This is a genomic window from Streptomyces sp. NPDC025638 (genome assembly GCF_055558775.1).
The window spans coordinates 152,641-266,537 of sequence record NZ_JBVHLX010000008.1 but is presented as its reverse complement, the minus strand read 5'-3'; the positions used below and the strand labels follow the sequence as shown (position 1 = coordinate 266,537).

Below are 113,897 nucleotides of genomic sequence, written 5' to 3'. Positions count from 1 at the left end.
CGGCCGGTTCCTGCCCGGGTTCGAGGAGGAGTTCCTCGCCGACCTCGACCGGATCCTCGGCCCGAAGGTCAAGCGCGCGGACGTGCACTCCGACAAGGCCCTGGAGACCACCTTCGACGGGGCGCTCGTCGAGGCCATGCAGTCCGCGCTGCTCGCCGAGGACCCGGCCGCCAAGGCCGTCCCGTACATGCTCTCGGGCGGTACGGACGCCAAGTCCTTCGACGACCTCGGCATCCGCGGCTTCGGCTTCGCGCCGCTGAAGCTGCCGCCGGAGCTGGACTTCGCGGGCATGTTCCACGGCGTCGACGAGCGGGTGCCGGTGGACGGGCTGCAGTTCGGTGTGCGGGTGCTCGACCGGTTCATCGACGCGTCCTGAAAGCCCGCCGAAACGAATCACCCGGCGACTTTGATAATCGGCCACCTGTACGGAGGTGACTGAGAAGAGTGAATGTGACCATAGGTTCGTAGCTCCATTACTCCCTCCTCGTTACTGGTGATGCGATCAGCTACTTGGGATCGCTTTGCCAACAAGGAGGAACAATGCTCAAGAAGGTCGTCGCTGCTGCGGCTGCCACTGGTGGTCTGGTGCTCGCTGGCGCGGGCCTCGCCGTCGCCGACTCCGGTGCCCAGGGTGCCGCCGTGCACTCCCCGGGTGTCGTTTCCGGCAACGTTGTCCAGGTGCCGGTGCACGTCCCGGTGAACGTCTGCGGCAACACGATCTCGGTGATCGGGCTGCTGAACCCCGCCTTCGGCAACACCTGCGTCAACCACTGACGACGACTCCCCGAGGGGCGTCCTTCCGTCGGCCCCGGAGCGCGCGCCTTGCGCTCCGGGGCCGAACGGTCTTTTCACGCTGAATTCACCGGAGGATTCGCCGTACGAATTCAGCGCAGGAAATTCGTAGCAGGAACGAAGGCAGGGGGGAATCACCAATGCGACTGGGTACCCGCAAGGGACTGATGACCGTGGCTGCGGCCACCGGAGTTCTCGCCGCGGCGGGCGGCTACGCCCACGCCGACTCGGGCGCGAGCGGCACCGCTTCGAACTCGCCGGGCGTGCTGTCCGGCAACACCGTGCAGGCACCGGTGCATGTGCCGGTGAACATCTGCGGCAACACCGTGAACGTCGTCGGGCTCCTCAACCCGTCCGTGGGCAACAAGTGCGCCGACCAGGGCGGCTCCGGTGATCACGGCGGCTCGCACGCGGGCGGACACACCTCGGGCTCGCCCGGCGTCGGCTCGGGCAACACCGTGCAGGCGCCGATCGACGTGCCGGTCAATGTGTGCGGCAACAGCGTCAATGTCGTGGGGGCCGGCAACGCCGCCATGGGCAACGACTGCGCCAACGGCGGCTCCGGGGGCGGACACCCCAGCCAGCCGCCCGGCGGGGGCCATGGAACGCCTCCAGGGGGCGGCCACGGTACGCCGCCGCCCGGTCAGCCCGGCAACCCCGGTCAGCCGGGTACGCCCGGTCACCCGGGCCACCCCGGAACGCCCGGTCACCCGGGCACACCGCCCTCCAAGGGCCACGGCACCCCCGGCGGCTCCTCGCACCGCGGCCCGCAAGGGGCGAGTTCCGTCGTCGCCCAGCTGCCCTCCGGCGCCGCGCAGCTCGCCCACACCGGTAGTGACCTGCCGATCGGCATCGTGCTGCCGGTGGGCGCGGGGGCCCTGCTCGCCGGGGCCGTGATGTACCGCAAGGCCCGCGCCTCGGCATAGCGCACGGGCACGGGACAGGACCGGAACCCGGGAAAACGGAGCGGGCCCCGCCGAAGCGGGGCCCGCTCCGTTCAGGTGCCCCGGCTCACCACGTGGCGCGCACCTGGCGAATGATCCGCCGGCGCAACCGCACCTTGCGGCTGCCGTCGCGCATCAGGCTCAGTCGGTCCAACTCCCAGTGTCCGTACTCGGCATGGTCCGTCAGCAGACGCGTCGCCTCCTTGCGGGAGACCCCGCGCGGTACGTACACGTCGACAAATTCGTATTCCGGCATCGCATCTATTGTGCGGGCTGGGGCCCGGTACGGATAGCGTCTGCACTATGTCTGATGCTGCGCAGCCCACCGCTGCCGAGGTACGCGCCGCCGCCGAGGCGGTCAAGACCGCGCTCGACCGTCACCTGGCTGCGGTCGAACGCAGGTCGGGGGAGGACGACCCCGGTGTCTACGAGGCGTTCAACGAGCTGGCCGCGGCCGCCGAGGCGTACGACGAGCTGCTCTACGACCGCTATGACGAGGTCACGCCCTTCGAGATCCCCGGTACGGAAGACACGCTGCCGCCGTACGCGGGCCCCGAGGAACCGAGCGCGATCAGTGTGCTGATCCGCCGCGACTACTCCGTCGCGGAACCACAGCGACTGCTCGCGCAGGCCGAGCGGGTCGAGGCGGTGGAGTACGGGGACGGCGCGGACACGGAGACCTCCGGCACGGTGCACGGGGCGCTGGGGGTCCTGTTCGGGGAGTTCGAACCGGACGAGATCGCCTCCCGGCACAAGGAGTTCGGGCTGGAGGAGGGCGACGCCACGCTGTGGGTGACCGCCGCGGACGACCCCACCGACCCCGGCGAGTGGCTGGAGGCGCCCTTCGAGCAGGTCGACCCGCAGCGGGTGGTCTGCCGCTTCGACGTCAGCGCGGTCTTCGACGACGAGATCGACGACGAGATCGACGACATGACCGGGGACGACGGTCTGGAGGACGAGCTCGACCTGGACGGCGACGAGGACTTGGAGCCGTTGGACGCGGATCGCTGATCCGTCGATCCTCGCCCCGTGCGTGACCGATCGTGGATCGCTGACGCACGGAGCGGTGCCGGACCGACGCCGAGGCCGGTCCGGCACCGCCGGAGAGCTCAGCCGGACGCCGGGACCTGGGCCTTCAGCAGGGCCGGCAGCCGGGTCGTGCGCGGCTTGGCCAGGGTCTCGGCGACCGCCCTCGGCAGCGCCTGCTCCACACCGTGGACCACGGACAGATGGCGGGCCGCCCGGCTGAACGCCGTGTACACCCAGGGCCGGCTCAGAGCCTGTGCGGCGTCACCGGGCAGCACCACGACCACCGCGGGCCAGCGGCCCCCCACGGCCTGGTGCGCGGTCAGCGCCCACCCATGGCGCACGGACTGCTCCACGCGCTCCCTCGGTACGACCACGGGGGCGCCCGAGCACGACAGGTGCAGCCCGTCGGCGTCGGCCTTCACCACCAGGCCCGGCAAGGTGCGCCCCGGCGCGGGGGAGTAGGCGATCCGGTCACCCGGGTCGAAGCCGCCGAACCGGCCCGGGCCCGGGTTGAGCCGTTCCTTGAGCGCCGTGTTGAGTGCACGGGTGCCCGCGGCTCCGCCGTGCCCCGGGGTGATCACCACGGTGTGCTCGGCCGGTACGCCGATGGCCCGCGGCACGGAGTCCGCGACCAACTGCACGGTCCGGTGCACCGCCTCGCCCGCGTCCCGCACCGGCACGATGACGAGCTCCTTGCCGGGCGCCTCGACCTGGTGGAGCTCGCCGACGCCGATGCCGGAGACCAGTTCGCCGAGGGGGCCGGGATCGGGCACGCGCGAGGCGACCTGCGGGCACACCCGCGCCGCCAGCAGGTCCGCGAACACCCGCCCGGGCCCGGCCGACCAGAGCACGGCGGGATCCCCGGCCAGGACCAGCCGGGCGCCGTCCGGCAGCGACTCGACGAGCAGGGCCGCCGTCTCCACGTCCAACTGGGGCGCGTCCAGCACGATCAGCAGGTCGAGGTCGAGCGCACCGTCCGCGTCCCGCCCGGGGCCCTCGGCGCCGGACAGCAGCCCCGCCACGGTGGCCGTCCCGCCGCCGGACGGTCCGTCCTGCTCGCCGAACCCGGCCGCCAGGGCCGTGAAGTCGTCCCGGCCGCCGTCGGTGTGCGTCACCGCCCAGGCGCGCAGCCCGATACCGGGCGCCTCGTGCAGCAGGCGTGCCGGGTCGGCGAGAGACGCGTGTCCGCCGGTGTGCAGCACCAGCCCGTGCGCCGCGACCGCCCGGATCAGCTCGCCCGCGGAGCCCCCGGCAGCGCTGGCGGCCCGCTCCCGGGCCTCGCCCGGACCGTCCTCCTTGGGCACGGAGTTGAGCAGACGGGCCAGGCCGTCGGCGAGGCTCTCCTCGGCGAGTGCGTACCGCTCCAGGCCGACCAGGACACGGACGGGCCGCTCCTCGCCGTCCTCCTCCTCGTCGTCCTCCCGGGGTTCCGGCCGGACCGGGGCTCCCGGCTCGTCGAGGGCGTCCTGGAAGACCAGGGCCTCACCCTCCGCGAGGGCGCTCTGCACGGCGGCGTCCGGATCCGGCACACCCCGCTGGGCCAGCGCCGCGGTGAGCACGGGCAGCTCCAGGGCGGTGTGCCCGGCCAGGGCAGCCTGCTCAAGGAGCCAGCCGGTCATCGCACGGGCGCGCCGCTCGTCGTCCGGGCCGCACTCCGTGCCGAGCAGTGCCCGCGCGAACCCGTCGGCCTGCTCGGGCCGCACCCCGGTGACCTTCAGGAGCTGCCACGGGTCGTCCCGCAGCTGTGTGTCCGCGCCTTCGCCGAGGGCCGCCGCGACCTGAGGCGCGAGGGCGTCGGGCGCGCCGCCCTCGGTCAGGACACGGCGTACGGCGTCGACGGCTTCCGGGGCAGGGGCAGGGGCAGGGTCGGGCGCGGTGAGTGCGGGAGCCTGACCGGCTGCCTGTGCCGCGGGCCGCGGTCGGCGCGCGGACTCCGGCGACGCCGGTCTGCGCGGGGCGGGGGCCGGTTCGGCGAAGACCGTGGACGCCGGCTTCTCACCGCTCTCCACCGCCCGTACGGCCGCGAGCAGATCGGCCGCCTTGCCGCTGAGCTTGGTGCCGGCGGCGACCGGCCCCTTCTTCTCGGCCTTGCGGCGCTCGATCCGCTCCCGTTCGACCTGTTGGGCCGCCAACTCGGCTTCCGCCTCGGACCGTTCGGGCGCGGCGGCGGTCTCCGCCCGATCGGGCCGGGCCTCCGCCCCGGCATCCGAGGCCGACGGGCCGGCGGCGGTGCCGCTCTCCGCGGCGTCCGGGACCTCCGGGGGCCCCGGCTCGGCTTCGTCCGGGGTCTCCGGCTCCGTACTCACAGCGTGCTCCAGTCGTGATCGGGATAGCGGTGCAGGGGCGCCGACACATCGTCCAGCGCCCGGCAGATCTCGTCAGGAAGACTAAGGGCCTCCACTGACAATGCCGCCGTGAGCTGCTGTGCGTTGCGCACGCCGATGATCGGGGCGGCCACGCCGGGCCGGTCGCGCACCCACGCGAGGGCCACCTGGAGCGGAGTCACCGCCAGCCCGTCCGCCGCCGTCGTCACCGCGTCCACGATGCGGGTCGCCGTGTCGTCGAGATACGGAGCCACGAAGGGCGCCAGATGCTCCGAGGCACCGCGCGAGTCCGGGGGAGTGGCGTGGCGGTACTTGCCGGTCAGCACACCGCGGCCGAGCGGCGAGGAGGGCAGCAGACCGACCCCCAGGTCGAGGGCGGCGGGCAGTACCTCGCGTTCCACGCCGCGCTGGAGCAGCGAGTACTCCATCTGTGTGCTGGCCAGCCGGGTGCGCGTGCCCGGGGCCGCGAGCTGCCAGGTCGCCGCCTTGGCGAGCTGCCAGCCGCAGAAGTTGGAGACTCCGGCATAGCGGGCCCGGCCGCTGCTCACCGCGAGGTCGAGGGCCTGGAGGGTCTCCTCCATCGGGGTGTCCGGGTCGAAGGCGTGCACGTGCCAGATGTCGACGTGGTCCGTGCCGAGGCGGGCGAGGGAGGCGTCCAGCGCGGCGAGCAGATGACCGCGCGAGCCGTCGAAGCGTCGGTCCGGGTCCGGAACGCTCCCCGCCTTCGTCGAGATGACCAGGTCCCGGCGCGGCACGAGCCCTTCTATGAGCTGTCCGAGCAGATACTCGGCCTCTCCGTCGCCGTACACGTCCGCGGTGTCGACGAGGGTCCCGCCCGCCTCCCAGAACGCCTTCAGCATGTCCGCGGCGTCGTGCTCGTCGGTGTCCCGGCCCCAGGTGAGGGTGCCGAGCCCGATCCGGGACACGCGCAGGCCGGTCCGGCCGAGATGCCTCTGCTCCATGAACGCCGAGATTACTGGCCAGAGGTGATGGATTGGGTTGCCTGTGGACAACCGATTTCCGCGCGCGGACCGGGGCCGGGCCGGCCGCCGCGCCCACCGAAGGCGGCACCCTCTGCCGACGGAAGGCCCGCCGCGCTAGTGTCTCCGGCACAGGGACATTACTGATCAGTAAGGGGATGCGCTCATGCAGCTCGGGATCAACCTCGGCTACTGGGGTGCCGGAATGGACGCGGACAACCTCGCCGTGGCCCAGGAGGCGGACCGGCTCGGGTATGCCGTGTGCTGGGCCGCGGAGGCCTATGGATCCGACGCGCCCACGGTGCTCTCCTTCGTCGCCGCGCGCACCGAGCGCATCGACGTGGGCTCCGCCATCATGCAGATCCCCGCCCGCCAGCCCGCGATGACCGCGATGACCGCCGCGACGCTCGACTCGCTCTCCGGGGGACGCTTCCGGCTCGGCCTCGGTGTCTCCGGGCCGCAGGTCTCCGAGGGCTGGTACGGCGTCAAGTTCGACAAGCCGCTGGCGCGGACGCGGGAGTACGTCGAGATCGTGCGCAAGGCCATGACGCGCGAGCGGCTGTCGTACGAGGGCGAGCACTGGACGCTGCCGCTGCCCGGCGGCCCCGGCAAGCCGATCAAGCTGACCGTCCATCCGCAGCGCGAGCACATCCCGCTCTACATCGCCGCCATCGGCCCCAAGAACCTGGAGCAGACCGGTGAGATCGCCGACGGCGCGCTGCTGATCTTCCCCTCGGCCGAGCACCTCGAGGACACCGCCATGAAGTACCTGCGTGCGGGCCGGGAGAAGGCGGGCCTGACCCTCGACGGGTTCGACGTCTGCCCCACCCTCCCGCTGGCCGTCGGCGACGACAAGGACGTGACCCGGCTCGCCGACACCTTCCGCCCCTACACCGCGCTATACGTCGGCGGCATGGGCAGCCGCAAGCAGAACTTCTACAACCAGCTCGCCCAGCGCATGGGCTACGAGAAGGAAGCCGCCGAGGTCCAGGACAAGTACCTGTCCGGCGACAAGCAGGGCGCCGCGGCCGCCGTACCGCACGAGCTGATCGACCAGACCACGCTGCTCGGCTCCGTGGACCGCATCGCCGACCGCATGAAGGCCTACGCCGAGGCCGGGGTGACCACCCTCACCCTCGCTCCCGCGGGCTTCACGCTCGACGAGCGGATCGCCTCCCTCCGCGCCGGCAGCGAGGCCGCCGAGCGCGCCGGACTGGTGTGAGGCCGACCGGCGAGGAAATGCCATGCGGGGGTAAAGTGGACGTAAAGAGAGCGTAACGCCCGAAGGGGACTTTCAGCGGCCGTGGTGGGGGCTCGGGGGTCTTCCCCGCCACGGCCGTCACGGGGAACAACGCGCCCGGGCCCCCGGCGGTTACGCCCCCGGTACGACACCGGTGCTCCTTCTTTCGGCGCACTTGTCCGACGCAGCTGTTGCAACGCCTCCGGTGCCGCAATTGACTCGTTCTTTGCGGAACCTGCCGAAATATGCGGAATCCGCACGTCCTGCGGAGAGGTGCCCACCATGCTTTCGGCCAAGAGTCTGTTCCAGGAGATCCTCGACAACGACGAGTCCTTCCGGCTCTTCTGCTCCATCGCGGCCAGCGGGGAGTCCCAGGGCGGCTGGGAGAACGCGCGGATCGCCGCGCTGGTACCGCAGACCGAACGCGAACTCGCCCCCAAGATCGCCCGCCACGGCGCGGACGAGGACAAGCACGGGCGGATCTTCAACGCCCTGATGAAGAAGCGCGGACTGCGACCCGTCCCCGTCCCGCCCGACACCGACTACACCATGCTCCTCGAAGGGCACGGCATCGGCCTCGCCCACGAGAAGCTCACCGCCGACCGGCCGCTGACCGTGCAGGACATCGTCACCTACCTCGCCCACAGCCGGGTCACCGAGCAGCGGGCATCCGAGCAGATGGAACTGCTGCGCAAGCACTTCGCCGACCACCCGGACATCGGCCGCGCGGTGCGGATGATCTCCCAGGACGAGGACAACCACCTCGCCTACTGCCACGAGGAACTGCTCCGCTTCGCCCGCGCCGGCCACGGCCGCGCCATCCAGCGCACCCTGCGCGAGTGCGCCCTGGCCGAGATCCGGATCTACCGGGACGTCAGCCTCGCGGTCATGGCCCGCATGGGGCGCATCCTGCGCTGGCCGAGGTCCAGGTCCCTGGTGCTCGCGGCCGGCATCCACGCCGTCTACGCGTGGGAGCGGCTCGCGGGTTGGCGGCGCATGGTGTCCCTGCGGATGCCCGAGCGGCGCAACGCCCTCGGCGGACCCGCGACCACCGCCGCCGAGTTCGCCTGAGACCGCGTCACAGCCAGCCGCGCCGCTTGAACAGGCGGTACAGCACGACCTCCAGCGCGATCACCGCCACGATCACCGCCGGATACGACCACAGCCAGTGCAGCTCGGGCATGTGGTCGAAGTTCATGCCGTAGATCCCCGCGATCATCGTGGGGATCGCGGCCATCGCCGCCCACGCCGAGATCTTCCGCATGTCGTCGTTCTGTCGGACGCTCATCTGCGCCAGATACGCCGACAGGACGTCCGACACCAGCCGGTCCAGACCCTCCACCGACTCGTTCACCCGGGTGAGGTGGTCATTGACGTCCCGGAAGAACGGGCGCGCCTTCTCGTGCACGAACGGCACCGCCGTGCCGGAGGCGCCCACGCCCGCGAGCCTGCCCATCGCCACCGCGAGCGGCACCGTCGCCCGGCGGAACTCCAGGACCTGCCGCTTGAAGGCGTAGATCCGCGACGCCGTGTGCCGCGAGCCGCCGAACGACGGCGAGAACACCTCGGCCTCCAACTCCTCCAGATCGGTGCCCAGTTCGGTGGCCACCTCCAGATAGTGGTCCACGATCGCGTCGGCGATCGAGTACAGCACCCCAGTCGTACCGTGCCGCAGCATCTCGTGCTGCTCCTCCAGATGCCGCCGGATCGTCCCGAGAGGCGAGCCCTCGCCGTGGCGCACGGTCACCACGAACGAGTCGCCGAGGAAGAGCATCAGCTCGCCGGAGGTCACCCGGTCGCTCTTCGGCTCGTACGTCACCGGCTTCAGCACCACGAACAGCGAGTCGTCGTACACCTCCAGCTTGGGCCGCTGGTGTGCCTTCAGGGCGTCCTCCACGGCCAGCGGATGGAGCCCGAACTCCTCGGTGACCAGGTCGAACTCGTTCTCCGTCGGCTCGTACAGGCCGATCCAGAGGAAGCTGTCACCCCGGGCACGCGCCTCGGCGAGGGCGTCGGAGAAGTCGTCGGGACCCTCCATCCGGTGCCCGTCGCGGTAGATGGCGCAGTCGACGATCACGGAGCGTATTCTCCCTTCGTCCGCCCGTCTGCGCACCCCGGTGTGCGCCTACGCTGGGCCGCATGCCCACCCTGATCCTCGTAAGGCACGGACGGTCCACCGCCAACACCGCGGGCGTGCTCGCCGGCTGGACGCCGGGTGTCGCCCTCGACGAGCGCGGGGCCGCCCAGGCCGCGGCGCTGCCCGGGCGGCTGGCCGAACTGCCGGTAGCCGAGGTCGTCACCAGCCCGCTGCAGCGCTGCCAGGAGACGATCCAGCCCCTCCTCGACGCCCGGCCGGGACTGCGCGCGCACACCGACGAGCGGATCGGGGAGTGCCACTACGGCGACTGGTCCGGCCGCAAGCTCGCCGAGCTCAAGGACGAGCCGCTGATGCAGGTGGTGCAGGCCCACCCGTCGGCGGCCGCGTTCCCCGGCGGGGAGTCCATGCGGGCGATGCAGACCCGCGCCGCCGAGGCCGTACGCGAGTGGAACGCGCGCGTGGAGCACGAGCACGGCGCCGACGCCGTGTACCTCATGTGCTCGCACGGCGACATCATCAAGTCCCTCGTCGCGGACGCCCTCGGCCTTCATCTCGACCTGTTCCAGCGGATCTCCGTCGAACCGTGTTCCATCACGGCGATCCGCTACACCCGCCTCAGGCCCTTTCTCGTTCGTCTCGGCGACACCGGGGATTTCGCCTCCCTTGCCCCACGCGAGGAACCCCCGGGAGAAGACGCACCGGTCGGGGGTGGTGCGGGCGCACCGTGATCGTCGGCCGCAGTAGGGTGAAGCGATCCACCCATCCGCGTGCACGCACGAACCTCCACGCAACCCCGATCACCGCACTCTCGTTTCACGCACTCTCGATTCCAATGGAGACAGGACGTGTCCCGTCAGGTATTCCTCTACGACCCGCCGGACCGCTTCGTGGCCGGCACGGTCGGACTGCCCGGGCGCCGTACGTTCTTCCTCCAGGCCACCGCCGGCCCCCGGGTGACCAGCGTGGTCCTGGAGAAGACCCAGGTCGCCGCGCTCGCCGAGCGCATGGACGAGCTGCTCGACGAGGTCGTACGCCGTAGTGGCGGCAACGCCGCCGTCCCCGCCGTGGCGCCCACCGAGGTCGCGGACGCGGCTCCGCTGGACGCCCCCATCGAGGAGGAGTTCCGCGTCGGCACCATGGCCCTGGCCTGGGACGGCGAGGAGCAGCGCATGATCGTCGAGGCCCAGGCGCTCGTCGAGCTGGACGCCGACACCGACGAGGACCTCGCGGAGGCCGAGGAGCGGCTGCTCCAGGACGAGGAGAACGGGCCCCCGATGCTGCGGGTCCGGCTCACCGGCGCGCAGGCCAGGGCCTTCGCCAAGCGCGCCCTCGACGTCGTCAACGCCGGGCGGCCGCCGTGCCCGCTGTGCAGCCTCCCGCTCGATCCGGAAGGACACGTATGCCCGCGCCAGAACGGATACCGCCGCGGAGCGTGACCGCCGCCGAACTGCTCACCCACGGTGAGCTGAAGGTGCGCGGCCGCATCCGCGAGGCGTCCAACGCGGCGCTGTTCTGCACGGTCGCGATCGACGGGCAGGAAGCTTCCTGCGTGTACAAGCCGATCACCGGGGAACGCCCGCTGTGGGACTTCCCCGACGGCACCCTGGCCGAGCGCGAGGTGGCCGCCTACGAGGTCTCCGAGGCCACCGGCTGGGGGCTCGTGCCGGCCACCGTGCTGCGCGCCGGGCCGTACGGCGAGGGCATGTGCCAGCTGTGGATCGACGCGGCCCCCGAGGCCGAACTGCTCGCCCTGGTGGACCGCGAGGAGCCGGGACCGGGCTGGAAGGCGATCGGCTTCGCCGAGGTGGATGAGGGCCGCACCGCGCTGCTGGTGCACGCCGACGACGAGCGGCTGCGCCGGCTCGCCGTCCTCGACGCGGTGATCAACAACGCCGACCGCAAGGGCGGCCATCTGCTGCCCACCGCCGACGGACAGCTGTACGGCATCGACCACGGGGTCACCTTCAACGCCGAGAACAAGCTGCGCACCCTGCTGTGGGGCTGGGCGGGGGAGCCGCTCACCCCCGAGGCGGTCGGCGTCCTGAAGGGCATCGAGGAGGCCCTGGGCGACGGCGGCGCGCTCGGTGTGCGGCTGGCCGGGCTGATCACCGGCGCGGAGCTGGCGGCCACGCGCGCGCGTGTCGGGGCGCTGCTCACGTCCGGGAAGCACCCCGAGCCGAGCGGGGAGTGGCCGGCGATTCCCTGGCCGCCGGTGTAGTACCGGGAAGGCACACCGGCAGCACCGGGAAGGCACACCGGGCGCCGGATCGCAAGATCGCCTTTCCGGCCGTCCGGCCCGGTCCGGTTCGTATACCGAACTTCTGGCCGGTTAGGCTCATGTACATGCATGCCTGGCCCGCTTCCGAGGTCCCCGCCCTGCCTGGTCAGGGCCGCGACCTGAGGATCCACGACACCGCGACCGGCGGCCTCGTCACCCTCGACCCCGGTCCCGTCGCCCGTATCTACGTCTGCGGCATCACCCCGTACGACGCGACCCACCTGGGTCACGCGGCGACCTACAACGCGTTCGACCTGGTTCAGCGCGTGTGGCTCGACACCAAGCGGCAGGTTCACTACGTCCAGAACGTGACGGACGTCGACGATCCGCTGCTGGAGCGCGCGGAGCGGGACGGCCTCGACTGGGTCGCCCTCGCCGAGAAGGAGACGGCCCTGTTCCGCGAGGACATGACCGCCCTGCGGATGCTCCCGCCGCGGCACTACATAGGCGCCGTCGAGGCGATACCCGGCATCGTCCCGCTCGTGGAGCGGCTGCGCGACCTCGGCGCCGCCTATGAGCTCGACGGCGACATCTACTTCTCCGTCGAGTCCGACCCGCACTTCGGCGAGGTCTCGAACCTCGACGCCGCGGCCATGCGGCTGCTGTCCGCCGAGCGCGGCGGCGACCCGGACCGTCCGGGCAAGAAGAACCCGCTCGACCCGATGCTGTGGATGGCCGCCCGCGAGGGCGAGCCCAGCTGGGACGGCGGCTCGCTCGGCCGGGGCCGCCCCGGCTGGCACATCGAGTGCGTCGCCATCGCCCTGGACCACCTCGGCATGGGCTTCGACGTCCAGGGCGGCGGCTCCGACCTGGCCTTCCCGCACCACGAGATGGGCGCCTCGCACGCCCAGGTGCTGACCGGCGAGTTCCCCATGGCCAAGGCGTACGTCCACGCCGGCATGGTCGCCCTGCACGGCGAGAAGATGTCCAAGTCCAAGGGCAACCTCGTCTTCGTCTCGCGGCTGCGCCGCGACGGCGTCGCCCCCGCCGCCATCCGGCTCGCCCTCCTCGCCCACCACTACCGGGCCGACTGGGAGTGGACCGACCAGGTCCTGGCCGACGCGGTGGCCCGGCTCGGCCGCTGGCGCGCCGCGGTCTCCCGGCCCGACGGCCCGCCCGCCGAGGCCCTCGTCGAGGAGATCCGCGAGGCACTCGCGAACGACCTGGACGCGCCCGCCGCGCTGGCCGCCGTGGACCGGTGGGTGGCGCTGCAGGACGAGCGGGGCGGCACGGACACCGGGGCCCCCGGCGTCGTGTCGCGTGCCGTGGATGCCCTGCTGGGCGTGGCGCTCTGACAAACATGCCGGAAGGGGCGCTTCCTCCCGCGGAGGAAGCGCCCCTTCGTCTATGCGTGGGTCAGAGCCGGCCGGGCACGGATCAGAGCTTCTGCACCCGCACGCTGCGCAGGATCGCCGGTGACGTGCTGTCCCAGACGCCGATCACCTGGTGGCCGCGGGCGAACGCCTCCTGGATCTCCCGGTGGGCCTGCTGGGTCGGGTTGTTGAGGACCCGGAAGCCGTCCTGGAAGCGCAGGAAGATCTGCTGCGGCTGACCGGGCAGCGGCTGCACGATGTCGATGAAACCGTTGGCGATGCCGGCCTGCAGCACCTGTGCCGAGACCTGCTGGATCGCGGCCTGCGTCACCTGCTGGAGCTGCTGCTGCATCTGCTGCTCGCCGGGCACCTGCGGCTGCCCGAGCTGATGCATCAGCTGCTGGTACGGCTGCTGCTGCCCGAGCTGCTGGAGTTGCTCCAGCGAACTGCCCAGCCCGTACGTGCCCATGCCGTACGGCTGCTGCTGGGGCGAGGTGGTCGGGAACTGCTGTCCCGTTGGGCTCATCTGCGGGGTGGTGCTCATGAGGTGTCACCTTCCCTTGATGGACTCTTGCTCGATGATGAACGTCAGCCCGTCACGACCAGGCCGACGATCTCGTCGTCCGCGAACCACACGCGGACATCGGGCCGTCCCCCCGCGAAGGCGGTGTGCACCGCCTGGCGGATCTCGGGAGACGGACGATTCAGGTTCCGCCAGGAGCCGGCCACGAACAGCCGGAGCCTGGGCGGGAGTTCACGGGGGTACGGCAGCAGCTCGTCCCAGTACCGCTCTGCCAGGCCGGAGGCGACCGCCTGCGGCAGCAGATGCGTGACCGCCGCCCTGACGTCGGGCCGGGCGCCGATCCGCTGGGAGGCGGGCCGGCCCGGTGCGTCCTGCTGCGGGGAACCGGTGGCCCGCAGCACCTCGCGGGCCCGCTCCGGGGACATCGGAGGCTGGGCGGCCGCCTTGAGCATGCCCTGCAGCGCGGCCAGCGCGCCCGCCACCACCGGGGTGGCCGAGGATGTCCCGGAGAACGTGTCCGTGTACCAGGCGATCTCCTCGGGCCCGCCCTGGAGGTCGCCGGGCCGGTCCCAGAAGCCGCCGGTGGTCGTGACCTCGTGCCCCCAGCCCTGGGCGTCCACCCGGGCACCGTAGTTGGAGAACGCCAGCCGTGAGCGGTCCGGCCCGTGGTCGCGGCCGTGGGTGCCGGGAGGCGGGGCACCCGCGCCGACCAGGACGGCGCCGGAGGACGGGTTGGCCGAGTTGAACGGGTTGCGCCACCAGGACGGGAAGCCGTCGGGACGCCGCTCGTACACCGCGTCGTCGAGGGACTCGCCGCCGTTCCCGGCGGCCGCCACGACCACGACGCCCCGGGAGGCGGCGTACCGTACGGCCGCGTAGTCGTCCGGCCACCACTCCAGCGGGATGTAACCACGCTGGTCGTCGCGGTCCGCGTACTCGAACCGCGGCCCCGGGCGGTGCAGTTCGACCAGCAGGAGGTCACCGGGGCCGAGACGGTCGGCGGCCGCGTGGATCGCCGCGGCCGTGCCGCCGCCCTGGAACGACGCGGCCGCGGTCACCGCGTCCGGCACGATCCCGGTGACGCCGTATTCGGTGCGGTCCCCGCCGAGCACCCCGAGCACGGCGGTTCCGTGGTTGCGCCAGGCGGGGTCGGTCAGCGGGGTGCCGACGACCACTCCGGCCAGCTTGGCGGCCAGGTCCTCGTGCCCCAGCTGCCAGGCTCCCTCGACATCGATCACGGTCACCCCCTGGCCGGCGCCACCGGGCCGCTGCCAGGCCCAGTGCGCGTCGACCCCCTCCGGCGCCGGCCGCAGATACCCCTGACGGCCGCTGAAGTCAGGGGTGACCGGGGCGCCTTCCTTCAGCCGCCGGTCGTCGTCCGAGACGGTGGCCGGTACGGCGCCCGGCTTGACGTACGCCGTGTCGATACCCGGCAGCGCGGCCATCCGGGCCCGGAGCTCCTGCGCCCGGCTCTCCCCGCCGCGCACCCGGTAGAACAGCGTGAGGTCGGGCACGCCCTCGCCGCCGGACTGCCGCACCCGCTCCTCACTGCCGAACAGCGGCTCCAGGGCCAGCTGTTCGTCGCCGAGGAACATGGCCAGGGCCGACAGATCGGCACCCGCCGCCGAGCGGACCCCGTCGGCCCCGGCGCGCAGCCGGGCCTCGGGACGCGCGACGACGATCAGTTCCTCTTCGGCTCCCCGATAGGTGAACCCCGCTCCGTCGGGCCCCGGCCCGGACGTCCCCGGGCCCTGCGCCGGCACTGTCTGATCGGTCATCGGTACCGCTCCCTTCGGTCCGTGCGGGCCGCCACGAAGAGACAACAAAGCACTCCCGCGGCGAGTCGTCCAGACGGGTTTCGGCAACTCGGTTTGGAAAGAAGTTGAATTGGGTAACGGGTGCAATCCGACCTGAAACAGCTTTGACACCACCATCCGACCGGGTACTGCGGAGGCGCCGTCGGCGCGGACGGCGAAGGGGCGGTACGCGTGTTGCGTACCGCCCCTGTTCAGTCCTCCGAGGTGTCCTCGTCGTCGGTCCCGGAGGTGTCGGGTTTTGGTGGCTTCGGGGGCCGGGTGCGGCCTCCCGGGTTGTCCCGCAGGTACGACGTGCTGTCGGTGCCGTCCGCCGTGGCATGGCCGCCCGGCGGGCTGACGTCCCGTCTCCGCAGATAGCGCTCGAATTCGCGGGCGATCGCCTCGCCCGACGCCTCCGGCAGCTCGGCGGTGTCGCGGGCCTCCTCCAGCGTCTGGACGTACTCGGCGACCTCGCTGTCCTCGGCGGCCAGCTGGTCCACGCCCACCTGCCAGGCCCGTGCGTCCTCGGGCAGCTCGCCCAGCGGAATGCGCAGGTCGAGCAGGTCCTCCAGCCGGTTGAGCAGGGCCATCGTGGCCTTCGGGTTGGGCGGCTGCGACACATAGTGCGGGACGGCCGCCCACAGCGACACCGCCGGGACACCCGCGTGCGTGCAGGCTTCCTGGAGGACGCCGACGATGCCCGTGGGGCCCTCGTACTTGGTCTCCTCCAGGTCCATGCGCTGGGCCAGGTCCGGGTCGGACGTGACCCCGCTGACCGGGACCGGACGGGTGTGCGGGGTGTCACCGAGCAGGGCGCCCAGGACGACCACCAGCTCCACGCCCAGCTCGTGCGCGAAGCCGAGCAGTTCGTTGCAGAACGAGCGCCAGCGCATGGACGGTTCGATGCCGCGGACCAGCACCAGGTCGCGCGGCTTCTCGCCGCCGACCCGGACCACCGACAACCTTGTCGTCGGCCAGGTGATCTTGCGGACACCCGCATCCATCCACACCGTGGGGCGGTTCACCTGGAAGTCGTAGTAGTCCTCGGCGTCCAGCGCCGCGAACACCTCGCCCTTCCACTCGCGCTCCAGATGCGCGACCGCGGTGGAGGCGGCGTCGCCGGCATCGTTCCAGCCCTCGAACGCGGCCACCATGACTGGGTCGATCAGCTCGGGAACTCCCTCCAGCTCGATCACCCAGCGCCTCCTTCCGACGTGCCCTCGCGTACGTCCCAACCTTACGGCGTCCGGCGGGGGCGCTCGCAGCCCCCTTGCACGGGGGAGTGAACGGATCACTGCCCCGTTCGCCACGCTCGAACACCCCGCGGCGAACGGCAGCCCCACCGGTTTTCCACAGGGATTCACGCCGGTTCCCCACAGGGGCTTCACAGCGAGCTGCGCAGCCACTGCTCCACGCTCGCGATGTGCACGGTCGCCCATGAGCGCGCCGCCTCCGCGTCCCGGTCGCGCAGCGCGGCCAGGATCGCCCGGTGCTCGCGCAGCGTGCGCCCGACCGCGTCCTCCTGGGTCAGCCCGCGCCAGATCCGGGCCCGGGTGGTGGGCCCGGACAGACCGTCGAGCAGCGAGCACAGCACCGAGTTGCCGGCGCTCTGCACGATCCCCCGGTGGAACTCCAGGTCGCAGGCGACCAGCTCCTCCACCGAGGGCGCCGCGCCGAGCGCGTCCAACTGCAAGGAGAGCGCGTCCAGTTGCTGCTCGCTGATCCGGGAGGCCGCCATCGCGGTCGCGGCCGGCTCCAGGATGCGGCGCACGGCGAGGAACTCCAGCACCGTGTCGTCGCGGTGGAAGTCGACGACGAAGCTCATCGCCTCCAGCAGCAACTGCGGGTCCAGGCTGGTGACGTACGTCCCGTCGCCCTGCCGCACATCCAGGATCCGGATCAGCGACAGGGCACGTACGGCCTCCCGCAGGGAATTGCGCGACAGCCCGAGCTCGGCGGCGAGTTCACTCTCCTTGGGCAGCCGGTCGCCGGGGCGCAGCGCACCGGAGACGATCATGTCCTTGATCTTCTCGATCGCCTCATCGGTGACTGCCATGGCGGGCCTCCCTGTCGCTCAGACATCCGATGACTCAGCACATTATGGGGGCACCGCACAGGCCCCCTCCGACGACGGCCGGCCTAGCCCGGCCCATCGCGCACCTCGCGCGGCCGGGCCACCTCGGCCACGGGGGAACGGGGGCCGTCGTCTCCCCTCCCGGCGCCCGCCAGATGCGACAGCAGCCGCAGATGCCGGAACTCGAAGCACGCCCCCGACTGCCGCAGCACCCCGCGCCGATGCGCGTCCTCCAGGAACGTCATCAGCCGCCACGGCATCCGGCCCGTCACCGCGAGCCAGACACGGGCGACGGTGAAGCGCCCCCAGGCGCTCAGCGCGAGCGCCGCCGCACCCATCGGCAGCCACAGCTGGGTGCCGATGTGCACCAGACCGCCCCAGTCGCCGGGCAGCGCCACCACCGGCACACAGACGAGGGCGACCAGCAGCGCGACCACGCCCCCGCGCGTGAAGGACGCGGTCCGGTCCGTGCGCAGCGAGGAGCCCGGGCCCGACGCGCGCATGATGTCCGACGGCACGCTCAGGGCACGGTAGACACCGCACACACACCCGCCCACCACCCCGATGAGCACCCCACCGGCCATGAACGGCGGCAGACAGCGCGCCACAACGCCCTCGGCCGGGCCCCGGGTCAGCCAGGCTCGGGCCGCCTCCGGCAGCACGGAACGCAGGTTCGCCGCGTATGCCACGGTCGTCGCCCGCCGCCCCGGTGGCGCGCCGGCGGTCGAGGCGAGCCGTACGACCACGGCGCCGTCCCGTGACTCGAACACCGTGCGCCGGGAGGTGAAGGCGACGCACCTGCGGCCGCGCAGCAGCGGCAGCGCGCAGTCGGGCGGCCGCGAGCCCTCCGGGTAGGCGACCGGTTGTGCCCCGCCGCCGGGGAGCAGCAGCGTGCCCCGCACCGGCCGCACGGTGACCGCCGTCCTCAGCCCGTCCCGCTCCGCCAGCCGCCAGCCGTCGATCCGCCGGCCGGACAGATCGGCCCCGGCACCCGACTTGAGCACGGTCACTCCGACGGCGGCGAGACCCGCGACCGTGCACGCGGTGACCCCGATCAGCAGCGCGGCGGCGGTGCCCCGGACCACGCCTGCCGCGAAGCGCCGGGCGATCCGGCCCGCGCGGGCCGGATGCGGGGCGTCCTGTACGGCCCGACGGGTACCGCTCACCAGCAGCGCGGCCCCCGCCCCCGCAGCGGTGGTGCCGACCAGCACGGTCCAGGGGCTGCCCGACCGCCCGAGCAGCACCGCGCCCGCCGTCCCGACTCCGCCGAGCAACAGGGCGGCCCCGCAGATCCGGGCCACCGCGCGCCCCGTGGCGCCACTCCAGGGCAGGCCGAGCGGCACCGGCCGCCGTGGCAGCCCCGCGATGCCGAAGAACAGGGTGAACAGCAGCGAGAACAGAGATCCGCCGAGCAGTTCGGGCACCCAGCCGTCGGTCACCGCGCCGAACCGGAAGCCGAAGCGCAGGTCGTCGGCGCAGGCGTAGCCCGCCCACAGCAGCGCGCTCACCGCCGCGGTGAGCAGGGTCTGCCGGGCGAGGAACCGCCGGTCCGGCCGGCCCCCGTGCGACGGCAGCAGACACGCCGCCCCGAAGGCGAACCCCAGGGTCTGGCCGACCAGCGTGGCGCCCACCGACACGACGTCCCGCACGTCTGCCAGGTCGCTCGTCGCACGCGCCACCGAGACCGGCAGCAGCAGCGCGGACATCACGGCCATCGCCAGCAGCCCGGGCGCGTACACCCGCAGGGCCCGCGGCAGTATCGACTCCAGCTCCCACCACGCCAGCCGCCCCGTGCCACGCCCGTGCAGCGCGCGGGCCAGCAGGGTGAGCCGGCGCACGGCGTCGCCGGCCGCCCGAGGCCCCATGTCCGCGAACGCGGCGGGCACGAAGGCGCCGAGCAGATGCTCCTCGACCGCGTCGACCGTGGGGAAGCGCTCCCTGTCCAGCAGCTCCGACGGGTCGCGGGAGGTGTCCCCGTAGACCGCGCGGGCCAGGGCCACCATCAGGGGAGTGGCGAGCGCCTGCGCCAGTGGGGCCCGGGGCCGGCGTGCGAGTTCGCTCAGCACCGGCGTCCACACGGTGCGGGGCTCCCCGTCCGCCGGATGCAGGGGCCGTGCCGTGCGCTCCAGATGGGCCCCGGCCTGCGCGAGGTCGAGGGGCAGGAGCTCGATCACCTCGGCGGCGGTGAGCACGTCGCCCTCGGCCACCGCCGTCGCCCAGGCCGCGCCGCGGCTGGTGAGCAGCAGCGGCAGGTCGTCGTCGAGTTCGGCGTTGATGCGGCGTACGGCCTCCCCGCAGGCGGGCCGGGCCAGTTCGTCGAAGCCGTCGAGGACCGGCAGGACGAGCCCCGCGTCGAGGAGGGCGCGGGCGAGGGTGTGCCGGCCGTCGGCCGGAGCGGCCAGCGGCCGGTAGTCGGTGGCGAGCCGGTCCGCGAGCCAGTCGCGCAGGCCGGTTTGCCGGGGGTCCCAGCCCGCCAGCGGAAAGATCACCGGCACGGGTCCGCCGGATCGCCGTGCGGCCAGCCTGTCGAGGACGAACCGCATCGCCAGCACGGTCTTGCCGGAGCCCGGTCCGCCCAGCACCACCAGGCGCCGGCCGGGCAGCGTCGCGAACGGTCCGCCGGCGTCCTCGGTGCGGCGGTCACGGGGCGCGGGCAGGGGCCGGACCCGCCGGATGTTCACCGCGTGGTCGGCCAGCCGCCGGTCCGCCGGTGCCCAGCCCACGTCGAGCGGCACGGGGTCCTGGAGTCTGCGCAGCCGGGCCTCCGCCGCCCACTGGTCGCGTACGGCCTCGGCCAGCGCGTCGGCCGCCCGTCTGCGGTCCGCGTCGGCCGACCGCGGGGGCGGGTCGGCGTCGCCGCGCAGGATGTCGGCGACGAGCGCCGCGACCGACACGAACGCGCCGATCGCCGAGATCAGGACGCCCGCGGTGGCGGCGTTTCGCCACCAGAACCGCAGGACGCCCGCCAGCGCCGCGAGCGCGGCCCCGCACACGGCGATCCCCAGGCGCCGCCGCATCCGGGCACTGAGCCATCCGGCTTGCATATGACCGCTCCCCGCGGCCGGACTCCGGTGCCGTACCGCTGTGTCGGAGTCATCCGTTCTAGTGGCCGAACCGGTGACCAACCGCCGGTTCGAAACACGTGTGAGGGAGCGTGCGGATGCATTCGGGGAGCGTGTGGATGTGCGATCCGGCGTCGCGGCACGGGCCGTCGGCATGGGCCGTCGGCATGCGCCGTCGGTTCACGAAGCGGCAGACGGGCGCACACAAGAGAGACAAGAGAGAGGGGCGGCTCCATCGGCGTGGAGCCGCCCCTCTCGTGTCCCGGCCCCGGTGCGGAGGGGGCCGGTCCGACGGTGCCGACCCGGTCAGGGGGAGTCGGCCGGCACCGAGCGCCTACTTCTTGTCGAGCAGGTCCTGGACCTTGGCGCGGACCTCGTCCGTGGCCAGGCCGCGGATCGTCAGCGTCGTACGGCGGCGCAGCACGTCGTCCGGCGTCTCGGCCCACTCGTGGTCACGGGCGTAGACGACCTGCGCCCAGATCTCCGGCGCGTCCGGGTGGACGCGCTCGCCCAGCTCCGGGTTCTCGTTGGCGATGCGGGCGATGTCGAAGGCCAGCGAACCGTAGTGCGTGGCCAGGTGCTTGGCGGTGTCGGCGGCCATGCGCGGGCCGGGCGCCGGGTTGTCCACCAGGAGGCGGTGGGCGACGGCACGCGGGTTGGCGACACCGGGCAGCGGCAGCTTCTTCGGCAGCGAGGAGATCGGTTCGAAGTCCTCGCCCAGCGGGTGACCCGGCAGCTCTTCCAGCTTCTGCATCACCGTGCGGCCGATGTGCCGGAAGGTGGTCCACTTGCCGCCCGCGACGGACAGCATGCCGCCCTTGCCCTCGGTCACCACGGTCTCGCGCTTGGCCTTGGCGGTGTCGCCGGGGCCGCCCGGCAGCACGCGCAGACCCGCGAAGGCGTAGGTGATGAGGGACCGGTCGAGCTGCTGGTCGCGGACGGAGAAGGCCGCCTCGTCGAGTATCTGGGCTATGTCCTTCTCGTTGACCGCGACATCGGCCGGGTCGCCCTCGAACTCCTCGTCGGTCGTGCCCAGCAGGAGCATGTCCTCCCAGGGGAGCGCGAAGGTGATGCGGTACTTGTCGATGGGGGTCGCCAGCGCGGCCTTCCACGGCGAGGTCCGCTTCAGGACCAGATGTGCGCCCTTCGAGAGGCGGATGGACGGCGCGGCATTCGGGTCCTCCATACGGCGCAGGTGGTCGACCCAGGGGCCGGTCGCGTTCAGCACCAGGCGGGCGTTGACGCCGAACTCCTCGCCGGAGACCCGGTCCCTGAGGTCGGCGCCGGTGACCCGGCCCTGGGTGAAGCGCAGGCCGGTGACCTCGGCGTGGTTCAGGACGACCGCGCCCGCCTCGACGGCCGCGCGGACCGTCATCAGCGCCATGCGCGAGTCGTTCATCTGGTCGTCGCCGTAGACGGCGACGGCCTTGAGGTTCTCGGTGCGCAGCTCCGGTACGTCCTGCGCGGCCTTCGCGGGGCTGAGCAGGTGACCGACACCGTCACCGAAGGCGGAGAGCGCGGAGTAGGCGAAGACGCCCGCTCCGAGCTTCGCGGCGCCGTGCGGCCCGCCCTTGTACACGGGAAGGTAGAAGGTGAGCGGGTTCGCCAGGTGGGGGGCCACCTGGCGGGAGACCGCACGGCGCTCGAAGTGGTTCTCCGCCACCAGCTTCACCGCGCCGGTCTGCAGGTAGCGCAGACCGCCGTGGAGGAGCTTGGAGGAGGCGGAGGAGGTGGCGCCGGCGAAGTCGCCGGCGTCGACCAGAGCCACCCTGAGGCCGGACTGCGCGGCGTGCCAGGCGGTGGAGATGCCAAGGATGCCGCCGCCGATCACGAGGAGGTCGTACGACGCCTTGGAGAGCTGCTCCCTGGTTTCGGCTCGGCTCGGGTGGGAGCCGGAGGCCGGGTGCGTCCCCAGGGCAGGCACGGACTGCAGGGTGGACTGACTGGTCATGTCGGGTTCTTACTCCTAGTCAGAGTTGGCTGGGCGGTCCGAGCCGCTCAGTCCTCGTCCTCGATCCAGCCCATGGTCCGCTCGACGGCCTTGAGCCAGTTCTTGTACTCACGGTCGCGGGTCTCCGCGTCCATGTTGGGGGTCCATTCGGCGGCCCGGCGCCAGTTGGCGCGCAGTTCGTCGGTGCTGGACCAGAAGCCGACGGCGAGGCCGGCGGCGTAGGCGGCGCCGAGGCAGGTGGTCTCGGCGACCATCGGGCGCACCACGGGTGCGTCCAGGACGTCGGCGAGGGTCTGCATCAGCAGGTTGTTGGAGGTCATACCGCCGTCGACCTTGAGGGCCACCAGCTCGTCGCCGGAGTCCTTGACCATGGCGTCGGCGATCTCGCGGGTCTGCCAGGCGGTGGCCTCCAGGACCGCGCGGGCGAGGTGCGCCTTGGTGACGTACCGGGTCAGGCCGGCGATCACACCGCGGGCGTCGGAGCGCCAGTGCGGGGCGAACAGGCCGGAGAAGGCCGGTACGAAGTAGGCGCCGCCGTTGTCCTCGACCGAGAGCGCGAGCGTCTCGATCTCGGCCGCGGTGGAGATCAGGCCCATCTGGTCGCGCATCCACTGCACCAGGGAGCCGGTGACGGCGATCGAGCCCTCCAGCGCGTACACCGTCGGCTGGTCGCCGATCTTGTAGCCGACCGTGGTCAGCAGGCCCGCGTAGGAGTTGATGATCTTGTCACCGGTGTTCATCACCATGAAGGTGCCGGTGCCGTAGGTGGACTTGGTCTCGCCCTCGGAGAAGCAGGTCTGGCCGAACAGGGCCGCCTGCTGGTCGCCGAGCGCGGAGGCGACCGGGATGCCGCCGAGCAGGTCGCCCAGCTTGCCGCCGGTGACCTCGCCGTAGACCTCCGCGGAGGAGCGGATCTCGGGCAGGATCTGCAGCGGTACGCCGATCGACTCGGCGATCTTCTCGTCCCACTGCATGGTGTGCAGGTTCATGAGAAGGGTGCGCGAGGCGTTGGTGACGTCGGTGACGTGGTGGCCCCCGTTGACACCACCGGTCAGGTTCCAGATGACCCAGGTGTCCATGGTGCCGAAGAGGATGTCCCCCGTCTCGGCGCGCTCCCGCAGGCCCTCGACGTTGTCGAGCAGCCAGCGGGCCTTGGGCCCGGAGAAGTACGAGGCCAGCGGGAGGCCGGTCTCGCGGCGGAAGCGGTCCTGGCCGACGTTGCGGCCCAGCTCCCGGCAGAGCCCGTCGGTGCGGGTGTCCTGCCAGACGAGGGCGTTGTGGACGGGCTCACCGGTGTTCTTGTCCCACAGCACGGTGGTCTCGCGCTGGTTGGTGATGCCGATGGCCTTGATGTCGTCACGGGTGATGCCGGCCTTCTGGATGGCCCCGGCGACGACTTCCTGGACGTTGGTCCAGATTTCGTTGGCGTTGTGCTCGACCCAGCCCGGCTTCGGGAAGATCTGCTCGTGCTCCTTCTGGTCGACGGAGACGATGCGGCCGTCCCGGTCGAAGACGATGCAGCGGCTGGAGGTCGTGCCCTGGTCGATGGCCGCGATGAAAGGGCCGGCCGTGTGGGCGTCGGTCACTGTGTGCTCCTGGGAGTTCCGTGGTTACGAGGGCTGTACGTACGACGCGTGCTGTGTAGCTCGGTGCTCGAAGACGAAGCTCGGTGCTCTTTAAGCAAATGCGACGTTGTAGATGCCCGCAGCGATCGCGGCGCCGATCAGGGGACCGACCACCGGGACCCAGGCGTAGCCCCAGTCGGAGCCGCCCTTGTTGGGCAGGGGCAGGAGGGCGTGCACGATACGCGGACCGAGGTCACGGGCCGGGTTGATCGCGTATCCGGTCGGGCCGCCGAGGGACAGACCGATGCCGACGACCACGAACGCGGTGATCAGGGCGCCCAGGGTGCCCAGGCCGTTGCCCTTGTCGTTGAGGCCCTGTGTGAGGACCGCGAGGACGAGGACGATCGTTCCGATGATCTCCGTGGCGAGGTTCTGCACCGCGTGCCGGATCTCCGGACCGGTGGAGAAGACACCCAGGACCGGGCCGGCGCCCTTCTCCTGGGCTTCGACGGCCTTGGCCGTCGTGGCCTGCGCACCCGGACCGCCGACGATCTCCTTGTCGGTGAGGTGTGCGCGGAACTGACCGTAGTAGGCCACCCAGACCAGGGTCGCGCCGATCATGGCGCCCAGCAGCTGGCCGCCCCAGTAGGTGGGGAGGTTGCTGTAGTCGTGGTCCTTGATCGCGAGTGCGAGGGTCACGGCCGGGTTGAGGTGGGCACCGGAGAGCGGTGCCGAGGTGTAGACCGCCGTCAGGACCGCGAAACCCCACCCGAAGGTGATGGCGAGCCAACCGGCGTTACGGGCCTTGGAGGCCTTCAGGGTCACGGCGGCGCACACGCCACCGCCGAGCAGGATGAGTATGGCGGTACCGATGGTCTCGCCGATGAAGATGTCGGAGCTGGACACCCGCGACTCCTTTGTCCTTCGTCCAGGGAAGCCGAACCCCGGGTCCCTCCGGGGGTTCTGGCGCCCTCGGGGGTGAGAGCGAAACCGGTCCTTGGCGTTGTCACACTCTAGCGCGTATTGCCGGTAGGTGTTCGACAATGCCGACCGATGGACGGGAGTCTTGCCCCGGCGTTACAGGCGCGTCAAGAGTTCTGTTATCGAAAACCTGATCGTTATTGATCGCGGCGAGTTATCGATCTTCGAGCACCGAACGATGGCGTTCGTCCGTTATGTCCATTTCAGGGTATGGCGACAGCCGGAACGCCGCTCAGCGTTCCGGTCTCGTCCTTTTCCGGCTCTTTCCGGCTCTTTCGTTGTGCGGTGCTCAGAACCGTCCGGCGCCCAGGTCCCGCGACACCGCGCGGGCACAGTCCCGTACCGCCGCGATCAGTTCGGGGCGCAGCTCCCCGTCCCGGCATAGCCGTTCCACGGCGCCCGTGATGCCGACCGCGCCCACGGGCATACGCCGGCGGTCGTGCACGGGCGCGGCCACCGAGGCCACGCCCTCCCAGGTCTCCTCCACGTCGGCGGCGTAGCCACGCGCGCGTGTGATGTCCAGGATGTGCTCGAAGTCCTCCAGCTCGCACACGGTGCGGTCGGTGAAGGGCTTGCGGTCGGCCTCCAGCGCCTCGCTGTGCGCGACCGGGTCGTACGCCGACAGCACCTTGCCCAGGGCCGTGGAGTGCAGCGGCTGCATGGCCCCTATCTCCAGGACCTGCCTGCTGTCGTCGGGCCGGAAGACGTGGTGGACGATCAGCACGCCCTGCTGGTGCAGCACGCCCAGATAGACGCTCTCCCCGCTGGAGCGGGCCAGGTCGTCCGTCCATACCAGGGCGCGCGCCCGCAGTTCGTGGATGTCCAGATAGGTCGTGCCCAGCCGCAGCAGCTCGGCGCCCAGCTGATACCGCCCGGAGGCGTCGTCCTGTTCGACGAAACCCTCCTGTTGGAGGGTGCGCAGGATGCCATGGGCGGTGCCCTTGGCGAGGCCAAGGGATGAGGCGATGTCCGACAGGCCGAGCCGTCGCTCGCCGCCCGCGAGCAGCCGCAGCATCGCGGCCGCCCGTTCGAGCGACTGGATGTTCCGTGCCATCGCCGTACTGCCTCCGTCCCCGTCGACCGCCGTCGCGCGGTGTCGTTTTACCGTCGTTCGACAATGCCGAACATTACCGGTCCATGCCGACCTCCCGCTAATGGTCGGTCGGCACCTGTTACATCACATGTGGCCTGGGCGTGGCTCGGCCGCCACACCCGTCCGCCTCGTGGACGCCCTGCCCATCCAAGCCCACTGCCGGTTACTCTGGCGCCGTGCGTCCTGCCCAGCCCGTCCGGGAAGCCGCATAGCCGACAGCCGTCGCATCCCAGGGAGCTCCTTCATGGCCTCGTTGCCACCGTCCCCTTCCGCCGACAGCCGGACCCGTGCGTCCGCGCTCCGAGAAGCACTCGCCACCCGAGTGGTGGTCGCCGACGGAGCCATGGGCACCATGCTCCAGGCGCAGGAACCCACCCTCGAGGACTTCGAGAATCTTGAGGGCTGCAACGAGATTCTCAACCTCACCCGCCCCGACATCGTCCGCTCCGTCCACGAGGCGTACTTCTCCGTGGGCGTCGACTGCGTCGAGACCAACACCTTCGGGGCCAACCACTCCGCGCTCGGCGAGTACGACATCGCCGACCGCGTCTACGAGCTGTCCGAGGCGGGCGCCCGGATCGCCCGGGAGACCGCCGACGAGTTCGGTGCCCGCGACGGCCGCCAGCGCTGGGTGCTCGGCTCGATCGGACCCGGCACGAAGCTGCCGACCCTCGGACACATCGGCTACGGCACGCTGCGCGACGGCTTCCAGGCCAACGCCGAGGGACTGCTCGCCGGCGGCGCGGACGCCCTGATCGTGGAGACCACCCAGGACCTCCTCCAGACGAAGTCCTCGATCCTGGGCGCCCGGCGCGCAATGGAGGCGACCGGCACCGAGGTGCCGCTGCTGGTCTCGATGGCGTTCGAGACGACCGGCACCATGCTGCTCGGCTCGGAGATCGGCGCCGCGCTGACCGCGCTGGAGCCTCTCGGCATCGACATGATCGGCCTGAACTGCTCGACCGGCCCGGCCGAGATGAGCGAGCACCTGCGCTATCTGGCCCGCCACTCCCGCACCCCGCTGCTGTGCATGCCCAACGCCGGCCTGCCGATCCTCACCAAGGACGGCGCGCACTTCCCGCTCGACCCGAAGGGCCTGGCCGACGCGCAGGAGACCTTCGTACGCGACTACGGCCTGAACCTCATCGGCGGCTGCTGCGGCACCACGCCCGAGCACCTGCGTCAGCTGGTGGAGCGGACCCGGGGGGCCACGCCCGTCGAGCGCCACCCGCAGCCCGAGCCCGGCGCCGCCTCCCTCTACCAGACCGTCCCGTTCCGCCAGGACACCGCCTACCTCGCGATCGGCGAGCGGACCAACGCCAACGGCTCCAAGAAGTTCCGCGAAGCCATGCTCGCCGCCCGCTGGGACGACTGCGTCGAGATGGCCCGCGAGCAGATCCGCGAGGGCGCGCACATGCTCGACCTGTGCGTGGACTACGTCGGCCGCGACGGCGTCGCCGACATGGAGGAACTGGCCGGCCGCTTCGCCACCGCCTCCACCCTGCCGATCGTCCTCGACTCCACCGAGGTCGACGTCATCGAGGCGGGCCTGGAGAAGCTCGGCGGACGCGCGGTCATCAACTCCGTCAACTACGAGGACGGCGACGGCCCCGAGTCCCGCTTCGCCAAGGTCACCCGGCTCGCCCAGGAGCACGGCGCCGCCCTGATCGCGCTCACCATCGACGAGGAGGGCCAGGCCCGCACCCCCGAGAAGAAGGTCGAGATCGCCGAACGGCTCATCGACGACCTGACCGGGAACTGGGGCATCCGTGAGGAGGACATCCTCATCGACACCCTGACCTTCACCATCTGCACCGGTCAGGAGGAGTCGCGCAGGGACGGCATCGCCACCATCGAGGCGATCCGCGAGCTCAAGCGCCGCCACCCGGACGTCCAGACCACCCTCGGCCTGTCCAACATCTCCTTCGGCCTCAACCCGGCCGCACGCATCCTGCTCAACTCCGTCTTCCTCGACGAGTGCGTCAAGGCGGGCCTCGACTCGGCGATCGTGCACGCCTCCAAGATCCTGCCCATCGCCCGCTTCGACGAGGAGCAGGTGCGGACGGCCCTCGACCTGATCCACGACCGCCGCACCGAGGGCTACGACCCCCTCCAGAAGCTGATGGCCCTGTTCGAGGGCGCCACGGCGAAGTCTCTGAAGGCGGGCAAGGCCGAGGAACTGGCCGCCCTGCCGCTGGAGGAGCGCCTCAAGCGCCGCATCATCGACGGCGAGCGCAACGGTCTGGAGACCGACCTCGACGAGGCGCTGCGGACGCGGCCCGCGCTGGACATCGTCAACGACACCCTCCTGGACGGCATGAAGGTCGTCGGCGAGCTGTTCGGCTCCGGCCAGATGCAGCTGCCGTTCGTGCTCCAGTCCGCCGAGGTCATGAAGGCCGCCGTCGCCCATCTCGAACCGCACATGGAGAAGTCGGACGCGGAGGGCAAGGGCACCATCGTGCTCGCCACCGTGCGCGGCGACGTGCACGACATCGGCAAGAACCTCGTCGACATCATCCTGTCCAACAACGGCTACAACGTCGTCAACCTCGGCATCAAGCAGCCGGTCTCCGCGATCCTGGACGCGGCCGACGAGCACCGCGCCGATGTCATCGGCATGTCCGGACTCCTGGTCAAGTCCACGGTGATCATGAAGGAGAACCTGGAGGAGCTCAACCAGCGGGGCCTGGCCACCGACTACCCCGTCATCCTCGGCGGAGCGGCCCTGACCCGCGCCTACGTCGAGCAGGACCTGCACGAGCTGTACGAGGGCGAGGTCCGCTACGCCCGCGACGCGTTCGAGGGGCTGCGCCTCATGGACGCCCTCATCGGCGTCAAGCGCGGTGTGCCCGGGGCGAAGCTGCCGGAGCTCAAGCAGCGCCGGGTGCGCGCCGCGGCCGCGGTCGAGATCGAGGACCGCCCGGAGGAGGGGCACGTCCGCTCGGACGTCGCCACCGACAACCCGGTGCCGACGCCGCCGTTCTGGGGCACCCGGATCGTCAAGGGCATCCCGCTCAAGGAGTACGCGAGCTGGCTCGACGAGGGCGCGCTGTTCAAGGGCCAGTGGGGTCTGAAGCAGGCCCGCACCGGTGAGGGACCGAGCTACGAGGAGCTCGTGGAGACCGAGGGCCGCCCCCGGCTGCGCGGCCTGCTGGACCGCCTCCAGACGGAGAACCTCCTGGAAGCAGCCGTGGTCTACGGCTACTTCCCCTGCGTCTCCAAGGACGACGACCTCATCATCCTCGACGAGCAGGGCAACGAACGCACCCGCTTCACGTTCCCGCGCCAACGCCGCGGCCGCCGCCTCTGCCTGGCCGACTTCTTCCGCCCGGAGGAGTCGGGGGAGACGGACGTCGTCGGACTGCAGGTCGTCACCGTCGGCTCCAGGATCGGCGAGCGGACCGCCAAGCTGTTCGCGTCGGACTCCTACCGCGAGTACCTCGAACTCCACGGCCTGTCCGTGCAGTTGGCCGAGGCACTCGCCGAGTACTGGCACGCCCGCGTCCGCTCCGAACTGGGCTTCGCCGGGGACGACCCGGCCGACATGGAGGACATGTTCGCCCTCAAGTACCGGGGCGCCCGCTTCTCCCTCGGCTACGGCGCCTGCCCCGACCTGGAGGACCGCGCCAAGATCGCCGACCTGCTCCAGCCGGAGCGCATCGGCGTCCATCTGTCCGAGGAGTTCCAGCTGCACCCCGAACAGTCCACGGACGCGATCGTGATCCACCACCCGGAGGCCAAGTACTTCAACGCTCGCTGAGCCCTCCGGGGGTTCACGGGAGGACGTCCGGGCCGCCCGGGTGTTTCACCGGCCGGGAGACGAGGACGCCCACACCTCCCAGCGCCGCTCCGGCCGTGGTGTCACGTCGCCGGGCAGGCGCGGCCGGGTCGTCAGTGCCTCGGGGCACTCACCGGGGCACGGCGAGGCGCCTGCCCGCGGGGGAGCCCAAGGCAGCAGTACGCCCCGACGCGCACCGCGAAGCATCGCCGGGCGGGCGCGGGTGTTTCACCGGCCGGGGGACGAGGACGCCGACACCGCCCAGCGCCGCTCCGGCCGTGGTGTCACGTCGCCGGGCAGGCGCGGCCGGGTCGTCAGTGCCTCGGGGCACCCACCGGGGCACGGCGAGGCGCCTGCCCGTGGGGGAGCCCAAGCCATCAGTACGCCCCGACGCGCCGCCCCCTCAGGCTGGGACGTCACGCCCCGGACGCGATCGCGCTCCGCACCGCGAAACCGGGGCCGATCGGCGAGCAGCCACCGGCGCCCCCCGCAGCCGACGGCCCGTCGGGCCCCACCCGGGTGTGCGAGCCACAAGGCTTGGCACCGTGGTGGCTGCCATGGGAGCCCCCAGCGAGCCATGCTCGGCGGTGCCCCGGCGGGCATGTGCTCGTGGGTGGTCGCCCTGCCGGGCGTGCCTGCCGGCAGGCCGGTGTGTTCCGCGAACAGAGACCCGTGGGCATGCCTCAGGCGTCCTGGGTGGAGCCCTGGCGGGCGTGTTGCCGGAAGTCCGGTGTGTCCCGCCGAAGGGCCCTCGCACGTCCTGGGCCGTGCCCCGGCGGGCGTGTGCTCGTGGGTGGTCGCCCTGCCGGGCGTGCCTGCCGGCAGGCCGGTGTCAGGTCGGCGTACCCGGTCGAAAAGACCCCCGTGGGTATACCTGAAGCCTCCCGGGCGTCCAGGGGGTGTTTCTGGGGATTCCCCCGTGCCCTAGCGATAAACCAGGCGTTTCACCTGCGGGAGTCGTACACTGGTCGATCCACCGCAGGCCGGTTCCCCGCTGGGAACCGGCCTGATCGTCCCTCAAGGAGGTGCGCCCGGATGACCAGCACGGTCCCCGCGCTCGGAACCCGTACGGCGGAAGGCTCAGCCCTCCAGGCCGTACTCCTCGACATGGACGGAACCCTGGTGGACACCGAGGGCTTCTGGTGGGACGTGGAGGTCGAGATCTTCGCGCGCCTCGGCCACGCCCTCGACGACTCCTGGCGCCATGTGGTGGTCGGCGGCCCCATGACCCGCAGCGCGGGCTTCCTGATCGAGGCCACCGGCGCCGACATCACCCTCGCCGAGCTGAGCGTGCTGCTCAACGAGGGCTTCGAGGACCGTATCGACCGCGCCCTGCCACTGATGCCGGGCGCCGCCAGACTGCTCGCCGAGCTGTACGAGCACGAGGTCCCCACGGCTCTGGTCTCCGCCTCGCACCGGCGCATCATCGACCGCGTACTGACCTCCCTCGGTGCCCAGCACTTCGCCCTGTCCATCGCCGGCGACGAGGTGTCGCGCACCAAGCCGTACCCGGACCCGTACCTTCTCGCCGCCTCCGGACTGGGTGTCGATCCGGCCAGATGTGCCGTCGTCGAGGACACCGCGACCGGCGTCGCGGCGGCGGAGGCCGCCGGCTGTCAGGTCGTCGCGGTGCCGTCCGTGGCCCCCATCGCCCCCGCCGCCCGCCGCACCGTGGTGACCTCTCTCGAAGAGGTCGACCTGGCATTTCTGCACGGTCTGATGACGCAAATGCGCTAGCCGTTCACCCAGCGTGCAAAGTCCATTGGGCAAAAAGACGCCGTCCCCGCCCCAGCGAAATTCGAACCGAGTCGTTTGGCCGAATTCGGCCAGCACCTCACCTGGTTGAAGATGTGACGTTCGCCACGCCCCTAGGGGTCGACATCGATGTCGAGGTGTGCAGGGCACCCCCGTTCGGGGGGAATCGCCGTGTCTTTGTGTCCCGATTGGTGGAACGCTGCACTAATCATGCCTCTGTCGGGTTTTCGGTGTGTCCGCACCCGGTTCCACTGCGTGATGGGGACTCAACTCCGGCGGCTGTGAACCCGCGTGCGGGCGCGGACTAATCTCATCGCGAGAACATCGCCGTTACCCCCGTGATCCGCCGCGACACCCCTGCATGCCGGGTACACGGACCCGAAGAGCTGGAGAACTTCGAGCATGAACCGTAAGCATTTGGTGCTGCCGGCCCTGGCCGGCCTGCTCACGCCGGTTCTCGCCGCGTGCGGCGGATCCGACAGCGGGAGCAAGAGCGGCGACGCGATCGTCGTCGGCACCACGGATCGGTTCACCGCCACCAAGGACGCTCCGGCGCCGCTCGACCCCGCCTACGCGTACGACGTCGGCACCTGGAACATTCTGCGCCAGACCGTGCAGACTCTGATGATCCAGCCCAAGGGCGAGGGCGACCCGGTGCCCGAGGCCGCAGAGAGCTGCGGCTTCACCGACAGCGGCAACGAACGCTACGCCTGCAAGCTCCGCGACGGCCTGAAGTTCGCCAACGGCGACGCCATCACGGCCGAGGACGTCAAGTACTCCATCGAGCGTGCCCTGCGCATCAAGGCGGACAGTGGTGTGTTCGCCCTGATGTCCGACATCGACACCATCGAGACGCAGGGCGACCGCGAGGTGATCTTCCACCTCAAGACCGCCGACGCCACCTTCCCCTACAAGCTGTCCACTCCGGTCGCGGGCATCGTCAACCCCGCGGACTACGACAAGGGCAAGCTGCGCGACGGGTTCGACATCGACGGCTCGGGCCCGTACACCCTGCAGGCCGACGTCAAGAACGACGAGATCGTCACCGCCACCTTCGCCAAGAACCCCAACTACAAGGGGAGCCTGAAGGTGAGCAACGACAAGGTCGTGATGCGCTCCTTCACGGATGCCGCCGCCATGGGCGCCGCCATCGACAAGGGCGACATCGACGTCATGATCCGCACGATGACGCCGTCGCAGATCAAGAAGCTCGACGCCGGCACCGACGCGAATGTCGACCTGGTCGACATGCCGGGCCTGGAGATCCGCTACCTGGCCTTCAACACCAACGCGCCCACCGTGAAGAACAAGGCCGTCCGCGAGGCGATGGCCCAGGTCATCAACCGCGGTGAGCTCGTCTCCAAGGTGTACGGCACCCAGGCCGAGCCGCTGTACTCGCTGGTCCCGGCCACCCTGACCGGCCACTCCAACTCGTTCTTCAACAAGTACGGCAACCCCAGCCTCACCAAGGCGAAGGCGCTGCTGACGCAGGCCGGCATCACCACCCCGGTGAAGCTGACCCTGCACTACACCACCGACCACTACGGTGCGGCCACCAAGCAGGAGTTCGAGATCCTGCAGAAGCAGCTCAACGACAGCGGCCTGTTCGACGTCCGCATCCAGGGCACCCCGTGGGCGACGTTCCAGTCCGCATCGCGCAAGGGCGCGTACGACGTCTGGGGCATGGGTTGGTTCCCCGACTTCCCGGACGCCGACAACTACCTCGCGCCGTTCCTCGACAAGGACAACTTCCTCGGCTCGCCGTACGCCAACACCAAGATCCGCGGCACCCTGATCCCGGAGTCCCGCCGCGAGGCCGACCGGCTGACCGCCTCCAAGAGCCTCACGGACATCCAGGACCTCGTCGCCGCCGACGTTCCGGTGCTGCCGCTGTGGCAGGGCAAGCAGTACGTCGCCGCGCGCAGTGACATCTCGGGTACCTCCTACGCGCTCAACTCGTCCTCGACGCTTCAGCTGTGGGAGCTCAGCCGCGGAGCGGGCAGCTGACGATCCCTCACTTACCGCCCGGCGGACGCATACCGCCGACGAGCGATAAGGTAATCGGGTTTGTGCCCCGGGTCCGGGACGGTGGCTCCGGGGACGAGATCCGACGACAAGGCACATGCACGTGAACAAGCGCAACCAGTGGCCGGTCCTGCCCATCGTGGCGGGGCTGGCCTCCGGCCTGTTGACCGGCTGCGGCTCGGAGACCGGTGATTCCGGGGGAACCGGCTCCTCCGTGGTGATGGGGATGTCCGACGACGTCCTCGCCACGGACCCCGCCTCCGGTTATGACCCCGGGTCCTGGCTGTTGTTCAACAACGTCTTCCAGTCCTTGCTGAGCTTCCCCAAGGGCGCGGTGGAGCCCCAGCCGGAAGCGGCGAAGGAGTGCACCTTCACCGACAGCCAGGCCAAGGTCTACCGATGCACACTCCAGGACGGCCTCAAGTTCAGCAACGGTGACCCGCTCACCTCGAAGGACGTCAAGTTCTCCTTCGACCGCATGCTGAAGATCAACGACTCGGCCGGTCCCGCGATCATGTTCCCGATGCTGGAGAGCGTCGCGACCCCGGACGAGAAGACCGTCGTCTTCCGGCTCAACGTCCCCGACGCCACCTTCCCCAGCAAGATCGCCTCCGGTGCCGGCTCCATCGTCGACCACCGGCAGTACGACGCGAACGGCCTCCGCAAGGACGACAAGGCTGTCGGCTCCGGCCCCTACAAACTGGACTCCTTCGGCGACGACGAGGCCGTCTTCTCACCCAACTCCCACTACAAGGGCACCGCCGAGATCAAGAACTCCGGCGTCACCCTCAAGTTCTTCCACGGCGACCAGAGCGCCCTGAAGAAGGCCCTCCTCGACGACGAGGTCGACATCGCCTACCGCGGTCTGACCGCGAGCGACATCGCCGACATCGAGAAGCAGGACGGCAGCAAGGGCGTCGAGGTCATCGAGGGCAGCAGCGCCGAGGTCCAGCACCTGGTCTTCAACATGCACGACCCGGTCGCCGGAAAGGTCGGCGTGCGCAAGGCCATCGCCCATCTGATCGACCGCGACGCCCTGATCAAGAACGTCTACCAGGGCACCGCCACCCCGCTCTACTCGATCATCCCGGCCGGTATCGCGGGCCACAACACGGCCTTCTTCGACACCTACGGCGCCCGCCCCTCCCAGGCCAAGGCCGCCGCCGCCCTGCACGCCGCCGGCATCAACGGCAAGGTGAAACTCACCCTCTGGTCCACCCCGTCCCGCTACGGCCCCGCCACCGACCAGGAGCTGAAGGCCATCGCCGGGCAGCTCAACGCCAGCGGCCTGTTCGACGCCGACGTCAAGTCCGTCGCCTTCGACCAGTACGAGAAGGACATCGCCAAGGGCAAGTACGGCGTGTACGTGAAGGGCTGGGTGCCCGACTACCCGGACGCCGACAACTTCACGGCCCCCTTCTTCGGCAAGGGCAACGTGCTGAGCAACAACTACCGCAACACCACGATCACCGGCTCCCTCATCCCGAGCACCGCCGCCCAGAGCGACCGCTCCGCCACCGACGGGGACTTCGGCCGCCTCCAGAACATCGTCGCCGACGAGCTCCCGGTGCTCCCCGTCTGGCAGGCCAAGCAGTACGCGGTCACCCGCGACGGCGTCTACGGGCTGGAGTACTGCCTCGACGCCTCGACCGTGTTCCGCTTCTGGGAACTCAGCAAGAGCTGACGGCCCCCCCCGGCACACACACGAAAGGCGCCCCTTCCCCCGGATCTCTCCACCGGGGAAGGGGCGCCCTCGTCGTCGGACGGGCTGCTCCGCCGCTCTCCTACCGCTATTGCTACTTGCTCTTGTTGCTACTTGCTACTGCGCGCCGGGGCGCACCAGCCCGCTCTCGTACGCATACACCGCCGCCTGCACCCGGTCCCGCAGTCCCAGCTTGGTCAGCACATGCCCGACATGCGTCTTGACCGTCGTCTCGCTGACGAACAGGTCCGCGGCGATCTCGGCGTTCGACAGCCCGCGCGCCACCAGCTTCAGCACCTCCACCTCACGGTCGGTGAGCGTGTGCAGCGTGTCCGGCACCGGCTCGTCACCCGACGGCAGATGCGTGGCGTACTTGTCGAGCAGCCGCCGCGTGATGCTCGGCGCGAGCATGGCCTCACCGTCGGCCACCACCCGGATCGCCTGCACCAGCTCATCGGCGGGCGCGTCCTTCAGCAGGAACCCGCTGGCCCCGGCCCGCAGCGCCTCCACCACGTACTCGTCCAGGTCGAAGGTGGTCAGCACGAGCACCTTTGCCGGCCCGTCCCGGCCCGGCCCGGTGATCTGCCGGGTCGCCTCCACACCGTCCATCCGCGGCATGCGGATGTCCATCAGAACCACATCGGGCTGCAGGGCCCGCACCTGGTCGAGCGCCTGGAGGCCGTCTCCGGCCTCGCCGACGACCGCGATGTCCTGCTCGGCCTCCAGGATCATCCGGAAGCCCGTACGCAGCAGCGGCTGGTCGTCGACCAGTAGGACGCGGATGGCCACGTGAGTCTCCTTCGCTAGTCCGGCCCATTCTGCCCTGCGCGGGCTCATCGACTCGCCTCCGGGGCACGGCCCCGAAGGCTCACACCTCGCCCGACCCGGCCGCGGTGACCGGCAGCGGATACGGCGGGGGAGTGCCGCCGAACTCCGGACAGTGCGCCTGGTGGTCGCACCAGCCGCACAGCTTGGTCGGACGCGGCCGCCACTGGCCCGTCTCGGTGGCCTGCCGGATCGCCTCCCACAGCGCGAGCAGCTTCCGCTCGACGCGCTCCAGGTCGGCGAGGACCGGGTCGTACGTCAGCACATCACCACTGCCGAGGTAGACGAGCTGCAGCCGCCGCGGGATCACGTTCTTCAGCCGCCACACGACCAGGGCGTAGAACTTCATCTGGAACAGCGCGCCCTCGGCGTACTCGGGCCGGGGCGCCTTGCCCGTCTTGTAGTCGACGATCCGCACCTCACCGGTCGGCGCCACATCGACCCGGTCGATGATCCCGCGCAGCCGCAGCCCCGACTCCAGCTCGGCCTCCACGAACAGCTCGCGCTCGGCGGGCTCCAGCCGGGTCGGGTCCTCCAGCGTGAACCACCGCTCCACGAGCCGCTCGGCCTCGCCCATCCAGCGCGCGAGCCGCTCGCCCTCCGGATCCTCCGCGAACAGCTCCAGCACCTCGGGCTTCGTCTCCCGCAGCCGGTCCCACTGTCCCGGGATCAGCGACTTCGCCCTGGGCGCGGTCCGCTCGGCGGCGGGTGCGTCGAAGAGCCGCTCAAGGACCGCATGCACCAGGGTGCCCCTGGTCGCCGCCTCGCTCGGCTTCTCCGGCAGCCGGTCGATCACCCGGAACCGGTACAGCAGCGGGCACTGCATGAAGTCACTGGCCCGCGAGGGAGACAGCGAAGCGGGCGCTATGACCGCGGGCCGGGCAGCGGCCGCCGCCGCACCCTCGGTCTCCGCCGTCACCGGCTCGGTCATGACCGGTGGAACCGCCTCTGCGCCCTCGATGCTGCTGTCCATGACCACAGACCATACGGCCCGCCACTGACAGTCACCCACCCGCGGGCCACGGTCCCGTACTGCCGCCGGACAAACACAGGGGGTGCCGGGGCGGAACGAGTCACGACGGCCGCATACCATCGACCCCAGACCCTTCCGCCCGGATGGTGCGGAAGACGCTTCGAACGAGGGGACACCGTGGACGTGAGCGGCGGGAGCGGGCAGCCGCGGCCCGGCAACGAAAAGCCGACCGAACACCCCACAGTTCCTACGACCCCGGCCACCGAGCCCCCCGGGCCGCAGCCCGACGACGCCGCGCAACCGCCCACCGCGGACGGCGCCGACAGCCCCACCCGCCCCGAGCCGAGGCCGGAGCCGACCACTCCCGCGGAAGCCGAGGACAAGGCCTCGGCCCCGGGCGACGAAGAGGACACCGGTGACACCCCGGCCCCCGGCACCACCCCCGCCGGCCACCCGGAACCCGACCCCGCCCCCGGCTTCGACAAGCACCCCGACCGGTCCCACGCCGACGCCGGGATCGCCAAGGGACGGCCGCCGGTGCGACCCAAGGAACCCGGCGGGGGGCTACTCATGGGGCGGCCCTTCGGAGTACCCGTCTACGTGGCACCCAGCTGGTTCCTGGTCGCCGCCCTGATCACCTGGGTGTTCGGCGGACAGCTGGACCGCGTGCTGCCCGAGCTCGGCGCCGCCCGCTACCTCGTGTCCCTCTTCTTCGCGGTCGCCTTCTACGCCTCCGTCCTGGTCCACGAGCTCGCCCACACCGTCGCCGCCATCCGCTTCAAACTCCCGGTCCGCCGCATCCAGCTCCAGTTCTTCGGCGGCGTCTCCGAGATCGAGAAGGAGGCCGAGACACCGGGCCGGGAGTTCGTGCTGGCCTTCGTCGGCCCGCTGCTCTCCCTCGTGCTCGCCGGGGTGTTCTACCTCGCCATGCAGCCCGTGCGACCCGGCACCGTCCCCGGTGTCCTGCTGGCCGGCCTGATGATCTCCAACCTCATCGTCGCCGCCTTCAACCTGCTGCCCGGCCTGCCCCTCGACGGCGGCCGTATGCTCCGCGCCGTCGTCTGGAAAATCACCGGCAAGCCCATGAGCGGCACCGTCGCCGCCGCCTGGGTCGGCCGCGCCCTCGCCATCTCCGTCCTGATCGGCCTGCCACTCCTCAACCAGTCCGGCGCCCTCGGCTCCGGCAACGAGGAGATCAACGGCATGGACACGGTCACCGACGCCCTGCTCGCCGCCATCCTCGCCGCGATCATCTGGACCGGCGCCGGCAACAGCCTCCGCATGGCCCGCCTGCGCGAACACCTCCCCGAGCTGCGCGCTCGCACCCTCACCCGCCGGGCCGTCCCCGTGCAGACCGACACCCCGCTCTCGGAGGCCCTGCGCCGCGCCAACGCGGCCGGTGCCCGCGCCCTCGTGGTCGTCGACGCCGACGGCAACCCCCTCTCGCTCGTCCGCGAGGCCGCTATCGTCGGCGTACCCGAACACCGCCGCCCCTGGGTCTCCGTCGGCGGTCTCGCCCAGGAACTCACCGAAGGCATGCGCGTCTCCGCCGAGCTCTCCGGGGAGGAACTCCTCGACGCCCTGCGCGCCACCCCGGCCACCGAGTACCTCGTCGTCGAGGAGACCGGGGAGATCTACGGAGTGCTCTCCGCCGCCGACGTCGAGCGCGCCTTCGTCAAGGCCATGGCAAGACCCGCGTGACGCGGGCGCGGTCGGCCCGCACCGTTCACCCGCACCGTCGGGCCGCCCACCTCTTGCGTTGGTCCGAGCCGCCCGTGGGGACCGGTAGGCTGTTCACATGTCCGAACCGACCGGTGCCGCCCGCAGGCGCGGGCCCTTCAAGGTCGGGGACCAGGTACAGCTGACCGACCCCAAGGGCCGCCACTACACGTTCACGCTCGAAGCCGGGAAGAACTTCCACACCCACAAGGGCTCCTTCCCCCACGACGAGCTGATCGGCGCTCCCGAGGGCAGCGTTGTCCGCACCACCGGAAACGTCGCCTACCTCGCGCTGCGCCCCCTGCTCCCCGACTACGTCCTGTCCATGCCCCGCGGGGCAGCCGTCGTCTACCCGAAGGACGCGGGACAGATCCTCGCCTTCGCCGACATCTTCTCCGGCGCCCGCGTCGTGGAGGCCGGCGTCGGCTCCGGCTCGCTCAGCAGCTTCCTGCTGCGGGCCATCGGCGACCAGGGCATGCTGCACTCCTACGAGCGCCGCGAGGACTTCGCCGACATCGCCCGGCAGAACGTCGAGCGCTACTTCGGCGGCCCGCACCCGGCCTGGCAGCTCACCGTCGGCGACCTCCAGGACAACCTGTCCGACACCGACGTCGACCGCGTCATCCTCGACATGCTCGCCCCCTGGGAGTGCCTGGAGGCCGTCTCCAAGGCACTCGTGCCCGGCGGCATCCTGTGCTGCTACGTCGCCACCACCACCCAGCTCGCCCGGACCGTCGAGTCCATCCGCGAGATCGGCTGCTTCAACGAGCCGACCTCCTGGGAGACGATGATCCGCAACTGGCACATCGAGGGACTGGCCGTCCGCCCCGACCACCGGATGATCGGCCACACCGGCTTCCTCCTCACCGCCCGCCGCCTCGCCGACGGCGTCGAGCCGCCCATGCGCCGCCGCCGCCCCGCCAAGGGCGCCTACGGCGAGGACTACGCAGGCCCCAACGCCGACGGAGGCGCCGGTCGCTGAGGCGCCGCTTTGTCGCCTTCCTGCCACCTTCGTCGCCTTTCGCCAGAGCAACGCACGGGCGCCGTGGCCGAGTTCCCAGGACCGCTTCGGAACTCCGCCACGGCGCCCACGCGTTGACAGAGCACCAGGATCCCGGGCCTTCGCCGCCCACAAGCCGCACAGCCTGCCGAAATCCCGGACCCCGCCGTTCCCCCGCGGTGTGACGTGTGGCACCATGCTGGCCACCCCCACCGGCACAGCCACCACAGGAGACACTCCTAGTGCAGCAATCCGCCGTCCCGGAACTGGCTCACACTCACGCCCGCCCCATCCACTGGGTCACCACCGCGGCCGCCGTCGCCGGCGTCGTGGCCCTCTCCTCCGTGCTGCAGCCCGGCTCGGCCAAGGCCGCACAGCCCGACCCCGGCACCGGAACGAAGACCGCCCCCGCGGCTGCCGCGCCGCCCAGCACCGAGGGCGTCGACTTCCCCCTCAAATGCGGTCCGGTGAAGGTGAAGGTCCAGAAGAAGGCCACCGGAGACCTCGACGGCGACGGCCGGCCCGAGACGGTCGCGGTGGTCCACTGCGACGCCCCCATGGGCACCCCGCCCGACGGCGTCTACGTCCTCACCCAGGCCGCCGACGCCCAACGGCCCCGTGTCGTCGCCACCCTCGTCGACCCCAAGGACCGGCTCACCGTCACCGACTTCACCGTACGCACCGGAGCCGTCACCGCGACCCTGCTCGGCTACTCCTCGGCCGACGTGCCCAGTTGCTGCCCCGACGTCAGGACGGGAGCCAAGTGGCAGTGGAAGGACGGCGCGTTCGTCCGCTCCACACCCGCCGGCGCCCACAGCGTGTGAGCTCCGGCGCGCGCGCCGGACACACGAAACACGCCCTGGGATCCCAGGGCGTGTGAGAAATCAGACAATGATCACGGTGAGTGGCTGGAGGCTCACTCCGCGTCGGGTCCGTAGACCTCCACCTTGTCCGAAACTCGACGCACATGAATGCACTCGCCGGGGCATTCCTTCGCCGAGTCCACCACGTCCGTCAAAAGCGGCAACGGCACCGCGGTGACTGCCCCCTTGGCCTGCAGCAGCTCGTCGTCCGCGCCCTTCACATAGGCCAGCCCGTCGATGTCCAGCTCGAACACTTCCGGTGCGTACTGGGCGCAGATCCCGTCGCCCGTACACAGGTCCTGGTCGATCCAGACCTCCAGCGCCTCGCCGCCGCTTCGGGTCGCCTGCTGCACGGTCATCTCTCCTGACGTATCTGCGCCGAGCCAACGGGAATCCGGCCAGCTCTGAAGGGTGTTGAACACTTGGAGCCTACCTCCGGCGGCTTCCCAATCATGTTCGGTGGGTATTCCCCTGGCGTGAGGGAGAGCGCAAGGGTGAAGATCGGACACTCCTTGACAGTCTTTGTGATCTAGGGGTTTCAATCGACACCCACCCAGGTAGGGTCTGGAAGCGTCCAGCTCCCCTTGGAGGAGGTGAGGACCGTGGCAGCCCACGACGACGACATGAACCGCGGCATCCGCCCGGGACGAGGGTCCGACGACCCGGCCGGGCAGATCGCCTACCTTGAGCAGGAGATCGCCGTCCTGCGACGCAAGCTCGCCGACTCTCCGCGACACACGAGGATTCTCGAAGAGCGGATCGTCGAGCTGCAGACGAACCTGGCCGGCGTGTCCGCCCAGAACGAGCGACTCGCCAACACGCTCCGCGAGGCCCGGGACCAGATCGTGGCCCTCAAGGAAGAGGTCGACAGGCTCGCGCAGCCACCGGCCGGCTTCGGCGTCTTCCTGACGGCGAACGAGGACGGCACGGCCGACATCTTCACCGGGGGCCGCAAGCTCCGGGTGAACGTCAGCCCCAGCGTCGACCTCGACGACCTCAGGCGCGGCCAGGAAGTCATGCTCAACGAGGCGCTCAACGTGGTCGAGGCCATGGAGTACGAGCGCGTCGGGGACATCGTCACCCTCAAGGAGATCCTCGAGGACGGCGAGCGCGCCCTGGTGCTCGGGCACACCGACGAGGAACGGGTGGTACGGCTCGCCGAGCCGCTGCTGGACGTCACCATCCGCCCCGGCGACGCCCTCCTGCTCGAACCCCGCTCCGGCTACGTCTACGAGGTCGTCCCCAAGAGCGAGGTCGAGGAACTCGTCCTCGAAGAGGTCCCCGACATCGGCTACGAGCAGATCGGCGGCCTCGGCAACCAGATCGAGGCCATCCGCGACGCCGTCGAGCTCCCCTACCTCTACCCCGACCTGTTCAAGGAGCACGAACTGCGGCCGCCGAAGGGCGTCCTGCTGTACGGGCCTCCCGGATGCGGAAAGACACTCATCGCCAAGGCCGTGGCCAACTCGCTGGCCAAGAAGGTCGCCGAGGTGACCGGCCAGGCCGCCGGCAAGAGCTTCTTCCTCAACATCAAGGGCCCCGAGCTCCTGAACAAGTACGTCGGCGAGACCGAGCGGCAGATCCGCCTCGTCTTCCAGCGCGCACGGGAGAAGGCCAGCGAGGGCACCCCCGTGATCGTCTTCTTCGACGAGATGGAATCCCTCTTCCGCACCCGTGGCTCCGGCGTCAGCTCGGACGTGGAGAACACCATCGTCCCCCAGCTGCTCGCCGAGATCGACGGTGTCGAGGGCCTGCAGAACGTGGTCGTGATCGGTGCCTCCAACCGCGAGGACATGATCGACCCCGCCATCCTGCGCCCCGGCCGCCTCGACGTGAAGATCAAGATCGAGCGTCCGGACGCCGAAGCGGCCAAGGACATCTTCGGGAAGTACCTCACCGAGCGCCTCCCGCTGCACGCGGACGACCTCGGCGAGCACAGCGGCGACAAGTCCACCACGGTCCAGAGCATGATCCAGACCGCGGTCGAGCACATGTACGCCGAATCCGAGGAAAACCGCTTCCTGGAGGTCACCTACGCCAACGGTGACAAGGAAGTCCTCTACTTCAAGGACTTCAACTCCGGCGCCATGATCGAAAACATTGTCGGACGCGCCAAGAAAATGGCGATCAAGGAATTCCTCGAACACAACCAGAAGGGTCTCCGCGTCTCCCACCTGCTCCAGGCCTGCGTGGACGAGTTCAAGGAGAACGAAGACCTGCCCAACACCACCAACCCCGACGACTGGGCCCGGATCTCCGGAAAGAAGGGCGAACGGATCGTCTACATCCGTACCCTCATCACCGGAAAGCAGGGCGCGGACACCGGACGCTCCATCGACACGGTGGCGAACACCGGTCAGTACCTGTAAAACACAGGGCGGCTGCGGGTGCCCTCACCGGGTACCCGCAGCCGACTGTTTTTCGGGCCACGGCTGGAGCAGGCAATGACGCAAATGATCTCCCCACCAGCGCAAAGGCGTTCTAGGCTCTTTCCTACCGCCGAGTCGCGCAGTGCGGGGACGGGCACCGCACACGCACCGGAGCGCCAGCGGTACTTGAGCGGCGTCCACGACCGAGGGTGCCGCCGGGCAAGGAGGGCCGCATGACCGTACGGCGAGTAATGGGCATCGAGACGGAGTACGGGATCTCCGTCCCCGGCCACCCCAACGCCAATGCCATGCTCACCTCATCCCAGATCGTCAACGCCTACGCGGCGGCGATGCACCGGGCCCGCCGGGCCCGCTGGGACTTCGAGGAGGAGAACCCGCTGCGGGACGCCCGAGGCTTCGACCTCGCCCGCGAGGCCGCCGACGCCAGCCAGCTCACCGACGAGGACATCGGACTCGCCAATGTGATCCTCACCAACGGTGCCCGCCTCTACGTCGACCACGCACACCCCGAATACAGCGCCCCCGAGGTCACCAACCCCCGCGACGCCGTCCTCTGGGACAAGGCCGGCGAGCGGATCATGGCCGAGGCCGCGGAACGCGCCGCCCAGCTGCCCGGCGCCCAGCCCATCCACCTCTACAAGAACAACACCGACAACAAGGGCGCCTCCTACGGCACGCACGAGAACTACCTGATGAAGCGGGAGACCCCCTTCTCGGACATCGTGCGCCACCTCACGCCCTTCTTCGTTTCCCGCCCGGTCTTCGCCGGAGCGGGCCGCGTCGGCATCGGTCAGGACGGCCACGAGCACGGCTTCCAGCTCAGCCAGCGCGCCGACTACTTCGAGGTCGAGGTGGGCCTGGAGACCACCCTCAAGCGGCCCATCATCAACACCCGCGACGAGCCCCACGCCGACGCGGAGAAGTACCGCCGCCTCCATGTGATCATCGGCGACGCGAACCTCTCGGAGATCTCCACCTACCTGAAGCTCGGCACGACGGCCCTGGTCCTCTCCATGATCGAGGACGGCTTCATCGCGGTCGACCTGGCCGTGGACCAGCCGGTACGGACCCTGCACCAGGTCTCCCACGACCCGACGCTCAAGCGTCTCGTCACGCTCCGCAGCGGCCGGACACTCACCGCGGTCCAGCTGCAGATGGAGTACTTCGAGCTGTCACGCAAGTATGTCGAGGACCGCTTCGGCGCCGACGCCGACGACCAGACCAAGGACGTCCTCACCCGCTGGGAGGACACCCTCAACCGCCTGGAGAACGACCCCATGAGTCTGGCGGGGGAGCTGGACTGGGTGGCCAAGCGGGAGCTCATGGAGGGCTACCGCCGCCGCGACGGCCTCGACTGGGACGCCGCCCGGCTGCACCTCGTCGACCTCCAGTACGCGGACGTACGGGCCGAGAAGGGCCTCTACAACCGCCTGGTGGCCCGTGGACGCATGAAGCGGCTGCTGGACGAGGCCGACGTCGAGCAGGCCCGTACGAGCCCTCCGGAGGACACCCGGGCCTACTTCCGCGGCCGCTGCCTGGAGCAGTACGCGGACGACGTCGCCGCGGCCTCCTGGGACTCGGTCATCTTCGACCTCCCCGGCCGCGACAGCCTCCAGCGCGTCCCAACCCTCGAACCGCTTCGCGGAACGCGAAATCACGTCAAGGAGCTCCTGGACCGCTGCCGCACCGCAGAAGACCTGGTCAGGGTCCTTTCCGGCGGCTGACCGGACACGCGGACCGCATCGGGCGCGCGGGGTGGAAATCCCGGCGCCCGGGAATCATCGAGGTGGCCCCCGTACGTTGGAGAAACTGCGGGGCCGATGTCGGACCCGGCTTGTAGGGTCTGATCATCACCGATCGGCAGGAATGCCGACCTGTCGACCATGTCGGGCGAACTGAGCGGGGTGAGGGTTATGGCGACCAAGGACACCGGCGGCGGCCAGCAGAAGGCGACGCGCTCCACGGAGGAGGTCGAGGAGCAGGCGCAGGACGCGCAGGCTTCCGACGACCTCAAGGAGCGGCACGAGAAGCTGAGCGATGACGTGGACTCCGTCCTGGACGAAATCGATGATGTGCTCGAAGAGAACGCCGAGGATTTCGTTCGGTCATTTGTCCAGAAGGGTGGGGAGTAGTAGTAAATGTCCGATTTGGGTGTCGGGAAGCAGTGCTCGGCATGCAAGCGGACACTCCCCACCAGCGCATTCGCGGCCAACAGGTCCGAGCTCGACGGGCTACAGGATCGTTGCCGCGAATGCGGGGCGGAGGCTTACCGGCGGGGCCGCGAGGCTCAGGGCAAGAGGGTTCGCCGAGTGAATGTGCCCGAGGGGTGCAAGCACTGTTTGGGGTGTGACGAGGTCAAGCCGTGGAGCGAGTGGCACAAGAACGCGGCCTCCGACGGGCTGTCGACGCGCTGTAAAGCGTGCCGGGCTGTCGCGGGACGTGAGCGTCACCTGAAGCGTAACTACAGCCTCACCGAAGCCGAGCGTGACGCGACGGTCGCCTCTCAGAAGGGGCTCTGCGTGATCTGCCTGAAGGCTCCGGCCGTACATGTGGATCACTGCCACAAGACGGGTAGGGTCCGTGGCGTACTGTGCTTCAACTGCAATTCGGCCATCGGCAAGTTGGGTGACGATCCCGACGCCGCTCGCCGGGCCGCAGCCTATCTGGAAGGAAACTCGTGGAAGCCAATACTCGTGGCACCGGGCGTCTACCAGCTGCCTTCCTGACGCCAGGGTCCTCTTCGTTCATGGACTTTCTCTCCGAGCACCAGCCCGAGCTGCTGCCCGGCAAGCGGCAGCTGCCGCCCACCCAGGGTGTGATCGAGGCGCCGCACGGCACGACCATCGTGGCCGTGACGTTCCCCGGGGGTGTGGTGCTCGCCGGTGACCGCCGGGCCACCATGGGCAACGTCATCGCCCAGCGGGACATCGAGAAGGTGTTCCCGGCCGACGAGTACTCGGCGGTCGGTATCGCCGGCACCGCCGGTCTGGCCGTCGAGATGGTCAAGCTCTTCCAGCTGGAGCTGGAGCACTTCGAGAAGGTCGAAGGCGCGCAGCTGTCGCTGGAGGGCAAGGCGAACCGGCTGTCGACGATGATCCGGTCCAACCTCGGCATGGCGATGCAGGGCCTGGCCGTGGTGCCGCTGTTCGCCGGGTTCGACGTGGACCGGGTCAAGGGGCGGATCTTCTCCTACGACGTGACGGGCGGCCGCTCCGAGGAGCACAACTTCGCCGCCACCGGCTCGGGCTCGATCTTCGCGCGCGGTGCGATGAAGAAGCTGTTCCGTGAGGATCTGACCGAGGACCAGGCGACCACGCTCGTGGTGCAGGCCCTGTACGACGCGGCAGACGACGACTCGGCGACCGGTGGTCCCGATGTCGCCCGCCGGATCTACCCGATCGTCACCGTGATCACCGAGGACGGTTTCCGCCGGCTGACCGAGGACGAGTCCTCCGAGGTCGCCCGTGCGGTGCTGGCGCGGCGTCTGGAGGAGCCGGACGGCCCGCGGGCCGCTCTGCTCTAGCCCGACGCCCGGTCTTGTGAAGGTGGTCCAGTGACTTCGACAGAAAGGGATGGATAACCGGTGTCGACGCCGTTCTATGTCTCACCCCAGCAGGCCATGGCCGACCGGGCGGAGTACGCCCGCAAGGGCATCGCCCGTGGCCGCAGCCTGGTCGTGCTGCAGTACGCCGACGGCATTGTCTTCGTCGGTGAGAACCCGTCCCGCGCGCTGCACAAGTTCAGCGAGATCTACGACCGGATCGGCTTCGCGGCCGCCGGCAAGTACAACGAGTACGAGAACCTGCGCATCGGCGGTGTCCGCTATGCCGATCTGCGGGGTTACACCTACGACCGGGACGATGTGACCGCCCGCGGTCTGGCCAATGTGTACGCCCAGACGCTGGGCACGATCTTCTCCAGTGCGGCCGAGAAGCCGTACGAGGTGGAGCTGGTCGTGGCCGAGGTCGGGGAGACGCCGGAGGGTGACCAGATCTACCGGCTGCCGCACGACGGGTCCATCGTGGACGAGCACGGTTCGGTCGCGGTGGGCGGTAACGCCGAGCAGATCAGCAGTTTTCTCGATCAGCGTCACCAGGACGGTATGAGTCTGGCCGAGGCGCTGAAGCTGGCCGTGCAGGCCCTGTCCCGCGACACGAACGGCAGTGAGCGGGAGATTCCCGCGGAGCGCCTGGAGGTCGCGGTGCTGGACAGGACGCGTCCGCAGCAGCGCAAGTTCAAGCGCATCGTCGGCCGTCAGCTGTCCCGCCTGCTGGAGGCGGACGGTGCGGCCACGGAGGCGGAGAGCTCCGAGGAGGAGTAGCTCCGCGTCTCACCTCGCCCCGCGTGCCCCGGCCGGTTGTCATCGGCCGGGGCGCGGTCGTCATGGCGTGCGGGACCGAGGGGTGAGCGGCGGGCCTCAGACGTCCCGTGGCGGCGCCGTGGAGCCCCGTACGACCAGTTCCACCGGGATGTCGCCGCCGGCGGGCTCGCGGCCCTCCAGGACGGCAAGGAGGGCCTGCATGCCGCGTTCGCCGAAGGTTTCCGCGTCGAGGCGCACGGTGGTGAGCTCGGGGTCGATGGCGGTGGCGAGAGCGAGGTCGTCGAGGCCCGTGACGGAGATGTCGTCGGGGATGCGCAGGCCCCGGCGGCGCAGTGCCTTGTAGGCGCCGGCCGCGAGCTTGTCGTCGTCGCACACGAGGGCGGTGGGCCGGGGTCCGGGCTGGGCCAGGGCGGCCTCCGTGGCGGCGAGGGCGCCCTCGATCGAGATGGGGGCGTGGATGGTGCGGACGTCCGTGCCGGGGACGGTGCCGACGCGTGCCGCCAGCTCACGCGCGCGTACCTCGAAGGTCCAGGAGGCGATGTCGGCGGCGAGGTGGAGGAAGCGGCGGTGGCCGAGGCCGAGGAGGTGGTCGGCGACCTGGCGGACGCCGTCGGTGATGTCGAGGTTGACGGTGGCGGCGCCGAGGCTGCCTTCCGGGTCGCTGTCGAGCATGACGAGGGGGAGTTGGTCGCCGCGGATGGCGGTGAGGGCGTCGGCGGCCATGGAGGAGGCGATGACGCCGTCGAGGGCGGCCTGTGCGGAGGCGAAGGGGTCGCGGGCCGGGCCGATGCCTTCGGGGGAGGGGTAGAGGACGACGCCGAAGCCGTGCTGGGCGGCGACTCGGGCGGCCCCGGTGTAGACGCCGGCGAAGAATTCGGTGGTGAGGGCCGGGACGACGAGGAGGACGGTGCGGGTGCGGCCCAGGCGCAGGTTGCGGGCGGCGAGGTTGGGCCGGTAGCCGAGTTCGCGTGCGGCTTCGCGGACGCGTTCGGCGGTGGCTTCGGAGACGCGGCCGCGCCATTTGTCGCCGAGCACGAGCGAGACGGCGGCCTGGGAGACCCCGGCGGCCTGTGCCACGTCACGGCTTGTGGGGCGCGTGCTGCTGCGTGACACCGTGGATGTGCTCCTTCGTAGGGTCCCGTGCTGTTCGTCGTCTGGACGCCCGAACAGCGCACATGGTACGTATGACAGTGGAAGTTATACGTAAAACGTGAGGGTGGGGCATGGCCGCGGGATACCTGGAGATCCTCAGGGCGAGGCACGCGGCCCGGCTGCTGGTGGGCACGCTGGTGGGCCGGCTGCCGAACGCCACGGCGGCGATCGCGATGGTGCTGTTCGTCCGCGCGCAGGGCGGCACCTACAGCCTCGCCGGCGCCCTGGCGGCCGTGTACGGAGTGGCCAACGCCGTGGGACAGCCGGTGCTGGGGCGTCTGGTGGACCTGTACGGGCAGCCGCGCGTGCAGTTTCCCGCCGCGGTCCTGTCCGCCCTCTCGATGACCGCCTTCGCCTTCGCCGGCACCGACCCGCTGCCCGCGGCGTACGCCACGGTCGCGGCCGCGGGTCTGTTCACTCCGCCCCTGGAGGGCGGGCTGCGTGCCCTGTGGCCCTCGGTGCTGCGCCGGGAGGGGCAGGTGCACACGGCGTACGCCATGGATGCGGTGGCCCAGGAAGTGATGTACACCGTCGGGCCGTTGCTCGTGACGCTGTGCGTGTCGCTGTGGTCGGAGCGGGCCGCGCTGCTCGTCCTGAGCGTCGTCGGTGTGCTGGGGGCGCTCTCCGTGGTCGTCTCGCCGCCCTCGCGCGCATGGCGTTCGGCGCCGCGCGAGGCGCACTGGCTGGGCGCGCTCAGGTCACCCGGGCTGCTGGCGCTGCTGGGCTCGTTCCTGTTCGTGGGCATCGCGATGGGCTCCATCACGGTGGCCTCCGTGCCGTACGCGGACGACCACGGCGGCGACGCGGTGTACGGCTGGCTGATGGCGGCGCTGGGGCTGGGTGCGCTGCTGGGCGGGTCCGTGTACGGGGCGCGGCGGTGGGCCGGCGCGCCGGAGCGGCGACTCAGGGTCCTGGTGGGGCTTCTGGCGGTGTGTTACCTGCCGCTGATGCTGATGCCGGGCGCGGTGGCGATGGTGCTGCTCACGGTGGTCGCCGGAGTCTTCCTGGCGCCGGCCATCGCCTGTGCGTTCGTGATCGTGGACCGGCACGCGCCGAGCGGTACGGTCACCGAGGCTTTCTCCTGGCTCGTGACGACGTTCACGGTGGGCGCGTCGGTGGGAACGGGCGTGGCGGGCCCGGTGGTCCAGTCGGGTGGCGCGCTGTGGGGCTTCGCGGTGCCGGGTGCGGCGGGGGCCGTGTCGTTGCTGGTTCTGCTGGCCACCGGGCGGGTCCTCGCAGCTCCCGCTGGGGGTGCGGTGGTTGCGGCTTCATCGGAAAATGATCCAAATCGTGCTGCCGAACCCCGTTTCAGCTCAGGGGATCGGGCGTAATGTTCAGTCATGGACCGCCGCATTTTCGGGCTGGAGAACGAGTACGGCGTCACGTGCACGTTCAGGGGACAGCGCCGCCTGTCGCCTGACGAGGTGGCGCGGTACCTCTTCCGCCGTGTCGTGTCATGGGGTCGTAGCAGCAATGTCTTTCTGCGGAACGGCGCCCGGCTCTATCTCGACGTGGGGTCACATCCGGAATACGCGACACCCGAATGTGACAATGTGATCGAACTGGTCACCCACGACAAGGCCGGAGAGCGCATTCTCGAAGGGCTTCTGGTGGACGCGGAACGACGCCTGCACGAGGAGGGAATCGCGGGCGACGTCTACCTTTTCAAGAACAACACGGACTCGGCGGGCAACTCCTACGGTTGTCACGAGAACTATCTGGTGGCGCGGCACGGGGAGTTCTCCCGGCTCGCCGACATCCTCATTCCGTTCCTGGTGACCCGGCAGCTGCTGTGCGGCGCGGGCAAGGTGCTGCAGACGCCGCGCGGTGCGGTGTACTGCGTGAGTCAGCGGGCGGAGCACATCTGGGAGGGCGTCTCCTCGGCGACGACCCGTTCCCGGCCCATCATCAACACCCGGGACGAGCCGCACGCGGACGCGGAGCGCTACCGCCGGCTGCATGTCATCGTGGGCGACTCGAACATGTCCGAGACGACGATGCTGCTGAAGGTCGGCGCGACGGACCTGGTGCTGCGCATGATCGAGGCGGGCACGGTGATGCGGGATCTGACCCTGGAGAACCCGATCCGGGCGATCCGCGAGGTCAGCCATGACATCACGGGCCGGCGCAAGGTGCGCCTGGCCAGCGGCCGGGAGGCCTCGGCGCTCGAGGTGCAGCGGGAGTACTACGAGAAGGCCGTGGACTTCTGCGAGCGCCGCGGGATCCGCACCGGCACGGTCGAGCAGGTCCTGGAGCTGTGGGGCCGCACGCTGGACGCCATCGAGGCGGAGGATCTGGACCGGATCGGCACCGAGATCGACTGGGTGATGAAGTACAAACTCATCGAGCGGTACCGGGCCAAGCACAATATGACGATGTCGCATCCGCGGGTCGCGCAGATAGACCTCGCGTACCACGACATCCACCGTCGTCGTGGCCTGTACTACCTGCTGGAGAAGCGCGGTCAAGCCGCCCGGATCTGCAATGACTTGAAGATCTTCGAGGGCAAGTCGGTGCCCCCGCAGACCACTCGCGCCAGGCTGCGCGGCGATTTCATCCGGCGCGCGCAGGAACAGCGCCGGGACTTCACGGTCGACTGGGTGCATCTGAAGCTGAACGACCAGGCGCAGCGCACGGTGTTGTGCAAGGACCCGTTCCGTTCGGTGGACGACCGGGTGGAGAAGCTGATCGCCGGAATGTGATCGGTATGAGGTGAGCGGAGCGTTTCCGCACAAGAGTGCCGGAACGCCACACGGGCGCCGTACGTTTCCGTACGGCGCCCCTGTCACACCGTAGAGTTGCGCGCACGCCATCAACAAGATCGACCGATTACGAGGTCACGACCGTGCGCCGACGCTCACTTCTCCTTGCCGCCCTGCCCGCAGGACTGGTCACGCTCGCCGGATGCGGTGACGACAAGTCCGACTCCAGCAAGGCGAGCGCGTCGCCGTCGCCCTCGGCCTCCGTACCACCGCCGAAGATCGTGGAGGGCCCGCTGCCGGCCATCACGGCGGGCACCAAGTTCAACGAGAAGCCGACGGTCGCCAAGGGGCCGGGGGAGCCGTCGGCGAACCTCGCGGTGAAGACGGTGATCGCGGGCTCCGGGAAGCCGATCGCGGAGAACGACTTCATCCAGGCGAACTACCTCGGCCAGATCTGGTCCTCGGGGAAGGTCTTCGACAACTCCTACGACCGCAACCGGCCGATCGTCATCCAGCTGGCGCAGGGCAGCGTGATCGACGGCTGGCGGTACGCGCTGACCGGCAAGAAGGTCGGCAGCCGGGTCGAGATGGCGGTGCCGCCGACGTGGGGCTACGGCAAGTCGGGCAATTCGCAGGCGGGCATCAAGGGCACGGACACGCTGGTGTTCGTCGTCGACGTGCTGGACTCCTTCAACTCGAAGAGCTCGTCCCAGGGCAAGCCGGTCGCGCAGAGCGACGCGGCCCTGCCGAAGGTGGGCACCAACACCGACGGCAAGGCTCCCTCGATCGACATCCCCAAGACGGACCCGCCGAAGAAGCTGGTGTCGAACTACGTCCTGGAGGGTGACGGCGCCGAGGTCAAGGCGGACCAGACGATCCTGTGCCAGTTCAAGGGCGTGGTCTGGGACGGCGGCCAGACGTTCCAGCAGACGTACGACTCGGGACGGCTGAGCCAGTTCTCGGTGGAGCAGATGAAGCAGGTCGTCGACGGTCTGGCACAGGGCGTGACCGGCAAGAAGGTGGGCAGCCGGGTGACGATCGTCGTCCCGCCGAACCTGGCGTACGGCGACAACCCGCCGACCGGCGGTGTCGTCAAGAAGGGGGCCACCCTGGTGTTCTCCGTGGACATCCTCGCGGCGATGTAGCGGCGCGGGCGGGGCCTGCCGTCGCGGGCAGGACCCGGGCGGAGATGAAAGACTGTTCGCGTTCCGTGTCGTACACAAGCAGGAGCTAGAGACGTGAGCATCGACAAGCCCGAGATCGACTTCCCGGGCGGCGAGCCCCCGGCGGACCTTGAGATCAAGGACATCTGGGAGGGCGACGGCGAGGTGGCGCAGGCGGGTCAGACCGTCACCGTCCACTACGTGGGTGTCGCCTTCAGCACCGGCGAGGAGTTCGACGCCAGCTGGAACCGGGGTACCCCGTTCCGCTTCCCGCTGGGCGGGGGTCGTGTCATCAAGGGCTGGGACCAGGGCGTGCAGGGCATGAAGGTCGGCGGCCGTCGCCAGCTGACCATCCCGGCCCACCTCGCCTACGGCAACCAGAGCCCGACGCCGGCGATCAAGCCCGGTGAGACGCTGATCTTCGTCGTGGACCTGCTCGGGGTCTGATCGTCGTCCGATCGGAGTCGATCATCTGGGGCCCATGCCTGACTCGGCATGGGCCCTCGGCTTTTGCCGCGCCACCGCGGAGCGGTACGGTCTTCGATCATAAGCACCATAGGGAGGCGAAGGGCGTCGATGGCCATTGCCAAGGCCGAGCGGCTGATGAACCTGGCGCTGTGTCTGCTGGGGACACGGCGGCCGCTCAGCAAGCGTGAGCTGCGCGATTCCATCGAGGCGTATGTCGAGGCCTCCAGGCCGGAGAAGGGCGCGGCGGGCAGCGACGACTCCTTCAACCGCATGTTCGAGCGGGACAAGGACGACCTGCGCGAGCTGGGCCTGGTCATCGAGACCGTCGAGAACCTGGACGGCGAGGTCGGCTATCTGGCCCGCCGGGACAGCAACCGCCTCCCGCCCATCACCCTGGACGCCGAGGAGGCCGCCGCGCTGGGGTTGGCCGCCAAGGTGTGGCAGCAGGCCCGGCTCGCGGGTGCGGCCAGCGGCGCCCTGCAGAAGCTGCGCGCGGCCGGGCTGCCCGAGGACGTCGACCCGTACGAGGCGCATGGCGCCCTGGAGCCGCGCATCCCGGTGCACGAGGCCGCCTTCGAGCCGTTGATGCTGGCCTGCCGCGACCGCCGCCCGGTGGTCTTCGACTACCGCAAGGCCAACGCCGCCCACCCGGAGACCCGGCATGTGGAGCCGTGGGCCCTGGAGTGCTGGCGCGGCCACTGGTATCTGGCGGGCTGGGACCGCGACCGGGGTGCCGAGCGGGTCTTCAGGCTGTCCCGGATCCCCGGCAGGGTCCGCTCCCGGGGCACCGGCTTCACGGCGCCGGTGCCGGACGTCGTCACGGTGCGCGAGACCGTCGCGAGCTGGGCCGGCGAGACGGCCGACCGCTCCGCGCTGATCCGGCTGCGCTCGGGTTCGGGGTACCCCCTTCGGGCGAAAGCCACCGCGGTGCGGGAACTCGGTGACGGGTGGGACGAGTTGGAGATTCCGTACGGGCACGGGCTGGACGCCTGGCTGGTGGAGTTCGGGCCGGACGTGGTGGTGCTGGAGCCGGCCGAGCTGCGCGCGGACGTGGTGGACCGGCTGCGTGCCGTGGCCAAGGGCTGAGGGGGAGCGGAGCAAGACAGTGGCAGGCAAACCGGTCAGGGCCGTGAACGCCATCGACCAGACCCGGCGGATGCTCTCCCTGGTGACCTATCTGCGGGAGCGCCCCGGCGCCCGGGTCGCGGACGTCGCGCGTGCCTTCGGCATCACCGAGGACGAGCTGGTCTCCGACCTCGACGTGCTGCCCATGTGCGGCACCAGCTTCCGCGGCGGCGACCTGCTCGACATCGACACCGACGGCGAGCGCATCTGGTGGCACAACCCCGCCGCCCTCGGGGCGGAGGCCGCCGAGCCGCTCAGACTGGCCGCCGACGAGGCGACCGCGCTGCTGGTGGCCGCCCGGGCGGTGGCGACCCTGCCGGGTCTGCGCGAGGGCGACCGGCAGGCCCTGCTGCGGGCGACGGCCAAGGTCGAGGCGTCGGCCGGTGAGGCGGCGGGCGCCAGCGCGCGCCTGTCGGTGACCTTCGAGTCCGAGGGCGGTGTCTTCGCCGACGTCGACCGGGCGATCTCCGAGCGCCGTCGGCTGTGGATCCGCTACTACTCGCCCGCCCGTGACGAGGTCACCGAGCGCGAGATCGACCCCATCCGCCTGGTCAGCGTCGGGCACACCTATGTGGAGGCCTGGTGCCGCCGCTCCGAGGCGCGCCGTACCTTCCGGCTCGACCGGGTCGCCGAGATCAGGATCCTGGACGAGCCGTCCGCGCCGCCGGAGATCGAGCTGCGCGATCTGTCGGAGGCCCTGGTCCAGCCGGCCGCCGAGGACCCGGAGGTCGTCGTCGAGGTCGCCCCGGGCGGCCGCTGGGTCGCCGAGTACTACCCCCACGACAACGCCGATGAGCTCCCCGACGGCGGGCTGCGTATTACTCTGCGCACCCCCGACCCGGCGTCGCTCAGACGACTGGCGCTGCGCCTGGGCCGTGACGGCCGGATCGTCTCGCCGCCCGAGCTCGCCGACAGCGCCCGGCAGGCGGCCCGCGAGGCGCTGGCCGCGTACGACGGGCTGGAGGCGGCGCAGGGAGCCGGCTGACCGGCTGCGACGCGGCGGCCGGGACCGCCGCCGCGGCCGACGCCGACTGTGGCGTCCCAGAGGCGAACGACCAGAGAAAGAGGAGCGAGAGCGTTGAGCGAGTCTCCGGTGTCCGGTGCCAGGGAAATGACGGTCGCGGCCGCTTTCGCGGGGATGAAGAGAGTGGTCCCCGTGGTGTTCAGGGCGGGCTGCCCGGACTGCCGGGGCAGGTTCGAACTCTCCGCGGGCGCCCTGCGCCTCGCCATCGGCGCCACCAGCCGTACGACCTTCTACTCCTTCACCTGCCCGGACTGCGGTGTCTCGGTCCGCAAGCCCGCGGGAGAACGCATCGTCGAACTGCTGACCGGGGGCGGGGTCAAGACGCTGCGGCTGCACTCGACGGTGTGACGGGGGTTAGGCTCGCCCTCATGCTCTGGCCGATGTTCGCGATAGCTGTGGGTTTCGTGGGTCTCTCCGTCCTCGGCGTGCTCGCCGTCCGGGTCTTCCTGGAGGCGCGGCGCCTGGGAGCGCAGGTCGCGGACTCGGCGCGCCGTATCAACCGGGCGGCCGAGGACCTGGAGCGGGCGGCCGTGAGCGCGGCCCGCACGGTCGACTCACTGTGACGGCCCCCGTGGACGCACTGTGAGTACTGCGCCGCAAGCCTGTGCGTACTGAGCCGCAAGCGTTTTGCGTCACTTCGCCCTGTCATGCTGCCCACCCCGGCAGGTACGCTGCAGGTCGCGGCGCGGAGAACGAGGCCCGTACCGCTGACCGGGAGTACGCACGGGGATTGCCTGACGTTTACCCCTGAGCGTTACGATCGCTGTCAGCACGATCACTCGGACGCATGTCCGACGGATCGGACAGCACCCACCCAGCCGCCTCGGTGAGAAGGTAAAGACTTATGTTCGGAAGGCTCGGAGCTCCCGAGATCATTCTCATCCTCGTCGTCATCATCCTGCTGTTCGGCGCGAAGAAGCTTCCGGACATGGCCCGCTCGCTCGGCAAGTCCGCGCGCATCCTCAAGAGCGAGGCCAAGGCGATGAAGGAAGAGGGCAACGCCTCCGACCAGGCGCCCACCACCAACGAGCAGCCCGCGGCGCAGCGCACCATCCAGGCGGCTCCCGGCGACGTGACCAGCTCGCGGCCGGTCAACGAGCCGACGGACACCACCCAGCGCTGACGCAGGGCCGGTAGCCCCCGGCCCGCCGCACGAGATGAGGACGTGGGTTGCCCAAGTCTGCCCGCAAACAGGAGAAGGATCCCGAGGGGCGGATGCCTCTCGCGGATCACCTTCGTGAGCTCCGCAACCGGCTCGCGAAAGCGATGCTGGCCATCGTCGTCATCACGGTGGTCGCCGCCTTCTTCTACAACGACATCATCAACTTCCTCACCAGACCGGTCCTCGACTCGGTCGGGTGCGGGGAGACCTTCGAGCAGCTGGCCAAGTCCAAGGCCAGCTCTCACCCGTGCGCACAGATCACGATCAACGGTCTGCTCGCGCCCTTCACGCTGGCCCTGCAGGTCTCTCTGATGGCCGGTGTGGTGTTCGCCTCGCCGATCTGGCTGTACCAGCTGTGGGCCTTCGTCGCGCCCGGTCTGCACAAGCACGAGAAGAAGTACGCCTACGCGTTCGTCGGTACCGGCGTCCCGCTCTTCTTCGGCGGTGCGTTCTTCGCGTACAAGGTCCTGCCGACCACCGCGAAGGTGCTCATCACCTTCACCCCGCACGGGGTGGACAACCTGCTGCCGCTCGACGACCTGCTGCAGCTGGTCACCCGCATGGTGATCGTCTTCGGTCTCTCCTTCGAGCTGCCGCTGCTCCTGGTGATGCTCAATCTCACCGGCATCATCACCGGCAGGCGGATGCTCGGCTGGTGGCGCGGGATGATCCTGGGCATCACGATCTTCGCCGCCGTGGCCACGCCGAGCACCGACCCGCTGTCCATGCTGGCGCTCGCCGGACCGATCTGCGTGCTGTACTTCGGCGCGGTCGCCTTCTCGCTGATGAACGACAAGCGCAAGCGCCGCCGCGAGGCCGAGGGCCCCGGCGACGACGAGGCCTCCGACCTGGATCTCACCCCCGAGGACGTCGGCGAGGTCGAGGCCGTCTCCGCCGGCCGGACACTGCCCGAGCAGCCCGGTCCGGACCGGGTCAACGGCTACGACGACGTGACCTGACCCGAGGCCGCCACACCGTCAGGAGGTGCCTTCGTCCCTGAGGACAAAGGCACCTCCTGTTGTCGTTCGTCCCTCGTTCCGGATAATGATCGTCCTGTTGTCAGTGCGGCCCGGTACGCTCGAAAGCACGATGACAGAGGACCTCTCACCGGCCGAGCGGTATGCGGCGGCCCGCAGGCGGGCTGCCGAGCAGGCCACCGCGCTCGCGTCCTTCCGCGAGATGTACGACTTCGGCCTCGACCCCTTCCAGATCGAGGCCTGCCAGGCGCTCGAAGCGGGGAAGGGCGTGCTGGTGGCCGCCCCCACCGGCTCCGGCAAGACGATCGTGGGCGAGTTCGCCGTCCACCTCGCGCTGATGCAGGGCAAGAAGTGCTTCTACACGACACCGATCAAGGCGCTGTCGAACCAGAAGTACGCCGACCTGTGCCGCCGCTACGGCACGGGCATGGTCGGCCTCCTCACCGGTGACAACAGCGTCAACCCCGACGCCCCGGTGGTCGTGATGACCACCGAGGTGCTGCGGAACATGCTCTACGCCGGTTCCCAGACCCTCCTCGGCCTCGGGTACGTGGTCATGGACGAGGTGCACTACCTCTCCGACCGCTTCCGGGGCGCGGTGTGGGAAGAGGTGATCATCCACCTGCCCGAGTCGGTGACCCTGGTGTCCCTGTCGGCGACCGTGTCCAACGCCGAGGAGTTCGGCGACTGGCTCGACACGGTCCGTGGCGACACCGAGGTGATCGTCTCCGAGCACCGGCCGGTGCCGCTGTTCCAGCACGTGCTGGCCGGACGCCGGATGTACGACCTGTTCGAGGAGGGCGAGGGCCACAAGAAGGCCGTCAACCCCGACCTCGCCCGGCTGGCCCGCATGGAGGCCAGCCGGCCCGCCTACCAGGACCGCAGACGCGGCCGCGCAATGCGCGAGGCCGACCGCGAGCGCGAGCGCAGACAGCGCTCGCGCGTCTGGACGCCGGGCCGGCCCGAGGTCATCGAGCGGCTCGACGCCGAGGGCCTGCTGCCCGCGATCACCTTCATCTTCAGCCGCGCGGCCTGCGAGGCCGCCGTCCAGCAGTGCCTGTACGCGGGCCTCAGGCTCAACGACGAGGAGGCACGGGAACAGGTCCGCGCCCTCGTCGAGGAGCGCACCGCCTCCATCCCCTCCGAGGACCTGCACGTCCTCGGCTACTACGAGTGGCTGGAGGGCCTGGAACGCGGTATCGCCGCCCACCACGCGGGCATGCTCCCGACCTTCAAGGAGGTCGTCGAGGAGCTGTTCGTGCGCGGACTGGTCAAGGCCGTGTTCGCGACCGAGACCCTCGCCCTCGGCATCAACATGCCGGCCCGTTCGGTGGTGCTGGAGAAGCTCGTCAAGTGGAACGGCGAGCAGCACGCCGACATCACCCCCGGTGAGTACACCCAGCTGACCGGCCGCGCGGGCCGCCGCGGCATCGACGTCGAGGGCCACGCGGTGGTGCTCTGGCAGCGCGGCATGAGCCCCGAGCACCTGGCGGGTCTGGCGGGTACGCGCACCTACCCGCTGCGCTCCAGCTTCAAGCCGTCGTACAACATGGCGGTCAACCTCGTCGAGCAGTTCGGCCGGCACCGCTCGCGCGAACTGCTGGAGACCTCCTTCGCACAGTTCCAGGCCGACAAGTCGGTCGTCGGGATCTCCCGGCAGGTGCAGCGCAACGAGGAGGGCCTGGAGGGCTACAAGGCCTCCATGACCTGCCACCTCGGCGACTTCGAGGAGTACGCGCGACTGCGCCGCGAGCTCAAGGACCGCGAGACCGAACTGGCCCGGCAGGGCGTGGCCCAGCGGCGCGCCGAGGCGGCCGTCGCCCTGGAGAAGCTGAAGCCGGGCGACGTCATCCACGTACCGACGGGCAAGTACGCGGGGCTGGCGCTGGTGCTGGACCCCGGCCTGCCCGCGGGGCGTTCCAACGGCCACCGTGGCTTCGAGCACCACGACGGCCCGCGCCCGCTGGTCCTGACCGCCGAGCGGCAGGTCAAGCGGCTGGCGCCGATGGACTTCCCGGTGCCCGTCGAGGCGCTGGAGCGGATGCGGATCCCGAAGTCCTTCAACCCGCGCTCCCCGCAGTCCCGCCGGGACCTCGCCTCCGCGCTGCGCACCAAGGCCGGGCACATCCCGCCGGAGCGGGCCCGCAAGAAGCGCTCCCAGGCCGCCGACGACCGGGAGATCGCCCGGCTGCGCACCGCGCTGCGCGCCCACCCCTGTCATGGCTGCAACGACCGTGAGGACCACGCCCGTTGGGCCGAGCGCTACCACCGGCTGCTGCGCGACACCTCGCAGCTGGAGCGGCGCATCGAGGGCCGTACGAACACGATCGCGCGCACCTTCGACCGGATCGTGGCGCTGCTGACCGAGCTCGACTATCTGCGCAGCGACGAGGTCACCGAGCACGGCAAGCGGCTCGCCCGGCTGTACGGCGAGCTGGACCTGCTGGCGAGCGAATGCCTGCGCGAGGGCGTCTGGGAGGGCCTGGGGCCCGCCGAACTCGCCGCGTGCGTCTCCGCGTTGGTGTACGAGGCGCGGGTCGGCGACGACGCCATGGCGCCGAAGCTGCCCTCGGGCAAGGCGAAGGCCGCGCTCGGCGAGATGGTCCGGATCTGGGGCCGGCTCGACGCGCTGGAGGAGGAGTTCCGGATCACCCAGACCGAGGGCGTCGGCCAGCGCGAGCCCGACCTCGGCTTCGCCTGGGCCGCGTACATGTGGGCCTCGGGGAAGGGGCTCGACGAGGTGCTGCGGGAGGCGGAGATGCCGGCGGGCGACTTCGTGCGGTGGTGCAAGCAGGTGATCGATGTGCTGGGCCAGATCTCGGCGGCGTCTCCTGTGGAGGGCTCGACCGTGGCCAAGGTCGCGCGCAAGGCGGTTGATCAGTTGCTGCGGGGTGTTGTCGCCTACTCGTCGGTGGGGTGATTGTTCGTCGGCGGGTGCGGGTGCGGGTGCGGGTGCGGGTGCGTTGTGGCTTGTCGCGACCACGCGGCGGAGCGGCACATCATTGATTCGGCCCCGCGCCCCTAGCGGTGTTGCCCTGGTCCGCGTTTCACGAAGTCACGCCAGCTGCCGTATCGCGTGATGTCCTCGGCGTCCCCCAAGGCGCTCGGTTCGCACAGGAAGCCGGGGACATGGCTGCCGTCCGCCAGTTCCACCCGCCCCAGCGTCATCGGGCGGGGGAGCATGGCCAACAGGCGGCCCAGGCCCTCCGCGGGTAGCCGCCACACCTCCGTCTCGATCGCAGCCCCGCCCTCGCCGACGTGGACCAGGCCCGGCTTGGGCGGGTCGGTGCGCAGAGCGTGCAGGCGGTAGACCGGGGCCGTCGTGGTCGTGCGGTCCAGGCGGGCGCCCAGGGACAGCAGCTGAGGGTTGAGGGGCTGCCCCGTCAGATGGGCGCCCACCACGGCGAGGCTCACCTCCGGCTCCAGCGACCGGGCGATCGCGGCCAGCCGCTCGTCCGTGAACGCGGGGCCGATCAGCATCACGCCGAAGGGCAGGCCCTCGACCTCGCCCGCCGGGACGGCGACGGCGGCCAGGTCGAAGAGGTTCGTGGAGTTGGTGAAGCGGCCCAGCCGGGCGTTGGCGCCCAGGGGGTCGGCGGCCACCTCGGCGAGGGTGGGGTGCCCGGGGGTGGTGGGGAGCAACAGGGCGTCCGCGTCGCCCAGTTCCGCCAGGGCGCGGGCGCGCAGGGTGGCCAGCCGGGCCTGGTCGGCGAAGAGGCGGTGGGCCGGGATGTCCCGGGCGCGGGTGATGATCCCGGCGACGGTGGGGTCGAGGCCCTCATCCCCCTCGGCGATCAACTTGTCGACAAAGGCCCCCACGGCGGTGTAGCGCTCGGCAACGAACGCGCCCTCGTAGAGCATCGCGGCCGCCTCGGTGAAGGGGGCCGGGTCGATCTCGCGCACCGAGGCGCCCGCGTCGGCCAGTCGCGCCACCGCCGCCTCGTAGGCCTCCGCCCAGCCCTCCTCCAGCTCGCCGAGCCGCTCGCGTGGGACGACCACGACGCGCCAGGGGCCGGGCGCTCGCGGGGGAAGTGCCGGAAGCTCGCGGCCGGGCGGGGACGCCATGACGGCCAGCGCCTGCTCGGCCTCCGGCAGCGTGCGCGCGAACACCGTCACGCAGTCCAGGGACGCGCAGGCCGGGACCACACCCGCTGCCGGGACCAGGCCCCGGGTCGGCTTGAGGCCCACGATGCCGTTGAACGCGGCCGGGACCCGGCCCGACCCGGCGGTGTCGGTGCCCAGCGCGAAGTCGACGATGCCGAGGGCGACCGCGACCGCCGAGCCGGAGCTGGAGCCGCCGCCGACCCTCGTCGGGTCGAGGGCGCTGTGGACCGCACCGTAGGGGGAGCGGGTACCGACCAGGCCCGTCGCGAACTGGTCGAGATTGGTCGTGCCGAGGACGATCGCACCGGCGGCGCGCAGCCGGGCGACGACCGGCGCGTCGGCCGCGGGCTCGTAGGCGTACGACGGGCAGCCCGCCGTCGTGGGCAGCCCGCGCACGTCGATGTTGCCCTTGGCGGCGAACAGGCGCCCGGCGAGCGGGAGGCGCTCACCGGCGGCCACGCGCGCGTCGAGCTCCCGCGCCTGAGCCTCGACCTCCTCGCGCGGACGCAGGTCGATCCAGATCTCGGGGCGGTCCGTGGCCTCGATCCGGGCGTACGCGGCGCGCACCCGGGACACGGTGGTGGTCATGCGTGCTCCTCGACTTTCAGTGTGCGCCCGCCCGCTGCGGGGTGGACCGGGGCCGGTCCCAGGACGACCAGGGCGGTGCCCGCCTCGACCTGGTCGCCCGGACCGGCCAGGATCTCGGCGACCACGCCGTCGGCCGGCGCATGCACCCAGGACTCCATCTTCATCGCCTCCAGGGCCAGGAGCGGCCGGCCCGCGGTCACCGTGTCGCCCGGGGACACGGTCACCTGCCACACCGACGCGGCGAACTCCGCCTCCACCAGCCGGCCGCCCTCCGGCACCGTCACCTCGGCCGGAGCCGTAACCGGTGCGGCCGCCGCCTCCGCCCGCGCGAACTCGCCCGCCGCCTCCCAGGCGTCCCGCTCCGCCGCGAACGCGGCCCGCTGTTTGGACCTGAACTCTGCGATGGAATCGGCGTGTTCGGCGAGGAAGGACCGGTACGCGGCGAGCGAGAAGGTCCCCTCCTCGATACGCGGCACGAACCGGCCCGACGTGATGTCGGCCCGCAGTTCCAGCAGTTCGTCCGCCTCCACCGGATACCACTTGATGCGGTCGAAGAACCGGAGCAGCCAGGGTGAGCCCGCTTCGAAGGCGCCGCGCTGCTGCCACGCCGACCACACCTGGCTGGTGCGGCCCACGAACTGGTAGCCACCGGGTCCCTCCATGCCGTAGACGCACAGATACGCGCCGCCGATGCCGACGGAGTTCTCGGCGGTCCAGGTGCGTGCCGGGTTGTACTTGGTGGTCACCAGGCGGTGGCGTGGGTCCAGGGGGGTGGCGACGGGGGCGCCCAGATACACGTCGCCCAGGCCCAGGACCAGGTACTCCGCGTCGAAGACCGTCCGGTACACGTCCTCGGCCGACTCCAGGCCGTTGATCCGACGGATGAATTCGATGTTCCAGGGGCACCACGGAGCGTCGTCGCGGACGCCCGCCATGTAGCGGGCGATCGCCTCACGGGTCGCCGGATCGTCCCAGGACAGCGGGAGGTGCACCGTTCTGGAGGGGACGACGAGCTCGTCCGTGGGCGGGAGCGCCGCCGTGATCCGCCGTACGGCCGCGAGGAGCCGGTGCTGGGGCAGGATGTGCGGGTCCGTCCGGATCTGGAGCGAGCGGATGCCCGGAGTGAGGTCCGTGACCCCGTCCGGGCCGGCCGCCGTCACCGCCTCCATCAGCGCGTGCACCCGCATCCGCAGCCCCAGGTCGAGCTGCATCGGGCCGAACTCGACCAGCAGGTTGTCATCGCCGCTGCGGCGGTACGTCACGTCCCCGTCCCGCGCCAGTACGCCCCCGTCGACGATCTCCGGCCTGGGTGTCCCCGTCACGTCCACCGGTACGAACCGCACCGTGTCGCCCGGCCGCAGCTGTCCCAGTTTCCAGCGCTCCGTGCTCAGGACCGTCGCCGGGCACACGAAGCCGCCCAGTGAGGGGCCGTCCGGGCCGAGCAGCACCGGCATGTCGCCGGTGTAGTCCACGGCGCCGACCGAGTACGGGGTGTCGTGGATGTTGGACGGGTGCAGGCCCGCCTCGCCGCCGTCGGTGCGGGCCCAGCGCGGCTTGGGACCGATCAGACGGACGCCGGTGCGCGCCGAGTTGAAGTGGACCTTCCAGTCGGCCGCGTAGAAGTCGCGGATGTCGTCCTCGGTGAAGAACTCGGGTGCGGCATGCGGGCCTTCGACGGCCCCGATGTGCCATACGGCGGTGAAGTCCGGTCGGTCCGCGGGCGGTACCGGTGTCCCCGCGGTGACGGTCCCGCCGTGCAGGACGTCGCCGGTGCGCAGGGCCCGGCCGCCGTGTCCGCCGAACCGGCCGAGCGTGAAGGTGCTCGCGCTGCCCAGGAAGGCCGGCACGTCCAGGCCGCCGCCCGCGAAGAGCACGTAGGTCCGCAGGCCGTGTGCCTCGGGTGCGCCGATCTCCAGCACCGCGCCGGCCGGCACGGTCACCGGCTCCCACTGGGCGACGGGAGCGCCGTCGACGGTAACCGGGGCCGGAGCGCCGGTGACGCACACGGTCGTGGGGTGCGTGAACCTCAGCGACGGGCCCTGGAGCGTGCACTCGAGACCGGGGGCGCCCTCCGGATTGCCCAGGGCACGATTACCGAGCCGGAAGGACAGGCCGTCCATCGGGCCGCACGGGGGTACGCCGACCTGCCAGTGGCCGGTGCGGCCCGGCCAGTCCTGGACCGTGGTGAGCGTGCCGCCCGAGGCCACCTCGATGCGCGGGGTCGGGTCGGTGACGGCGGCCAGGGTCGCCGTGGAGTGCGCGGCGGCCCGGAACTCCGGCTCGGCGAGTGCCGCCCGCACCAGGCCCAGGTTGGTCTCGATGCCGTCGACGCGGGTGCGGGCCAGGGCCTCGTCGAGGCGGCGCAGCGCGTGCTCGCGGTCGGGGCCACGGGCGATCACCTTGGCGAGCATCGGGTCGTACGACGTCGTCACCTCGGTGCCCGTTTCCACCCAGCCGTCGACGCGCACTCCGCCCGGAAACTCGACCCGTGTCAACAGGCCCGCGCTGGGCCGGTGTCCACGGGAGGGGTCCTCGGCGTACAGACGGGCCTCGACGGCGTGGCCCCGCGGCGGGCCGGGGTCGCGGACGACGTCCTTCTCGCCGCGCGCGAGGCGCAGCATCCAGGCGACCAGGTCGACGCCGTAGATCTCCTCGGTGACCGGATGCTCCACCTGGAGACGGGTGTTGACCTCCAGGAAGTAGGCCTCCGCGCGGGCCGCGTCGTACACGAACTCCACCGTGCCCGCGGACCGGTAGCCGACCGACGCGCACAACTCCCGCGCCGATGCGCAGAGTCGGGCGCGGACATGCGTGGGCAGGCCCGGCGCGGGGGCCTCCTCCAGCACCTTCTGGTTGCGGCGCTGCAGCGAGCAGTCCCGGTCGCCGAAGGTGACGACCCGGCCGGCGCCGTCGCCGAAGACCTGCACCTCGACATGGCGGGCGTGCTCCACGAGCCGTTCCAGGAAGACGCCCGCGGAGGAGAAGGAGGCCGCGGCGACGCGCTGCACCTGCTCCCAGGCCCCGGTCAGTTCATCGGCGGAGCGACATGCCGACATACCGATGCCGCCGCCACCGCCGGTGGCCTTGAGCATCACGGGGTAGCCGATGCGCGCGGCCGCGTCGAGGGCCTCCGTGAGCGAGCCCAGCAGTCCGGTTCCCGGCGCCAGTGGCACCCCGGCCGCCTCGGCCGCCGCTCGTGCCGTGTGCTTGGCGCCGAACAGTTCCAGCTGCTCCGGCGTCGGCCCCACGAACACGATGCCCGCGTCCTCGCAGCGCCGTGCGAAGGCCGCGTCCTCGGACAGGAAGCCGTAGCCGGGGTGGATCGCGCCCGCGCCGGTGTCCTTGGCCGCCATCAGGATCAGATCCGGGTCGAGGTACGACTCCTTCGCGGGTGCCGGGCCGAGGCGCACCGCTTCGTCGGCGAGCCGTACGTGGGGCGCCGAGCGGTCGGGGTCGGAGTGGACGGCGACGGTGCGCAGGCCCAGTTCGCGGGCGGTGCGGATGATGCGGACGGCGATCTCGCCCCGGTTGGCGACGAGGAGGGTGTCGAAGGTCATGCGCCGCCCGCCTCGGTGATGGTCATCCGCACCGCCGTCGGCTCGAAGCCGTTGCAGGGGTTGTTGATCTGCGGGCAGTTGGAGACGAGGACGAGCACATCGCGCTCGGCGCGCAGGGTGAGGGCGAGGCCCGGGGCGGAGATGCCGTCGACGATGCCCAGCGTGCCGTCCTTCTCGACGGGCACGTTCATGTACCAGTTGACGTTGGAGACGAGGTCGCGCTTGCCGAGGCCGTACCGGGCGCCCTCGGCGAGGAAGTTGTCCACGCATGCGTGCTGCGACCAGGTGTGGTGGCCGTAGCGGAGGGTGTTCGACTCCTTGGAGCAGGCGCCGCCGACGGTGTCGTGGCGGCCGACCTCGTCGTCGACGACGGTCATCAGCGGGGTGTGCTCGTTGGAGAGCAGCACGCTGCCGGTGGTCAGGAAGATGTTGCCCTGGGCGTGCATCGTGTCGGGTGCGCTGTAGCGGACGGAGGTGTCGTGGGCGTCGTACACGAGGAAGTCGACGGCCTGGTTGCCGTGCAGGTCGGTGATGGTCAGTGTGTCGCCGGCGCGGACGACGGACGACCAGGCGGCGCGTGCGGGAACGACGGTCCTGGTCATGCGAGCCCCCTCGCGGCAAGGAGTTCGGCGGTGTTCAGGAAGGCACGCCGGCTCTCGGGGGAGGCCTCCCACAGCGGGTCGCCCGGCGCGGTGGGTGACCCGCGCCAGGCCAGGACCTCCAGCGGGGTGCTGACGTAGCCGGGGCGGGGATCGGCCGGGTGCGGGACGTTCGCGATCAGTACGGTCAGGTCCTGCTCGGCGCGGAGCGTGACGCTGCCGCCGGGGCCGGCCGAGCCGGTGAAGTCCAGGGCGCCGTCGTCGCGCACCTCGACGCCCTGGAAGAACGAGAGTGACGGTGGCACATCGCGCGGCTCCAGTCCGTTCTTGGCGGCGGCCAGCTTGAACAGCTCGCGGCCGGCGGGGGAGGGCGAGTGCGGGCTGCCGTCGCCGTAGCGTTCGGTGTTGCGTACGAGGGTGGAGGTGCCGCAGAGCGCGTCGTGCCGTCCGGAGGTGTCCGCGACGACCGACGCGAGCACCCGTCCCTGGTCGGAGAGCAGGAGCCGCCCCTCTCCCAGGTAGGCGTTCCACTGGACCTTCACGGTGTCGGCCACGTTCAGCCGCTCCCAGGGGCGGTCGGCGACGTACAGCAGCAGATGGGCGCAGGCGTCGCCGCGCAGGTCGGTCAGGCGCAGTTCGGTGCCGCGGGCCAGGACGCGGTGTGTGTAGTTGCCGCCCGCCACCGTCTCCGCCCACACCAGGTGGCCGGCCGCGCAGGGCGGCGTGGGCCACTCCCGCGCCGGTACCACGGGCATGGCCTCGGTACGGGTGCCCTCCTGGGCACGGGCATGGGCCCGGGCTCCGTAAGTGGTCGCTGTCGCCAAGGCGGGACCTCCGGCTCCGTTGTCATTTCTGTCGTGCGACAGAAATTAGGAGTGGGCCGGGTCACGGGCGTTGCCGACGCGTTGCCGCGCGGTTACCGAGGCCTCACCCGAGGGCGTGGTGCACGGCCCCGCCCCGTCGGAGATCCCCCGGCGCCGCCGTGTGCGAGGATCGAACGCATGGGAACGAGCGGTGGTCGTCGGGTCGGGCGGCCGCGGGTTGCGCAGCGGCCGGACCGGGGGATGGAGCCGCGTGCCGAACTGCTCCTCGCGGCTGCCGAGTTGTTCACCAGCCAGGGATATGCCGCCACGACGACCCGGGCCGTCGCGGAGCGCGCGGGTATGCGGCAGGCGTCGATGTACCACTACGTCTCCGGCAAGGAGGAACTGCTCGCCGAACTGCTGGAGTCCACCGTCACCCCCTCGCTGACCCGCGCCCGTCAGCTGCTCGCGGATGACGGCAGTCCCGCCGAGGACCGGCTGTGGGAGCTGTGCCGGACGGACGTGCAGCTGTTGTGCGGCGGGCCGCACAACCTCGGCGGGCTGTACCTCCTGCCCGAGGTGCGCACCGAGCGCTTCGCCGGCTTCCACGCCGTGCGCGCCGAACTGAAGGACGCCTACCGGCAGTTGCTCGCCGCGACCCGCGCCGGGGGAGCGCTGGCCAAGAGCGAGCTGGACCTGCGCACGGATCTGGTCTTCGGGTTGATCGAGGGCGTCATCCTCGTGCACCGATCGGATCCGGAGCGGCCCGTCTCCGAGTTCGCCCGTGCCACCGCCGACGCGGCCCTGCGCATCGTCGGCGTCTGAACCCCCTCTTCGCGGGCCGCTCACTCGTCACGATGAGTTGTCGTCGTACGCCCGTGTGCCGTCACGCGCCGTGTGCGAGTGCAATCCGAGCGTATAAAAGAGCCGAGCGTACTCCTGTCGCACAGGCGATTTCAGGTGCTTGCTGAATATGACACGGCGATGATCCGGTCGGACTAGGCTCGCCCGCGGCGCACCGAGTTGAGGTGAATTCGTGCGCTTGTTCCCAAGGGTGACGAAGATCCCGAGTACCCCAGGACTCTTCCCCCTGTGAGCTCCCCCGACACCCAGCCGATTCGTCTCAGAGGGCATACATGGTGAGTGTGCAATCGCCTCCCGGTGGCCGTGAACTTCCCCTTGCGCGTGTGCTGTTGCTGCCGGCCATAGTGATGGCCGCGGCGACCGGGGCCGCCGTCGCCCTCGTGGCGGGGCCGGCCCGGGCCGCCGTCGGCGTGTGCGGAGCCGTCGCCACGGTGCTGGTGACCGCGACGGCGGCAGAAGCGGTACGACGCGGACGGAACCTGAAGCGCCTGCGGGCCGAGCACGCCCGTCACACCGCGTATCTGGAGCGGCGCATCGCCGCCCACGACGAGGAGTGGGTCCGGTTCAGCAAGGACATCGTGCCGACCGCGCTCTACCGGGTGCGCGCCGGGGAATCCCCCCGAGAGGCGATTCTCGCGGTCCTCGACGCCGACCCCGAACTGCGGCAGGTCCCCGACTCGCGGCGCCGCCTGCTGCGCACCGTGCTCAAGGGCGTGGACGACGAGATCTCCATGCGCGACGCCGCGCAGCGCTCCTTCGTCAACATCGCCCAGCGCGTCCAGGCCATCGTCCACCAACAGGCCAATGAACTCCGGGAGATGGAGGAGGACCACGGTCGCAATCCCGAGGTCTTCGACGACCTGCTGCGCCTGGACCACGGCACCGCGCTGATCGGCCGCCTCGCCGACTCCATCTCCGTCCTCGGCGGCGGCCGCCCCGGCCGCCAGTGGCCCAACCCCGTGGCCCTGTACAGCGTGCTGCGCGGCGCCATGTCCCGGATCCTGGAGTACCGGCGCATCGACCTGGCCTCCATCGCCAAGGTCAACATCAAGGGCACCTGCGTCGAGCCGGTCATCCACGCCGCCGCCGAGCTGCTCGACAACGCCACCCGCTACTCGCCGCCGCAGACCAAGGTGCATGTCACCGCCACCGAGGTGCAGACCGGTGTGGCCATCGAGATCGAGGACGGCGGCGTCAGCCTCAGCGAGGAGTCCCGCGCCCGGGTCGAGAACATGCTGGAGCGCGCCATGGCCGGGGTCGACCTCGACGACCTCGGCGAGAGCCCCCGCCTCGGCCTCGCCGTCGTGGGCCGGCTCTGCTCGGCGTACAACATGCAGGTCTCGCTGCGCTCCTCGGCGTACGGCGGGGTCCGTGCCGTCCTCATCGTGCCCAGCAACATGATGACCACCGAACCCGCTCCCGGACTCGCGCACGGCATCGGCGCCACCGCCGTGCCCAAGGCCGAACTGGGCGCCCTGGAAGGCCCCAAGCGCCCGCCCAAGAAGCGCCGCCCCACCAGTCCGCGCATCCCCGCCGGGATCTCCATGGAGGACGACGTCCCCGTCGTCACGGAGTGGACGGAGGGCGGCCTGCCACAGCGTCGGAGCAAGGTGAAGATCCCGCTGGCCCAGCGGTTCGCCGAACAGGCCGCCATCGAAAAGGCCGAACGCGAGGGAAAGCCGACCATCTGGTCGCAGCCCAAGCCCGAACCCGAACCCGAGCCCGAGGTCGACCCCGAGCGCGAAAAGCTGCGCAACCGCGAGCCCGGCATGTGGGTCGAGGCGTTCTGGGAGGGCCTCAAGGAGGGCAACCCGGGCGTGCACCCGACCGACTTCACGCGCAATCCCACCGCATACATGCACCTGATCGAGAAGCCGGCCCCCAGCGAGGCCGACGACGAGGGGGACCTCAAGTGATCCAGCAGCGAGCGAACTTCGATTGGATGCTCAAGGATCTCGCCGACGGCGTGCCGGGCATCGAGATGATCGTGGTGCTGTCGTCCGACGGACTGCGCATCGCCCGCCACGGCGGTGACCCCGACGCCGCCGACCGCCTCGCCGCGGCCTGCGCGGGCGTGCAGAGCCTCGCGGGTGCCGTCGCCCAGGAACTCCCCGGCAGCAGCGGCGACATGAAGTTGGTCGTCATCGAGATCGACGCCGGCTACTTCTACCTCATGTCGGCCGGCGCCAACGCCTATCTCGCCGTCCTCGCCGACGTGGTCTGCGAGCCCGGCCGGATGAGCGGCCGGATGCGCGACCTCGTCGTCCGTATCGGCGCCCATCTCACCAGTCCGCCCCGGCGGAACGGGCAGACCGTATGACTCCTCCGCAACGCAAGCGGCGACACCCCAGGCAGGAACCACCCCCGCCGCCACCCCTGGTGCTTCCCGCCACCGGGGACCAGGAGGGGGAGAAGAAGAACCCCGAACGGCTGTATGTCATCGCCGGCGGCACCGACGGCGGCCGCGCCGAACTCGACCTCGTGACGCTGATCGTGGCGCGCGCCGATCCACCGCCGTCCGCCGCACCGGAGCAGGCCGCGCTGCTCCGGCTCTGTACCTCCCCCCTGTCCGTGGCCGAACTCTCGGCCTATCTCAACCTGCCGTTCAGCGCGATGACGGTGCTGATCACCGAGCTGATCACGGCCGAACTGGTGCAGGAGCGCGCCCCGATCGTCCGTCAGGCGCTCCCCGACCGTTCCATCCTCGAAGCGGTGATGCATGGACTTCAAAAGCTCTGACACCGTCCCCGGTCCACGCACGGAGGACCATCTGCCGCACACGGCCCAGGCCGCGGTGAAGATCGTCATCGTGGGCGGCTTCGGGGTCGGCAAGACCACCATGGTCGGCTCGGTCAGCGAGATCAGGCCGCTGACCACCGAGGAGACCATGACCCAGGCCGGTGTCGGCGTGGACGACAACTACGGCTCCGACACGAAGACGGCCACCACCGTGGCCATGGACTTCGGCCGCATCAGCATCACCGAGAGACTGGTGCTCTATCTCTTCGGTACCCCCGGCCAGGAGCGCTTCTGGTTTCTGTGGAACGGGCTGTTCGAAGGGGCTCTCGGCGCGGTCGTCCTGGCCGACACCCGCCGCCTCGAGGTCAGCTTCGACGTCATAGGGCGTCTGGAGGAGCGCGGCGTGCCCTTCATCGTGGCCGTCAACTCCTTCCCGGACGCGCCCCGTTACCCCGTCGAGGAACTGCGCACGGCACTCGACCTCGCTCCCGACATCCCCATCGTGGAGTGCGACGCGCGCCGCCGGGCCTCCAGCCGCGACGTCCTGATGACCCTGATGCATTTTCTGCACTCGCTCGCCATGGCCGGCGTGCTCAGCTGAACCCCATCCCCTCTCTCCCCGGATCCACCTCAGCTTCGGAGCGACCACTGTGACGCCTGAATCCCACTCCCCGACCGGTACGGACGACCCCATGTCCGGCCCGCCGCCCGGCTGCCCGGCACACGGCCTCGGACCCGGGGGACTGCATCGGCTGTACGGCCCGGAGGCGGACGACCTGGGCGATCTGTACGAGAAACTGCGCGACCAGTACGGGCCCGTGGCGCCGGTGCTGCTCCACGACGATGTGCCGATCTGGGTGGTCCTCGGGCACACCGAGAACCTGCACCTGGTCCGTACCCCCTCGCAGTACACCCGGGACAGCCGCATCTGGAGCCCGCTCCTGCAAGGCATGGTCAAGCCCGACCATCCGCTCATGCCGCACATCGCCTGGCAGCCCATCTGCTCCCACGCCGAGGGCGACGAGCACCAGCGGCTGCGCGCGGCGGTCACCGGCGCCATGTCGACCATCGACCACCGTTCCATCCGCCGCCACATCGGCCGCTACACCCAGCGCCTGGTCAATGAGTTCTGCGAGAAGGGCCGGGCCGACCTGGTCTCCCAGTTCGCCGAGCACCTGCCGATGGCGGTGATGTGCGAGATCCTCGGCATGCCGGAGGAGTACAACGACCGGATCGTGCAGGCCGCCCGCGACATGCTCAAGGGCACCGAGACCGCGATCGCCAGCAACGAGTACATCATGGGCTGTCTGATGCGGCTCACCGCGCGCCGCCGCGCCCAGCCCGAGGAGGACTTCACCAGCCACCTCATCAACCACCCGACGCGGCTGTCCGACGAAGAGATCGGCCAGCACCTCAGAGTCGTGCTCATCGCCGCCTACGAGGCCACCACCAACCTCCTCGCCAACGCGCTGCGCATGGTCCTGACCGAGCCCGGCTTCCGCGCCCGGCTCAACGGCGGCCAGATGACGGTGCCGGAGGCGGTCGAGCAGTCACTGTGGGACGAGCCTCCGTTCAGCGCCGTCCTCGGCTACTTCGCCAAGCAGGACACGGAACTGGGCGGTCGGCGCATCAGCAGGGGCGACGGTCTGTTGTTCGCCCCGGCTCCGGGCAACATCGATCCCCGGGTACGGCCCGACCTGTCGGCCAATATGCAGGGCAACCGCTCCCATCTCGCCTTCGGCGGCGGCCCGCACGAGTGCCCCGGCCAGGACATCGGCCGCGCCATCGCCGACGTCGGCGTCGACGCGCTGCTGACGCGCCTCTCCGATATCCAACTGGACTGCGAGGAGGACGAGTTGCGCTGGCGCGCGTCCATCTCCTCACGGCATCTGGTGGAGCTGCCCGTGCGGTTCGAACCGAAGCCCCAGCAGGACGTCATGCTCAAGCCCAGCCCCGCCCCCGTCCCGCCGCAGCGCCCCAACTGGCAGGTCAGCACCGCCCGCCCACAGCCGGCACCCGCCGCCGAGCCCTGGCCGACACCCCCGAGCCCGGCTCCGGCTCCGACGCCTCCCGCGGGACCGGGGGCACCGGCTCGCGCGCGTGGTGTCTGGCAGCGTGTCAAGCGTTGGTGGCGCGGTCACTGACCGGCCCACCGCCCATAGGAGGACCAGGCCTGCAGCGCACGCCCGCTGGTGAACCGGTGCTCCGCGCCCGTGACCGGATCGGTGAACTCCAGCTTTCGCGCCCGGCGGTTGGAGCGGCGCCGAAGGTCACGGGCCGGCACGGGGCCGGTCGCCTCCGGCCGAATCGACGGTGTCCGGCCCGGCCCCGTCCGTGGCAGCGTGGTGTCTGGCAGCGTGTCAAGCGTTGGTGGCGCGGTCACTGACCGGCCCACCGCCCATAGGAGGACCAGGCCTCCAGCGCACGCCCGCTGGTGAACCGGTGCTCCGCGCCCGTGACCGGATCGGTGAACTCCAGCCTTCGCGCCAGCAGTTGGAGCGGACGTCGGAAGTCACCGGCCGGCACGGGGGCGGTCACCTCCGGGTACAGGGGATCGCCGAGGATGGGCACGCCCAGGGCGTTCATGTGCACCCGCAGTTGATGGGTCTGCCCGGTGTCGGGGGTCAGTCGGTAGTGCCCCAGGCCGTCGCCCTCCCGGTGCTCGATCAGCTCGACCCGTGTCACGGCGTTGGGTTCGCCCTCGACCTCCCGCGCGGCCATGACCCCGCGCTCCTTCACGATCCGGCTGCGCACGGTGCGGGGCAGGGCGAGCGCGGGGTCGTACGGGGCGACGGCCTCGTACTCCTTGCGCACCAGCCGGTCGCGGAACAGCGTCTGGTACGCGCCGCGCTCCGTCGGCCGCACCGTGAACAGCACCAGCCCGGCCGTGAGCCGGTCCAGCCGGTGCGCCGCGGAGAGCTCTGGAAGGTCCAGCTCCCGCCGCAGCCGGGCCAGCGCGGTCTCGGTGACATGGCTGCCGCGCGGTGTGGTGGCGAGGAAGTGCGGCTTGTCGGCCACGACGACATGCGCGTCGCGGTACACCACCGTCAGCGGGAACGGCACCGGCACCTCGGCGGCGAGCTCCCGGTGGAACCACACGAACATCCCCGGTACATACGGAGCGTCGGCCGCCACCGCCAGCCCGTCGGCCCCGACGATCCGCCCCGCGTCCAGCATCGCCTCGACCACCCCGGGCCCGGCCCCTGACAGCCGCTCCACGAGATGCTCGCCCACGGTGGCCCAGGACCCGGCCATGGGCAGCCGCACCCGCACCGGGTCCACCCCCTCGCGCTGGGGCAGGGGGGAGGGCGGGGTGCGGGTCTTGCGTCTCATCGGTGCCAAGCGTAGGCGTTACGCGGGTACCGGCTCGGCCGCCTCCGGCTCGATCACGACCGTACGCGCTCGGCGGACTCGGTAGGCGGCCCCCAGCACGACCGTCGCGCCGAGGAACAGCACCGTGAACCAGCGGAAGTACCAGTGTCCGCCCGTCGGGTCGTACACCGCTGCCCGCGGCCACGCGAGGTTGACGGTCATGGCCAGGCCGTAGAGGACGGCGAGCGTGTTGACCGGGACGCCCCAGCGGCCGAGGGAGAACAAGGGGGCACCCGTCTCGTCGGTGCCGGCGACAGTGAACCGACCGCGCAGCCGGCGGACCAGCAGGGGGCCGGTGACCATCGCGTAGGCGAGGTACAGCATCACGATGCAGGTGGTGCCGATGGCCAGGAAGGCGTCCGGCGAGGCGAAGTCGAGCAGCAGCAGCGCCGCCGCGAGGACGCCGACGACCACGGCCGGGGCGCTGGGCATGCCGGTGCGCGGGTCGACCCTGGACAGGCGGCGGGCGAAGGGCAGTTGGCCGTCGCGGGCCATGGAGAACAGCATCCGGCAGGCCGCCGTCTGGATCGCCAGCGTCGCCACGGCGATCGCCACCACCACGTCGGCGAGCAGCACCCGGCCCACTCCGTCCCCGAGGCTGCTCGTCAGGACGTAACTGAGCCCGTCGACCGCCAGCCGCCCGTCGCCGAGGCTGGGCGCGGCGAGCAGCCCGCCGAGCACCACGAGTCCGCCGAGCAGACCCGCCGCGCCCAGCGCGGTGAGGATGGTGCGGGGCGCGGTGCGGCGCGGAAGGCGGGTCTCCTCGCTCATCTCACCGGCGCTGTCGAAGCCGATCATCACGTACGCCGCGGTGAACGAGCCCACCAGCAGGGCGCCGAACAGGCCGCTCTCGGCGGCGGTCCCGGTGTGGAAGGTGATGCCGGGGGAGCGCTTCGAGTGGGTGAGCAGGAGGACGACGATGAGGACCGCGCCGATGATCTCGGCGGTGACGCCGACCCGGTTGATCACGGACATCAAGCGGTTGTCCACGAGGTTCACCAGCGTCGTCAGGGCCAGCAGGATCACTCCGAGGACGGCGGCGTTGGCCGCCCCGTCGGGCGATGTGGGCGCCGGGTCGTCGCCCACCAGCTGGAAGCCGGACCAGAGCGCGGGAAGCACCATCTGCAGCGCCAGCGCGGCCGCGGCCACCACCACGATCTGCCCGATCACCATGATCCAGCCGGCGAACCAGCCGAAGGAGGCGTTCGACAGACGCGAGGACCACTGGTAGATCGCGCCCGAGATCGGATAGCGCGCTGCCAGCTCCGCGAAGCAGGCCGCGACCGTCAACTGGCCGATCAGCACGGCAGGCCAGGCCCAGAAGAAGACCGGTCCGCCGAAGGCGTACCCGAAGGCGAAGAACTGGAAGACGGTCGTCAGTACGGAGATGAAGGAGAACCCGGCGGCGAACGAGGCGTACCGGCCCAGGCTGCGATGCAGTTCCTGGCGGTAGCCGAACTCCTCCAGGGAGCGGTCGTCGGTGGTCGTCACGGCGGCACCTGCCTTCGGCACGGTATTCCTGTCGGGCGACAGAAATTAGGGACCGCCTGTTTCGCGGGCGTCACACCGGCGTGTCCGGTGCGGACCCAAGTGCTCACGTCCTTGCGTGCCTGGCTCCTGACGCCACGCGGTGGGCGAAAACGCGGAAGCGGCGACACCCGGAAGGTGCCGCCGCTCCCGTCGTCTCACGCGGCGGCTGCCGAGCCGCCCTCCTGCTCCGCCTCGATGCGCGCGTTCCACTCCCGCTTGGAGGCCTGCCAGCCGTCCTCGTTGTGGCCCAGGCGCCAGTAGCCGGAGATCGACAGGTCCTCGCGCGGGATCTCGCGCTCGACCCGCAGCAGCCGGCGCAGCTCCTTCACGAAGCTCGCCTCGCCGTGCACGAACGCATGCACCCGGCCCTTGGGGAACTCCAGCGCCCGCACGGCCTCCACCAGGGCGTCGCCGATCGGCCGGTGCCCGCGGTGCAGCCAGACGATCTCCACGTCGGAGTCGATCTTCTGCTCCTCCTCGGGACCGGAAACCTCCACGAAGGCAACCGCCTTGGTGCCCTTGGGCAGTGCCTCCAGGGAGCGGGCGATCGCGGGCAGCGCGCTCTCGTCGCCGACGAGCAGATGCCAGTCGGCGTCCGTGTCGGGTGCGTAGGCGCCGCCGGGGCCCATGAACCGTACGACGTCGCCCGGCTGTGCCCGCAGCGCCCACGGGCCGGCCAGGCCCTCGTCGCCGTGGACCACGAAGTCAAGGGTGAACTCATGGGTCTTGGGGTCCCAGTCGCGCACGGTGTACGTCCGGGTCACCGGCCACTGCTCGCGCGGGAACTCCTCCTGGATGCGCTGCAGGTCGAAGGGCTCCGGGTAGGTCACGCCCGCGGGGCCGAACAGGAGCTTCACATAATGGTCGGTGCAGGTGTCCGCCACGAAGTCCGCGAGGCCGTCGCCGCCGAGCACCACACGCTGCATGTGCGGGGTCAGCCGCTGCGTGCGAACGACCTGGGCGGAATGGGCCTTGCGCGGCCTGCGTCCCGGGCGCTCTGCCATGTCGGCCTCCCTGCTCCATTGGTTAGGTTTACCTAAGTTAGCATCCCCTTCTGGGTGACACCTCCATCATGCGGACCGGGTGACCGTGTTTTGCCGGAAAAATACTCGGGCCGCTCAGGCCTCCAGCGTCGTCAGCAGCCGGTGCAGGGAACCGCCCAGGCCCCAGCGCACCGCCAGCTCGTCCAGCCCCGCAGGGTCGCGCGGTGTGCGCGGCAGCGCCGTGTCGACCTGCGGCAGCGGCACGTCCGCGGCCACCCGGACGACCTTCGGCGCGACGGCGACGTACGGCCGGGCCTCGTCGAGGCGCTTGCGCTGCGACGGCGTGAGCTTCGCCTTGGGGTCGTCGACCGCGGCCATGATCCCGTCGAGGTTGCCGAACTCGGCCAGCAGCTTGGCGGCCGTCTTCTCGCCGATGCCGGGCACACCGGGCAGTCCGTCGCTCGGGTCGCCGCGCAGCAGCGCCAGGTCCGCGTACCCGCTGCCGTCCACCCCGTACTTCTCGCGCAGCAGGGCCTCGTCGGTCATCTGCAGGGTGCCCACGCCCTTGAGGGGGTACAGCACCCGCACCCCGCGCGCGTCGTCCACGAGTTGGTACAGGTCGCGGTCACCGGTGACGATGTCCACCGGGCCGTCGGCGCGCGCGGTGAACGTACCGATCACGTCGTCGGCCTCGTACTCCGCGACTCCGACCCGCGCGATGCCCAGCGCGTCGAGCACGTCCTCGATGACCGGCACCTGCGGGGAGAGCGTGTCCGGCACCTCCTCCTCGTCCGGTCCCACCTCGTGCTCCTCGGCCACCCGGTGTGCCTTGTAGGAGGGGATGAGGTCGACCCGCCACCGCGGCCGCCAGTCGGCGTCCATGCAGGCCACCAGGCGGTCGGGACGGTGGTCCTTGACCAGCCGGTCGATGAAGTCCAGCAGCCCGCGCACGGCGTTCACCGGCGTGCCGTCAGGCGCCTTCACCGAGTCGGGGACGCCGAAGTAGGCGCGGAAGTACAGCGAGGCGGTGTCGAGGAGCATCAGTCGTCCGGTCACGCCTCGCATCATGCCGTACGGCACTGACGGTCACCCGCCGCGACGAACCGGCAGGGACCGCAGCCACCGCCACCGCGGGCGTTCCGTGACGAGGGCGACGGCGGCGAGGAGAGACACCAGGGCGGCCGCCCAGGCCGGCCACAGGTACCACGCCGAGGCCACGGCCGCGCCGAACTGGAGCAGCACGAGCAGGATGGTGACCTCGCCCGGAACGGGGACGATCACGTTCGACTTGTCGCCCGGCGTCGCGAAGACGGTCGGCAGACCGATCAGCAGCACCAGCGAGAGCACCGCCAACGCCCAGGAGTGCGCGGCCAGGGCCCAGGGCGTGGCCACCCAGGCCACCAGCTCCGTCGCGAAGCGCAGCGCGGATGCGAGACGGTCGTCCGGGCGTTGCACAGTCGTCCCCCCAACAGCGATGCCGGCCACCGCCGGTGATCCTAGGCGCCTTCACCGCCCACGAGAAGGATCCGGCCAACCACATAGCGCTACGTCATCGCCCAAGCTTCGCGTGGCCGCGACCGGGAGCCGCCGACCGCGCACGGTATCGAGGGGGTGACACACGATCATGGCCCCAGGACGGGGCGGGCGCACGGGCTCGTCCACTGGCGCGAACCGTAAGGGTCACACCCACGCGATGTGACATGGATGTGACGGCCGCATGAAACGGTTTGCCGAACATGCGTAGGGTGCAGAGAACTCATCAGACGCGTTGTGCCCGACGCCGGGCACCCGCACAGCTCAGCGACGAGCGAAGGAGGGAGCCGGAGCGATGGGCGACCACAAAGAACAACAGCCCGTGCGGGTGGGCGCGGCCGTCCGGCGACGACGCCGTGCGCTGGAGCTCACCCTCGCCGTCGTATCCGAGCGCAGCGGACTGTCGGTGCCCTTCCTGAGTCAGATCGAGAACGACCGGGCACGCCCCAGCACAGGCTCCCTGGAGAAGGTCGCCGACGCCCTGCGCACGACGGCCGTCGAACTCCTCGCCGCCGCCGACCCCGCCTGCAGTGTCGACGTCGTGCGCTCCGACAGCCCCGAGCAGGACTTCACGCCCCGGGTGCGCTCCCTGGTCCGCGGCCACCATCAGCTGCACGCCTCGGAGTTCACCGGCGACCATGACGCCGGACGCGAATTCCAGCACCGCAACGACGAGTTGATGTACGTCGCCGACGGCGCCGTGGAGATCGAGGCGGAGGGCCGCGCCTACCGGCTCGGCCGCGGCGACACCCTGTACCTCACGGGCGGGGTCCGGCACCGTTGGCGGGCCACGGTGCCCGACACCCGCGTGATCGTCGTGGCGGTGGCCGAGCACATCGAGGCGGTCCAGGACCGGTCCCGCTAGTGCGGGTCGTCTCCCTGGTTCCCTCGCTCACCGAGGCGGTGGCCGTGACCGCGCCCGGTGTCCTGGTCGGCGCGACGGACTGGTGCACCCACCCGGCGGGCCTGGACGTCACCCGCGTGGGCGGCACCAAGAACCCCCGGCTCGACCGAATCGTGGACCTGGCCCCCGACCTGGTGGTCGCCAACGAGGAGGAGAACCGCGCCCCCGACCTCGACGCCCTGCGCGCGGCCGGCCTTCAGGTGCTGGTCACCGAGGTCCGGGACGTACCGCAGGCCTTCCGGGAGCTGACCCGGGTACTGGCCGCGTGCGGCGCGCCGGAACACCCCGGCTGGCTGGTGGAGGCGGAGCGCGCCTGGTCGTCGCTTGCGGTACCCGCTGCCCGTGCCACGGCGGTCGTACCGATCTGGCGGCGCCCGTGGATGGTCCTGGGCCGGGACACCTTCGCGGGCGATGTACTCGGCCGCCTGGGCGTCGACCACCTCTACGCGGGGCACGCGGACCGCTACCCCCGCATTCCGCTCGACGAGCTGCGGGCAGCGGCTCCGGACCTGGTCGTCCTCCCGGACGAGCCGTACCGCTTCACACCCGAGGACGGCCCGGAGGCCTTCCCCGGCCTGCCCTGCGCGCTCGTCAGCGGACGGCACCTGACGTGGTACGGCCCGTCACTGGCCGAGGCGCCGCGGGTGCTGGCCGGGGCCCTGCGAGCAGCTCACCGCTGACCAGCCCGCGTGCCGTGCCACAGGCCGCCGCCGCCCAGGCCGCGACGAGCACGGCATACAGCCCCACCGCCAGCCAGCCGTACACGGCCAGCCCCGTGTGCCGGGCGAGCGCCGCGGCCCCGGTGACACAGGTGCCCACCGGAAAGGTGAACGCCCACCACGTCATCGCGAACCCCATCCCGTGCCGCCGGGCCCGCACCACATGGGCGGCGGCCAGCCCGAACCACAGCAGCGCGAAGCCCATGACCGGCACCCCGTACAGGACGGCGAGCAGAGCGAAGCCCTGGTCGTACGGGGCGGGTACGACCCCGGGCGCGACATCCGCGAACGTCCCGACGGCGGTGGTGGACTGCCCGAGCGGCCCGAGGACCAGGAACAACGTCGGTGTGAGCGCGAGCGGCAGCGGGCCCCCAGTGATCAGCCGGGCGAAGACCACGGGCAGCATCAGCAGCGTGGCGAGCAGGCTGAGCCCGAACATCGCGAAGCAGGCGAGCAGCAGGGTCTCCCTGGGCTGTCCGGCCGGGAGGCGGGGCACGAGGGCAGGACCGAGCGCGGCGGACACCATGGGCGCGACCAGCGGCAGCAGCCACACGGGTGTGGCCTGCCCCGGCTCGATCCGGTGCCGCACAGCCATGAGGTACGGCACGGCGACGGCGGCCGTGAGCCCGACGACCGTACCGGCGACGAACAGCACGCCGTCGAGGGCGACCGCCGCCCGGATTCCGATCCAGTCCCGTCCGACGGCCATCGCGCCGCCGCCGACGGCCAGCAGGGCCATGGACAGGCAGCCGTAGAACGGGGCCGTCGCCGGGTCGAGGAGGTGGGCCCGGGCCTGGTCGCGGTGGTGGGTCCAGTGCAGGGCGCGGGCGCCGAGAAGGACCAGGAGCAGCACGCCCGAGGCCGCCCATACGACGGTGCACGCGAGGCGCAGGGCGCCGCTGTGCAGGGGGAGCGCGGCGCCGGCGGTGCCCACGACCGCCGTGCCCATGACGGATGCGTACCAGTTGGGGCCGAGATTGCGGACGGCTGCGGTGACCATGGCTCCACCTTCGTGCGGGCGCACGGCTGCGACCAGGGAGTTCATCTCTATGAGGGCATAAGCTGGTCTTATGAGTGAGGTGGAGGAGCGGCGCGGACCGGGAACCCTGGCGCATCGGGTGCCGGACCTCGGGGCCCTGGAACTGCTGCTGGCGGTGGCCCGGCTGGGCAGTCTCGGGGCGGCCGCGCGGGAGGTCGGCATCACCCAGCCCGCGGCCAGCAGCCGGATCCGCTCGATGGAACGCCAGTTGGGTGTGGCCCTCGTGGACCGCTCGCCGCGCGGCTCCCGGCTCACGGACGCCGGTGCGCTGGTGACGGACTGGGCGAGGCGGGTCGTGGAGGCGGCGGAGGCCTTCGACGTGGGGGCGCAGGCGCTGCGCGACCGCCGCGACTCGCGTCTGCGGGTCGCGGCCAGCATGACGATCGCCGAGTATCTGCTCCCGGGCTGGCTGCTGGCTCTGCGTGCCGATCGCCCCGACACAGCGGTGTCGCTGCTGGCCGGCAACTCGGCGGCGGTGGCGGAGCGTCTGCTGGCGGACGAGGCCGACGTGGGCTTCGTGGAGGGGCTGACGGTGCCTCCGGGTCTGGACTCCGCCGTGATCGCCCATGACCGCCTGATCGTCGTCACGGCCCCCGGCCATCCCTGGGCCCGCCGCAGACAGCCCCTCCCGGCCACCGAACTGGCGGCCACCCCGCTGATCCTGCGCGAGCGCGGCTCCGGCACCCGCCAAGTCCTCGACGCGGCCCTTGGAGGTCTGGCCCGGCCCCTCATCGAGCTCTCCTCCACCACGGCGGTGAAGGCCTCCGCGGTCAGCGGGGCGGGCCCGGCGGTCCTCAGCGAACTCGCCGTCCGCGAGGAACTCGCCATGCGCCGCCTGGTGAGCATCCCCGTCGACGGGATCCTGCTGGCCAGAGACCTACGCGCGGTCTGGCCGACGGGACACCGCCCGACGGGTCCGGCACGGGAACTGCTGTCGCTGACGCGGGGATGAACACTTCGGCGCGGACCCCGCCGCTCAGCCGCGGCTACCGCTCACGAAGCGGCTCGCACCTTGGCGGCCACCCCGCCGATCCTGCCGTGCGCTCATCGAGCTCTCCTCCACCCCGGCCACCACGGCGGTGAAGGCTTACGCGGTCGGCGGGGCGGGCCCGGCGCTCCTCACGCACGGGCGCTGTTGTCGCTCACGCGAGGGCGAACGCTTCGGCGCGGGCGCCGCGCCGCTCGGGCGTGGCTGCCGCTCACGAAGCGGCCCGTACCAGCTCCCGCATCACCCGTAGGTCCTCGCCCATCTCCGGATGCCACTGCACGCCCAGCAGCCACCGGTCGCCCAGTGCCGGTTCGATCGCCTCCACCGTGCCGTCGGCCGCGTACGCCGATGCGACGAGTCCTTCGCCCAGGCGGTCCATCGCCTGGTGGTGGAACGTGGGCACGGATGTCTCCTCCGGGACCGCCTGCGCGTACCGCGTTCCCGGCACCGGCTTGACCGGATGGCTGCTGAACACCCCGGGAGCCTCCGCGTGCCCGTCGATGTGCTGGGTGAGCGTGCCGCCGAGGGCCACGTTCAGCAGCTGCATGCCCCGGCAGATGCCGAGGAGCGGTACGCCCGCGTCCAGCGCCGCGTCGATCAGGGCCAGTTCCCAGGCGTCGCGCTCCCGGGCCGGCGGCCCCGTGCGGGGGTCGCGCTCCGCGCCGTAGCGCACCGGCTCGACGTCCGGACCGCCGGCGATCACCAGGCCGTCCAGCCGTGCCACGGCCGCCGCCGCATGCTCCGGCCCGTCCGGCGGCAGCATCGCGGCCAGCCCCCCGGCCCGCTGCACCAGCCGCGGATAGCCGGCCGGCAGCAGCGCGGCCTCCATCGCCCACGCGCTCCACCGCACCCCGGACTCCAGATAGGTACTGATGCCGATCAGCGGCCTGCCCGTCATACGTCCTCACGCTCCCCGCAATGGATTGAGTTCATACCTTTGCCGAGGTGCCGGTGAACGGCAAGCCCTCGCGCCGGGTGAGGAGTTCGCGTCCTCAGGCCAGGAACCCCCGCAGCAGCGCGGCCGTGCCCGCGCAGTGCTCCCGCATCATCTCCCGCGCCCCGTCCGCGTCGCCGTCCAGCACGGCCTCCACCAGCGCGATGTGCTGCCGCTGCGAATGCTCCAGATTGCGGACCAGCAGCGGGATGCAGTCGAGCAGGTCGTTCACCGTCGCCCGCACCGCCGCGTACTGCGAGGTCAGCGTCGGCGAGCCGCACAGTTCCGCCAGGGTGAGGTGGAGCAGCGTGTCCAGGCGCCGGTAGTCGGCCAGCGGAGCGTCGTGCGTGCGGGCCAGCGCCTCGCGCAGCCGCCCCGCCTGCCCGTCGGTCAGTCCGTGCGCCGCGCACAGCCCGGCCGCGCCCACCTCCAGGACCTCCCGGAAGCGCAGCATGTCCTCGATGTCGACCTCGGCGATCCGCCGCCGCAGCTCGTCCTCGCCGCCGGCATCGGCCCGGGGCAGCACGAATGTTCCGCCGTACCGCCCGCGCCGCGACTCCACCAGCCCCTGGTCCTGCAGCACCTTCAGCACCTCGCGCAGCGTCACCCGGCTGATCCCGAGTCGCTCGGCCAGCTCCCGCTCGGCGGGCAGCCGCTCGCCTCCCGGCACCAGACCGAGCCGCACGACCTGCAGGATCTGCTCCAGAGCCTCCTCGAAGCCGTTCCCCGCACGCACCGGCCGCAGCACCGGCGTGAGGCGGTCGCCCAGCCTCCCGGGCTCAGTGTCCTGCGACATCCGGCCGTACCCCCTTCCCAAGCAATGGTTCTCCGCAATACCTTATGGCTCCCGGCCCGGCCGAAAAAGCGCAGAAGCCGAAGGAGCTCTCCCGTGGCAGACCGCACACCCCCGCTCAGCGTCGAGGAGCTGCACACCCTCGTCGCCGGCGGTGAGATCGACACTGTCGTCCTGGCCTTCCCCGACATGCAAGGGCGACTCCAGGGCAAGCGGTTCGCCGCACGATTCTTCCTCGACGAGGTTCTCCACCACGGCACCGAGGGCTGCAACTACCTCCTCGCCGTCGACACCGAGATGAACACCGTCGACGGCTACGCGATGTCCTCCTGGGACCGCGGCTACGGCGACTTCGCCATGCACCCCGACCTCTCCACCCTGCGCCGCGTGCCCTGGAACGCGGGCACGGCCATGCTCATCGCCGACCTGGCCTGGGAGGACGGCTCCCCGGTGGTCGCCGCGCCCCGCCAGATCCTGCGCCGCCAGCTGGACCGCCTCGCCGAGCTCGGCTACACCGCCCAGGTCGGCACCGAGCTGGAGTTCATCGTCTTCAAGGACAGCTACGAGCAGGCCTGGGACGCGAACTACCGGGATCTGACCCCGGCCAACCAGTACAACATCGACTACTCGGTGCTCGGCACCGGCCGCATCGAGCCCCTGCTGCGCCGCATCCGCAACGAGATGGCCGGCGCCGGCCTCACCGTCGAGTCCGCCAAGGGCGAGTGCAACCCCGGCCAGCACGAGATCGCCTTCCGCTACGACGAGGCCCTGGTCACCTGCGACCAGCACGCCATCTACAAGACCGGAGCCAAGGAGATCGCCGCCCAGGAGGGTGTGTCCATCACCTTCATGGCCAAGTACAACGAGCGCGAGGGCAACTCCTGTCACATCCACCTCTCGCTCGCGGACGCCGACGGCACCAACGCCATGACGGGACCCGACGGGATGAGCGAGGTCATGCGGCACTTCCTCGCCGGCCAGCTCGCCGCCCTCCGCGACTTCTCCCTCCTGTACGCCCCCCACATCAACTCCTACAAGCGGTTCCAGCCCGGCTCCTTCGCCCCGACCGCCGTCGCCTGGGGCCACGACAACCGCACCTGCGCCCTGCGGGTCGTCGGCCACGGCCGCTCCCTGCGCTTCGAGAACCGGCTGCCCGGCGGCGACGTCAACCCGCACCTCGCCGTCGCCGGCCTGGTCGCGGCGGGGCTGTACGGCATCGAGCAGAAGCTGGAGCTGCCCGAGCCCTGCCCCGGCAACGCCTACACCGCCGACTTCGAGCACGTCCCCACCACCCTGCGCGAGGCCGCCGAGTTGTGGGAGAACAGCCCGATCGCCAAGGCCGCCTTCGGCGACGAGGTCGTCGCGCACTACCGCAACATGGCGCGCGTCGAGCTGGAGGCCTTCGACGCCGCGGTGACCGACTGGGAGCTGCGCCGCTCCTTCGAACGCATGTGAGAGGTCCTTCCGTGTCGAACGAGTCCGAGCTCCAGGTACTCAACCCGGCGACCGAGGAGGTCGTCGCCACCGTCCCCGCCGCCGACGCGGCCGAGGTGGACCGCGCCGTCGCCCGCGCGACCGCCGCCCAGCGGGGATGGGCGGCCGCGGCTCCCGCCGACCGCGCCCGCCTGCTGCGCCGCTTCGCCGACGTCGTCGACGCCCACGTCGAGGAACTGGCCCAACTGGAGGTCCGCGAGGCCGGCCACCTCCTCGGCAACGCCCGCTGGGAGGCCGGCAACGCCCGCGACCTGCTGCTGTACGCGGCCGGCGGCGCCGAACGCCTCCTCGGCAAGCAGATCCCCGTGCCCGGCGGCTGGGACGTCACCTTCCAGGAACCCCTCGGGGTGGTCGGCGTGATCGCCCCCTGGAACTTCCCGATGCCCATCGCCGCCTGGGGCTCCTTCCCGGCGCTCGCCGCTGGCAACGCCGTCGTCCTCAAGCCGGCCGAGACCACCCCGCTCACCGCGCTGCGCCTCGCCGAACTCGCGCTGGAGGCGGGCCTGCCGGAGGGGCTGTTCCAAGTCCTCCCCGGATACGGCCACATCGCCGGCCGCGCCCTGGTCGACCACCCCGATGTGGCGAAGATCGTGTTCACCGGCTCCAGCCGCACCGGCCGCGAGGTCATGGAGCGCTGCGCCCGGCAGGTCAAGCCCGTCACCCTCGAACTCGGCGGCAAGAGCCCGAACATCGTCTTCGCCGACGCCGACCTGAAGTCCGCGGTCGACCCGTTCTCCTTCCTGGACAACTCCGGCCAGGACTGCTGCGCCCGCACCCGCATCCTCGTCCAGGAGTCCGTGTACGACGAGGTCCACGAGTTCCTCGCCGACGCCCTGTCGGCCGTGGTGGTCGGCGACCCCGCCGACGAGAAGACCCAGATGGGCCCGCTGATCTCCCGTCAGCAGCTGGACCGCGTACGGTCCTTCGTGCCGGACGACGCCCGTGCGCTGCGCGGCAGCGCGCCCGACGGGCCCGGCTTCTGGTTCGCCCCGACCGTGCTCACGGGGGAGCGGCCGGACTCCGAGGCGGCCCGCGAGGAGATCTTCGGCCCGGTCGCCGTCCTGCTGCCCTTCACGGACGAGGCGGACGCCGTACGCCTCGCCAACGACACCCCCTACGGCCTTGCCGGCTCCCTGTGGACCCGCGACCTGGGCCGCGCCCTGCGCGTCTCGCGGGCCGTCCGCGCGGGCAACCTGTCCGTCAACTCCCACTCCAGCGTCCGCTACTCGACCCCGTTCGGCGGGTTCAAGCAGTCCGGCCTCGGCCGGGAACTGGGCCCGGACGCCCTGACCGCCTTCACCGAAACCAAGAACGTCTTCATCAGCACGGAGGCCTGAGCCGCTCATGACCGACGAAACCATCTGCCGCCGCCTGGTCGGCCGTACCGCCGTCATCACCGGAGCCGGCAGCGGCATCGGCCTGGCCGCCGCCCGCCGGCTCGCCTCCGAGGGCGCCCACGTCGTCTGCGGCGACGTCGACGAAGCCCGCGGCAAGGCCGCCGCCGACGAGGTCGGCGGGATCTTCGTGAAGGTCGACGTCACCGACCCCGAGCAGGTCGAGGCCCTCTTCAAGGCGGCCTTCGACACCTACGGCAGCGTCGACATCGCCTTCAACAACGCCGGCATCTCGCCGCCCGACGACGACTCCATCCTGGAGACCGGCCTGGAGGCCTGGAAGCGCGTCCAAGAGGTCAACCTCACCTCCGTCTATCTGTGCTGCAAGGCCGCCATCCCCTACATGCGCCGCCAGGGCAAGGGGTCCATCATCAACACGGCGTCCTTCGTGGCCCGGATGGGCGCGGCGACCTCCCAGATCTCGTACACCGCGTCCAAGGGCGGCGTGCTCGCCATGTCCCGGGAACTCGGCGTGCAGTTCGCCCGCGAGGGCATCCGCGTGAACGCCCTGTGCCCGGGCCCGGTCAACACCCCGCTCCTTCAGGAGCTGTTCGCCAAGGACCCGGAGCGGGCCGCCCGCCGGCTGGTGCACATCCCGGTCGGCCGGTTCGCCGAGGCCGAGGAGATCGCCGCCGCCGTCGCCTTCCTGGCCAGCGACGACTCCGCCTTCGTCAACGCCACCGACTTCCTGGTGGACGGCGGAATCTCGGGCGCGTACGTCACGCCGCTCTAGGGGGCAGACCGGTACGGTTCGGGTCGTATGCGACACCTTCTCGCGTGGACCCTGGTCGCGGCCGCCACCACCCTGACGGCCGCGACCCCACAACCGCCCGCACGCTCCGACTGCCCACGGCTGACCGGCACTTGGCGCGGCGACGACCGCGCCCGCCTCCAACGGGTGATCGACACCTACGGCACCTGTTCCGGCCGCCGGGGCGCGGTGGCCGCGTTCGACTGGGACAACACGGTCACCAAGAACGACGTCACCGACGCGACCCTCACCTGGGCCCTGCGCCACGGGAAGCTGCTCCGCCCGGACCGCTGGACGGACACCAGCAAGTGGCTGACCCCGGCCGCCGACCAGGCCCTCACCCGGGCCTGCGGCACTGGCAGCGGCCCCGTCCTGTCCGGCCCCCGCTGCGCGGACGAGATCCTGGAGATCCGCGAGAACGCCACCACCATGACCGGCGCCCCGGCCTTCGCGGGCACCTGGAACCACCGGCGCACCGTGCCGCAGTACGCCTGGGTGCCCCAGCTCTTCGCGGGCCGCACCTCCGCCGAACTCACCGCCTACGCCACGGCCGCCCGCCGCGAGGCGCTGGCCGCCCCCGTCGGCGCGACGCGCACCCTCGGCACGCACACCCTCCCCGCGTACGTCCGCTACTACGACCAGCAGCGCGACCTGATCCGCACCCTCCAACGGGCGGGATTCGACGTCTACATCGTCTCCGCGGGCGCCGAGCCCGTCACCGAGGTCTGGTCGGCGGGCGTCGGCATCGACGCGGCCCACACGATCGCCATCCGCCCGGTCCTGGACCGCCGGGGCCGCATCACACCCCGGAACGAGGGCTGCGGCGGCATCCCGGCCACCCGGGGCGAGGTGATCCCCTACATCGACGGCAAGCGCTGCTGGATCAACCAGGAGGTGTACGGCGTCCGGGGCGCCGCGGCCTGGCTGCGGCAGCCCCGGCAGCGGCGGCCCGCCCTCGCGGCAGGCGACGCCGACACCGACGTCACCTTCGTCGGCGACGCCACCGGCGTCCATCTGGCCGTCAACCGCAACAAGCCCGAGCTGATGTGCCGGGCCTACGACGACGCCGACCGCCGCTGGCTGGTCACCCCCATGTTCATCGCCCCGCTGCCCCGCAGGCCCGAGCCGTACCCGTGCTCGACCACGGCCTACACGGCCCCCGACGGCACCCACGGGCCGCTCCGGCGGGAGGACGGCACGCCGGTCCCGGACGAGCCGGACACCGTGTACTGATCGACCGTGCACTGGTCGACCGTGCACCGATCAGAGGAAGGTGTGGCCCTCGCCCCGGTACGTCGGCACGGTGGCGGTCACCGTGTCCCCCTCGATCAGGTGCAGCGCGGCGAAGCGCTCGCACAGCTCACCGGCCTTGGCGTGCCGGAACCACACCTTGTCGCCGACGAGGAGGTCGTCGGCGGGCGAGCCGAGCAGCGGGGTCTGCACCTCGCCGGGGCCCTCCTGCGAGTCGTACTCCAGCCCCTCCGGCAGATACGGCACCGGCAGCCGGTCCGGCCCGGCCACCCCGGAGGCCGGGTAGCCGCCGCCGAGCACGGTCACCACGCCCACCCCCGGCCGCCGCACGACCGGCAGGGCGAAGAGGGCGGCGGGACGCCCCTTGAAGGACGTGTAGTTGTCGAAGAGGCGCGGCACATACAGTCCGGAACCCGCCCCGATCTCGGTGACACAGTCCTCGGCCGCCGTGTGCTGCACACTGCCCGTGCCGCCACCGTTGACGAACTCCAGGTCCGGGACCACGGCCCGGACCGCCCGCACCACCGCGGCGCGCCGCTCGGCCAGCTCACGGCGGGCGGTCGCCTGCATCAGCCGTATCGCGCGGGAGCGCAGCGGCCGCCCGGCGACGGCGTCACCGACACCGGCGATGTGCCCCTCGTACGCCATGATCCCCACGAGCCGGAAACCGGGCCGCCGGGCCACCGCCCGCGCCAGCTCCGCGACCTGGGCGGGGGAGTGCAGCGGCGAACGCCGCGCCCCGACCCGCACCCGTCCGCCGAGCAGCTTCAGCGAGGTGTCCAACTCCAGGCAGACGCGCACGACTTCACGGCCGCCGGCGCGCGCGGCGTCGATGAGGTCGAGGTGGGCGACGTCGTCGACCATGACCGTGACGGCCGAGGCGAGCTTGGGGTCGCCGGTGAGCTCCGCGTAACCGGTGCGGTCGGCGGACGGATAGGCGAGCAGGACGTCGTCGAAACCGGAGCGGGCCAGCCACAGGGACTCGGCGAGCGTGAAGGACATCACGCCCCGGAAGCCGTCCTTCGCGAGGACGCGTTCGAGCAGGGCACGACAGCGAACGGACTTGCTGGCGACCCGGATCGGTTTCCCGCCGGCCCGGCGGGCGAGATCGTCCGCGTTGGCGTCGAAGGCGTCCAGGTCCACGATCGCGAGAGGGGCGTCGAGATGGGCGGTGGCCCGGTCGTAACGGGCCCGGTCGGCGGCGCGCGCAGTCATGCACGAAGCCTGCCAGACAGGATTACCGCAGGGTAGGGGGACGTTCCGGGCAGATACCCCCGGGGTCACGGACTGGTTCCCGTTCGCCCTGCGACACCCCGTAGAGTGACGCGCACGCACGACGGAACGACTCCGGCCGACGCCCTGCGCCGGGATGCCGGGCCGCCGCTGCGGGTATGCGTGCCTGGGGGCGGACTGTCCCGCACCGGGCCCGGGCGACGAGGACGGCGGCCCGCGTACGAGGAAACGGCCCGGGCACGAGGAAACGGGGGGTGCATGAGCAGGGAAGCGCAGCACGCCCCGGTCCCGCCCCGCCCCACGACACCTCCCCCCGGCCGCCCCCACGACTCCGCCTCCGGCGACGCCACGACGAACGGTGACCTCTCCGAGGGCAGGCCACTGCCGGGCGGGCCGTCCGGGAGCCGTCGCGTGGGTCCGGGCGCCCCGGCCGGCAGCCGCACGCCGGGCCCGAACGTCCCCTCGGCCGAGTCGGTGTCCCGGAGCGGCGGCGAGGGCGACGCGGGCCGCACCCCTGCCGGTTCCCCGGACGGGCAGCCCCGCTTCCCCAGCCTCCGCCCGTTCCGCCTGACTCCGAGCACCGCATCCGCGCCCCCGCCGCCCGCCTCCGCAAGATTCCCCGACGCCCCGCCCACCGCCGGTCGCGAGCCGCGCCGGACGAGCGCCGACCAGACGGGACCGGGAGCCACGCCGCCGCCCGGGAGGCCCGGCACCCCGCCTGCCACTCGGCTGGAACGGCCCGCCCGCCTGCGACCGGTGCCCCCGGCCCGGACGCCCGAGCCGCCCGGCGGCCGGTCCGCCGGTGCCCCGGCGGCCCCGTCGCGCCCGGTCTCTCCCGCCGCACCGCCCAGGCCGGCCACCCGGCCGGACTCCGCGTCTCCCGCCACGGCGCCCGTGCCGGACGCCCGCCCGGGTTCCGCGGGCATACCACCGCAGCCTGATCGGGAACCGGACTCCAGGAGCGCCGAGTCCGTCGGGCGCACCGATTCCGCCGCCGTGCCGCCCAAACCCACCACCAGGCCCGACGGGCACCCGGGGGGTGTGGCGTCCCGCGCTGCCGATGTCTCCGGTACCTCGGCTCCGCCGCGCCCGGTGAATGGCGACCCGCGCCACCTTGCCGGCCCGCCCGCTCCGTCGTCCGCGCCCCCTTCGGCCGGTGGTGGGCCGTCCGGCAACGTCACTTCGTCGGCGCCGGTCTTCCCGCCCCGCTCGGCCGATGGCGTGCCGCCGAGGCCCGTCGGTGAACCGGTCTCCGGCGAAGCGTGGGGTCCGGCCAGGGTGGGCGGCAACCCGGCTCCTCAAGCGTCGGGCTCGCCGGCGAGCTCCGTGTCCCCGGACCCGGCCCTCTCCTGGAGCGCGGCCCGGCATGTGGTGTCGTTCGGGGAGGCCGAGGGGTACGACGAGCGCGGGCGGCCGCGCCCGCTGGGGGCGTGGGCGGCGCCGCGGACCGCCGCTGCCGCCGCCTGCGTCGTGATCGGGCTCGGGCTCATCGGCGGCGCGGTGACCGGGAGTTGGCTCACCGGTGACTCCGGGAGCCCGGGGGCCGGCAACAGTTTCGCCGCGGCCGGAGCGATGTGGCACAACGTGCCGGTCGACGAGTTGTTCCCGCCCACCGTGCAGGGCAGCGGCGCGGGACCCGGCGGCGCCGACCGCACCTGGACCCGTGTCGCCGTCGCCCCGGACAGCGGCTGCGCGAATGCCCTCGACCCGCTGCTGCGCAAGGCCCTCGCCCCCGTCGGCTGCCAGCGACTGCTCAGGGCCACCTACACCGACGCCACCCAGAGCTACGTCACCACCGTCGGCCTCCTGTTCACCAAGGCCGACTCCGCGGCCATGACCTCCCTCGCCGGCCGCTTCAAGAAGGAGGGCCTGGACCGCCGTACCGACCTGATGCCCCGCCCGTACGCCGCCAAGAACACCGTCGCCGCCGCCTTCGGCGTCAAGCAGCGCGCCTCCTGGACGATCTCCGTCCTCACCGACGCCCCGGTCGTCGTCTACGCGGTCTCCGGCTGGGCCGACGGACGTACGGTCGACTCTCCCCAGCCCGCCGCCGACGCCATGGATTCCGGCGCCACCAGCGCCCCCGCGCAGGCGGGCCTCGGCCAGGAGGCGCAGGGTCTCGCCGACCGCATCCAGCGGCGCCTGCGGCAGACCGTCAGCTCGGCCACGGAGACGCCCTCATGAACGGCCGCCGCCGCGTGGGCCGCCTGACCGGCCCGGCCCTGAGCCTCCTCCTCGCCGGTTCCCTGGCCCTCGTGCCGTCCACCACCGCCTACGCCGACGGCATCCGCGCCCAGCAGTGGGCCCTGTCCGCCATGCACACCCAGCAGGCCTGGCGGACCACCAAGGGCAAGGGCATCACCGTCGCGGTCCTGGACACCGGCGTCGAGGCCGACCACCCCGACCTCGACGGCAACGTCCTGCCGGGCAAGGACCTGATCGGCTTCGGCGCGAAGCGCGGCGACCGTTCCTGGGCCCGGCACGGAACGGCCATGGCCGGGATCATCGCCGGACACGGCCATGGAACCGGTGACGCCGACGGTGTCATGGGCATCGCGCCCGAGGCCAAGATCCTGCCCGTGCGGGTGATCCTGGAGGACGGCGACACCGCCCGCGGCAAGGCCCGCAGCACCCGCGGCAACGCCCTCGCCGAGGGCATCCGCTGGGCCGCCGACCACGGTGCCGACGTCATCAACCTGTCCCTCGGCGACGACTCCGCCTCCGCGCACCCGGAGCCCAGCGAGGACGAGGCGGTGCAGTACGCGCTCAAGAAGGGCGCCGTCGTCGTCGCCTCCGCGGGCAACGGCGGCGAGAAGGGCGACCACATCTCCTACCCGGCCGCCTACCCCGGTGTCATAGCCTCCGCCGCGGTCGACCGCTACGGCACCCGCGCCTCCTTCTCCACCCGCCGCTGGTACGCCACGGTCAGCGCGCCCGGCGTTGACGTCGTCATCGCCGACCCGGACCACAAGTACTACGAGGGATGGGGGACGAGCGCCGCCTCCGCCTTCGTCTCGGGCGCGGCGGCCCTGGTCAAGGCGGCCCACCCGGGGCTGACCCCGGCCCAGATCAAGAAGCTCTTGGAGGACACCGCCCGGGACGCGCCGAGCGGGGGCCGCGACGACTCCCGCGGCTTCGGCTTCATCGACCCGGCCGCCGCCATCAAGGCCGCCGCCCGCCTCAAACCACAGGGCCTCCACTCGGCCGCCTACGGCGAGAAGTACTTCGGCCCGGGACCCGACAGCGCCGAGGCCACCGACGGTGTTTCCGGCTGGGCCGGCCCCCTCGCGGGCAGCGCCGGCGGAGTGCTCCTCGTCGCGGCCGTCGTCCTGTGGCGGAGCCGCCGCGCGTCGCGCCGGTACGGCGGCCACTGAGGCTCCCGGCCGGAACGAACCGTCAGTTCGTCTCCGTCTCCGTCTCCGTCTCCGTCGCCGAGGCCGAAGCGGCCGCGGCCCCGGACGCGGAGTCACCATCGGTGAATGCCGACACGGCCGCCTTCGCCGCCGCCTCGACCAGGGAGATGCCCTTCGCCTGCGAGGCGCTGCCGTTCGACAGGACGGCCACCAGATAGGCGGTCCCGTCGACCGTCACGCGCCCGATGCTGTTGACGTCCCACAGGCCCGTCGTGCTGCGCGCCAGCCAGCCGTTCTTCAGCGCCCATCCGGAGCCGTCCGCCACGGCGGAGACCCCCCAGCGCTGGTCGGCCTCGATGTTCTTCATCAGCCGCTGGAGATACGCCCGCGAGGCCTCGCTCAGCTTCGAGTCGTCCCCGAACACCTGCTGGAGCAGGACGAGTTGGTCGGCGGCGGTGGTCTGGGTCAGCCCCCACAGCGCGCCGTCACCGCCCTCCGTCTCCGTGAGACCGAGGCGCTTGTTCGCCGCGTCGAGGCCGTCCGCCCGGCCGATGGTGTTCCACAGCGCCGTCGCGGAGGCATTGTCACTGTTCTCGATCATCTTCGTGGCGTACGCCTTCTCGGTCGCCGTGAGATGCCGGCCGGCGTCCTGCGCCTGGAGCAGCAGGGCGGCCAGGATGTCGACCTTGACGATGCTCGCGGTGTCGAAGGCCGCGTCGCCGTAGCCGGCGCTCTCGCCGGAGTCCAGGCTCAGCACCGCGGCCGACACCTTGGCCGAGGACGGCACCGTCACCGACTTCATGGCCTCGGTCAGCAGCGCGACACGGTCAACGGTCGGTTCCGCCACGGGTTCCACCGATTCCTCCCCGCTCGCCGAGGCCGATGACGATGACGATGAAGAGGACGATGACGATGACGCGGGCGACGGCGACTTCGCCGAGGATATGGGGCCCGAGTGCGCCCGCGCCGTCACATACGCCGTGCCGCCCGCCGTGACCCCGGCCAGCGCGGCCACGGCGAGCGCGGTGTGGACGAACATACGGCTCCGGGACGGACGAGCGCGGCGACGGCGGGCTCGGGAAGACTCCATGCCGGCGATGCTCGGGGCGTGGACTGTGCGGGCCGTGAGACCGGTGTTAGAAGCTCGTCAGGGAAATCTGAGATTCCGGTGAATCCGGTGACCGCGAGGTTTCGGGGGCCGCACAAGCCCAGCAGCATTCCCCCGATAGGGTCGGGGACCGTGGCGAACAAGAACATTCCCGACCCCGGCTACTCCGACGACGACGGCTCCGCCGATCCCCGGCTGAGCGCCGCGCTCGCCGCCTGGGCCGAGGACCGCACCGCCGTGGGGCCCGTTCTGGAGGCGCTCAAGGGCGCCCGGCTGCTCGTCCCGGTCGTCGCCGTGCTCGGCGAGGTCGAGGAGGACGAGAACGGGCTGCGCCGCGAGAAGACCAGCGACATGGCCGTACCCACCCTCAAGGCCGGTGACCGCACCGCGCTGCCCGCCTTCACCTCCACGGACGCGCTGGCCCTGTGGGACCCCGGCGCCCGCCCGGTCGCCGTACCGCTGCACCAGGCGCTGCGGGCCGCCGCGCACGAGAAGGCGGACACGGTGGTCCTCGACATGTCCGGTCCGGTGCCGTTCGAGCTGACCGGGCCCGCGCTGTTCGCGCTCGCCGAGGGCCGTACGACGACCGACCCGCTCGCCGACCCGGCCGTCGTCGGCGCCGTCCGCGCCGCCGTGGCCGCCGAGCCCGCCGTGCTGAGCGCCCACCTCGGTCCCGGGGAGGCCGACGGCACCCTCGCCCTGGTGCTGGACCCTGCGGCCGCCCCCGCCGAGGCCGCGCGTGCCGTCGCCCAGCGGCTCGCGGCCGACGAAACACTCAGGGCCCGCCTGGTGCGGGGCCTCGACCTGGCACTGCTGCCGGCCGGGACCACGCCTCCGGGCGAGCCCCTGTACGTACGCGGATGACCGTGAGCGGACGGCCGTACGCGGATGAACGGATGAGGACGGACCGAGTGGGGACCGTCAGCCGTAGACGGCCCCGGTGTACTTCTCGCCGGGGCCCTGGCCCGGCTCGTCCGGGACGATCGACGCCTCGCGGAACGCCAGCTGCAGTGACTTCAGGCCGTCGCGCAGCGGCGCGGCGTGGAAGGAGCTGATCTCGGTCGCGCTCGCGTCCAGCAGACCGGCGAGGGCGGTCACCAGCTTGCGGGCCTCGTCCAGGTCCTTGTGCTTCTCGCCCTCCTCGGTCAGACCGAGCTTCACGGCCGCGGCGCTCATCAGGTTGACGGCGACCGTCACGATCACCTCGACCGCGGGGACCTCGGCGATGTCGCGGGTCATGGAGTCGAAGTCGGGGGTCTCACTCATGACCCACACGATAGGTGCAGCACGGGTGCCCTCCCCACTTGGCCCTGATTAGCCCTTGCCGCCCGATGCTGCTAACCTTGTGTGACGACCGGCCGGACAGGCATGCCACACGGCGAGCAGCCCGGCCCACAAGTGGAGGCTCCGATCTCCCACCCGACCGTCCTCAGGGGCGGCGGGTCACCCCGGTCAGGCGGCCACCACCGTTCCGTACGGACGGTGGAGTCGCCCGAAACGCGCCCCGCGGTCATCGCGGCGGTGCTCCGGCAGTGTTTTTGGAGCCCCGCCTGTGATCGTCCGGGGCATTTTTTGTGCTTCGGCGCGGTTAGGTCTTACGAACAGAGACATACGCGGCTGTCCGCCAGACCGCCGTGTGGTGCTACCGAGGAGGATCCATCAGCGCCGAGCCCCGCATCAACGACCGGATTCGCGTTCCCGAGGTGCGACTTGTCGGTCCCAGTGGCGAGCAGGTGGGCATTGTCCCCCTGGCCAAGGCACTGGAGCTTGCGCAGGAGTACGACCTGGACCTGGTCGAGGTCGCGGCGAACGCCCGTCCGCCCGTGTGCAAGCTCATGGACTACGGGAAGTTCAAGTACGAGTCGGCCATGAAGGCCCGTGAGGCGCGCAAGAACCAGGCGCACACGGTCATCAAGGAGATGAAGCTCCGGCCGAAGATCGACCCGCACGACTATGACACCAAGAAGGGTCACGTCGTCCGGTTCCTCAAGCAGGGCGACAAGGTCAAGATCACGATCATGTTCCGTGGTCGCGAGCAGTCCCGGCCCGAGCTGGGCTACCGACTGCTGCAGCGCCTCGCGGAGGACGTCCAGGACCTCGGTTTCGTGGAGTCGAACCCGAAGCAGGACGGCCGAAACATGATCATGGTTCTCGGTCCGCACAAGAAGAAGACCGAGGCGATGGCCGAGGCCCGCCAGGCGCAGGAAGCCCGCAAGGCAGAAGCGAAGGCCAACCCCGGCCGCTCGCAGAACGCCGCGGACCTTGAGAACGCCGAGAACGCCGAGAATGCCGAGGTTCCTGCCGAGGCCCCTGCCGAGGCATCCGCCGAGGCGTGATCCCGGGGGACGCGAGTCCCCAGGACGTAACCGATACAAGAGCGACGCTCCACCGTGCCCGGTTTTCGCAACCGGGCATCGGAGCGCCACCGACGAGGAGAGAACGGCGCTATGCCGAAGAACAAGTCGCACAGCGGTGCCAGCAAGCGCTTCAAGGTCACCGGCTCCGGCAAGGTGCTCCGTGAGCGCGCCGGCAAGCGCCACCTGCTCGAGCACAAGTCGTCCCGCGTGACGCGTCGCCTCACCGGCAACGCCGAGATGGCCCCGGGCGACGCCGCGAAGATCAAGAAGCTTCTCGGCAAGTGACACTGCGGCGCCTGATCGTCCGATCGATCCGCGCCGTACGTCAGGACCGGGACCCAATCGTTTTCGGGCCGCGTGAGGACAACCGCGGCCCCGCTACAAGGAGTTAACAAGTGGCACGCGTCAAGCGGGCAGTCAACGCCCACAAGAAGCGCCGGGCGATCCTCGAGCAGGCCTCCGGCTACCGCGGTCAGCGTTCGCGCCTGTACCGCAAGGCCAAGGAGCAGGTCACCCACTCGCTGGTCTACAACTACAACGACCGCAAGAAGCGCAAGGGCGACTTCCGTCAGCTGTGGATCCAGCGCATCAACGCCGCTGCCCGCGCCAACGGTATGACCTACAACCGCTTCATCCAGGGTCTGAAGGCCGCGAACGTCGAGGTCGACCGCAAGATCCTGGCCGAGCTGGCCGTCAACGACGCGAACGCGTTCGCCGCGCTCGTCGAGGTCGCTCACAAGGCGCTGCCGTCGGACGTCAACGCCCCCAAGGCGGCGTGACGCTGCCGGCTCTGAGCCGACGTGACTGAAGGACCCGCAGGCTGGAGCCTGCGGGTCCTGCTGTTGCCGGGAGACACACGCTGAACATCCGAGCTGCTGAAGGTGAACGCCCATGCCCCCCGCCACCCCCGAGCTGATCTCCCCCCGCTCCGCGCGTGTGGCCGCCGCCCGCCGGCTGGCCAGGCGGAACTTCCGGGGCAAGGACCGGCTGTTCCTCGCGGAGGGGCCGCAGGCCGTGCGGGAGGCGGCGGCGCACCGAATCGACGATGCCGCCACGCTCGTCGAGTTGTTCGCCACCGTCGAGGCCGCTGAGCGGTACGCCGACATCGTGGGCGAGGCCCGGACCGCCGGGGCCCGGATCCACCTCGCCTCCGAGCAAGTGATCGCCGATATCTCCACCACCGTCACCCCGCAGGGGCTGGTCGGTGTGTGCCGGTTCCTCGACACGCCCTTCGAGGAGATCCTCACGGACCGGCCCAAGCTGGTCGCCGTCCTCGCGCACGTGCGCGACCCCGGCAACGCCGGCACCGTGCTGCGCTGCGCCGACGCCGCCGGCGCCGAGGCCGTCGTCCTCACCGACGCCTCCGTCGACCTGTACAACCCCAAGGCCGTGCGCGCCTCCGTGGGCTCGCTGTTCCATCTGCCCGTCGCCGTCGGCGTCCCCGTCGAGCGGGCGGTCGAGGGCCTCAAGGACGCCGGCGTGCGCATCCTCGCCGCCGACGGGGCCGGTACGGACGACCTCGACGACGAGCTCGACAAGGGCACCATGGGCGGGCCCACCGCGTGGGTGTTCGGCAACGAGGCCTGGGGGCTCCCTCAGGAGACGCGCGCCCTCGCGGACGCCGTCGTGCGCGTCCCGATCCATGGAAAGGCCGAGAGCCTGAACCTGGCCACCGCCGCCGCCGTATGTCTCTACGCGTCGGCCCGTGCACAGCGCGCCTCCGGAGGGTGCCGCTCCGTCACCGAGAGCTAGTAGGGTGACCGCCTCGGGGGCCTTCCCCCGAGGCGTCGGCTGCGCGTGAGCACGGGGACCCCCCATGCCGACTGAGAGGTGGAGTGCGGGGATGAGCGTCGGCACGAGCAGTGCGCCGGGAGGGCGGGACGTGCACCGGGTACCCGCGCCCCGGCACGGTGATCTCGCCGGACTCGGCATCGACCCCGACGAACTGCCCGACGGCCTCGTCGTCGCCGACGAGCACGGGTACGTCATCTGCTTCAACGCGGCCGCCGCCCGCATCACCGCCGTTTCCGCCGCCGACGCCCTCGGCCACCGTCTGGAAAAGGCGCTGCCGTTAGAGGACCTGGAAGGACGGCGCTGGTGGCAGATCACCGATCCGTACGGCGGGCTCGCCATTCGGGCCGGGCAGCCCGAGCGCAACCTGCTGCTGCCCGGCGGGCGGGAAGTGCTCGTATCGGCACGGTACGTCCGTACCGAACCCGCCGGGCCGGTCCGCCGGGTCGTCGTGTCCCTGCGCGACACCGAGGCCCGGCGCCGCACCGAGCGCAGCCACGCCGAGCTGATCGCGACCGTCGCCCATGAGCTGCGCTCCCCGCTCACCTCGGTCAAGGGCTTCACCGCCACACTGCTCGCCAAGTGGGAACGCTTCACCGACGACCAGAAGCGGCTGATGCTGGAGACCGTCGACGCGGACGCCGACCGGGTCACCCGGCTGATCGCCGAGCTCCTGGACATCTCCCGCATCGACTCCGGGCGGCTGGAGGTGCGCCGCCAGCCCGTGGACATGGGCGCGGCCGTCGGCCGGCACATCCAGGCGTACGTCGCGGCCGGACAGACCGCCGACCGGTTCCTGCTGCGCATCGAGCAGCCGCTGCCCGATCTGTGGGCCGACCCCGACAAGGTCGACCAGGTCCTCAGCAACCTGCTGGAAAATGCCGTGCGGCACGGCGAGGGAACGGTCACGATTGAGATCACGCCGTCGGCGTCCCCCCGGGAGGGAGAGGACGTCGGTACGTCGGTCACGGTGAGCGACGAGGGGCCCGGCATCCCGGAGGAATCCATGAACCGCGTCTTCACCCGCTTCTGGCGGGGCAGCAAGCGCGGTGGCACGGGCCTCGGGCTGTATATCGTCAAGGGCATCGTCGAGGCCCACGGCGGCACCATCACGGTCGGCCGCGCCCCCGGCGGCGGCGCGGAATTCCGATTTACGTTGCCCGTGGGCGCACCGGCGTATCTCGCCTGACGGCCCACGGGCGCATTCGTCCACCCCCACCCCGTTAGACTCGGCCTTTGGCACCTTTGTGTCCTGCATACGGCCCTGAAGCGGTCACGGGGACCATCCGCCAGCCAATCGGAAGCACGGGAAGAGATGTCGGCACCGAATAAGTCGTACGACCCTGTCGAGGTCGAGGCGTTGAAACCGGAAGAGATCGAGCGCATGCGGGACGAGGCGCTCGCCGCCTTCGCCGCCGCGGACTCCCTCGACGCGCTCCAGGAGGCCAAGGTCGCCCACAGCGGCGGCACCTCCCCGCTGGCCCTCGCCAACCGCGAGATCGGCGCCCTGCCCCCGCATGCCAAGGCTGCCGCCGGCAAGCTGGTCGGCCAGGCACGCGGAGCCGTGAACAAGGGCCTGGCCGCCCGCCAGGCCGAGCTGGAGGCAGAGCGCGACGCCCGCGTGCTGGTCGAGGAGGCGGTGGACGTCACGCTGCCGTACGACCGCGTACCGGCCGGCGCCCGCCACCCGCTGACCACGCTCTCCGAGCGCATCGAGGACATCTTCGTGGCCATGGGCTACGAGGTCGCCGAGGGCCCGCAGGTCGAGGCCGAGTGGTTCAACTTCGACGCGCTCAACATCGGCCCGGACCACCCGGCCCGCGGCGAGGCCGACACGTTCTTCGTGCAGGGCCAAGGCGGCGGCACCGAGTCCGGCGTCGTCCTGCGCACCCACACCTCGCCCGTGCAGATCCGCTCGCTGCTCGATCGTGAGGTGCCGGTGTACGTGATCTGCCCCGGCCGCGTCTACCGCACCGACGAGCTGGACGCCACGCACACGCCCGTCTTCCACCAGGTCGAGCTGCTCGCCGTGGACGAGGGCCTGACCATGGCCGACCTCAAGGGCACCCTGGACCACATGGTCCAGTCCCTGTTCGGCGAGGGCATGAAGACGCGGCTGCGTCCGAACTTCTTCCCCTTCACCGAGCCGAGCGCCGAGATGGACATGCTCTGCTACGTCTGCAAGGGCGAGTCCGTCGGCAACCCCGACCGCCCCTGCCGCACCTGCTCCAGCGAGGGCTGGATCGAGCTGGGCGGCTGCGGCATGGTCAACCCGAAGGTGCTGACCGCCTGCGGCGTCGACCCGGAGAAGTACAGCGGATTCGCCTTCGGGTTCGGCATCGAGCGGATGCTGATGTTCCGCCACAACGTCGAAGACATGCGAGACATGGTCGAGGGTGACGTCCGGTTCACCCGGCCGTTCGGGATGGAGATCTGATGCGGGTCCCGCTTTCTTGGCTGCGGGAGTACGTCGACCTGCCGGCGACGGAGACCGGGCGCGACGTCCAGGCCAAGCTCATTTCCGCAGGCCTTGAGGTAGAGACCGTCGAGCACCTGGGTGCCGACCTCAAGGGTCCGCTGGTCGTGGGCCAGGTGCTCACCATCGAGGAGCTGACGGAGTTCAAGAAGCCGATCCGCTTCTGCACCGTCGACGTCGGCCAGGCCAACGGCACCGGCGAGCCCCAGGAGCTCATCTGCGGCGCCCGCAACTTCCAGGTCGGCGACAAGGTCGTCGTGGTGCTTCCCGGCGCCGTGCTGCCCGGCGGCTTCGCGATCTCCGCGCGCAAGACGTACGGCAAGACGTCCCACGGCATGATCTGCTCCACCAGCGAGCTGGGCATGGGCGACGACGGCACCCACGGCATCATCGTGCTGCCGCCGGAGACCGAGGTCGGCAAGGACGCCATCGAGCTCCTGGAGCTGGTCGACGAGGTCCTCGACATCGCCGTCACCGCCAACCGCGGCGACTGCCTGTCGATCCGCGGCGTCGCCCGTGAGGCCGCCATCGCCTACGGCCGGCCGCTGCGTGACCCGGCGCTCATCGACGTGCCCGCCCCGAACGCCTTCGGCTACCCGGTCCAGGTCTCCGACCCCACCGGCTGCGACCGCTTCACCGCCCGCACCGTCACCGGCCTGGACCCGGAGGCGCGCTCCCCGATCTGGCTGCAGCGCCGCCTGCAGAAGGTCGGCATGCGTCCGATCTCGCTCGCCGTCGACATCACCAACTACGTGATGATGGAGCTCGGCCAGCCCCTGCACGCCTACGACCGCAACCTGGTTCAGGGCACCATCGGTGTGCGCCGCGCGGCGGAGGGCGAGAAGCTCGTCACCCTCGACGGCGTCGAGCGCAAGCTGCACGCCGAGGACCTGGTGATCACCGACGAGCGCGGCCCGATCGGCCTGGCCGGTGTCATGGGCGGCGCCAACACCGAGATCGCCGATCACGAGGACCTGGAGAATGCGACCACCGAGGTCGTGATCGAGGCCGCCCACTTCGACCAGATCTCCATCGCCCGCACGGCCCGTCGCCACAAGCTGTCCTCCGAGGCGTCCCGGCGCTTCGAGCGCGGCGTCGACCCGCAGGCCGCCGCCGCGGCGGCCCAGCGCACGGTCGACCTGCTGGTGCTGCTCGCGGGCGGTACGGCGGACGCGGGTGTCACCGAGGTGAGCGCCCCCAAGGCGCCGCGCACCATCACCACCCCGGCCGACCACCCGGACAAGGTGGCGGGTGTCGAGTACGGCCGCGAGAGCGTCGTACGGCGGCTCCAGGAGATCGGCTGCGACGTGTACGGGCAGGACGAGCTGACCGTCACCGTCCCGTCCTGGCGGCCCGACCTCACCGAGCCGAACGATCTGGCGGAGGAGGTCATCCGGCTGGAGGGCTACGAGAACCTGCCCTCGACGCTGCCCAAGCTCCCCTCGGGCCGCGGTCTGACCCACCGGCAGCGGCTGCACCGCCGCGTCGGCCGGGCCCTGGCGGGCGCGGGCTATGTCGAGGCGCCGAACTACCCGTTCATCGCCGAGCAGGTCTTCGACCAGCTGGGCCTGGACGCCGACGACCCGGCCCGCCGTGTCGTGAAGCTGACCAACCCGCTCAACGACGAGGAGCCCGCGCTCCGTACGTCGCTGCTGCCGGGCCTGCTCGGCGCGCTGCGCCGCAACGACGGCCGCGGTACGCACGACCTGGCGCTGTTCGAGACCGGCCTGGTCTTCCACCCGGCCGCGGAGCAGAAGGCCGCCGCGAACCTGCCCGTGGACCGCCGTCCGACCGACGAGGAGCTCGCCGAGCTGAATGCCGCGCTGCCCGAGCAGCCGCGCCATGTCGCCGTCGTCCTCGCGGGCGCCCGCGAGCAGGCCGGCTGGTGGGGCAAGGGCCGCCCGGCCGACTGGGCCGACGCGGTCGAGGCCGCCCGTACGGTCGCCCGTGAGGCCGGTGCCGAGCTGGTCGTCCGCAAGGGCCAGTACGGGCCGTGGCACCCGGGCCGCACCGCCGAGCTCGTGGTCGTCACCGAGGGCACCGAGCGGGTCGTGGGCCACGCGGGTGAGCTGCACCCGCGCGTCCTCAAGGCCCTCGGCCTGCCCGACCGCACCAGCGCGATGGAGCTGGACCTGGACGCGCTGGAGCAGGCCGGCGACGGCGCCCCGCAGGCGCCGAGCATCTCCACGTTCCCGGTCGCCACGCAGGACGTCGCCCTGGTCGTCGACAAGTCGGTCCCGCACACGGACGTCGAGTCCGCGCTGCGCGAGGGCGCCGGTGAACTGCTGGAGGCCATCCGGCTGTTCGACGTGTACGAGAGCGCCGAGCAGCTGGGCGAGGACAAGAAGTCGCTCGCCTACGCGCTGCGCTTCCGCGCCGCCGACCGCACGCTGACCGTGGACGAGGCCTCCACGGCCCGTGACGCGGCCGTCGCGCTGGCCGCTGAGCGGACCGGGGCGGCGTTGCGCAGCTAGGTCGGTGCGGGGAACTGCGGTTGTCCGTCGGCTGCGGGTCGGCCGTGGCTGGTCGCGCAGTTCCCCGCGCCCCCAAGGGGCGCACCCTCTCCCACCTGCATAAATGCAGGCGTCCGGAGATTGCTCACTCATTCGGGTGAGAAGCCGGGGCGATCCGGCCGTTTCGGGTCATGACGTCGCAAGAATCGGACCGGCCTTTCGGGGTCGGTCCGTCTGCTCTGTCAGGGCCTATATGGGGGGCCATCGGCATGATCCGCATCAAGGCTGGGGTTTCCCGCAGGAGGCGGCCCCACACACACTCACGGGGGGCAGCCCGCAGGGCGCTGCCGGCGTGGGTCCGGACCCGGGCCCGCCACTCCTGCCGCACCTTGCGCAGGAGAAGCGTCCACCACCAGGACTCCGCGGACGACCGCCCTGCCGTACGCAAACCCGAGCGCCGGTCGCTGCGCCGGGTGTTCGCCCTGGGGCTGCCCACGGTGTGGGGCGCCGTGGCGATCTCGTACAAGTTCGGCTGCCCGCTCGCCCGGCAGGAGGGGCTCGGCGCGCGGATCGTCACCAGCGCCGTGTTCTTCGCGGTCGGCACCGGGCTGATATTCCATGTCCGCCGGGCGCTGCTGCGCGAGCTGACGCAGGTCCGCAAGGTCGCGGGCGCCGCGCAGAGCGTGCTGCTGCGGCCGCTGCCCCCGCGTCTCGACGGCCTGGGTGTGGCCGCCGCCCAGTTGTCCGCCGACCGCGGCGCGGTCATCGGCGGTGATCTGTACGAGGCGATCGCCACCGAACACGGCGTACGGGTCGTGATGGGTGACGTACGCGGCCATGGACTGCCCGCCATCGGCACGGCGGCCGCCCTCCTCGGCAGCTTCCGGGAGGCCGCGCACGACGAGCCCGAACTCAGCGGTGTGCTACGACGCATGGAGCGCGCGTTCGCCCGTCATCTGCGCGAGCGCTCCCGCGCGGAACACCCTTCCACCGGCCAGGAGCCCGACACTCCGCCGGCCGAGGAGTTCGTCACCGTGCTCCTGCTGGGGATCCGCCGGGACGGAGAACTCCGCGCACTCAACTGCGGACACCCCTGGCCGTATCTGCTCAGCGCCCACGGAGTCGACCCACTCGCCCACACCGAACCCCTGCCACCCCTGGGCCCGTTCCCCCTGCCACCCGACCTGGACCCCGTACACTGCGGCCACCTGCTCCCCGGCGAGTCCCTGGTCCTCTACACGGACGGAGCGGAGGACGCGAGAGACGCACACGGCAGGTTCTTCTCCCTGCCGACAGTCCTGACGGAGGCGACCCGCGCCCGCCAGGACTCACCCCAGACGATCCTCCGCACGGTCTTCACCGCCCTGCTCCGCCACACCGGCGGCAGGCCTACGGACGACATCGCCGTACTGGTACTCCGCAACGATCGCCGGCAACGGCGTACCTCAGGGGCGCGGGGCAGTGACACATGCGACTCCGCCGCGGGGGCGCGACCAGCCCCACTCGACCCGCAGTCGACAACGCACCTCTGACGCCCCGCCCCTCGGTCGCCCGCCAAAGCCAACGGCCAGGCCACCGCACTGTGCGAGGGGGAGCCGGCGGCCCGGCCGACCTCTTGCGAGGCATTTCAGTCAACCGACTGGAAACTCTCCGCAACAGTGCGCGCACAGCCCGGATGCGCGCACTCGGTTCACACCCCGTGTGAACGGAACCGCACTAGTCTGACGGCACCAGGCCACCCGGGGGGCATCCATGCAGCCCAACACTCTGCTCGACGCGATCCTGGACGAGGCGGGGATCTCGCACGCCGGTCTCGCCGCCCACGTCAACCAGGCGGGCCGGACGCGGGGTCTCGCGCTTCGCTACGAACACACCGCCGTGGCACGGTGGTTGAAGGGACAGCGGCCGCGCGGCCAGGTGCCCGACCTGATCTGCGAGGTGCTGGCCGTCCGGCTGCACCGGCCCGTGACCCTCGACGACATCGGTCTGGGCGTGCCGGGCGAGCCCTCGACGCCGAACGGCACCTCGCTGTCCGGCTTCGTGGAGCGCGCCACCGCCCTGTGGCGCTCCGACGAGCAGCAACGCCCGCACATACTGGGCGCGCCCGCCGTCACCGGCACCCCGGCCGTGATGCCGGTGTGGGAGTGGGAGAACCCGCCCGAGGACGTGGACGTCTCCCGCGGCGGCCGGCACCGGGTCACCCCGTCCGACATCGCGATGCTGCGCGCCGCCCGCGCCCACTACGAGCAGATGTACCGCAAGGCGGGCGGCATAGCGACGCGCACTCGCATAGTCGGCTTCCTCAACGCCGAGGCGGCCCCGCTGCTGCGTGGCAGCTACACCGACGCCACGGGCCGTCAACTGCACCGTGCCACGGGCGGGTTGGTGGCGATCGCGGGTATCTGCGCCTACGACTCCGACGCGCACGGCCTGGCCCAGCGCTACTTCCACCAGGCCCTGCGCCTGGCGAAGGCCAGCGGGGACCGGGGACTCGGGGCGTATGTCATCGCGCTGCTCGTCAACCAGGCACTGTTCATGAGGGAGTACCGCCAGGCGGTCGCCTTCGCGGAGGCCGCGCTGCGCGCCGCCGGCAAGCACATCACCCCCGCTCTCGCCTCGGACCTGTACGCGATGCAGGCCAAGGCGTACGCCCACCTCGGCGACGGCACGAGCGCGCTGTCCTGCATCCGGCGTGCCGAGACGGCCGCCGAACGCATCCGGCGCGGACACGAACCCGACGAGACCGGCTATGTCCAGCCGGGCCTGGTCAACGTCCAGGTGGCCGAGGCGCTGCTCAGCCTCGGCGAACTCGCGGCGGCCCGCGAACATGCGGCGGCCGCCGTCGACAATCCCGCCCACGACCGGGGCCGGGTGCACCGGCTCGCCATGCTCAGCACGATCGAACTCCGCCAGGGCAATGCCGACAAAGCGGTGGTCACGGCGGTGCAGATGGCCGAACAGGCCCGCGGAATGGAGTCCCAGCGACTGCGCGACAGACTCCGTGCGGTACGCGAACACCTGGTGCGCAGCGGCTGTGCCGGAACCGCTGAAGCCGCCGAACTCATCGACGGGGCACTGCGCGTACCGCTGTAGGCGCACGGTAGGCCGGAGGGGTCCCTGCTGCGATATTGCCACTTACTCGGCGGAAGGTGGCAGAACCGTGCAGTGGACGAAACAGAACGAACAAACTGTGTACGCAAACCGCTGGTTCAGCGTCAATCTCGCGGATGTCGAGCTGCCGGACGGCCGGCACCTCGACCACTTCCTGATACGGCTGCGGCCCGTTGCCGTGGCCACGGTGGTGAACGAGGCCAACGAGGTCCTCCTCCTGTGGCGCCACCGCTTCATCACGGACAGCTGGGGGTGGGAACTGGCCGCGGGCGTCGTGGAGGACGGTGAGGACATCGCGCGTGCGGCCGCCAGGGAACTGGAGGAGGAGACCGGCTGGCGGCCGGGGCCCCTGCACCACCTCATGAGCGTGGAGCCGTCCAACGGCCTCACCGACGCCAGGCACCATATCTACTGGGCCGACGAGGGCGAGTACGTAGGACATCCCGTAGACGATTTCGAGTCGGACCGCCGGGAGTGGGTACCCCTCAAACTCGTCCCGGACATGATCGCCCGTGGGGAGGTCCCGGCCGCCAACATGGCGGCCGCGTTACTCCTGCTGCACCACCTCAGGCTCGCCGATGTCTAGTGGGCCAGCGCCTGCCAGATCGTCACGACGAGCGCTCCCAATGCCGTGAGCGCGGCGACCGAGGGCAGTGGCCAGCGTGCGTGTTCGAGCGAGACCATGCGGGTGTTCAGCTCCTCCAACTCCTTGGCGGTCTCCTTCGTGCGATGAGTGAGCAGCGCCAGCCCGCCCTCGACACGGGCGTAGGCCACATCGAGGCGACGACGTAACTCTGCGAGTTCTCCATGGACCACGGGATGCTCGGGATCGGCGGCCACGGGTCCGCTCCTTTCCGTAGTTGTCTCTCGTCCCTTGCATGCGCATGAGAGTCAACTCGCCTGGTGGACGCGTGGGGAGCGTGTGCGACGGGCATATGCGTGCCCGGCGCGCACACGGTGTGTGAAAGAAGCGGGCCCGGCACCGTCAACCGGTGCCGGGCCCGTGTGAGCCGGTGGACTACCTTGCGTAATCAGCCGTAGGTGTAGAAGCCCGAGCCGGTCTTCCGGCCCAGCCGGCCCGCCTCGACCATGCGCTGGAGCAGCGGGGGAGCGGCGTACAGCGGCTCCTTGTACTCCTCGTACATCGAATTGGCGATCGAGACGATCGTGTCCAGGCCGATCAGGTCGGACAGCTTCAGCGGACCCATCGGGTGGGCGCAGCCCATCTCCATGCCGTTGTCGATGTCCTCGCGGCCCGCGATGCCTGACTCGAACATGCGGATGGCGGACAGCAGATACGGCACCAGCAGCGCGTTCACCACGAAGCCCGAGCGGTCCTGGGCACGGATCGCGTGCTTGCCGAGCACCTTCTCGGCGAAGAGCTGCGCCCGGCCGAGCGTCCCCTCGGAGGTGGTGAGCGCCGGGATCAGCTCGACGAGCTGCTGCACCGGGGCCGGGTTGAAGAAGTGGATGCCGACGACGTGGTCCGGGCGCGAGGTGGCGACCGCCAGCTTCACCAGCGGGATGGAGGAGGTGTTGGAGGCCAGGATCGCGTCCGGCCGGGTCACCACCTGGTCGAGCACCTGGAAGATCTCCGTCTTCACCTGCTCGTTCTCGACGACGGCCTCGATCACGAGGTCGCGGTCCGCGAACTCGCCGAGGTCGGTGGTGAAGCTCAGCCGCGCCAGCGTCGCGTCCCGCTCCTCCTCACTGATCTTGCCGCGCTCGGCGGCCTTGCCCAGGGAGTTGAACAGCCGGGTACGGCCGATCTCCAGGGCCTCGCCGGTGGTCTCGGCGACCTTCACGTCCAGTCCGGCGCGGGCGCACACCTCGGCGATGCCCGCTCCCATCTGGCCGCAGCCCACGACTCCGACGCGCTCGATGTCGCTCACATCGTCCCCTTCGCTGATCTACGGCTGCTCCGGCAGGACCTCCGGGTTCGGCGCCTGCTCCGATCGTGCACGTTACCCCCAAGTATCGATGATCGATCGTCCGGGTGGGGGCATCCTTGGGCGCGAGACGATCCGTGACGGAGCGGATCCGGAGCGTATGGGGGTGTGCGGATGGTGCGAGTGTCCCGCCGGGCGTTCACTCTGGGGGCGCTGTCCACCGTCGCGACGGCACAGGGATCTACGGCGGCACCGCGGGGTCCCCGGGCGGTCACCGAGATGCGGGGCGTGTGGCTCGCGACCGTCGACAACCGCGACTGGCCCTCGCGCAAGGGCCTGTCCGCGGCCGAGCAGCGCAGCGAGCTGATCGCCCACCTCGACAGGGCGGCCCGCGACTGGCTGAACACGGTGCTGCTCCAGGTGCGGCCCACGGCGGACGCGCTGTGGCCCTCGCCGTACGAGCCGTGGTCCCGCGTCCTCACCGGTACCCAGGGCAGGTCGCCGGGCTGGGACCCGCTGGGCACCGCCGTGACGGAGGCCCATGCCCGGGGCCTCCAGCTGCACGCCTGGTTCAACCCGTACCGGATCGCCAACCACGACGACCCCACGAAACTCGTCGCGTCCCACCCGGCCCGCAAGCACCCCCACTGGGTGGTGCCGTACGGCGGCAGGCTCTACTACAACCCGGGCCTGCCCGAGGTCCGTGCCTTCGTCCAGGACGCCATGCTCGACGCCGTGGCGAAGTATCCGGTCGACGCCGTCCACTTCGACGACTACTTCTACCCGTACCCGGTGGCCGGCCAGAGCTTCGACGACGACGCCGCGTACGACACCTACGGCGGCGAGTTCGCCAACCGGGCCGCATGGCGCCGCGACAACATCAACAAGCTGGTGCGGGAGATTGCCGCCAGGGTCGAGAAGATCCGGCTCGGCACCCGGTTCGGGATCAGCCCGTTCGGGGTGTGGCGCAACACCACGTCCGACTCACGGGGCTCCGGTACCCGGGCGGGTGTGCAGACGTACGACGACATGTACGCGGACACCCGCAGATGGGTCCGCGAGAGCTGGATCGACTACGTCGTCCCCCAGGTGTACTGGCACATCGGCTTCGCCGCCGCCGACTACGCCGAACTGGTGCGCTGGTGGGCACAGGTGGCCAAAGGCACCAGGACCAGGCTCTACATCGGTGAGGCCCTGTACAAGGCGGGTACCGAGGGCCAGCCCTCGGCCTGGCAGGACCCGGCCGAGCTGTCCCGGCACCTCACCCTCGCGGCCCGTCACCCCGAGGTGCGCGGGCACGTCTTCTTCGCCGCCAAGGACGTCGCGAAGGACCGGGCCGGCGCGATGGCGCGGGTGATCGCCGACCACTATCGGCAGTCGGCGAGCCCGCCGCGCTGAGCTACTGTGCCCGGTGTTCCTGTTGCTGGTGACGGACCTCGCAGTCGGGGCCGGGGGACATGACGGCCTCGTGTCCGTCCGGGAAGCGGACGCGGTAGGGCGGGTTGCCCTCCGTGCCCAGCACTTCGACGACTTCGCTGACCTGGTCGTGTTGGCCGACCACCCTGCCGTGCTGGACAAGATGGTCGCCCACGGTTGCGCGCATCTGTGGGCCTCCTCACGAACGCGATCGTTGAGTGACGGCGATGCACACGAGCACTGCGGCGGCGGTCAGCGGAGCTGCCGCCGTGAGGTGCTCGCCCAGCAGCAGCACCGACCACACCAGTGTGAGCAGCGGCTGGGCCAACTGCAACTGGCTGGCCTTCGGAATGCCGATGGCCGCCATGCCCCGGTACCAGACGACGAGACCGAGGAACTGTGAGCCCACGGCGACCCACAGCAGTCCGGCCACGCCGTGCGCGGTCAGCCGCACCGGCTCGTACGACAGCGCGAGCGCGGCCGCGCCGGCGGAGAGCGGCAGACACAGCACCAGCGCCCAGCCGATGACCTGCCAGCCCGGCATGACCCGGGCCAGCCGCCCGCCCTCGGTGTAGCCCGCCGCGCACACCAGCAGCGCCGCGAACAAGTAGCCGTCGGCGGCCGTCAGCGTGCCGCCGCTCTGCTGGACGGTGAAGGCGAGGACGGCGGCCGCGCCCGCGAGGGCCGCCGTCCAGAAGGTGCGGGAGGGCCGGGTGCCCATGCGCAGGGCGGAGCAGAGCGCCGTGGTGAGCGGCAGCAGGCCCACGACGACGGCCGCGTGCGACGTGGTGGAGGTCTCCAGGGCGAGCGTGGTCAGCAGCGGGAAGCCGAACACCACTCCGGCCGCCACCACCGCCAGCCCCGCCCAGTGCCGGCGGTCGGGCAGCGGGACACGCAGGGCCAGCAGACAGGAGCCCGCGATCACCGCCGCGAGAACACTGCGCACCGACACCAGCGACCAGGGGCCGAAGCTCTCCAGACCCCATGCGGTGGCGGGAAAGGTGAGGGAGAAGGCGGTGACGCCGAGGGCCGCCTGGACGGTGCCCAGACCGGGGCGTTCCCGGTGGACGGTGACCGCTACCGGCGTCGGCGCAGTAGCGCTACTCTGTGCTCTCATGCAAGAGAGTAGCAGTGTCGGTGAACTGGCCAACCAGCTGCGACAGGAACTCGACCGCTACTCACCCGGCGGAAAGCTCCCATCGAGTCGGGCGCTCGTCGAGCGTTTCCGGGTGAGCCCGGTGACCGTCTCGCGCGCCCTGGCCCAGCTGGCCGCCGAGGGCCTGGTGGTCACTCGCCCCGGGGCCGGCGCGTTCCGCGCCCGCCCGCACACCGCGGCCGCGCCCACGGGGGACACCTCCTGGCAGGAGGTCGCGCTCAGCGCCGACGGCGCCGCCGACCTCGTACCGCGCACCGTGGATGCCTCCGGGGTGACGGTCTCGCTGGCCGCCCCGCCGCCCGGAGTACTGGAGCTCAGCGGCGGTTATCTGCATTCCTCGCTGCAGCCCGAGCGGGCGATGGCCGCGGCCCTGGCCCGCGCCGGGCGGCGCCCCGGTGCCTGGGGGCGGCCGCCGTTGGAGGGGCTGCCCGAGCTGCGGGAGTGGTTCGCGCGGAGCATCGGCGGCGCGGTCGGCGCGGCCGAGGTGCTGATCGCCGCGGGCGGCCAGTCCGCGCTGGCCACCGCCCTGCGTGCGCTCGCCCCGCCCGGCGCCCCGGTGCTCGTCGAGTCACCCACCTACCCGGGCATGCTGGCGATCGCCCGAGCGGCCGGCCTGCGCCCCGTGCCCGTGCCGGTGGATCCCGACGGCGTGAAGCCGGAACTGCTCGCCGACGCGTTCCGGGCCACCGGCGCGCGGGTGTTCGTCTGCCAGCCCCTGTTCCAGAACCCGACCGGCGCCGTGCTTGCCCCCGCCCGGCGCGCCGAGGTGCTGCGCATCGCCCGTGCCGCGGGCGCCTTCGTGATCGAGGACGACTTCGTACGACGGCTGGTGCACGCGGACGCGGGCCCGCTGCCGCGTCCGCTGGCCGCCGACGACACGGACGGTGTCGTCGTCCACGTCGGCTCGCTGACCAAGGCGACCTCGCCCAGCTTCCGGGTCAGCGCCCTGGCCGCCCGCGGCCCCGTGCTGGAACGGCTCCGGGCCATCCAGGTCGTCGACACCTTCTTCGTCCCCCGGCCCCTCCAGGAGGCCGCGCTCGAACTGGTCGGCTCACCCGCCTGGCCACGACACCTACGCACCGTCTCCGCCGAGCTCAAGACCCGACGCGACGCCCTGACCACCGCGCTCCGCCTCCACCTCCCCGAACTCGCCCTGCCACACATCCCGTCCGGCGGCTACCACCTCTGGCTCCGCCTCCCCGACGGCACCGAGGAGCCCGCCCTGACCGCCGCCGCCCTGCGCGCAGGCGTCGCGATCACCCCCGGCCGCCCGTACTTCAGCGCCGAACCCCCCGCCGCCCACATCCGGCTGAGCTTCGCGGCGGTCGCGGGGACGGGCGAGATCACCGAGGGAGTACGGCGCTTGCGGGCGGCGTGCGACGAGGTGCTGCGCTAGGACATCGGAACCAGCCCGCAGACGAATTCCAGCGACTCGAACAGCTCCGGCGTCAGGCGCACACCCGTGATCCGGTGCGCCAACGCGAAGGCGGCCTCCGTGTGCAGATCGAAGTCGCGCTCGTCGTCCTTGCTCAGATCGAAGCCGGACTCTCGCATGCCGGTGAGGAGTTCGTCCGGGTGACTGCCGTCGCGATGGAAGGCGAAGAGCGGCTCGAAGTGCAGGCGTATGTCGCCGTCCTCGAACCAGTAGAAGTGGTCCACCGCGTTGATGTTCCGGAAGTGCGACACCACCGTGCCGCCCCGGGAGACCGGGAGCATCAGCTCGTCGCTGGTGCCGACATAGCCGTTGTACTCCACCATCAGCGACCAGTCGCCGACGGCGGCCACGGGGACGAGCAGCCTGTCGTCCCCGCGCTCGTCCCAGGCGTCGTACGACGGCTCGGACAGCGCCTCGACGCCGGTGACCCGCATGGTCGGCTCGGCTCCCAGGTCGCGGAGCAACTGCTCGGGCGCGATCCCCTTGACGAGCGTGATGCAGTACGCCTCCATCAGCCCGTCGTATCGCTCGTCGAGCCAGGTGTAATCGGTGGCGGTCGTGGTCTCGGTCATGACTGCAGCATGGCACCCGCCACTGACAACGCCCGTGCCCCGCGGTGGAATCCGTTCGACGCCGAACCGGTCGAGTTGCGAGGATCCCCCGCATGAGCGATGTACCTGACCTGCCCGAAGGCTATGAGTTCTCCGCCGACACCGATCGCGTCGACGTCGACCGCGTCCACCGCTGGCTGTCGACCGACGCGTACTGGGCGGTCGGGCGCTCGCGGGAGAAGCAGGGTCATGCGATGGCGGCGTCGCTCAACTTCGGGGTGTACGAGACGGCCTCGGGGGAGCAGGTGGCGTACGCGCGCGTGGTGACCGACCGGGCGCTGTTCGGCTGGCTGGCCGATGTCTATGTCGACCCGTCGGTGCGCGGGAAGGGCATCGGCACGGCACTGGTCGGGGGGATCCGCGAACACCTGCGGTCGTACGGGCTGCGGCGCGTGCTGCTCGCGACCCACGACGCGCACGGTGTCTACGAGAAGCTCGGCTTCGCCCCGCTCGAACGGCCGGACCAGTGGATGGCGCTGTACTTCGAGACATCCGGTGACGCGAAATGACCCGGCTTTCTCCTGACTTGTCCGGCAGATCCTGACCTCGCAGTAAGGATTTGCAAACCTCGGGTAACCGGCATGCAACGCCCCTTGACCTGTGCACTTGTGCGGCAGACCATCTCCGCATGCAACTTCGGGTCACGTTCGTCGCCGCCGCGCGCAGCTCGCCGCGGCTCGCGGAGCGCTTTCAGGACGACCGCCCGCTGGACCAGGCGGGCTGGGACGAGGTGCAGTACGCCGCGGGGGAGCTGCTGCCCCTGGCCGCGGCCGACCTGCGCTACTGTTCGCCGACCCCGCGCAGTCGCGCCACGGGTGACGCCCTGGGCTACCACCCCCTGGTGCAGCTCGCCCTGCGGGACTGCGACATGGGCCGCTGGCGCGGGTTCACGCTCGGCGAGGCGATGGCCCGCGAGCCGCAGGCGGTGGACGCCTGGCTCGCCGACCCGCGCTCCACGCCGCACGGGGGCGAGTCCCTGCTGGCGTTCATCTCCCGGGTCGGCGGCTGGCTGGAGACCCGCCCCGCCGACGACGGCGGCCGTATCGTCGCCGTCGCCGAGCCCTCCGTGATCCGCGCCGCCCTCGTGTACGTCCTGAAGGCACCGCCCGCGAGCTACTGGAACATCGACGTCCGCCCTCTGTCGACGACCACCGTCATGGGCCGCGCGCCCCGCTGGAACCTCCGTTTCGAGGGGGCGGCGGCTCAGCCCACGCGCGCGTAGCCGTGCGGACGCCCGGCACGCCGACCCGCGCGCCACACCGCGCCGGGGCGAGTCCCTGGCGTTCATCGTCGCCGTCGCCGAGGCTTCCGTGATCCGCGCCGCCCTCGTGTACGTCCTGAAGGCACCGCCCGCGAGCTACTGGAACATCGACGTCCGCCCTCTGTCGACGACCACCGTCAT

Annotated in this window: 102 protein-coding genes (1 of these 102 running past the window's edge); 64 read left to right on the top strand and 38 right to left on the bottom strand. The window is 71.2% G+C overall.

Annotation, left to right across the window (positions count from 1 at the left end):
* From ACZ4EG_RS22400 to ACZ4EG_RS22390, 3 genes are all read left to right on the top strand, one after another.
* A protein-coding gene (locus tag ACZ4EG_RS22400) for a M20/M25/M40 family metallo-hydrolase (protein WP_453549830.1) crosses the window boundary here: on the top strand, positions 1-376 show its end. It extends 950 nt beyond the left edge of the window; only the last 376 of its 1,326 coding nucleotides appear in the window; the start codon falls outside the window, past its left edge; the stop codon is at positions 374-376.
* Between the two features lie 164 nt (positions 377-540).
* Positions 541-774: a chaplin ChpH gene (chpH, locus tag ACZ4EG_RS22395; RefSeq protein WP_317442434.1), complete on the top strand. Its 234-nt coding sequence runs from the start codon at positions 541-543 to the stop codon at positions 772-774.
* A gap of 158 nt (positions 775-932) precedes the next feature.
* Complete coding sequence (locus ACZ4EG_RS22390; protein ID WP_467791804.1) at positions 933-1,718, top strand: chaplin; 786 nt, start codon at positions 933-935, stop codon at positions 1,716-1,718.
* A gap of 85 nt (positions 1,719-1,803) precedes the next feature.
* Here ACZ4EG_RS22390 and ACZ4EG_RS22385 read toward each other — a convergent pair whose 3' ends face one another.
* Positions 1,804-1,992, bottom strand: a complete 189-nt coding sequence (locus ACZ4EG_RS22385) for a DUF5703 family protein (protein ID WP_067050609.1) — start codon at positions 1,990-1,992, stop codon at positions 1,804-1,806.
* Between the two features lie 47 nt (positions 1,993-2,039).
* On the opposite strand from ACZ4EG_RS22385, the gene ACZ4EG_RS22380 reads away from it, so the two are divergent.
* The gene (locus ACZ4EG_RS22380; protein WP_453549825.1) at positions 2,040-2,747 is read left to right on the top strand and encodes a hypothetical protein; all 708 of its coding nucleotides are present in this window, start codon (positions 2,040-2,042) and stop codon (positions 2,745-2,747) included.
* 98 nt (positions 2,748-2,845) lie between these two features.
* Here ACZ4EG_RS22380 and ACZ4EG_RS22375 read toward each other — a convergent pair whose 3' ends face one another.
* Entirely contained in the window at positions 2,846-5,071 is a 2,226-nt protein-coding gene (locus ACZ4EG_RS22375) for a helix-hairpin-helix domain-containing protein (RefSeq protein WP_467791803.1), read from the bottom strand.
* A complete protein-coding gene (locus ACZ4EG_RS22370; protein ID WP_390711002.1) occupies positions 5,068-6,051 on the bottom strand; it encodes an aldo/keto reductase in 984 nt (327 codons plus the stop codon). Before ACZ4EG_RS22370 ends, ACZ4EG_RS22375 begins: the two co-directional genes overlap by 4 nt.
* Positions 6,052-6,235: 184 nt before the next feature.
* Here ACZ4EG_RS22370 and ACZ4EG_RS22365 point away from each other — a divergent pair, with 184 nt between their 5' ends.
* Together ACZ4EG_RS22365 and ACZ4EG_RS22360 are read left to right on the top strand one after the other, a co-directional pair.
* Positions 6,236-7,291 (top strand): LLM class F420-dependent oxidoreductase, encoded by a 1,056-nt coding sequence (locus ACZ4EG_RS22365; RefSeq protein ID WP_453549819.1) that lies wholly within the window; start codon positions 6,236-6,238, stop codon positions 7,289-7,291.
* Positions 7,292-7,591: 300 nt separating this feature from the next.
* On the top strand, positions 7,592-8,380 hold the full coding sequence (locus ACZ4EG_RS22360) for a ferritin-like domain-containing protein (RefSeq protein WP_467791802.1): 789 nt from the start codon (positions 7,592-7,594) through the stop codon (positions 8,378-8,380).
* A gap of 7 nt (positions 8,381-8,387) precedes the next feature.
* On the opposite strand, the gene corA is transcribed toward ACZ4EG_RS22360, so the two are convergent.
* Positions 8,388-9,386, bottom strand: a complete 999-nt coding sequence (gene corA, locus ACZ4EG_RS22355; RefSeq protein WP_453549815.1) for a magnesium/cobalt transporter CorA — start codon at positions 9,384-9,386, stop codon at positions 8,388-8,390.
* A 62-nt stretch (positions 9,387-9,448) separates the two neighbouring features.
* Between corA and ACZ4EG_RS22350 the strand changes: the two genes are divergently transcribed.
* The 4 genes from ACZ4EG_RS22350 to mshC all read left to right on the top strand — a co-directional run bounded on the left by ACZ4EG_RS22350 (position 9,449) and on the right by mshC (position 12,980).
* A complete protein-coding gene (locus tag ACZ4EG_RS22350) occupies positions 9,449-10,135 on the top strand; it encodes a histidine phosphatase family protein (RefSeq protein ID WP_467791801.1) in 687 nt (228 codons plus the stop codon).
* 117 nt (positions 10,136-10,252) lie between these two features.
* The gene (locus ACZ4EG_RS22345; protein ID WP_263206914.1) at positions 10,253-10,843 is read left to right on the top strand and encodes a DUF3090 domain-containing protein; all 591 of its coding nucleotides are present in this window, start codon (positions 10,253-10,255) and stop codon (positions 10,841-10,843) included.
* Entirely contained in the window at positions 10,807-11,625 is an 819-nt protein-coding gene (locus tag ACZ4EG_RS22340) for an SCO1664 family protein (RefSeq protein ID WP_467791800.1), read from the top strand. Before ACZ4EG_RS22345 ends, ACZ4EG_RS22340 begins: the two co-directional genes overlap by 37 nt.
* A gap of 125 nt (positions 11,626-11,750) precedes the next feature.
* On the top strand, positions 11,751-12,980 hold the full coding sequence (gene mshC / locus ACZ4EG_RS22335; RefSeq protein ID WP_453549806.1) for a cysteine--1-D-myo-inosityl 2-amino-2-deoxy-alpha-D-glucopyranoside ligase: 1,230 nt from the start codon (positions 11,751-11,753) through the stop codon (positions 12,978-12,980).
* An 82-nt stretch (positions 12,981-13,062) separates the two neighbouring features.
* On the opposite strand, the gene ACZ4EG_RS22330 is transcribed toward mshC, so the two are convergent.
* From ACZ4EG_RS22330 to ACZ4EG_RS22290, 9 genes are all read right to left on the bottom strand, one after another.
* Positions 13,063-13,542 carry a hypothetical protein gene (locus ACZ4EG_RS22330; protein ID WP_467791799.1) on the bottom strand — a complete coding sequence of 160 codons (480 nt, stop codon included), beginning with the start codon at positions 13,540-13,542 and terminating at the stop codon, positions 13,063-13,065.
* A gap of 44 nt (positions 13,543-13,586) precedes the next feature.
* A complete protein-coding gene (locus ACZ4EG_RS22325) occupies positions 13,587-15,299 on the bottom strand; it encodes a S8 family peptidase (RefSeq protein ID WP_467791798.1) in 1,713 nt (570 codons plus the stop codon).
* 230 nt (positions 15,300-15,529) lie between these two features.
* A complete protein-coding gene (locus ACZ4EG_RS22320; protein WP_363296672.1) occupies positions 15,530-16,513 on the bottom strand; it encodes a PAC2 family protein in 984 nt (327 codons plus the stop codon).
* A 188-nt stretch (positions 16,514-16,701) separates the two neighbouring features.
* Positions 16,702-17,373, bottom strand: coding sequence for a FadR/GntR family transcriptional regulator (locus tag ACZ4EG_RS22315; RefSeq protein ID WP_390710992.1), 672 nt, complete (start codon positions 17,371-17,373; stop codon positions 16,702-16,704).
* Positions 17,374-17,456: 83 nt separating this feature from the next.
* Positions 17,457-20,435, bottom strand: a complete 2,979-nt coding sequence (locus tag ACZ4EG_RS22310) for an NACHT domain-containing protein (RefSeq protein ID WP_467791797.1) — start codon at positions 20,433-20,435, stop codon at positions 17,457-17,459.
* 352 nt (positions 20,436-20,787) lie between these two features.
* Complete coding sequence (locus ACZ4EG_RS22305) at positions 20,788-22,404, bottom strand: glycerol-3-phosphate dehydrogenase/oxidase (RefSeq protein ID WP_453549796.1); 1,617 nt, start codon at positions 22,402-22,404, stop codon at positions 20,788-20,790.
* 47 nt (positions 22,405-22,451) lie between these two features.
* Positions 22,452-23,990, bottom strand: coding sequence for a glycerol kinase GlpK (gene glpK / locus ACZ4EG_RS22300; protein ID WP_453549794.1), 1,539 nt, complete (start codon positions 23,988-23,990; stop codon positions 22,452-22,454).
* Positions 23,991-24,080: 90 nt separating this feature from the next.
* Complete coding sequence (locus ACZ4EG_RS22295; RefSeq protein ID WP_390710988.1) at positions 24,081-24,875, bottom strand: MIP/aquaporin family protein; 795 nt, start codon at positions 24,873-24,875, stop codon at positions 24,081-24,083.
* 364 nt (positions 24,876-25,239) lie between these two features.
* A complete protein-coding gene (locus ACZ4EG_RS22290) occupies positions 25,240-26,004 on the bottom strand; it encodes an IclR family transcriptional regulator (RefSeq protein ID WP_390710987.1) in 765 nt (254 codons plus the stop codon).
* 283 nt (positions 26,005-26,287) lie between these two features.
* On the opposite strand from ACZ4EG_RS22290, the gene metH reads away from it, so the two are divergent.
* From metH to ACZ4EG_RS22270, 4 genes are all read left to right on the top strand, one after another.
* A complete protein-coding gene (gene metH, locus ACZ4EG_RS22285; protein WP_467791796.1) occupies positions 26,288-29,803 on the top strand; it encodes a methionine synthase in 3,516 nt (1,171 codons plus the stop codon).
* A 1,053-nt stretch (positions 29,804-30,856) separates the two neighbouring features.
* On the top strand, positions 30,857-31,558 hold the full coding sequence (locus tag ACZ4EG_RS22280) for an HAD family hydrolase (protein WP_467791795.1): 702 nt from the start codon (positions 30,857-30,859) through the stop codon (positions 31,556-31,558).
* A gap of 420 nt (positions 31,559-31,978) precedes the next feature.
* Positions 31,979-33,583 carry an ABC transporter substrate-binding protein gene (locus ACZ4EG_RS22275; RefSeq protein WP_467791794.1) on the top strand — a complete coding sequence of 535 codons (1,605 nt, stop codon included), beginning with the start codon at positions 31,979-31,981 and terminating at the stop codon, positions 33,581-33,583.
* Between the two features lie 121 nt (positions 33,584-33,704).
* Positions 33,705-35,285: an ABC transporter substrate-binding protein gene (locus ACZ4EG_RS22270; RefSeq protein ID WP_453550121.1), complete on the top strand. Its 1,581-nt coding sequence runs from the start codon at positions 33,705-33,707 to the stop codon at positions 35,283-35,285.
* A gap of 135 nt (positions 35,286-35,420) precedes the next feature.
* Here the strand turns inward: ACZ4EG_RS22270 and ACZ4EG_RS22265 are convergent, their stop codons facing one another.
* A complete protein-coding gene (locus ACZ4EG_RS22265) occupies positions 35,421-36,092 on the bottom strand; it encodes a response regulator (protein WP_453549784.1) in 672 nt (223 codons plus the stop codon).
* 79 nt (positions 36,093-36,171) lie between these two features.
* Positions 36,172-37,101 carry a RecB family exonuclease gene (locus ACZ4EG_RS22260; protein WP_453549781.1) on the bottom strand — a complete coding sequence of 310 codons (930 nt, stop codon included), beginning with the start codon at positions 37,099-37,101 and terminating at the stop codon, positions 36,172-36,174.
* Between the two features lie 177 nt (positions 37,102-37,278).
* Between ACZ4EG_RS22260 and ACZ4EG_RS22255 the strand changes: the two genes are divergently transcribed.
* The 3 genes from ACZ4EG_RS22255 (at position 37,279) to ACZ4EG_RS22245 (ending at position 40,644) form a co-directional block, all read left to right on the top strand.
* Entirely contained in the window at positions 37,279-38,802 is a 1,524-nt protein-coding gene (locus ACZ4EG_RS22255; RefSeq protein ID WP_467791793.1) for a site-2 protease family protein, read from the top strand.
* Positions 38,803-38,899: 97 nt separating this feature from the next.
* Positions 38,900-39,802, top strand: coding sequence for a tRNA (adenine-N1)-methyltransferase (locus ACZ4EG_RS22250; RefSeq protein ID WP_453549776.1), 903 nt, complete (start codon positions 38,900-38,902; stop codon positions 39,800-39,802).
* Between the two features lie 260 nt (positions 39,803-40,062).
* The gene (locus tag ACZ4EG_RS22245) at positions 40,063-40,644 is read left to right on the top strand and encodes a hypothetical protein (RefSeq protein WP_467791792.1); all 582 of its coding nucleotides are present in this window, start codon (positions 40,063-40,065) and stop codon (positions 40,642-40,644) included.
* Between the two features lie 92 nt (positions 40,645-40,736).
* Here the strand turns inward: ACZ4EG_RS22245 and ACZ4EG_RS22240 are convergent, their stop codons facing one another.
* A complete protein-coding gene (locus ACZ4EG_RS22240) occupies positions 40,737-41,042 on the bottom strand; it encodes a ferredoxin (RefSeq protein ID WP_453549771.1) in 306 nt (101 codons plus the stop codon).
* Positions 41,043-41,285: 243 nt separating this feature from the next.
* On the opposite strand from ACZ4EG_RS22240, the gene arc reads away from it, so the two are divergent.
* The 6 genes from arc to prcA all read left to right on the top strand — a co-directional run bounded on the left by arc (position 41,286) and on the right by prcA (position 47,394).
* Positions 41,286-43,052: a proteasome ATPase gene (gene arc, locus ACZ4EG_RS22235; RefSeq protein WP_453549769.1), complete on the top strand. Its 1,767-nt coding sequence runs from the start codon at positions 41,286-41,288 to the stop codon at positions 43,050-43,052.
* Positions 43,053-43,285: 233 nt separating this feature from the next.
* Positions 43,286-44,797 (top strand): depupylase/deamidase Dop, encoded by a 1,512-nt coding sequence (gene dop, locus ACZ4EG_RS22230; protein WP_453549766.1) that lies wholly within the window; start codon positions 43,286-43,288, stop codon positions 44,795-44,797.
* 189 nt (positions 44,798-44,986) lie between these two features.
* Positions 44,987-45,205: a ubiquitin-like protein Pup gene (locus ACZ4EG_RS22225; RefSeq protein ID WP_363296689.1), complete on the top strand. Its 219-nt coding sequence runs from the start codon at positions 44,987-44,989 to the stop codon at positions 45,203-45,205.
* 6 nt (positions 45,206-45,211) lie between these two features.
* Positions 45,212-45,799, top strand: coding sequence for an endonuclease VII domain-containing protein (locus ACZ4EG_RS22220; protein WP_467791791.1), 588 nt, complete (start codon positions 45,212-45,214; stop codon positions 45,797-45,799).
* A complete protein-coding gene (prcB, locus tag ACZ4EG_RS22215; protein ID WP_453549761.1) occupies positions 45,751-46,596 on the top strand; it encodes a proteasome subunit beta in 846 nt (281 codons plus the stop codon). Before ACZ4EG_RS22220 ends, prcB begins: the two co-directional genes overlap by 49 nt.
* A 60-nt stretch (positions 46,597-46,656) precedes the next feature.
* Positions 46,657-47,394, top strand: coding sequence for a proteasome subunit alpha (gene prcA, locus ACZ4EG_RS22210; protein ID WP_263206871.1), 738 nt, complete (start codon positions 46,657-46,659; stop codon positions 47,392-47,394).
* A gap of 96 nt (positions 47,395-47,490) precedes the next feature.
* Here prcA and ACZ4EG_RS22205 read toward each other — a convergent pair whose 3' ends face one another.
* Complete coding sequence (locus ACZ4EG_RS22205; protein WP_467791790.1) at positions 47,491-48,507, bottom strand: LacI family DNA-binding transcriptional regulator; 1,017 nt, start codon at positions 48,505-48,507, stop codon at positions 47,491-47,493.
* Between the two features lie 110 nt (positions 48,508-48,617).
* Here ACZ4EG_RS22205 and ACZ4EG_RS22200 point away from each other — a divergent pair, with 110 nt between their 5' ends.
* The 11 genes from ACZ4EG_RS22200 to ACZ4EG_RS22150 all read left to right on the top strand — a co-directional run bounded on the left by ACZ4EG_RS22200 (position 48,618) and on the right by ACZ4EG_RS22150 (position 60,087).
* The gene (locus ACZ4EG_RS22200) at positions 48,618-49,877 is read left to right on the top strand and encodes an MFS transporter (protein WP_390710974.1); all 1,260 of its coding nucleotides are present in this window, start codon (positions 48,618-48,620) and stop codon (positions 49,875-49,877) included.
* A gap of 9 nt (positions 49,878-49,886) precedes the next feature.
* The gene (gene pafA, locus ACZ4EG_RS22195; RefSeq protein ID WP_363296693.1) at positions 49,887-51,248 is read left to right on the top strand and encodes a Pup--protein ligase; all 1,362 of its coding nucleotides are present in this window, start codon (positions 49,887-49,889) and stop codon (positions 51,246-51,248) included.
* Positions 51,249-51,391: 143 nt separating this feature from the next.
* Positions 51,392-52,393, top strand: coding sequence for an FKBP-type peptidyl-prolyl cis-trans isomerase (locus ACZ4EG_RS22190; protein ID WP_467791789.1), 1,002 nt, complete (start codon positions 51,392-51,394; stop codon positions 52,391-52,393).
* A gap of 93 nt (positions 52,394-52,486) precedes the next feature.
* Positions 52,487-52,858 (top strand): FKBP-type peptidyl-prolyl cis-trans isomerase, encoded by a 372-nt coding sequence (locus ACZ4EG_RS22185; protein ID WP_030835713.1) that lies wholly within the window; start codon positions 52,487-52,489, stop codon positions 52,856-52,858.
* Positions 52,859-52,987: 129 nt separating this feature from the next.
* Entirely contained in the window at positions 52,988-53,965 is a 978-nt protein-coding gene (locus tag ACZ4EG_RS22180; protein WP_453549749.1) for a helix-turn-helix transcriptional regulator, read from the top strand.
* Between the two features lie 19 nt (positions 53,966-53,984).
* Entirely contained in the window at positions 53,985-54,989 is a 1,005-nt protein-coding gene (locus ACZ4EG_RS22175) for a helix-turn-helix transcriptional regulator (protein ID WP_467791788.1), read from the top strand.
* A 93-nt stretch (positions 54,990-55,082) separates the two neighbouring features.
* Positions 55,083-55,376 (top strand): hypothetical protein, encoded by a 294-nt coding sequence (locus ACZ4EG_RS22170; protein ID WP_390710970.1) that lies wholly within the window; start codon positions 55,083-55,085, stop codon positions 55,374-55,376.
* Positions 55,377-55,396: 20 nt separating this feature from the next.
* A complete protein-coding gene (locus ACZ4EG_RS22165) occupies positions 55,397-55,591 on the top strand; it encodes a hypothetical protein (protein ID WP_467791787.1) in 195 nt (64 codons plus the stop codon).
* 281 nt (positions 55,592-55,872) lie between these two features.
* On the top strand, positions 55,873-56,151 hold the full coding sequence (gene tatA, locus ACZ4EG_RS22160) for a Sec-independent protein translocase subunit TatA (RefSeq protein WP_453549742.1): 279 nt from the start codon (positions 55,873-55,875) through the stop codon (positions 56,149-56,151).
* Positions 56,152-56,198: 47 nt separating this feature from the next.
* Positions 56,199-57,149 carry a twin-arginine translocase subunit TatC gene (gene tatC, locus ACZ4EG_RS22155; protein ID WP_453549739.1) on the top strand — a complete coding sequence of 317 codons (951 nt, stop codon included), beginning with the start codon at positions 56,199-56,201 and terminating at the stop codon, positions 57,147-57,149.
* A gap of 85 nt (positions 57,150-57,234) precedes the next feature.
* On the top strand, positions 57,235-60,087 hold the full coding sequence (locus ACZ4EG_RS22150) for a DEAD/DEAH box helicase (RefSeq protein ID WP_467791786.1): 2,853 nt from the start codon (positions 57,235-57,237) through the stop codon (positions 60,085-60,087).
* A 101-nt stretch (positions 60,088-60,188) separates the two neighbouring features.
* On the opposite strand, the gene atzF is transcribed toward ACZ4EG_RS22150, so the two are convergent.
* From atzF to ACZ4EG_RS22130, 4 genes are read right to left on the bottom strand one after another with little or no spacing between them, the layout of a single operon-like run.
* Positions 60,189-61,859 carry an allophanate hydrolase gene (gene atzF / locus ACZ4EG_RS22145; protein ID WP_467791785.1) on the bottom strand — a complete coding sequence of 557 codons (1,671 nt, stop codon included), beginning with the start codon at positions 61,857-61,859 and terminating at the stop codon, positions 60,189-60,191.
* Positions 61,856-65,416 carry a 5-oxoprolinase/urea amidolyase family protein gene (locus ACZ4EG_RS22140; RefSeq protein WP_467791784.1) on the bottom strand — a complete coding sequence of 1,187 codons (3,561 nt, stop codon included), beginning with the start codon at positions 65,414-65,416 and terminating at the stop codon, positions 61,856-61,858. Before ACZ4EG_RS22140 ends, atzF begins: the two co-directional genes overlap by 4 nt.
* A complete protein-coding gene (locus ACZ4EG_RS22135) occupies positions 65,413-66,018 on the bottom strand; it encodes an urea amidolyase associated protein UAAP2 (RefSeq protein WP_467791783.1) in 606 nt (201 codons plus the stop codon). Before ACZ4EG_RS22135 ends, ACZ4EG_RS22140 begins: the two co-directional genes overlap by 4 nt.
* Entirely contained in the window at positions 66,015-66,839 is an 825-nt protein-coding gene (locus tag ACZ4EG_RS22130) for an urea amidolyase associated protein UAAP1 (RefSeq protein WP_467791782.1), read from the bottom strand. The genes ACZ4EG_RS22135 and ACZ4EG_RS22130 overlap by 4 nt, the downstream gene beginning before the upstream one ends.
* A 177-nt stretch (positions 66,840-67,016) precedes the next feature.
* Between ACZ4EG_RS22130 and ACZ4EG_RS22125 the strand changes: the two genes are divergently transcribed.
* From ACZ4EG_RS22125 to ACZ4EG_RS22100, 6 genes are all read left to right on the top strand, one after another.
* Complete coding sequence (locus ACZ4EG_RS22125; protein ID WP_467791781.1) at positions 67,017-67,643, top strand: TetR/AcrR family transcriptional regulator; 627 nt, start codon at positions 67,017-67,019, stop codon at positions 67,641-67,643.
* A gap of 311 nt (positions 67,644-67,954) precedes the next feature.
* Positions 67,955-69,598, top strand: a complete 1,644-nt coding sequence (locus tag ACZ4EG_RS22120) for a sensor histidine kinase (protein ID WP_467791780.1) — start codon at positions 67,955-67,957, stop codon at positions 69,596-69,598.
* Positions 69,595-70,002: a roadblock/LC7 domain-containing protein gene (locus ACZ4EG_RS22115; protein WP_390710959.1), complete on the top strand. Its 408-nt coding sequence runs from the start codon at positions 69,595-69,597 to the stop codon at positions 70,000-70,002. The genes ACZ4EG_RS22120 and ACZ4EG_RS22115 overlap by 4 nt, the downstream gene beginning before the upstream one ends.
* Entirely contained in the window at positions 69,999-70,421 is a 423-nt protein-coding gene (locus tag ACZ4EG_RS22110) for a DUF742 domain-containing protein (protein WP_453549721.1), read from the top strand. The genes ACZ4EG_RS22115 and ACZ4EG_RS22110 overlap by 4 nt, the downstream gene beginning before the upstream one ends.
* The gene (locus ACZ4EG_RS22105) at positions 70,402-71,022 is read left to right on the top strand and encodes a GTP-binding protein (protein ID WP_390710957.1); all 621 of its coding nucleotides are present in this window, start codon (positions 70,402-70,404) and stop codon (positions 71,020-71,022) included. The genes ACZ4EG_RS22110 and ACZ4EG_RS22105 overlap by 20 nt, the downstream gene beginning before the upstream one ends.
* A 49-nt stretch (positions 71,023-71,071) precedes the next feature.
* Complete coding sequence (locus ACZ4EG_RS22100) at positions 71,072-72,565, top strand: cytochrome P450 (protein WP_467791779.1); 1,494 nt, start codon at positions 71,072-71,074, stop codon at positions 72,563-72,565.
* Here ACZ4EG_RS22100 and ACZ4EG_RS22095 read toward each other — a convergent pair.
* From ACZ4EG_RS22095 to ACZ4EG_RS22070, 6 genes are all read right to left on the bottom strand, one after another.
* Complete coding sequence (locus ACZ4EG_RS22095) at positions 72,559-72,705, bottom strand: hypothetical protein (RefSeq protein ID WP_467791778.1); 147 nt, start codon at positions 72,703-72,705, stop codon at positions 72,559-72,561. The two genes, ACZ4EG_RS22100 and ACZ4EG_RS22095, sit on opposite strands and share 7 nt — an antisense overlap.
* A gap of 95 nt (positions 72,706-72,800) precedes the next feature.
* Positions 72,801-73,754, bottom strand: coding sequence for an RluA family pseudouridine synthase (locus ACZ4EG_RS22090; RefSeq protein WP_467791777.1), 954 nt, complete (start codon positions 73,752-73,754; stop codon positions 72,801-72,803).
* Positions 73,755-73,772: 18 nt separating this feature from the next.
* The gene (locus tag ACZ4EG_RS22085; RefSeq protein WP_467791776.1) at positions 73,773-75,284 is read right to left on the bottom strand and encodes an amino acid permease; all 1,512 of its coding nucleotides are present in this window, start codon (positions 75,282-75,284) and stop codon (positions 73,773-73,775) included.
* A gap of 194 nt (positions 75,285-75,478) precedes the next feature.
* A complete protein-coding gene (locus ACZ4EG_RS22080; protein WP_467791775.1) occupies positions 75,479-76,327 on the bottom strand; it encodes a siderophore-interacting protein in 849 nt (282 codons plus the stop codon).
* Positions 76,328-76,441: 114 nt separating this feature from the next.
* Positions 76,442-77,371, bottom strand: coding sequence for a 5'-3' exonuclease (locus ACZ4EG_RS22075; protein ID WP_467791878.1), 930 nt, complete (start codon positions 77,369-77,371; stop codon positions 76,442-76,444).
* A gap of 21 nt (positions 77,372-77,392) precedes the next feature.
* On the bottom strand, positions 77,393-77,761 hold the full coding sequence (locus tag ACZ4EG_RS22070) for a hypothetical protein (RefSeq protein ID WP_467791774.1): 369 nt from the start codon (positions 77,759-77,761) through the stop codon (positions 77,393-77,395).
* A 373-nt stretch (positions 77,762-78,134) separates the two neighbouring features.
* Between ACZ4EG_RS22070 and ACZ4EG_RS22065 the strand changes: the two genes are divergently transcribed.
* Complete coding sequence (locus ACZ4EG_RS22065) at positions 78,135-78,704, top strand: helix-turn-helix domain-containing protein (protein WP_363296713.1); 570 nt, start codon at positions 78,135-78,137, stop codon at positions 78,702-78,704.
* Entirely contained in the window at positions 78,704-79,423 is a 720-nt protein-coding gene (locus ACZ4EG_RS22060) for a helical backbone metal receptor (protein WP_467791773.1), read from the top strand. The genes ACZ4EG_RS22065 and ACZ4EG_RS22060 overlap by 1 nt, the downstream gene beginning before the upstream one ends.
* On the opposite strand, the gene ACZ4EG_RS22055 is transcribed toward ACZ4EG_RS22060, so the two are convergent.
* Positions 79,335-80,462, bottom strand: coding sequence for a TDT family transporter (locus ACZ4EG_RS22055; RefSeq protein ID WP_467791772.1), 1,128 nt, complete (start codon positions 80,460-80,462; stop codon positions 79,335-79,337). The two genes, ACZ4EG_RS22060 and ACZ4EG_RS22055, sit on opposite strands and share 89 nt — an antisense overlap.
* Before the next feature lie 70 nt (positions 80,463-80,532).
* Between ACZ4EG_RS22055 and ACZ4EG_RS22050 the strand changes: the two genes are divergently transcribed.
* Positions 80,533-81,453, top strand: a complete 921-nt coding sequence (locus tag ACZ4EG_RS22050) for a LysR family transcriptional regulator (RefSeq protein ID WP_453549700.1) — start codon at positions 80,533-80,535, stop codon at positions 81,451-81,453.
* Positions 81,454-81,700: 247 nt separating this feature from the next.
* Here ACZ4EG_RS22050 and ACZ4EG_RS22045 read toward each other — a convergent pair whose 3' ends face one another.
* Both ACZ4EG_RS22045 and ACZ4EG_RS22040 read right to left on the bottom strand, forming a co-directional pair.
* The gene (locus tag ACZ4EG_RS22045; RefSeq protein WP_467791771.1) at positions 81,701-82,387 is read right to left on the bottom strand and encodes a gamma-glutamyl-gamma-aminobutyrate hydrolase family protein; all 687 of its coding nucleotides are present in this window, start codon (positions 82,385-82,387) and stop codon (positions 81,701-81,703) included.
* Between the two features lie 94 nt (positions 82,388-82,481).
* Complete coding sequence (locus ACZ4EG_RS22040) at positions 82,482-83,219, bottom strand: FadR/GntR family transcriptional regulator (protein WP_453549695.1); 738 nt, start codon at positions 83,217-83,219, stop codon at positions 82,482-82,484.
* Positions 83,220-83,312: 93 nt separating this feature from the next.
* Here ACZ4EG_RS22040 and ACZ4EG_RS22035 point away from each other — a divergent pair, with 93 nt between their 5' ends.
* The 4 genes from ACZ4EG_RS22035 to ACZ4EG_RS22020 are packed head-to-tail and all read left to right on the top strand — an operon-like array spanning position 83,313 to position 88,088.
* Complete coding sequence (locus tag ACZ4EG_RS22035) at positions 83,313-84,671, top strand: glutamine synthetase family protein (protein ID WP_390710947.1); 1,359 nt, start codon at positions 83,313-83,315, stop codon at positions 84,669-84,671.
* Between the two features lie 11 nt (positions 84,672-84,682).
* Positions 84,683-86,047, top strand: a complete 1,365-nt coding sequence (locus tag ACZ4EG_RS22030) for an aldehyde dehydrogenase family protein (protein ID WP_453549691.1) — start codon at positions 84,683-84,685, stop codon at positions 86,045-86,047.
* Between the two features lie 7 nt (positions 86,048-86,054).
* On the top strand, positions 86,055-86,837 hold the full coding sequence (locus ACZ4EG_RS22025) for a 3-oxoacyl-ACP reductase (RefSeq protein WP_390710945.1): 783 nt from the start codon (positions 86,055-86,057) through the stop codon (positions 86,835-86,837).
* A 27-nt stretch (positions 86,838-86,864) separates the two neighbouring features.
* Positions 86,865-88,088, top strand: a complete 1,224-nt coding sequence (locus tag ACZ4EG_RS22020; protein WP_467791770.1) for an HAD family hydrolase — start codon at positions 86,865-86,867, stop codon at positions 88,086-88,088.
* Between the two features lie 30 nt (positions 88,089-88,118).
* On the opposite strand, the gene ACZ4EG_RS22015 is transcribed toward ACZ4EG_RS22020, so the two are convergent.
* On the bottom strand, positions 88,119-89,321 hold the full coding sequence (locus tag ACZ4EG_RS22015; RefSeq protein WP_467791769.1) for an amino acid deaminase/aldolase: 1,203 nt from the start codon (positions 89,319-89,321) through the stop codon (positions 88,119-88,121).
* A gap of 1,389 nt (positions 89,322-90,710) precedes the next feature.
* Between ACZ4EG_RS22015 and ACZ4EG_RS22010 the strand changes: the two genes are divergently transcribed.
* A complete protein-coding gene (locus ACZ4EG_RS22010) occupies positions 90,711-91,523 on the top strand; it encodes a hypothetical protein (protein ID WP_453550117.1) in 813 nt (270 codons plus the stop codon).
* Positions 91,520-92,713, top strand: a complete 1,194-nt coding sequence (mycP, locus tag ACZ4EG_RS22005; RefSeq protein ID WP_467791768.1) for a type VII secretion-associated serine protease mycosin — start codon at positions 91,520-91,522, stop codon at positions 92,711-92,713. The genes ACZ4EG_RS22010 and mycP overlap by 4 nt, the downstream gene beginning before the upstream one ends.
* Positions 92,714-92,735: 22 nt before the next feature.
* Here the strand turns inward: mycP and ACZ4EG_RS22000 are convergent, their stop codons facing one another.
* On the bottom strand, positions 92,736-93,782 hold the full coding sequence (locus ACZ4EG_RS22000) for a serine hydrolase (RefSeq protein ID WP_467791767.1): 1,047 nt from the start codon (positions 93,780-93,782) through the stop codon (positions 92,736-92,738).
* Positions 93,783-93,932: 150 nt separating this feature from the next.
* Here ACZ4EG_RS22000 and ACZ4EG_RS21995 point away from each other — a divergent pair, with 150 nt between their 5' ends.
* The gene (locus ACZ4EG_RS21995) at positions 93,933-94,664 is read left to right on the top strand and encodes an SseB family protein (protein ID WP_453549679.1); all 732 of its coding nucleotides are present in this window, start codon (positions 93,933-93,935) and stop codon (positions 94,662-94,664) included.
* Between the two features lie 57 nt (positions 94,665-94,721).
* Here the strand turns inward: ACZ4EG_RS21995 and ACZ4EG_RS21990 are convergent, their stop codons facing one another.
* Positions 94,722-95,066, bottom strand: coding sequence for a DUF1844 domain-containing protein (locus ACZ4EG_RS21990; RefSeq protein WP_263206808.1), 345 nt, complete (start codon positions 95,064-95,066; stop codon positions 94,722-94,724).
* 368 nt (positions 95,067-95,434) lie between these two features.
* Between ACZ4EG_RS21990 and infC the strand changes: the two genes are divergently transcribed.
* From infC to ACZ4EG_RS21940, 10 genes are all read left to right on the top strand, one after another.
* Positions 95,435-96,136, top strand: coding sequence for a translation initiation factor IF-3 (gene infC / locus ACZ4EG_RS21985; protein ID WP_467791766.1), 702 nt, complete (start codon positions 95,435-95,437; stop codon positions 96,134-96,136).
* Positions 96,137-96,247: 111 nt separating this feature from the next.
* Positions 96,248-96,442, top strand: coding sequence for a 50S ribosomal protein L35 (gene rpmI / locus ACZ4EG_RS21980; protein WP_004933563.1), 195 nt, complete (start codon positions 96,248-96,250; stop codon positions 96,440-96,442).
* A gap of 110 nt (positions 96,443-96,552) precedes the next feature.
* Complete coding sequence (gene rplT, locus ACZ4EG_RS21975) at positions 96,553-96,936, top strand: 50S ribosomal protein L20 (protein WP_390710937.1); 384 nt, start codon at positions 96,553-96,555, stop codon at positions 96,934-96,936.
* A 112-nt stretch (positions 96,937-97,048) separates the two neighbouring features.
* Complete coding sequence (locus ACZ4EG_RS21970) at positions 97,049-97,909, top strand: TrmH family RNA methyltransferase (protein WP_467791765.1); 861 nt, start codon at positions 97,049-97,051, stop codon at positions 97,907-97,909.
* 91 nt (positions 97,910-98,000) lie between these two features.
* On the top strand, positions 98,001-99,137 hold the full coding sequence (locus ACZ4EG_RS21965) for a sensor histidine kinase (RefSeq protein ID WP_453549671.1): 1,137 nt from the start codon (positions 98,001-98,003) through the stop codon (positions 99,135-99,137).
* Positions 99,138-99,263: 126 nt separating this feature from the next.
* Positions 99,264-100,385, top strand: a complete 1,122-nt coding sequence (gene pheS / locus ACZ4EG_RS21960; protein WP_467791764.1) for a phenylalanine--tRNA ligase subunit alpha — start codon at positions 99,264-99,266, stop codon at positions 100,383-100,385.
* Complete coding sequence (gene pheT / locus ACZ4EG_RS21955) at positions 100,385-102,898, top strand: phenylalanine--tRNA ligase subunit beta (RefSeq protein WP_467791763.1); 2,514 nt, start codon at positions 100,385-100,387, stop codon at positions 102,896-102,898. Before pheS ends, pheT begins: the two co-directional genes overlap by 1 nt.
* Before the next feature lie 368 nt (positions 102,899-103,266).
* Positions 103,267-104,409, top strand: a complete 1,143-nt coding sequence (locus ACZ4EG_RS21950; protein WP_467791762.1) for a PP2C family protein-serine/threonine phosphatase — start codon at positions 103,267-103,269, stop codon at positions 104,407-104,409.
* Positions 104,410-104,629: 220 nt separating this feature from the next.
* The gene (locus ACZ4EG_RS21945) at positions 104,630-105,970 is read left to right on the top strand and encodes a transcriptional regulator (RefSeq protein WP_363296734.1); all 1,341 of its coding nucleotides are present in this window, start codon (positions 104,630-104,632) and stop codon (positions 105,968-105,970) included.
* A gap of 67 nt (positions 105,971-106,037) precedes the next feature.
* Positions 106,038-106,574, top strand: coding sequence for an NUDIX hydrolase (locus ACZ4EG_RS21940; protein WP_363296735.1), 537 nt, complete (start codon positions 106,038-106,040; stop codon positions 106,572-106,574).
* Here the strand turns inward: ACZ4EG_RS21940 and ACZ4EG_RS21935 are convergent.
* The gene (locus ACZ4EG_RS21935; protein WP_363296736.1) at positions 106,571-106,828 is read right to left on the bottom strand and encodes a hypothetical protein; all 258 of its coding nucleotides are present in this window, start codon (positions 106,826-106,828) and stop codon (positions 106,571-106,573) included. The two genes, ACZ4EG_RS21940 and ACZ4EG_RS21935, sit on opposite strands and share 4 nt — an antisense overlap.
* A gap of 191 nt (positions 106,829-107,019) precedes the next feature.
* Positions 107,020-107,880, bottom strand: coding sequence for a 3-hydroxybutyryl-CoA dehydrogenase (locus ACZ4EG_RS21930; protein ID WP_390710931.1), 861 nt, complete (start codon positions 107,878-107,880; stop codon positions 107,020-107,022).
* 171 nt (positions 107,881-108,051) lie between these two features.
* On the opposite strand from ACZ4EG_RS21930, the gene ACZ4EG_RS21925 reads away from it, so the two are divergent.
* Positions 108,052-109,275 carry a glycoside hydrolase family 10-like protein gene (locus ACZ4EG_RS21925; RefSeq protein WP_467791761.1) on the top strand — a complete coding sequence of 408 codons (1,224 nt, stop codon included), beginning with the start codon at positions 108,052-108,054 and terminating at the stop codon, positions 109,273-109,275.
* 1 nt (position 109,276) lies between these two features.
* Here ACZ4EG_RS21925 and ACZ4EG_RS21920 read toward each other — a convergent pair whose 3' ends face one another.
* Both ACZ4EG_RS21920 and ACZ4EG_RS21915 read right to left on the bottom strand, forming a co-directional pair.
* On the bottom strand, positions 109,277-109,480 hold the full coding sequence (locus ACZ4EG_RS21920) for a DUF1918 domain-containing protein (RefSeq protein ID WP_363296739.1): 204 nt from the start codon (positions 109,478-109,480) through the stop codon (positions 109,277-109,279).
* 12 nt (positions 109,481-109,492) lie between these two features.
* Complete coding sequence (locus ACZ4EG_RS21915; protein ID WP_467791760.1) at positions 109,493-110,410, bottom strand: DMT family transporter; 918 nt, start codon at positions 110,408-110,410, stop codon at positions 109,493-109,495.
* Here ACZ4EG_RS21915 and ACZ4EG_RS21910 point away from each other — a divergent pair.
* Positions 110,409-111,845 (top strand): aminotransferase-like domain-containing protein, encoded by a 1,437-nt coding sequence (locus ACZ4EG_RS21910; protein ID WP_467791759.1) that lies wholly within the window; start codon positions 110,409-110,411, stop codon positions 111,843-111,845. The genes ACZ4EG_RS21915 and ACZ4EG_RS21910 overlap by 2 nt on opposite strands.
* Here ACZ4EG_RS21910 and ACZ4EG_RS21905 read toward each other — a convergent pair.
* Complete coding sequence (locus ACZ4EG_RS21905) at positions 111,842-112,456, bottom strand: DUF6461 domain-containing protein (RefSeq protein WP_453549634.1); 615 nt, start codon at positions 112,454-112,456, stop codon at positions 111,842-111,844. The two genes, ACZ4EG_RS21910 and ACZ4EG_RS21905, sit on opposite strands and share 4 nt — an antisense overlap.
* Positions 112,457-112,548: 92 nt before the next feature.
* On the opposite strand from ACZ4EG_RS21905, the gene ACZ4EG_RS21900 reads away from it, so the two are divergent.
* Positions 112,549-113,004 carry a GNAT family N-acetyltransferase gene (locus tag ACZ4EG_RS21900; RefSeq protein WP_453549632.1) on the top strand — a complete coding sequence of 152 codons (456 nt, stop codon included), beginning with the start codon at positions 112,549-112,551 and terminating at the stop codon, positions 113,002-113,004.
* Positions 113,005-113,123: 119 nt separating this feature from the next.
* Positions 113,124-113,717: a histidine phosphatase family protein gene (locus tag ACZ4EG_RS21895; protein WP_467791758.1), complete on the top strand. Its 594-nt coding sequence runs from the start codon at positions 113,124-113,126 to the stop codon at positions 113,715-113,717.
* Positions 113,718-113,897: the final 180 nt, after the last annotated feature.

What these genes read in the sequence shown, in the direction of transcription:
- chpH (WP_317442434.1), top strand. Translation starts at nt 541, where the DNA reads ATGCTCAAGAAGGTCGTCGCTGCTGCGGCTGCCACTGGTGGTCTGGTG.
- ACZ4EG_RS22390 (WP_467791804.1), top strand. Translation starts at nt 933, where the DNA reads ATGCGACTGGGTACCCGCAAGGGACTGATGACCGTGGCTGCGGCCACC.
- ACZ4EG_RS22385 (WP_067050609.1), bottom strand. Translation starts at nt 1,992, where the DNA reads ATGCCGGAATACGAATTTGTCGACGTGTACGTACCGCGCGGGGTCTCC.
- ACZ4EG_RS22380 (WP_453549825.1), top strand. Translation starts at nt 2,040, where the DNA reads ATGTCTGATGCTGCGCAGCCCACCGCTGCCGAGGTACGCGCCGCCGCC.
- ACZ4EG_RS22370 (WP_390711002.1), bottom strand. Translation starts at nt 6,051, where the DNA reads ATGGAGCAGAGGCATCTCGGCCGGACCGGCCTGCGCGTGTCCCGGATC.
- ACZ4EG_RS22365 (WP_453549819.1), top strand. Translation starts at nt 6,236, where the DNA reads ATGCAGCTCGGGATCAACCTCGGCTACTGGGGTGCCGGAATGGACGCG.
- ACZ4EG_RS22360 (WP_467791802.1), top strand. Translation starts at nt 7,592, where the DNA reads ATGCTTTCGGCCAAGAGTCTGTTCCAGGAGATCCTCGACAACGACGAG.
- ACZ4EG_RS22350 (WP_467791801.1), top strand. Translation starts at nt 9,449, where the DNA reads ATGCCCACCCTGATCCTCGTAAGGCACGGACGGTCCACCGCCAACACC.
- ACZ4EG_RS22340 (WP_467791800.1), top strand. Translation starts at nt 10,807, where the DNA reads ATGCCCGCGCCAGAACGGATACCGCCGCGGAGCGTGACCGCCGCCGAA.
- mshC (WP_453549806.1), top strand. Translation starts at nt 11,751, where the DNA reads ATGCATGCCTGGCCCGCTTCCGAGGTCCCCGCCCTGCCTGGTCAGGGC.
- ACZ4EG_RS22330 (WP_467791799.1), bottom strand. Translation starts at nt 13,542, where the DNA reads ATGAGCACCACCCCGCAGATGAGCCCAACGGGACAGCAGTTCCCGACC.
- ACZ4EG_RS22325 (WP_467791798.1), bottom strand. Translation starts at nt 15,299, where the DNA reads ATGACCGATCAGACAGTGCCGGCGCAGGGCCCGGGGACGTCCGGGCCG.
- ACZ4EG_RS22315 (WP_390710992.1), bottom strand. Translation starts at nt 17,373, where the DNA reads ATGGCAGTCACCGATGAGGCGATCGAGAAGATCAAGGACATGATCGTC.
- ACZ4EG_RS22310 (WP_467791797.1), bottom strand. Translation starts at nt 20,435, where the DNA reads ATGCAAGCCGGATGGCTCAGTGCCCGGATGCGGCGGCGCCTGGGGATC.
- ACZ4EG_RS22305 (WP_453549796.1), bottom strand. Translation starts at nt 22,404, where the DNA reads ATGACCAGTCAGTCCACCCTGCAGTCCGTGCCTGCCCTGGGGACGCAC.
- ACZ4EG_RS22290 (WP_390710987.1), bottom strand. Translation starts at nt 26,004, where the DNA reads ATGGCACGGAACATCCAGTCGCTCGAACGGGCGGCCGCGATGCTGCGG.
- metH (WP_467791796.1), top strand. Translation starts at nt 26,288, where the DNA reads ATGGCCTCGTTGCCACCGTCCCCTTCCGCCGACAGCCGGACCCGTGCG.
- ACZ4EG_RS22280 (WP_467791795.1), top strand. Translation starts at nt 30,857, where the DNA reads ATGACCAGCACGGTCCCCGCGCTCGGAACCCGTACGGCGGAAGGCTCA.
- ACZ4EG_RS22275 (WP_467791794.1), top strand. Translation starts at nt 31,979, where the DNA reads ATGAACCGTAAGCATTTGGTGCTGCCGGCCCTGGCCGGCCTGCTCACG.
- ACZ4EG_RS22260 (WP_453549781.1), bottom strand. Translation starts at nt 37,101, where the DNA reads ATGGACAGCAGCATCGAGGGCGCAGAGGCGGTTCCACCGGTCATGACC.
- ACZ4EG_RS22250 (WP_453549776.1), top strand. Translation starts at nt 38,900, where the DNA reads ATGTCCGAACCGACCGGTGCCGCCCGCAGGCGCGGGCCCTTCAAGGTC.
- ACZ4EG_RS22240 (WP_453549771.1), bottom strand. Translation starts at nt 41,042, where the DNA reads ATGACCGTGCAGCAGGCGACCCGAAGCGGCGGCGAGGCGCTGGAGGTC.
- dop (WP_453549766.1), top strand. Translation starts at nt 43,286, where the DNA reads ATGACCGTACGGCGAGTAATGGGCATCGAGACGGAGTACGGGATCTCC.
- ACZ4EG_RS22225 (WP_363296689.1), top strand. Translation starts at nt 44,987, where the DNA reads ATGGCGACCAAGGACACCGGCGGCGGCCAGCAGAAGGCGACGCGCTCC.
- ACZ4EG_RS22220 (WP_467791791.1), top strand. Translation starts at nt 45,212, where the DNA reads ATGTCCGATTTGGGTGTCGGGAAGCAGTGCTCGGCATGCAAGCGGACA.
- ACZ4EG_RS22200 (WP_390710974.1), top strand. Translation starts at nt 48,618, where the DNA reads ATGGCCGCGGGATACCTGGAGATCCTCAGGGCGAGGCACGCGGCCCGG.
- pafA (WP_363296693.1), top strand. Translation starts at nt 49,887, where the DNA reads ATGGACCGCCGCATTTTCGGGCTGGAGAACGAGTACGGCGTCACGTGC.
- ACZ4EG_RS22180 (WP_453549749.1), top strand. Translation starts at nt 52,988, where the DNA reads ATGGCCATTGCCAAGGCCGAGCGGCTGATGAACCTGGCGCTGTGTCTG.
- ACZ4EG_RS22165 (WP_467791787.1), top strand. Translation starts at nt 55,397, where the DNA reads ATGCTCTGGCCGATGTTCGCGATAGCTGTGGGTTTCGTGGGTCTCTCC.
- tatA (WP_453549742.1), top strand. Translation starts at nt 55,873, where the DNA reads ATGTTCGGAAGGCTCGGAGCTCCCGAGATCATTCTCATCCTCGTCGTC.
- ACZ4EG_RS22150 (WP_467791786.1), top strand. Translation starts at nt 57,235, where the DNA reads ATGATCGTCCTGTTGTCAGTGCGGCCCGGTACGCTCGAAAGCACGATG.
- atzF (WP_467791785.1), bottom strand. Translation starts at nt 61,859, where the DNA reads ATGACCACCACCGTGTCCCGGGTGCGCGCCGCGTACGCCCGGATCGAG.
- ACZ4EG_RS22140 (WP_467791784.1), bottom strand. Translation starts at nt 65,416, where the DNA reads ATGACCTTCGACACCCTCCTCGTCGCCAACCGGGGCGAGATCGCCGTC.
- ACZ4EG_RS22135 (WP_467791783.1), bottom strand. Translation starts at nt 66,018, where the DNA reads ATGACCAGGACCGTCGTTCCCGCACGCGCCGCCTGGTCGTCCGTCGTC.
- ACZ4EG_RS22125 (WP_467791781.1), top strand. Translation starts at nt 67,017, where the DNA reads ATGGGAACGAGCGGTGGTCGTCGGGTCGGGCGGCCGCGGGTTGCGCAG.
- ACZ4EG_RS22120 (WP_467791780.1), top strand. Translation starts at nt 67,955, where the DNA reads ATGGTGAGTGTGCAATCGCCTCCCGGTGGCCGTGAACTTCCCCTTGCG.
- ACZ4EG_RS22110 (WP_453549721.1), top strand. Translation starts at nt 69,999, where the DNA reads ATGACTCCTCCGCAACGCAAGCGGCGACACCCCAGGCAGGAACCACCC.
- ACZ4EG_RS22105 (WP_390710957.1), top strand. Translation starts at nt 70,402, where the DNA reads ATGGACTTCAAAAGCTCTGACACCGTCCCCGGTCCACGCACGGAGGAC.
- ACZ4EG_RS22090 (WP_467791777.1), bottom strand. Translation starts at nt 73,754, where the DNA reads ATGAGACGCAAGACCCGCACCCCGCCCTCCCCCCTGCCCCAGCGCGAG.
- ACZ4EG_RS22080 (WP_467791775.1), bottom strand. Translation starts at nt 76,327, where the DNA reads ATGGCAGAGCGCCCGGGACGCAGGCCGCGCAAGGCCCATTCCGCCCAG.
- ACZ4EG_RS22075 (WP_467791878.1), bottom strand. Translation starts at nt 77,371, where the DNA reads ATGCGAGGCGTGACCGGACGACTGATGCTCCTCGACACCGCCTCGCTG.
- ACZ4EG_RS22065 (WP_363296713.1), top strand. Translation starts at nt 78,135, where the DNA reads ATGGGCGACCACAAAGAACAACAGCCCGTGCGGGTGGGCGCGGCCGTC.
- ACZ4EG_RS22055 (WP_467791772.1), bottom strand. Translation starts at nt 80,462, where the DNA reads ATGGTCACCGCAGCCGTCCGCAATCTCGGCCCCAACTGGTACGCATCC.
- ACZ4EG_RS22050 (WP_453549700.1), top strand. Translation starts at nt 80,533, where the DNA reads ATGAGTGAGGTGGAGGAGCGGCGCGGACCGGGAACCCTGGCGCATCGG.
- ACZ4EG_RS22045 (WP_467791771.1), bottom strand. Translation starts at nt 82,387, where the DNA reads ATGACGGGCAGGCCGCTGATCGGCATCAGTACCTATCTGGAGTCCGGG.
- ACZ4EG_RS22040 (WP_453549695.1), bottom strand. Translation starts at nt 83,219, where the DNA reads ATGTCGCAGGACACTGAGCCCGGGAGGCTGGGCGACCGCCTCACGCCG.
- ACZ4EG_RS22025 (WP_390710945.1), top strand. Translation starts at nt 86,055, where the DNA reads ATGACCGACGAAACCATCTGCCGCCGCCTGGTCGGCCGTACCGCCGTC.
- ACZ4EG_RS22020 (WP_467791770.1), top strand. Translation starts at nt 86,865, where the DNA reads ATGCGACACCTTCTCGCGTGGACCCTGGTCGCGGCCGCCACCACCCTG.
- ACZ4EG_RS22015 (WP_467791769.1), bottom strand. Translation starts at nt 89,321, where the DNA reads ATGACTGCGCGCGCCGCCGACCGGGCCCGTTACGACCGGGCCACCGCC.
- mycP (WP_467791768.1), top strand. Translation starts at nt 91,520, where the DNA reads ATGAACGGCCGCCGCCGCGTGGGCCGCCTGACCGGCCCGGCCCTGAGC.
- ACZ4EG_RS22000 (WP_467791767.1), bottom strand. Translation starts at nt 93,782, where the DNA reads ATGGAGTCTTCCCGAGCCCGCCGTCGCCGCGCTCGTCCGTCCCGGAGC.
- ACZ4EG_RS21990 (WP_263206808.1), bottom strand. Translation starts at nt 95,066, where the DNA reads ATGAGTGAGACCCCCGACTTCGACTCCATGACCCGCGACATCGCCGAG.
- rpmI (WP_004933563.1), top strand. Translation starts at nt 96,248, where the DNA reads ATGCCGAAGAACAAGTCGCACAGCGGTGCCAGCAAGCGCTTCAAGGTC.
- ACZ4EG_RS21970 (WP_467791765.1), top strand. Translation starts at nt 97,049, where the DNA reads ATGCCCCCCGCCACCCCCGAGCTGATCTCCCCCCGCTCCGCGCGTGTG.
- ACZ4EG_RS21965 (WP_453549671.1), top strand. Translation starts at nt 98,001, where the DNA reads ATGAGCGTCGGCACGAGCAGTGCGCCGGGAGGGCGGGACGTGCACCGG.
- pheS (WP_467791764.1), top strand. Translation starts at nt 99,264, where the DNA reads ATGTCGGCACCGAATAAGTCGTACGACCCTGTCGAGGTCGAGGCGTTG.
- pheT (WP_467791763.1), top strand. Translation starts at nt 100,385, where the DNA reads ATGCGGGTCCCGCTTTCTTGGCTGCGGGAGTACGTCGACCTGCCGGCG.
- ACZ4EG_RS21945 (WP_363296734.1), top strand. Translation starts at nt 104,630, where the DNA reads ATGCAGCCCAACACTCTGCTCGACGCGATCCTGGACGAGGCGGGGATC.
- ACZ4EG_RS21925 (WP_467791761.1), top strand. Translation starts at nt 108,052, where the DNA reads ATGGTGCGAGTGTCCCGCCGGGCGTTCACTCTGGGGGCGCTGTCCACC.
- ACZ4EG_RS21920 (WP_363296739.1), bottom strand. Translation starts at nt 109,480, where the DNA reads ATGCGCGCAACCGTGGGCGACCATCTTGTCCAGCACGGCAGGGTGGTC.
- ACZ4EG_RS21910 (WP_467791759.1), top strand. Translation starts at nt 110,409, where the DNA reads ATGCAAGAGAGTAGCAGTGTCGGTGAACTGGCCAACCAGCTGCGACAG.
- ACZ4EG_RS21915 (WP_467791760.1), bottom strand. Translation starts at nt 110,410, where the DNA reads ATGAGAGCACAGAGTAGCGCTACTGCGCCGACGCCGGTAGCGGTCACC.
- ACZ4EG_RS21905 (WP_453549634.1), bottom strand. Translation starts at nt 112,456, where the DNA reads ATGACCGAGACCACGACCGCCACCGATTACACCTGGCTCGACGAGCGA.
- ACZ4EG_RS21900 (WP_453549632.1), top strand. Translation starts at nt 112,549, where the DNA reads ATGAGCGATGTACCTGACCTGCCCGAAGGCTATGAGTTCTCCGCCGAC.
- ACZ4EG_RS21895 (WP_467791758.1), top strand. Translation starts at nt 113,124, where the DNA reads ATGCAACTTCGGGTCACGTTCGTCGCCGCCGCGCGCAGCTCGCCGCGG.